Consider the following 115,343-nt stretch of genomic DNA (forward strand, 5'->3'; position numbering starts at 1 on the left):
CTGGTCATGCATATAGGGAGAATACGCAATATCATCAAACCAGCGGTGGCGTGCATAGCGCTTGCCGTGTTCACAGCGCCGGGTACGGTAGCCTCCGCCGCAGCGTTTGAACGTGAAGGCGCCCCATTGGATGTGGTGGCCGATTGGAAATTTCAGCAGGCGCATTCCACCGGTTCCATCGACGGTGGCAACCTGATCATCAAGGATATGTCGGGCAACGGCAACGATCTGCATATGCAGACCTACGGGAAAGACGATTACAAGCTCAGCGACTATGTCAACTGGTCGTCGAATTCGATGAACGGTGACGGTGGTGGCAGCCTGAAACTCAATGGCGACAGCGATCTGGCGCATAAGAAGGCTCATCCCGAGCAGCGAGACCCCAAAGGCGCGGATTTCATCACCGCAAGCGACGCTCCCATCAACAAAGAGCAATTTGTCAACGGATACACCATGGAGTTCGTGTACTACCTTCCCGATGACTTCAACGCCGGCACCGATTCGTGGATGGGGCTTGCGGCCAGGCAATCCACAAACAGCAACATGGATGAACACGAGATGGGGTCGATGAGCCTGTCGGTCTCCAACTGCAAGGAAACCCAGTTCAAGGCCGCCAACAAGGACAATGAGTCGACCATGAACACCGATGATCCCAACAACGGCGTCACCAGCTGGGGTGTCACTATGGATCACGGTGGCGTTTGGTATCACATCGCCGTCGTATCCGATGGCACGAACGTGGTGACATACACCAACGGTGCCAAAGCGTTCCGCAATATCAACAAGAACGGTAACGGTCTGTATGCCGATCCGACCGATGGTCGCTTCCGCATCGGCTCGTCGTATTACAACGACACTTTCGATACCAGCCAATACAACAAGGACGACTTTGACAAGTTCTTGCGCGGCAACCTGCAGGAGGTGAGATTCTCCCGCGGTGCGTTGGCACGGGGCAACTGGATCGTGCCCAACCCGACCGATTATCTCAAGGATTATGGTACCAACGATCGTTTTGTGCTGGACAACCCCAGCGTACATACGATGGCTTTCTTGCCGGACACGCAGAATGCCATCCGTTGGGTGCCTACGGTGATGGACCGAGCCATCGACCAGTTCGATTCGGAAGCCTCCAGTCTCAACTTGACCAACATCGTGTCCCTCGGTGACGTGGTGGACAACTGGGACAGTGACGCGCAATGGCAGGCATCGTCCAAGGTGTTCGGGCGTATGCAGAAAGTAGGCGTCCCCTTCCTGGAGCAGCCAGGCAACCATGATTACAATGGAGGCCGGCATGGCTACGGAGTGCCCAGCTTGCGCAAGGCGGACAATTACCTGAAACACTTCGGACCCGACTCCGATTTCGGCAAGTATCAAAAGGAACACGGTTTTGCATACTCGCCCGATGGCCTGTCCTCATACCATCTGGTCGACAACGGCTCCTACAAGTATCTGGTGATGAACATCGACATGGGCGCGGTGGTCAGCAACTCGTCCTCGGCAAGCAATGACGATATGCGATGGTTCGAGCAGGTGCTCAAAGAGCACCCGAACAACCCGACTGTGGTGGTGAGCCACGATATCTTCAAGTGCTCCGATTCACGTCCGAATGAAATCTCCCTCGATGATGATTCCGGATACAACGGTGAAGCCGGTGACGATGAAGGTGCCGGCTCAAAAATATGGAACATCGTGAAGCGGTACAACCAGGTATTCATGATGTACTCCGGTCACAATCACGGATCCGGACAAATGACCCTGACCAATGATGCCGGCAATCCAGTGTTGGGGCTATTGTCCGACTATCAATTCGCGTATAACGGTGGCAATGCGTTCTTCCAGTACGTCGGCATGGATGAAGCGAACAACAAGATCACCATGCGTACGTATTCGCCATACTCGGCATCGCTATCCACGGCCGAGCGTTCGTTCTTCGATGTCAACTTCCTGACCGGTATCGGCAACACCTATGACGGATCGTTCGATTTCACCAAACGATTCGCCGGCTACGAACATTCCTCCGGTTATGACACGCAGCAGTCGGTGATTTCCTTGGTGCGCGGTATCGGTGCGTTGAACAGTCAGACGTCGGCGAGCGAAGTACGGAAACTATATACTGCTCTGGCCGCATTGCCGGATAATGTGAAAGCGCAATTCGGCGATCCGTCGGATAGTGGCTCTCTGGCAGGCAGACTCGCTGCCGCATACAATGCCGCGTTCCCCAAGCCGGAACAGCCCGACACCAAACCCGGTGCCGACAATCAGACCGGAAGCCAAGGCGGACAGTCCGGAAGCCAGCAAGGGCAGAAGGACGATGTCCATGGCAAGGGACAGACGAATGCCGGCCCGGAGACAACGGCCTCCACTGGTGCCGATGTGGCCCCGGTCGTCGTTATCGCGATGATGACGATCTTGTTGGCCGGCATGCTTGTGCTCATAAAGCGCGAGCATCATCTTTCGCACTAACCGATTACTGGTGCACAACCTGTCGACGAGCGAGCGGCCAGTAGTTGGGTCCGATGCAGAGCCCACGGTACTGGTTGCTCGCTCGTCGAATCAAAGTCACGTCGACGCTTTTCTACGTTTCCGGTACGTCTACGTTTCCGGTATGTTCATCATGATAACAGCAATTCTTTCCCTGACCGACTCCATCGAGTATGGTCAGGAAGATCGGCAAGTCAGAGGGGCCGGAACCGGCGGTGTGTCGCCTATCGGCCAGGAGTGTCCATCAGCTAGTATCGGCTGGTATCCGATATGGGCCGTGGCCCTGCGCCACCTGCCAAAGGAGGTAATCGTGCGTGCGCGACGTGACTTCGCATGGCCAAAACTGCTGACCGCGGACGGACGCGGCATCGCCTTCGGCGGCGACTACAATCCCGACCAATGGCCGGAGGACGTCTGGGATGACGACATCCGCCTGATGGGCCAGGCCGGCGTCAACACCGTGGCCCTTGCCATCTTCAGCTGGGATCGCCTCCAGCCCACCGAAGACCATTGGAATTTCGACTGGCTCGATCGCATCATCGACAAGCTCGGCCAGGCCGGCATCGCGGTCGATCTGGCATCCGCGACGGCGACCGCGCCCCTGTGGCTCTACGAGAACCATCCCGAGGTTCTTCCGCGAGACAAGTACGGTCACCCGGTCAACGCCGGTTCGCGCCAATCCTGGAGCCCGACCAGCCCGGTGTTCAAGGAATACGCGCTAACCCTATGCCGCAAACTCGCCGAACGCTACGGCACCAACCCGTATGTGACGGCATGGCATATGGGCAACGAATACGGGTGGAACAACCGCGACGACTACTCCGACAATGCGCTCGAAGCCTTCCGCGCATGGTGCCGCCGCAAGTACGGCACCATCGACGCGCTCAACCAAGCGTGGGGCACCACGTTCTGGGGACAGGAGATGACCGGTTTCGACGAAGTCCTCATCCCACGGTTCATGGGCGCCGACTCGATGGTCAATCCCGGTCAGAAGCTTGATTTTGAACGGTTCGGCAACGACATGCTGCTTGACTTCTATAAGGCCGAACGTGACGCGATCGCCGAAATCTGCCCCGACAAGCCGTTCACCACGAACTTCATGATCTCCACCGACCAATGCTGCATGGACTACGCCGCTTGGGCGGAGGAAGTGAATTTCGTGTCGAACGACCACTACTTCCACGAAGGCGAGTCCCACCTCGACGAGCTGGCCTGTTCCGACGCGCTCGTGGATTCGCTGGCGCTCGGCAAACCATGGTACGTCATGGAACATTCCACTTCGGCGGTGCAGTGGAAACCTCTGAACACCCGCAAACGCAACGGGGAAACGGTGCGCGACTCCCTGGCCCACGTGGCCATGGGCGCCGACGCCATCAACTTCTTCCAATGGCGCGCATCCGCGTTCGGCGCCGAAGCGTTCCATTCCGCCATGGTTCCGCACGCCGGCGAGAACACGAAACTGTTCCGTCAGGTATGCGAACTGGGCGCGACGTTGCAAGCGCTCGCCGATGCCGGTGTCCAAGGAAGCGAATTGGCGCATGCGGACACGGCGATCCTTTTCAGCGCCGAATCGGAGTGGGCCACCCGCTCCGAGACGTTGCCGAGCATGAAACTCAACCATTGGCATGACGTGCGTGACTGGTACCGCGCGTTCCTGAACGCGGGTGCCCGCGCCGACATCGTGCCGCTTGCCTACGATTGGAGTTCATACAAGACCATCGTCCTGCCGACCGTGCTGATGCTGAGCGACGCCGATACGCGACGGCTGGCCGGTTTCGTACAGGACGGAGGCCGCGTGGTGGTCGGTTACGCGACCGGCCTGCTCGACGAGCGCTTCCACACGTGGCTCGGCGGATACCCCGGTGCGGGCGATGGACTGCTGCGCTCGATGCTGGGCGTTCGTGGCGAGGAATTCAACATTCTCGGTACCGAGACGGAAGACGAGCCGAGCGAGATTCGGCTGGCATCCACCGGGGATTCGCCCACGATGGACGGTGCCGTGACCCGCCTGTGGCAGAACGACGTGACCGTCGCCGGACCGCATGTGCAGGTGCTTGCCGCGTATGCCGGCGAAGAAGCGAATGAGTGGGAGCTTGACGGCACGGCCGCGATCACCCGCAACACGTACGGCGAAGGGGAGGCGTATTTCCTCGGCTGCGATCTGGGCGTGAGCGATCTGACGCGATTCGTGGGAGGCTGGCTTGCCGCGCGACCACAGGATGGCCGGCAGCCGGAAGCCAACCTGCGGTCGCCCGCCAGCGGCGTGACCTCTGACGTTCTGCACACCGTGCGTCAATCCGACGACGCCATATTCGACTTCTATCTGACACGTGGCAAATCGGATGTCGAACTGCGCGACATCGCCGGGGAGCCGATCGTCCTGTTCCGGGCGGAACGGGGCAGTGACGGCGGCGCGTATACGGTGCATCGCAATGGCGTTCTCGTGATGAAACGCCCGAACCCGTCGGTGTAGTCAGTTGCGGCGAAACAGGAGGGCTGCAGGACGGTGCCGACGTACATGGTTGCCCGGATTCTCCCTTTGCCGCTGCGCTGCATGCCTCAGCAGATGTTCCACGGCCGCATCAACGGAAAGCGAGTTGTCGGACTCCAGCTTGAATGGTTTGCTGGTGAAGAACTCCTGTGGAATCTACAGCGCTTCCATAAGCTGCTCGAATTCCGGGGTGGGCTCGGCCTCGAAGGGATCGAGGAGTATGGCTTCCCGGCGTTCGGGGGCGGTCAGGGTCAGGTGGGTCCAGTCGGCGGAGAACTGGGCTCCGACGTTCAGGGCCGCGTCCACGAACCGGCCACGCAGGGCGGCACGGGTGTCGGTCGGCGGGTTGTGCACGGCGTATTCCACGTCGTCTCCTGTCAGCAGCTCACGCATTTGGTTGCGGGAAGTCAGCGAACCGTACAGGCGGCCATTGGCGATGTCGTGGTAGTCAAGCTCAAGCTGTTCCATCTGGGCGAAGGTGACGTCCGGGCGACGGCGTTTGAGCGCATCGAACAGACGCTTCTTGGCGGCCCAGTCCACGCGGTCGGCGAGCGCATCGTATGCACCACGCTCCAGCGCGTCCAGAACGCGGCTCCACTCCCCCATAATCGTGACGATCGTGGTGGCCGGCAGCGAACTTGCCAGCGCATCGCCATGGGTTTCGATGAAGGCCTTGACCGCCGCATAATACCGGCGCTGCAGACCCAGTGCGGACACGGATTCGCCTGATTCGAGCGTCAGTTCGGCGTGCGGGTCGTCGAGGAATCGGCTGACGGTGCGATTGGCCGCAGCCGGGTCGGCGAAGGCGCAGTGTTCAAAACCGGACGGGGTGCCGAGGCGGAAGGCATCTTCGATCGCGCACAGCACAAGGTGCGTGACGGCGAGCTTCATCCATGTGGACCATTGCGAACGGTTCGAGTCGCCGATGATCACATGCAGCCGGCGGAAGGAGTCGGGGTCGGCGTGCGGTTCGTCGCGCGTGTTGACCATCGGGCGGGAGCGGGTGGTGGCCGAGGAGACGGCCTCGTCCAGGAAGTCCGCACGCTGGGTGATCTGGAAGCCATCCGGTGTCATGCGGCCGGCACCGGTGTACAGCTGGCGGGTGATAAGGAACGGCAGCAGCTGGTGTTCGATGGTCTCCAACGGCACAAAGCGGCGGACCAGGTAGTTTTCGTGGCAGCCGAAGGCGTGGCCGGCGGAGTCGACGTTGTTTTTGAACACGTGGATCGTGGCGTGTTCGCTGTAGGATTCGCGCAGCTTGCGCTGGGCCTTCAGGGCCAGATTGCGCATCACATGTTCGCCGGCAAGATCCTGCCCCAAGGCCTCGCGCGGGTCACGGGCCTCGGCGGTGGCGTATTCGGGATGGGATCCGACGTCCAGATACAGACGTGAGCCATTGGCCAGATACGTGTTGGTGGAGCGGGAACGGGAGACGATGGGCTGGAACATGGTCATCGCCACCTGGCCGGCGTCCACGGGGCGTTCGGCACCGGTGACGGCCACGCCGTATTCGGTTTCGACGCCGAAAATACGGCAGAACCCGTCCATCTCGGCGGATGGTACGGGTTCCGTGGCGTGCAGGGAGCGGGTGCCGCTGTCACGCAGTTGGGGCATCACTCGCCGCCTTTTTGCACGAAGCTGTTGACGTATTCCTCGGCGTTGGTTTCCAAGGTGGATTCGATGTCGTCGAGGATGTCGTCCAACACGTCGGCCTGGTCGGTGGACTCGGTTTGGGTGGCGGCCTGCGTGGTGGCGAGGGCGTCGTCTTCCTGGGTCACGGCCTGCTGTGCTTGAGGTTGTTCGAATTGTTGTGGCATGTTGTCTTCTTTTTGGGCTGTCAAACTCCCCTCAGTCAGCCTTCGGCCGACGGCTCCCCTCACCCGAGGGGAGCCGGAGGAGTCAAAAAAATTATCGCTGGTTGATGGAGTCGGGCCACGGATACTGCTGCAGGTAATGCTGCAGTTCGCGGATGATGAGTCCGTTGGAGGCCACTACATCGTTATCGTGACGCCAGTGGATACGTTCGCCGTCCCAACGGCTCAGCGTACCCTGCGCCTCCCAAACCACCACGGTGCCGGCGGCGATGGCGGGGATATCCCACACGTGCAGCATCGGCTCGAAGTAGGCGTCATAGGTGCCGTCGGCCACTTTGCACAGGTCGAGCGAGGCGGGGCCCACACGCTTGATGTCGGCCGGGCGTCCGGCGAGCGAGGAGGCCACGTCGAGCGCGCGCTGCGATTCGTCGGGCAGGAAGGACATGCCGTAGCTCAGCACGGAACCGTCCAGCGAGGAGGTCATCGACGGCACGACCTTGTCGCGCTTCTCACCGACCGCGGTTTTGTGGATGCGCACGGCACCCGCTCCCTTGGCGGCCAGGTAGGTCAGGCCGAGGGCCGGGGCATGCACGATGCCGATGATCGGCTTGGGCTCATTGTCCGGGCCGAATTCGAACAGGGCGGCGGTTACCGTCCATTCGCTCATGCGGCGTATGTAGTTGATCACACCGTCGATCTTGCCGATGTACCAGTAACGCTGGCCGGGGCGGCTTTCGGCGGGTCGGGTGGTCCAGAAGCCGTCGAAGTGGGCGATGTCGGCGATTCTGGCGCTCATAAAGCGCATAATCTTGCTGTCGACTTCGAGCTTATAGCGGGGACCACGATCCGCGTTCTCGGTGCTCGACTGGGCGAGGTTACGCGGATTGAGCTGGTCGTGGAGGGCATGCTGGCCGGCTTCTTCGAGAAGGCCGGCGACTTTGAGCGCAAGGTTGCGCAGGTCCTGTGGGGTCTCTTCGCGTGTTTCTTCCATAGCTATCAAGTCTATCGTTCGGCGTTGATGGCCAGCGACTTCAGCAGATCGATGGCGTGTTCGGCTAAATTGAGTTCGGTTTCGCAGTGCGCCTTGGTGAAGGCGAGCGGATCGGAGATGTCGAGGGAGAACAGGTGATGGTCGGTAGCGGCCATATGGCCGGCATTGCCGTAGAATTCGACAGCCTCGCCCTCGTCTGCGGCGCGCGGGTCGCGAACAGTGAGTCGGGACCAGCTGGCGGCGGCCACCTCATCGCCGAATCGTGCAACGAGTTTCGCCCTGAGCCAGGCGCGGGTGTCTGCCGGCGGTTCGGTGGCGGCGCGTGCGATGTCGGCGGCGCTCACCACCCGTTCGGTGCGGGGTTCGAGTTTGGTGAAGATGCTGTCCGCGGGGTCGAGCGCCGCCCATTTCAGTTCAATGACCTTCAGTCGCGGATCATTCCATCCGTTAGCCACGCTGGGCACAGCTGCCGCGGTGATTTTGCGGCGCAGTTTTTCGAGCAGCTGCCATTTGAGCAGCCATTCGATGCGGCTGGCCTCGCCGGTCATGGCCAGGCGTTCGTCATCGTCGGCGGCATGGCGGATGGAGGCGCAGTCGATGAGCGCCTGCTGCCACATCGCCATGATGGATGTGGTGGATTTGTCCGGCCAGGCGGGCTCGCCGGCGGTGTCGGTGCCTTCGACCAGTGCGGCGACCTGGTAGACGGCTTGGCGCAGTTTGAGCTGGATAAGCCATGCGTTGGTTTCGCCGCCGTTGGCCAGCGGCAGGCTTGCGCCCAGCGTCAGGTCATGGGAGACGGTGTGCATGGCTTCGACCGGGTCGGCCAGTTCGAGCTCGTCGAGGAAGACGTTCAGATCGAATCCGGCTTCGTCCGCGTGTTCGAGCAGCCACAGCAGCATGCTCGTGGTGCCGAGTTTCAGGGCCTGCGGTACCTCCATGCGGTTAGCGTCGCCAACGATGACGTGCAGGCGGCGGTATGCGTCGGTGGAGTGGGATTCGTCGCGCGTGTTGATGATCGGGCGTTCGAAGGTGGTTTGCAGACCGACTTTGGCATGGATGTAGTCGGCGCGCTGGCTGAGCTGGTAGCCCGGGATCTCGCTGTTCTCGCCGATTCCCACGCGGCCGGAGCCGGCGTAGATCTGGCGGGTGACGAAGTGGAGGGTCATCAGGCGCGTGACCAAATCGAATGGCACTGAGCGGGCCATCATATAGTTCTCGTGCGTGCCCCAACAGGAGCCCTTGCCGTCCACATTGTTGCGATGCAGGGCGACGGGGGTGCCGGTCTGTGTGCGGGCGCGTTCGGTGGCGGCCTGCATGATGAGGTCCCCGGCGTGGTCATAGCGGACCGCTTCGAACGGGTCGGTGGTTTCCGGTGCCGAGTATTCGGGGTGGGCGTGGTCCACGTAGACGCGGCCGCCATTGGGGGCGATCACGTTGGTGATGTTGAGTTGTGGGGCGTCGGTGAGCATGTCCGGGCGGGCGGCGGCGCGTTCGAGGCGAGTGCCGCGCGCGTCGTTGACCGGGTCCTCCTGCCGGTAGTCCCAGCGGATGGATTTGCTGTGGCTGTCCGCGGCGCCGTTCACCACGTCGAAGGACAGTTGCACCGGATTGTAGCGATCCGGGGTGTTCAGGGATACCGCGTATTCGGTTTCGGTGCCCATCACTCGTTTGACGGTCATGTAGCGCTCCTTGAGCTTGAGCTATTCGGCGGTGCGGATGCGGCGGATCGGGTCCATGCCGTTGATGCGCGACCATTGTTCGGGGTCCACGTCGGCCATGGAATCGCGGGTCTCGCGGTATTCGTCTTCCACGGCGGCGGCGAGCAGCGGCACGGTGAGCGCCACGTCCGAGCCGGTTTCGATGGATTCCTTGACCGCTCGGGTCTTGGCCCGGTCCACGATGTTCTTGAGCATCGCGCCGGAGACCACGTCGGCCAGGAAGAGCGCATGCCACTGGCCGTTCTCCTCCTGCACGTCGCATAGATGGCGGCGTTCGGAGGTTCCGTAGATGTCATGCACCAGCACGGCGGACAAGGCGTGCGCGTCGACGCCATTTTCCAGAGGCAGGTCGTCGGTGAGGTAATGGTCCACGATGGCGATGGCCTGATTGGTTTTGGGCCGGCCGACGCGAATCTTGACGTCGAGACGCCCCGGTCGCAGCACAGCCGGATCGATCATGTCCACGCGGTTGGAGGCACCGATCACCATCACATTGTCGAGTGATTCCACGCCGTCAAGTTCGGAGAGGAACTGGGGCACGATCGTGGTCTCCACGTCGGAGGAGACGCCGGAGCCGCGGGTGCGCAGCAGCGAATCCATTTCGTCGATGAAAACGACCACCGGATTGCCATCCGCGGCGCGTTCGCGGGCGCGCTGGAAGATCAGGCGAATCAGCCGTTCGGATTCGCCGACGTATTTGTTGAGCAGTTCCGGGCCCTTGACGGACAGGAACACGCCTTTAACGCGGGTTTCGGCCGGGCTGATCGAGCCGTCGCCATTCGAATCGTAACCACCCTCGCACAGGGCGTTCGCCACGGCCTTGGCGATCATCGTCTTGCCGTTGCCGGGCGGGCCGTACAGCAGCACGCCCTTCGGCGGCTTCAGATCGTAGCGCTCAAACAGCGCACGATGCCGGAACGGCAGTTGGACGGCGTCCCTGATACGACCAATCTCACTATCCAAGCCGCCGATGTCGGCGAACGTGACGTCCGGGGTCTCCTCCAGCACCAGATCCTTGTCGCCCTCGGCGGGCAGCGCTTCGATGGCGAGGCGGACGGACGGATCGACGATGATGCGGTCGCCCTGATTGATGTCCGCATACGCGAGCGCGCCGGAACGGCGGATGAGCACGGGATTGCCGGAGGCGTCGGTAACGATCAGTCGACCATCGTCAAGTACCTGCTTGACACTGCGAATCTGGCCCACGGTGTCAGCGTCGCGCTGCTCGACCAGCACGAGCTTCTCGTTGAGCATCACGGTGGCCCCGGCGGTCAGACGGGCGGCGTTGACGTTGGATGCCACGGGCACCACCATGCGGCGGGTGCCGGAAATGACTTCGGCCGACGCGTGCTGGATGCCGTCTGCGTCGGTGCGGGTGGAATCGACCTTGACCATGGTGGCGAAGGTGAGCGGCGGCTGAGCGAGCTGGGCGAGCCGTGACTTCGCCTTGGTCAGTTCCTTGCCGGCACGGTTCAATGCTTCGGCGAGCGCATGGTTCTTGGCCATCAGGCGATCGTTCAGCGCGGCGAGATCTTCGGTGTCGCTCATGCGGGTTCTTCGCTTCCCTTCTATCCGGGATTTTCGGCAACTTATGGCAGTCGGCAGACCCTATTCGTTGCCGTCGGCGGATTTCCTGTTACGTATCACAGTACGCACTTTTCGCACCACGAACCATACGATGACCACAATCACGGCCGCGATGACCACGTCCTCGAACACGCCGAGCGCGCCCTGAATCGAGCACCACTGGTCGCCGAGTAGATAACCGGCGGAAACGAGGATGGTGTTCCACACGGCCGAGCCGAGCAGGGTCCAGCCGGTGAAGTGCAGGAAGTTCATGCGGTTGAACCCGGCGGGAATCGAAATCAGCGAGCGTACCACGGGAATCACACGGCCGATGAGCACCGACCATGTGCCGTATTTGGTGAACCAGTCGTTGGCTTTGCTCACGTCTTTGCGGCTGACGCCGGGGATTCTGTCTGCCGCGAGATTGATGCGATGCAGGCCCACCCAGCGGGAGATGCCGTACAAGGTCCAGGCACCCAGTACGGAGCCGATGGTGGCCCAGATGATTGCGCCCGGCAGACTCAAGGTGCCGCGTGCGGCGGTGAAGCCGGCGAGCGGAAGAATGACTTCGGACGGGATGGGCGGGAAGATGGATTCGAGGGCGATGGCCAAGGCCACGCCGATACCGCCGATGGTTTCCATCAGCATGATCAGCCAGTCGGTGATGGTGCCGATCAGGCCGGGTTCGGTGGTGGTGCAGATGGGCGTAGGGTCGGTCGCAAGAATGGTGGCGGCTGCCATGGAAAAACTCATAGAGGGCATTGTCCCAAGGTTTTCCCAGAATCAGGAGCATGACGCAAGAAGATGTGCATTTTATTGACAAGTCCGCCGAGAGCGAAGTTGGGAGCCCGGCTGGTTCTGCGGTTTTTGTGCCGACGCTGAGCGAGCCCGGCCTGCTGGTTATGGATGTGGACTCCACGCTCATTGACGAAGAGGTTATCGACGAGTTGGGCGTGGTGGCTGGCTGCGGTGAGGAGATTGCCGGAGTGACCGCACGCGCCATGCGCGGCGAACTGGAGTTCTGCGACGCCTTGCGTGCTCGTGTGGCGCTGCTGAAGGAGCTGCCGGTTTCCGCGTTCGATACGGTGCATGACAAGCTGCATTTCACCAAGGGTGCGCTGGAGCTTATCGACACGCTGCATGAACACGGTTGGAAGGTCGGCGTGGTGTCCGGCGGCTTCCATGAAGTGGTCGATATGCTGGCGGCCGAGGGCCATATCGACTATTGGATCGCCAACCGGCTTGAGGTTGCCGATGGGTGCTTGACCGGCAAGGTGCTCGGCGAAATCGTGAGCAAGACCGTGAAGTTGCACGTCTTGCAGACATGGGCGGACCGTTTGGGTATTCCGATGAGCCAGACCGTGGCTGTGGGCGATGGCGCCAACGATATTCCGATGATTCAGGCCGCCGGCCTGGGTCTCGCGTTCTGTGCCAAGCCAAAGACCCAGCTCGCCGCCGACAAAGCCATCAACGACCGCGACCTAACCCACGTACTCGATTACCTGCGCCGGTAAAATTTTACCGACCTCGGCTCCGGCACTTATAGTTGAGCCATGACTACTTCAGGCGCAGAACAGTTGACGCTTGCGGGGCTGGCTCCCCGCAAGCGGCGTAAACGTGCGCCTGCGGAGCATACGCCGGCCGAGCAGCATCCCATAGCGCAAGTCGTGCTGGATGTGCAGGCGCTCCACCTCGGTCAGACATTCGATTACTTCATTGATGAAAAAGACAGCGAGGCCGCACAACCGGGTGTGCTGGTGCGCGTGCGGTTTGGCGGTCAGAGGGTCAGCGGCGTGATCTGGGCACGCACCGATACCAGCGATACGCCGCGCTCTTCGATTCGCTATATCGAGCGAGTGCTAAGCCCCGATGTACTGGTTCCCGCTTCGATGCGTGAGGATATCAGTCTGGTTGCCAAAGCCTATGGCGGCACACGGGCCAATATTCTGCGTTTCGCCGTGCCACCGCGCGTGGCCAAGGTAGAGACCGAGCAGCGGTTGGCCGCATCGTTCCGTCGGCCGGTCGGCGGCTCATTGCCGGATAATACGCAGGGTGGTTTTGCCGGGCGTGGCACCAATCCCGATGGGACCAAACCTGCTGGCTCTACCTTTGCCGTTGCCAGTACCGTTTCGGAGGGAGCTGCGCAGGGGTATCGTCGTCTGACCGCCAATTACGCCGATGTCAATGTGCTTCATGACGCGCTTACCGGTCAACGTTTCCAATCTTTTGTGTTTGATTCGTTGCCCGGTGCACAGGAGTGGCAACGAAACATGGCATGGATGGTGGCCACTGCGTTGAGTGCCGGTAAGGCTGCCGTAGTTGAATTGCCCACCATGCGCGAGGTCGAAGACCTGATGCCTATGCTACGCAATTATGGACTCAAACCGTTCGCCCCGGCACCCGCCGGCGGCTGGGTGGGCGACGTCGCCGTGCTCAATGCGGAGACCATGCCTGCGGCCGACCGGTATCGCACGTATCTGGCCGTGGCGTTGGGCCAGGTGAAGGTGGTGATCGGCACCCGCGCGGTGATGTATGCGCCGGTTGCAGGCCCGGCACTGTTCGCCATTCTGGAGGATGCCGCCTATCAGAACATGGACGGTATGATGCCATATCCACAGGCCCGTGGCGTGATGCGGCTGCGCGCCAAGTCCCATGGCGGCGTGTTCGTGGCCATGGCCAATGCGCGCACCCCGCAAAGCCAGTGGGAAAACACCGGCCCGGATACGGTGGAGACCCCGGTGAGCGGCTATTCCACCGCGATTCACCCGCTCGCCTCGCCGCTGAAGAATGCGACGCCTTGGGTACGTTGGCTCAATCGCGATGAGCTTGCGCGTCTTGCCGACCCGTCCATCGGCGCACGTGTGCCGCATACAGCTGTCCGCGTGCTTTCCAAAGCGCTGGAGAGCGGCCCGGTGCTGTTGTCCATTCCGCAAGACAATGTCAGCGAGACCTTGAGCTGTGCGAAATGCCATCGTCAGGTGCGCTGCGCCAAGTGTTCCGGACCATTGCAACTGCCGGCCGACCGCCGGGACTCCACACCGCGATGCCGCTGGTGCGGGGCTGCCGCCATCAACTGGAAGTGTCCGGGCTGTGGGCATGAACGTATGCGCGTGGTGCGGGTGGGGGCTGCCGGCACTGCGGCGGAGCTGGCCGGATTGTTCCGTGGCGTGCCAGTAGTTTTGTCCAGCAAGACGCAGGGTCTGGTGCGCGATGTGGCTTGCCAGCCGATGATTGTCATCGCCACTCCCGGTTTCGAACCGCGCGTGCGTCCGGTCAGTGCCGCGCAGGGAACATCCGGTCATGAGTATCGCGCAGTGGCCGTGCTCGACGCTTGGACCAGCCTGTATGCGTTGGGCGTGGATGCTCGGTTGGATACGTTGACCGCGTGGATGCGTGCGGTGTCGTTGTGCGCGCCGCGTTCCCGTGGCGGCCAGGCGTTGATTCTCGGCGAAACCGACCCGGCCATCGCCCAATCGCTGATGCTCTGGGATTCGAGGATTCTTGCAGCCAAGGATCTTGAGGAGCGTGTGGAGACCGGTATGCCGCCGGCCGTGGCCGCCGCCTGCGTGTGGGGCCGCCGTGATGCGGTGATGACGCTGATGCAGCGTATCGGCGCCCTGGGCGGCGATTGGACGGCCTGCGGCGAGCTGCCCGGCATGTTGGGCCCGGTGCCGATCGCGCAACCGGACACGGTCGACGCCCGGGAGCTCGAAGCCACGGCCGACCGGGTGAAGGCAGTAATCCGTGTGCCGCAGAGTCGGCGAGCCGAGCTGGCGGCCCGACTGCACCGGGAAACCGCTCGTCATGTGGCGTCTCGCGAACCCGGCGAGCTTCGCTTCCGAGTAGATCCCAAAGACCTGATCTAATCGTCTTCAACACGTGAAACGATAATTACAGAACGAACATCGCTATAAGGAGGACACCATGAAGGGCTGGCCTGGAGAGCCGGATATGGATTACGACGTGCTGGTCGCGGACGGCGAGGCCGCCGAGAACGCCGGCAAGCCGATCACCGACGTGATCTTCGATTTCGGCAACGTGCTGATTTACTGGGATCCGGCCGCCGTACTCATCCCCCGCTACAGCCAGAAGACCATCGACGAATTCCTCGACAACGACATCTCCGGCTTCTACGATGCCAACGACCTGATGGACGGCGGCACCAGCACCGACGAGGCCATCGCCATCATGCGCCGTGACAAGGGCGATAAGTGGGCGGACATCCTCGACTACTACATCAAGAACTTCCGCGACTCCCTGACCGGCATCGTGCCGGGCGCGCGCGTGCTGGTCAATGACCTGAAGGCCGCCGGCATCGGCGTGTGGGGCCTGAGCAACTGGGAATCCAGCCTGTTCCACGTGGCCGAGGAACAGTGCGATATTCTGCAGCAGCTTGATGGCAAGCTCGTCTCCGGTTTTGTCAAGCTGCGCAAGCCGCACAAGGAAATCTACGAGGCCGCGTTGAACCAGTTCGGCATCAATGCCGATGGCGCGTTGTTCATCGACGACAAGGCCATGAACATCGTCGGCTCGAATGCGGCCGGCATCCGTGGCGTACGTTTCCAGGATCCGGTCAAGCTGCGTGAACTGCTCATCGCCAATGGCGTGAACATTCCGGCCGTGCAGTGAGCATCGACATTTCAAGGAGGACCATGCTCAAACTCGTATTCGCCGGCACCCCCGACGTGGCGGTGCCCTCGCTCAAGGCCTTTGCCACCGACCCACGCTTCGACGTGGTCGGCGTCATCACCCGCCCCGACGCGCCTACCGGTCGCGGCCGCAAACTCACGCCCAGCCCGGTCAAGGCGAAGGCTCTGGAACTCGGGCTGCCCGTCATCGATCTCAAACCCCGCTCCCCCGAATTCATGGAGGCGTTGAACGACCTGCATGCGGATATCGCCGCTGTCATCGCCTATGGCAATATCCTGCCTAAGAACGTACTCGACGCAGTACCCATGGGCTGGTACAACCTGCATTTCTCCAACCTGCCAAAGTGGCGTGGCGCCGCTCCCGCCCAGCGTGCGATTTGGGCAGGCGACCCGACCACCGGCGCCGACGTGTTCAAGGTCGGCGAGGGCTTGGACGATGGCCCGATCGTCGCTTCCCTGACCATCGAACTGACCGGCCGTGAGACCTCCGGCGAACTGCTTGACCGTCTGGCCGAAGAAGGCGCACCCATGTATGTGGATGCTCTGGCCGCCGTCGGCGAAGGCACCGCCACATTCACCGCGCAGCCGGCCGAATGCCTGGAATATGCGCACAAGATCACGGTGGAGGACGCCCGCATCAGTTGGACGGACGAGGCCGGAGCCATCGACCGCCAGATTCGCGCCTGCACGCCACATCCTGGGGCATGGACCGAACTGTTTGCGGAGGGGCCAATCGCCGATAATGACGGGTCAACCGCTAAATCCCTCACCCTGCATATCCTCGCCGCGCAACCGGCCGACCAGTCCAATCCCAACACTCCGGCCGATCTCAAGCCCGGCGAGCTGAAGGTGGGCAAGAAGAACGTGTGGGTTGGTACCGGCAGCACGCCGCTGGAACTCATCCAAGTCAAGGCGCAGGGCAAGAAGGCCATGCGCGCCGCCGACTGGGCCCGAGGCGCACGCCTCTCCCCCGCCGCCTGCGTGCGATAACAAGCAATATCGCTCCCGTCATCGGAAGCACAGCAAAAAGCCCGGCATCTTCGCGAGGAAGATACCGGGCTTTTCAGCTATACAATCGGCGATCAGTCGAGACCGGAGAGCTTGTTGATCAGCTCCGGGTCACGCGTCGCACCCTTGTCGGCCGAGCGGGCGAAGGCGGCGTACGCCTTCAGCGCTTGGGAGACGTGGCGGTTGCGGTGAGCCACGTAGCCGTCGCCGGCCTCGAGTTCACGGCGACGCTCGTCCAACTGCTCGTCAGTCAGTTCGACGTTCACGGAACGGGCTTCGATATCGATATCGATGATGTCGCCGTTCCTGATGAGCGCCACCGGGCCCTTATTGGCAGCCTCAGGCGCCATGTGGCCGATGGCCAGACCGGAGGAACCGCCGGAGTAGCGACCGTCGGTGAGCATGGCGACCTGCTTGCCGATGCCCTTGCCCTTGACGAAGGAGGTCGGGTACAGCATTTCCTGCATGCCCGGGCCACCCTTCGGGCCTTCGTAACGAATCACAAGCGCCATGCCGGGCTTCAGGGTATCGTTCAGAATGACCTCGATGGCCTGCTCCTGGGAGTCGACCACCAGAGCCGGTCCACGGAACTTCCAGATCTCCGGCGGAACACCGGCGGTCTTGACCACGCAGCCGTCGGGGGCCAGGTTGCCGCGCAGCACGGCGAGGCCGCCTTCATGGATTTCGGGATGATCGATGTCGTGGATGGCGCCGTTGGTACGGTCGCGGTCGAGCGAGTCGAACAGGGTGGTGTGCGTCCACGGCTCCGGGGAGATGATGTGGCCAGGAGCGGCCTTGTACATCTGCTGGGCTTCCTCGGTGCAGGTCGGGCGCATGATGTCCCAATCGGCCAGCTTGGCTTCCAGCGTCGGGTAGTCGATGGAGTGCACGTTGGTGTGCAGCTTGCCGGCGCGGTCGAGCTCGCCGAGGATGCCGGTGATGCCGCCGGCGCGGTGCACGTCGGAAATCTCCCACTTGCCGGACGGCGAGGCCTTGCAGATGCACGGCACGGTGTGGGAAATGCGCTCGATGTCGTCCAGGGTGAAGTCCACGTCGGCGGACTGGGCCATGGCGAGGATGTGCAGCACGGTGTTGGTGGAACCGCCCATGGCCACATCCATGGTCATGGCGTTCTCGAAGGCTTCCTTGGTGGCGATGGAGCGTGGCAGCACGGAATCGTCGGAATCGTCGTAGTACTGGTGCGCGATCTTGACGACCTGCTTGGCGGCACGCTCGAACAGGTCCTTGCGGTAGGAGTGGGAGGCGAGGATGGTGCCGTTGCCGGGCAGGGCCAGGCCGATGGCCTCGGTCAGGCAGTTCATCGAGTTGGCGGTGAACATGCCGGCGCAGGAGCCGCAGGTCGGGCAGACGGTCTTCTCATAGTTGAGCAGTTCCTCATCGGAGACGCTGTCGTCGGCGGTGGCGTACATCACGTCGATAAGGTCGGTGCTCTTGACTGTGCCGTCGGCGAGCACCGTGGTGCCGGCCTCCATCGGGCCACCGGAGACGAACACGGTCGGAATGTTGAGGCGCAGGGCTGCCATCAGCATGCCCGGCACGACCTTGTCGCAGTTCGGGATGCAGATCAGGGCGTCGGCGCAGTGCGCGTTGCACTGGTATTCGACGGTGTCGGCGATGATGTCGCGGGAAGGCAGGGAGTAGAGCATGCCAGTGTGGCCCATGGCGATGCCGTCGTCCACGGCCATCGTGTTGAACTCGCGCGGAATGCCGCCGGCTTCCTTGATAGCCTCGGAAACGATGCGGCCGACCTTGTTGAGGTGGACGTGGCCGGGCAGGAACTCATCGAACGAGTTGGCGATGGCGATGATGGGCTTCTTGCCCATGTCGTCTCCGCTGACGCCCGCAGCACGGTAGAGGGCTCGGGCGCCTGCAAAGACGCGCCCTGACATAATTTTTGCAGATCGCATTTCAGTCATGGCTCTATTCAAGCCTTTGCGAGGGACACGCCGCTTGTCAAGAGTCGAATAATGGAATTGGCAAAAACGTAACGTTTCTTACACATATTTTTTGGAATACATTCCTCTGGCGAGAGTCCGGTATAGGGCTGACAGAAGTCCCCCCAAACGGCTACACTTGCTTCGGCTGAGATAGATTTTCCAATGTTTGGAGATAAGAACAATGGCTTTTGGTACTGACCCGACACCCGACGGTCTTGCGAACCCGCCGATCGACGACCTGATGAAGCACGCCGATTCCAAGTACGCGCTGGCCATTTTCGCCGCCAAGCGCGCACGCCAGATCAACTCCTACTTCACGCAGCTCAACGAGGGCCTGCTGCAGAACGTCGGCCCGCTGGTCGAATACCAGAACAACGAGAAGCCTCTGTCCATCGCCTTCCGCGAGATCGACGAGGGTCTGCTTGAGGAGACCTTGGGCGAGGACGACGCCAACGAGGGCAACTGATCGATTCCGACAATTCGTTTGGATTGTTTGGACAGTTCGTCGCCGAATGATGGTTTGAGAGTTCTCTCACAACTGATTTTGAGCGACACGCTTGCCTGAGTTATCGCAATCAGCTATAACTCATCATCAGGAGCGAACAAGACGTAAGGCTCGAGCCACCGCGCTGGTTGGCACGGGCCTTTATTTATGCCCGCTTCCGCAGTGACAAGTAAAAATTGACACCGTATCATTGTGCCTCGCATCCCGCGGGGCGATAAGTCCTGAAGAAAGGGATGATATGACAGAAGAACATCGGCTTATCTCCGCCGAATCCGTGACCGAAGGCCACCCTGACAAGGTCTGCGATCAAATCTCCGACGCCATTCTTGATGATCTGCTGGTCCAGGATCCGTCCAGCCATGTGGCCGTGGAGACCTCCGCCGCCACCGGCGTGTTCCTGGTCTTCGGCGAAGTCACGTCCAAGGGGTACTGCGACGTGCAGTCCAAGGTCCGCGAAACCCTGCGCAACATCGGCTATACCTCTTCCGAAGTCGGCCTTGACGCCGATTCCTGCGGCGTGGTCGTGGCCATCACCGAGCAGAGCGCCGAAATCAACCAGGGCGTTGCCCGTCTGACTGGCGATCAGGAGACCGCCGCCAGCCGCGAAGAACGTTACGAAGCACAGGGTGCCGGCGATCAGGGCGTGATGTTCGGCTACGCCACCGACGAGACCCCGACGCTGATGCCGCTTCCGATCTACTTGGCACATCGCCTCGCCTTCCGTCTGACCGAGGTGCGCAAGTCCGGTGAAGTGCCGCACCTGCGCCCGGACGGCAAGACCCAGGTAACCATTGAGTATGACGATAACGATAAGCCCGTTCGTCTGGACACCGTGCTGATCTCCACCCAGCATGATCCTGAGGTTACGCAGGATTGGCTTGCTGTTGAGCTGAAGAAGCATGTGATTGACCCGGTGCTTGATGAGGTGCTGGGTTCCAAGGTGCCGCATGACAACTACCGCCAGCTGGTCAACCCGACCGGTTCGTTCATCCTGGGCGGCCCGGCGGCCGACGCCGGTCTGACCGGCCGCAAGATCATCGTCGACACCTACGGTGGCGCTGCCCACCACGGCGGTGGCGCGTTCTCCGGCAAGGACCCGTCCAAGGTCGATCGTTCCGCCGCGTACGCCACCCGTTGGGTTGCGAAGAACATCGTGGCTGCCGGCCTGGCCCACAAAGTCGAGATCCAAATCGCCTACGCTATTGGTGTTGCCGACCCGGTATCCGTCAACGTAGAGACCTTCGGCACCGAGCAAGGCGTGACGCGCGGCCAGATCGCCGCCGCCGTACGCAAGGTCTTCGACCTGCGCCCCGCCGCCATCATCGACGAGCTCGACCTGAAGCGCCCGATCTACTTGAAGACCGCCGCGTATGGCCACTTCGGACGGACCGACGTCGAGTTCCCGTGGGAAAAGACCGACAAGGTCGAGGAGCTCAAGGCCGCGATTGCTGCGGAGTGAGGTGTTCTAATTAGGGCAGAGAGACCATGAGAATAGTGGGCTTTCCGTGCAATCCACTATGACGAGCCGCTCCTCGTGTTCGCCGCCTCGAAGGTGAGGCGCGAGCGCTGATTCCTCTCGAGCCGACGCATCGACGCGGCCCGAGATGGACCAAAATCCAGAATAACCGACATTCGCCGCTGTTCCGTTTTTCGCCCAAGGCGTATCTCTCCCCGTATCTTGAGGTGCATCATGTATTGTCGCGGCTAACTAACCGGCGAAACGCGGCATGTTTCGCATTTTGGGCGAAAAGCCCAAGGCCCACAGGAGGTATTGATGACGTTCGTTGCACGGTCGGTGCGCTATGTGCTCAGAAAACGAGTGCGAACCATAGTGCTCCTTATAGTATTGACCATCATAACGGCGAGCATGCTATCCACGATCGCGGTTTCTCGGGCAGCTCAACAGGCCGCCGGACGAATCGAGAAGGAAGCGGTCGGCGGGTTCGTGCTGGCCAGCAACCTGCAGGGCAGCATGCTCACGCCTCGCGGAGGTGGCATGGTGCGTCCCGCCGACGTGCGCAGGATCGCCCAACTGCCCGGGGTCGATTCGTATATGGTCCGTCAGAACGCCACCGCCGATCTCGTGGGGGCGAATGTGGCGAAGGTCCCCGGCGGCGATGATTACGATGCGACCAAGGAGCAGCAGTTCGGCAACGCCGCCAACGTCATAGGCACGAATGATTCGTCGAAACTCAACGTGTTCACGTCGCGCACGCTCGGCATGGCCGAAGGACGGCATCTGAAGGCCTCCGACAAGTACACGTCGATGATCCATGAGGATCTCGCCAAAGCCAACGGGCTCAAAGTCGGAGACACGCTCACGCTCAAGGCCAACGCCTACGACGCCGACAACGAATCACATTCGACGGCGACCGTCAAGACCACCATCGTGGGCATATTCAAGGGCGACAGCGCCAGAAAGGTATCCAGCCGAGCGGAACTCACCGCCAACACCATCTACACCGATCTGGATACCACACGCGATCTGTACCAGTACAAGGACGGCAAGGAAATATACCAGGACGCCACCTTCGTGCTGTCCAAGGGCGTTGACGTGGAGAAGACCATGGACGCCGCGAAGAAACTCCCGGTGGATTGGAACAACTATCAGATCACGCGCAACGACCAGTATTCGTCGAGCATGCTGCATGCCGCCCGCGGCGTGCGCTCCATGATGCGCGGCGCCCTGATCGGCGTTACCGTCTCGGCCGTGCTCGTGCTCAGTCTCATGCTGCTGCTGTGGATGAACGACCGACGTCAGGAGATGGGCATACTGGTGTCCCTTGGCGTCGGCAAGCCCTCCCTGGTCGCCCAATACCTCGCCGAGATGATGCTGATCGGTCTGCCGTCCCTCGTCCTCGGCTGGCTGTGCGCGCAGGGAATGGCCCAATGGCTCGGCACCACGGCGCTCCATTCCGTGAACGCCTCCGCTGCGAAGGAGCTGAGCAGCATGGGGCAGGTCGGCGGCGATCTTGAATCCAGCATGTCGGTGCGCACCCTGGATTCGCTCACGGTGTCGGTCGATGGGACCGCCATGCTGTACGTGGCGCTCGGCCTGCTGGCGGTGATGCTGGTGTGCGTCGCGGTGGCGTGCATGCCGATGCTGCGTAAATCGCCGCGAGACCTGTCGGAGATTCGATGATGAGCATGAATGTGTGGAAGCGTGCCACGTTGGCGATCGTACGCAAGCCGGTACGCAGCGGCATCATCGGTCTGCTGATGCTGATGGTCTTCACGAGCCTGGTGGCGCAGGTCGGAGTCTCGACGGCCCTGCGTACCATGTCCGACAGCATCGGCGCGGGCATGGGCATAGGGTTTACCGTCAGCGCCGGCGAGAATCCCATCAGCGCCGAGGAAGCGAGCCGGTTCTCGCATATCCCCGGTGTGACGAAGACCGCCTATGCGACGAAGACCTTGGCGCAGGTGGATGGCGCGCGCCCGGTCATGCCCCGGCAGGGCCCCCGGCTGGACTCCGATCTGGCCATGCAGGTCAGCGTGCTGGGCACCACCGATTCCTCATTGTCCGAGGAATTCCAGAGCGGCCTGTACCGCCTGGAGCAGGGCCGCCATATCTCGGGCGACGGCGACAACGTGCTGGTCCACCGCGACTTCGCGTTGCAGAACGGCCTATCGGTCGGCTCGACATTCCGTCTCCGGCAGGAGGGGCGCAACGCCACGGTGCGTGTGGCCGGGATCTTCTCCGGCAACGTGCAGGCCCAAAGCCCCCTGCCCTCGGACACTTCCGAGAACCTCATCTATTCGGGCAGGCGAGTGACCTCCGCTCTGACCGGCAACGACCGGATCGGCATGATCCGATGCCTGTCGGATAATCCGCAGGACCTGTCCGCGGCGGTCAGTCAGGCCAAGACCATGGCCGGTGGCAAGTATGACGTCACCGACGATTCGGCCCGGCTCTCCGGCGTCCTGCAATCCGTGCAGACGGTGCGTGATCTGGTGCGCATGGTGCTGCTGTCCGTCTGCCTCGCGGACGTACTGGTGCTGGCGATGGCGCTGGTCTTCTGGATTCGCTCACGCATCCATGAGATAGGCACGCTTCTGGCCCTCGGCATCGACAAGATGCGGATAGTCGCACAACTCGCCATCGAAACCGGACTCATGGCGGCGGTCGCCGCCCTGTGTTCGCTGGGCACCGGCGCCATGCTGTCGGGATACGTGTCTTCCCGACTGTTGCGCGATTCGGGCGTCGCGCCGTTGGAATCGTTGCACGTGGAGGCCTTGCCGCCTGAGCAGACGGTGCTCATCCTGCTGCTCGGATGCGCGGTCATCGCCGTGGCCCTTGCCGTGTCATGCGCCGCCGTGCTGTCCAAATCCCCGAAATCCATTCTTTCCTCTATGCGTTAGGAGTCACCAATCATGTCTAACTGTCTGCAACTGGACCATGTCGATTACGCCTACGGCGCGGCGAAGATCCTTGTTCTCTCGGATGTCAGCGCGGATTTTGAATCCGGGAAGATGTATGCGATCACCGGCCCGTCCGGCGCCGGCAAGAGCACGCTGCTGTCGCTGCTGGCCGGCCTGGACGCCCCCTCCCGGGGAGTGGTCCGCTTCGAAGGGGAGGACATCGCCGCATCGGGCTATGCGAAGCACCGTCGGGAGCACGTGTCCCTGGTGTTCCAGGACCATAACCTGATCGACTACCTCACCCCCGAAGAGAACCTGCGGCTGGTCAGCGCCAAGGCCGATATGAAGATCCTCGAGGAACTGGGTTTGAGCCGTGAGGAATCCAAGCGCAACATCATGCACCTGTCGGGCGGCCAGCGTCAACGGGTGGCGGTCGGCCGCGCGCTGGTCGCCCCGGGCCGCGCGATCCTCGCGGACGAGCCGACGGGCAGCCTCGACCCGGAGATGACCGACGAGGTGATTCATCTGCTGCAGCACGCCGCCCATCAGCTCGGCAAATGCGTGATCGTGGTGACGCATTCCAAGCGCGTCGCCGACTCCGCCGATGTCGTGCTGCGTCTCAGGAGCAAGAAACTGATCCGGGCGTGACTTACCTGGGCCGGGCGGCACCCATACACCGCTTCGGCATTTCGGCACCCCGGCGACCCGCTTTGCGCTGCCACCTCCCTTACAGAGGGAGGTGGCAGCGCAAAGCGGTGACCCGCAGTCGTAAGACTGCGAAACACACAGCATCGGCCACAGGCCGATTCCTACAGCTGCTTCGCCACCCAATCGACGATGTACGGGGCGACTTCCTCAATCTGGTCGATGGCGACCTCGAACTCGTGCTTGCCGCCGTACCACGGGTCCACCAGATCGATCTGATCTTCGCGGCCGGGCTTCGGCTTGGGCAGATTCGGGTCGAAGCTGCGGTACATGTGCACTTCGGCGCGCTTGCCGGACGGCAGCATGCGCAGTAGGGCGCGCATGTGGGAGGCGGTCATCGGCAGGAACAGGTCGGTACGGTCGATTTCCTCACGTGAGATGCGGTGTGCGAAGTGGTCACGCGGAATCTCATCACCATAGCCACGTTCGCGTAGCACGCGCACGGCACGCGGGTCGATCGGGTGGCTCCACTCCTCGTCGGACACACCACTGGATTCCACGTTCACCTGGTCGCCAAGACCGCGCTCATTAAAGAAGTGACGCAGAATGATCTCGCCCATAGGCGAACGGCAGATATTGCCGGTGCAGACGGTCATTACGGTGTAGGGTTGGGTATTGCTCATAGCTTTGAATAAATCCTCAATCGGACTTCAACGGGCCGCACACGGCCCGACTGTATTGTTGGGGTCGAATGAATATGAATCCGGCTCATGCCGCTATAAAGGGCATAAGCCGGATTCGCATGCTCACTTGGTTTTAGCCAAGATACGGAAACGATAGGAATCGATGCCGGACTCCTCCTTGGCGGGCGTATGCCACTCGCCCACTTCGGCTTCCCGCCACATCCCGGCCTCGACCAGCGACGCCATATCGGGCGCGTAGCTGTCGGCATCCACGGTGGCGGCCAGATCAGTCACATAGGCTTTGTCCGCGAACGGCAAAGCCTCGGCGAACAGCTGGGCACCGCCGATGATCCAAATCTCCGAACGGTCCAGACCGTCGTCCGGAATCGCCTCCTGACGGGCCATATCGAGCGCGTCGTCAAGACTGGTGACCACAGTGGCCCCCGGCGCACGGTACATCGGATCGTGGGAAACGACGATGTTGTCGCGGTTGGGCAGCGGCCGGTACTTGACCCCCAGCGATTCCCAAGTCTTACGACCCATAATCACCGGATGGGAGACGGTCAGCTCCTTGAAATGCTTCATATCCTCGGCACAGTGCCAAGGCATGCCGCCATTGAGGCCGATGGCACCGGCGCGACCTTCCTTGTCGCGGGCTTCGGCCCAGATAAGATTCACCGAGAAGGTCTTGGGATAATCGTCACCCCAGTCTTCTTCAGTGGCAGACAGCCCGGCAGATCCGGGCTCGGGTTCGTGATAGCCGCTACGGCTACTGTCATGCTCCATTTCGCTTACTCCTCCTGGATTGCGGAACTGGGCCTTAGTGTAGTGGACAGCGAAGACTCGGGGTCCGTCACCTTCACAGTCTTCGCTGTCCACGAAATGGTAATCAGCATCAGACCGCAACAGGTGCCTTAATAGTAGGGTGATGCTGGTAGCCGACGACCTTGAAGTCCTCATACTGGTAGTCGAACAGAGAATCGGCCTTACGGATCTCGATGGTCGGGTACGGGTAGGGCTTGCGGCCCAGCTGCTCAAGGAACTGGTCGACGTGGTTGTCGTAAACATGGCAGTCGCCGCCGGTCCAGACGAATTCGCCCGGCTTGAGCCCGGTCTGCTGCGCCATCATCATGGTGAGCAGCGAGTAGGAGGCGATGTTGAATGGCACGCCGAGGAACATGTCACAGGAACGCTGGTACAGCTGGCAGCTTAGCTTGCCGTCGGCCACGTAGAACTGGAAGAGCGCGTGGCAGGGCGGCAACGCCATCTTCTCCACCTCGGCCGGATTCCACGCGGAGACGATCATGCGGCGCGAATCCGGATGATGCTTGATGAGGTCGAGCACATTGAAGATCTGGTCGATGGTGCGATTCGGGTCCTCGGGAGTCGGCGCGGGCCAGGAACGCCACTGCACGCCATAGACCGGGCCCAGATCGCCGTTCTCGTCCGCCCACTCATCCCAAATATGCACGTTGTGCTCCAGCAGCCAGTTGATGTTGGAGGAACCCTTCAAAAACCACAGCAGCTCATAGGCCAGGCCTTTGAAGAACACGGTCTTGGTGGTCAGCAACGGGAAGTACTTCGACAGGTCAAAGCGCATCTGCTGGCCGAACAGGGAAATCGTGCCGGTGCCGGTGCGATCGGACTTCAGCGTGCCTTCGGTCAGGATCTTGCGTACCAGGTCCTCATAGGGCATCGGAATGTCCGTTTCGGGACGTGCGGGGATACGGGAGCGAATATCTGCGAGTTGTTCTTCGGTCAAAGCCATGTGCACCAGTGTAGCTTAGGGGCATAATAGAGAAGTCCAATGATGCGGGAGAGCGGCCAGGTGCCGCGCTCCCCCGCTGGCATGGCGATGGGCCAGATCGTCGGCGGCTGAAAATAAAGGAGCAGCTATGGGTAAGCGACTGTGGGTTGAGCGCAACAAAGACGGTTCGTGGGATGCGTTCAGCGACGATGGCGCACACATTAAGTTCGGCAAGGATCGCGGCCAGTTCACGCCGGGCGATCTGATGAAGGTCGCGCTGGCCGGTTGCGCCGCGCTGTCCAGCCAGTTCGCCATCGAACATACGCTGGGTGAGGGCAAGGGTGCCAAGATTGTGGTGGATGGCACGTACGACCCTGAGAACGACGCCTACACCGGTTTCGAGGAGCAGGTGGTGATTGATGCTTCCGACGCCGGTCTGTCCGAGGAGGATGCCGACAAGCTCAAAGAGCGCGTCACCCGCCATATCGACAAGGGTTGCACGGTCAAGCACACCTACGTGCAGGAGACCCCGGTGCGCATGAACGTCACTGTCAAGCACTGAAACGGGATATATACGGAAAGAGGCTCCCGCTGGCGGGAGCCTCTTTCCGTATATTCGGACTTTACTGGCGATCGGGATCGATGGTCTTCTCGATCTGCTGGGCGACTTCGGGCTCGGCTGCGGACACCGGAATCTCCTCGACGCCGGCAATCTCCTCCAGCGACTTGGTGGGTATCTCGGCGGGCGAGCTCGGTACGGTGTCGAGCCGAGACTCCGCGGCCTCAACGTACTTGCGCGGCACCACGTACACCGGGCCGGCCGCATGCTGCAGCAGTCCCTGGCTGGTGGAGCCCAGCAGCAAGCCAGTGAAGCCGCCACGACCACGGGAACCGACAACAACCACATCGTGATCGTAGCTGGCCTTGGTCAGTGCGCTGACGGCCGGGCCGGAAACGATCCGCTTGTTGATCTTCAGATCAGGATGCGATTCCTGCAACGGCTTGATCCGCACCTCAAGATCGTCCTTGTAGGACTCCATGACGGCGTCCTCGCCATCCACGCCCTTCATGTTCGGCACAGCGGAAATCACGTCCAGTTCCGCACCCCAGCATGTGGCGAAGTCAGCGGCGATATCCAGTGCCTTCAGACCCCACTTGGATTCGTCGGAGCCGACAGCCACCTTGGTGATTGTGTTGTTCAGGTGCATCAGGTTACCGTCATCATCGGTGTACGGCACCACCACAATCGGGCAGTAGGCGTATGCCGGCAGCGACGAGGACGTGGTGCCCAGCAGACGCTCGGCCAGACCGCCCTTGCCACGGTTGCCGATGACGATCAGATTGTAGTTACGCGACAGTTCGACGAACACCGATGCCGGATCTCCGGTAACAATCAGTGTGGCGGCTTCGACGCCCTGCTCGTCTGCGATGGCCTTGGCCTTGGACAGAATCTCCTGAGCATCGGAATGTGCGGCGTTATCGTCCCCCATCGCCGTGTAGGTGGCATCGAACGAAACGGCGGCATAGCTCGGCAGGGAATATGCGCAGACGATCTGCAGCGTCAGCCCCGCGTGCTTTGCATAATTCGCGGCCCACCATGTTGCCTTGTAACTGGCATGCGACCCGTCAACGCCGACGAGAATGGCCTTGTCGTTAATCATGACGACCTCCTTGAAGGTATCCGCGGCACGAATACCGCGTATCTCCAACAATACCCCGCGACACTCGGTTTGGCCGGTATCCTCCGCTCAAAAAGATATTCGTGTATACGAAAAAAGGCACATCCCAAAGGACGTGCCTTAATACGAATTCGCTTACCGCATAATTCTTGTCACATCACGCGGCGAATGGAATATCCAGCTCCACCGAATACGGAAACGCCGCTTACTGCCGTTCCCTGCACCGGGTTCATAGCATTCATCACCTGTCCGTTACCGATGTAAATGGCCGCATGAGTACCATTCGCAAGAATGTCACCCGGCTTGGCATCCGCCAAGCTTGCGATCGGAGTACCCACAGTGGCTTGAGCACCAGAGGTTCGCGGCAGGGAGATGCCAAACTGGGAGAAGACGTACTGTACAAAACCAGAGCAATCCCATCCTGCCGGAGTGTTGCCGCCGGCAACATACGGATAGCCTTGGAACTTCAGTGAGAAGCTAGCAAGCTCAGCGCCAGTGCCAGTCATCTTACCCAAGTCAACCTGTGGAATCGACGCACGCTGTTCAGAGCGGCTGGCTGCCGCAGCAGCAGCGGACTGGGCTGCCGCAGCTTCATCAGCGGCTTTCTGAGCCGCCGCCGCAGCAGCAGCTTCTTTCTCGGCCTGAGACTCGGTCTGTGGCACATCAAGAGTCTCAATGCCACCCCATTTAGAGTTCTTGTCAACCGAAGTGGAGGTGGCTTCGGCGAACAGATTCTTCTTCACCGAACTCGTCTTCGGGAAAGAACGTGAGGACACCACAGCACTCGTCTGCGCGGAATCGGCAGAGGCAAACGGGGCTACGCATGCAAACATAGCACCCGTGGCGATAACCGCCACTGATGTGGAAATAATATTCTTAACGTTCGTCATCAGCGCCTTACCTTAGCACACACGGGTCGATTTTATAACAGGAACATCATTTCGAAGATGATGTCGCGGGTGTATCACTCGGCAGGAGAACGCAACAGGCCTCGGGTACCGATTGGCATCCGAGGCCTGCAATATATCAATCAATAAGACTACATCACGGGATACGCACCACGATGGTGAGCTTTTCGGTCATGGCACTAGCGAGAGCCACGCTATGGCCATTCCATCCACCATGGACCGCCTGACCGTTGCCGACATACAACGCCACATGATCGTAGTGTGCACCACCGTTCCATCCACCGGTGTTGGCATAAATCAGAATATCGCCCGGCTGCAGGGACCCGTCTGTAACTACGTGGCCACCAGGAACATTGACGTACTCTTCAGGCCAACCGTGGAAGTTAATGCCACGGGCCGCCAACGCTTGACTGACCAATGCGGTGCAGTCCATGCTCTGTCCGATCAACGAGTAGGCACGGTCAACGGAAGCAGCGGCACCAGCGGAAACCGAACCACTGGCATCGGAATAAGTAACAGAAGAGCGAGACTCATTACGGCTCGCGGCGTTGGCCTGATCCCGAGTCGCCTGAGCCTCGGCCTCCGCCTGCTTCTTGGCCTCCTCTTCGGCAACCTTCTTGGCCGCTGCGGCATCCTTTTCCGCCTGAGATTCCGTTTGCGGCACATCGAGGTTCTCAATGCCACCCCAATCAGCATTGTCCTCAACGCTCGTGGCAGTGGCTTCAGTCGTCAGATCTTTGCGCACCTGGGTATACGAGGGGAAGGACTTGGTGGAAGTCACAGTAACACCCTCAGCTGCAGTTGCCGTAGGAACAAACATAAACAAGCAAGCACAGGAGACAATCGCGGCAACAATGGAAGAAGCTACAGTTCTAGTCTTCATAGAACCATCACCCTACACGGTGCGCATTAACTCGTACAGGATGGAAGAAATAAAACACCCCGGAGCTATTGGGATATATCGGCGTGTCGGCATAGGTCAGTTCGGACTAATACGCGGCCGCAACATTTGCAATGTCATTTCGCGCGAACGATTGCCGATAGGGCGACGTCACATCCGAACAGTAATCATCGAATGTAAGCCAATGAAATGAATCAGTAGTGAACGTACTGGAGCTTACCGGCTTCGGCGGCGCTGAACGTACGGGTCGAAATCACGCCCAATCCCTTGGCATTGGATTCGGAGATCTCAATGGAGCCGTCGGCATTGATCTTTTCCAGAACGGCAACATGGCCGTACGTGCCATCGGCATTGGCCTGGCCAGGAGCGAACACCACAGCATCACCGACATGGCGAGGAGTGTTGTCCACCCAATAGCCCAGAGCGGAAGCTGACGCCGCCCACTCGCCACCATTGCCGAAGTTGCCGCTGGAAGGCAGTCCCAGTTCGGCACGACGCTGGTACGCGTACCACGTGCACTGACCCCACGGATAGTTGTTGGAGTTGGTGCCAACGGCATGGTTCGGGTTGAAGCCAGCCGGCACAGCATCGCCATCGACATCCATGAGAGCCGACACCACAGGATTGTTCGCATTATTGCGATTCATCAGCTTGGCGTCCAAGGTGCTGTCTGAATTGCTCAGCCCCCAACCGCCTTCATTGGTGGACTGTGCGGTAACGGAGGATGAACTCAAATCCATACGTGCTTCTGAACGAGAAGCCGCAGTCACATCGCTGATGCGCTTAATCTGCGTGGTCGTCGTGGCCGGATCAGCCACGAACGGGTTCGCGGCGTCTTCAGTGTTGGAAAACGCGAGAGCGCCTGCGGCCGTGCCGACCAGAGCAGCCAGTGAGGCCGAGGCAAGAATATGGCTACGGTGTTCAGCGGCACGAGCGGCCTCACGAATGGAACGACGAGTCTGGGGAGCGATTTCGTTGATCTTCTCGGCAATGGCCGGATCAAGCCCCAAAACAACAGCGTCGCTACCAGCGGATTGCACCGCACGCACAGCACGAACGGAATGAGAACCCTTGCCGGAGGCAAACAGTGCCTTCGCTAAGCTGAACTTCTGGCGCGAGACCGTGGTCGCTTTATGCGAAGCATGCTTCATACTACGTTAACTCCTTGGATGGGTTCGGCGGGGTCATTGCGATGACCTCGTATGACCGTCACGATTGAGTACTGTACAACAAACAGAGGTCAATCCTCAATGCGATTCCCCGCCATCCAGGCGTGTCAAACGATTTATGTAACCGCGCGGCAGGGTGAAAGACTGCCTTGTTTCCGCCCGTTCACGAACCTCACTATCCGGTTATCGGAAGAATCACTAACTCATGTCATTCCGACACACCGTAGCCATGATGTGCTGCGTACATTCTGCACTGCATTCCGCATTGCCACCACTGCCGCCCGGCACCCCGGAATTCCGCAGTAGCCCCGCAGTAATCCCGCACACCGAGCATTATCCGCGATATTCCCCAACACTGGTCTACCCTTGAAACCATGACTATCACACTGAGTATTCCCGAGTCGCTGAAGCCCGAAGATGGTCGTTTCGGCTCCGGTCCCAGCAAAATCCGCCCCGAACAGATCGCCGCGCTCGATGCCGGCGCCACCACCCTGCTTGGCACATCACATCGCCAGGCACCAGTCAAGCAACTGGTCGCTTCGATTCGTGAAGGTCTGCGCGAGTTCTTCCACCTGTCTGAAGGGTATGAGGTGGCGCTTGGCAACGGTGGCGCCAGCGCGTTCTGGGAGATTGCCTGCGCTTCGCTGATCACCCGTCGCGCCGCCTTCGGCACGTATGGCTCGTTCAGTGCCAAGTTCGCCGCGTCCGCCGCGAACGCACCCTTCCTTGAAGACCCGGTGCTGTTCCCCGGCGAGCCGGGCACTTACCGTCTGCCTGAGCTCACCGAGGGCGTGGACACATATTGCTGGGCTCACAACGAGACCTCCACTGGTGTGGCCGCCCCGATTCGCCGCGTGGCCGGAAGTCGTGAAGCCGGTGCCTTGACCGTCATCGACGGCACCAGCGCAGCCGGCGCTTTGCCTGTGGACATCAGCCAGACCGACGTCTACTACTTCTCACCGCAGAAGGCCTTCGGTGCCGATGGCGGTCTGTGGGTCGCCATCCTCTCCCCCGAAGCTATCGATCGTGCGGCAGGCGTCGAATCAAGCGCTCATCTGGAAGGCGCACATCGCTGGGTGCCGCCGTTCCTCTCGCTGACCACGGCACTGAACAACTCCCGCAAGGATCAGACCCTGAATACGCCCGCCGTGGCCACCCTGATCATGATGGAAAACCAGATTCGCTGGCTCAACAACAACGGCGGCCTCGCCTGGGCCACCACGCGTTGCGCCAAGTCCGCATCCATCCTGTACTCGTGGGCCGAGCGCTCCGAATACGCCGCTCCGTTCGTCGTCGATACGGACTCCCGCTCGAACGCCGTGGTCACCATTGATCTGGACGAGCGCGTCCAGGCCTCCCAGATACTGTCCATCCTGCGCGAGAACGGCATCGTGGACGCCGCCGGCTACCGCAAGCTGGGCCGCAATCAGCTGCGCGTTGGCGTGTTCCCCTCGGTGGAGCCGGCTGATGTCATGGCCTTTACCAAGTGCGTCGACTATGTGGTCGAGCACCTGTGATGGAGGTCTATGCCTCGTATGGCCGACCATATATGCCATGCACATTGATCGGTCTCAACTGATACCGATTGAATAAATCGTAGGGAGGGATGTTTGACGCCCCTCCCTACTCTTACTACAGTGCATGAGTATGAAGTTCGCGCCTCTCATTGACCCTGCCGTCCGCAAGCCCGCACCCAAGCCCGTACGGGTGGATCTGCGTAAGGTGTTTGCCATCGGTACCGGTCTATGGATTGTGGCGTTGATTGTCGTGCTGATTCTGCTGGCCGTGGGCTACAGCGTAATGCCGTTGGTGATTATGTGCGTGGCCGGTGTCATTATTGGCTTGCTACTGCTGATTTGGGAATACTTCGACCGCTGGGACTACCGCCGCCTCGGACAGTAATACAGTTCACTGCGCCAACGGCAACGTCAGGCTGAACGTACTGCCTTGCCCGGGCGCGCTCCATACAGTCACATCGCCATGATGGGTCAGCGCCACATGCTTGACGATGGCCAGGCCCAGTCCCACACCCTCCGCCGTGCGATTGCTCTGTTCCGCACCCCGATAGAACCGCTCGAAGATGCGCGCCTGATCCTTCTTAGCGATGCCCGTGCCTTGGTCGATTACGCGAATCACCGCACGGTCGCCATTCTTGTCTTTGGATGCGGACACGCTGACCACGCCATTTTCCTTGGAATAGCCGATGGCGTTTTCGATGAGCTTGGTCACGGCGCCGTCGATCTGGTCCGCTTCACCATTGATGACTAGATCATCGTCGCCCTTGATGTTCAGCTGCACGCCAGCCTCGGCTGCCTGCGGCTCTAGTCGCGCCGCCGTGGCCCTGAGCTGTTCCATAACGTTCAGTCGGTTGGCGGAAGACGGCGTAATCGGCTCCTGTGCGCGTATGAGCAGTAGCAAATCGGACACCATATGGTTGAGCTTGCTGCAGCTGGAACGCACCTGGCGGGCATCGGCAGCCACCTGCTGTTCGTCCAGATTGCCGGACTCCAGCGAATCGGCGAGTTTGGCCAGAGCTTCGGTGGGGCCCAACAATTGCTCGGACACATTGGTAATAAACGAGTCACGCACTTGAGCGAAACGAATCACGTCACTGACATCGGTAATCAACACGATAACGAACTGCTCGTTGATACGCCCCACAGTCACCTTCAGCCAGTTGGGGCGGTGGACGGACTGCGTGGCGACGTGATCGCCCTTGTTCTGGGCCACGACGTACCGCTCCGGAGTATCGGTGGTCAAGTCGAACTGGCGCTTGCCACCGGACTTGCGCGCCTCGTGAATGGCATCCAGCACCTGCTGCTGGGCAATGGCGTCATCCGACACCACACCCAGGCGGTAGGCGGCGGGATTGCAGCGGACCACCTCGTCGTGCTCGTCGACCACCACGGACGCACCCGGCAGCATGGACAGCAGCGTGGCAGTGTCGTCGGACAGATCGTCATTATCGTCATCATCGGCCAGCGGCGATTCCACGTACACTCGATGTGTCGCAAATCCCACGATGAGCGTGATGATTCCCACCACAAATAAAACAGCCGCGACAATAAGAGCAATCGCGGCGACGAGCGGCATCTGTGTCATGCCCCCATTCTTTCACACCACACGCTGGGATTGCGGTTTCCCGGCACGCCGGTAACATGAATTTCAGGTGAACAACCCAATGAACAGTAGAACAACTTGAGGTTGCCATTACCTACGTTGAAGTGGGGAGCAAGTACTGGAATAATACACTGGTACAGGTTGCAGTAAGCAAGCATGAAAGGCTAGAGAAATGCGCGTTATTTTCAACGAGGAGCTGAAGCAGGTTGCCGATGACCTCGACCGTATGGCGCAGGACGTGCGCAAGGCGATCAACGGCGCCGGGGAAGCCCTGCTGAACCAGGACATTGAGGCCGCACAGACTGTGATTGACGGCGACATCGAGATCGACGCCCTGGAGTCCTCCGTGATCGACCAGTGCGTCAAGCTTCTCGCCAAGCAGAACCCGGTGGCCACCGATCTGCGTGTGGTCGTTTCCACCATGCGTCTGGCTTCCACGTTCGAGCGTATGGGCGATCTTGCCCGCCACGTGGCCGAGGCCGCCCGCCGCACCTATCCCGCCGCCGCGATTCCTGAATCCGCTCAGCCGGTGTTCGCCGAGATGATCGACTTCCTGGACAACACCGCTGACCAGCTGGTGGCTATGCTCTCCGATCGCGATGCCAAGACCGCCGAGGCCATCATCCTGGCCGACGACAAGCTGGACAACCTGCACCACCAGACCTTCGATCTGGCGCTGTCCGATGACATCACCCGCCAGCAGACCGTGGACATCGTGCTGCTGGGCCGTTTCCTGGAGCGCCTCGGCGATCACGCCGTGTCCGCCGCCCGCCGTGTGGTGTACATCGTCTCCGGTTTCGACCCCACCAAGGAACCGGCCCGCGACGAGGGCACCGACATCGACTGATTGGTGGCCTGTCCTCACATTGGGCGAATAACTGAACACTTGTCCTCCTATGGTTTGAGGAGGATGCCCGAAAGCGGCGATCCGGCTACGGCTGGACGCCGTTTTTTGTTGCTTTTGGGCGGTACACCGGCGTATCCATGGGGCGGCAAAACACCCATAGGGCGGTAACTTGCCCATGGGGCGGTTTGAAGGATATGTGAAACCGCGGAATTAAGCCATTCTGGCATACCGCCCCATGAGGGTTTTACCGCCCCATGGGGTGATCACCGCCCCATGGGGATTTGGCAGGCATAGCAAAGGGGAGCCGCACGTTATGTGCGACTCCCCTTACAGCTTGTACCGTGTTAGCGGCTTAGGCTCACTTCTGGCCCTGAGCGGCGACAGCAGCGGCACCGGCAGCAGCAGCCTCCGGGTCCAGGTACTCGCCACGCGGCTTGATCGGCTTGAAGTTCTCGTCCAGCTCATAAAGCAGCGGGATGGCGGTCGGGATGTTGACCTTGGCGATCTCTTCCTCAGACAGGTTGTCCAGCATCTTGACGATGGCGCGGAGGGAGTTGCCGTGGGCAGCAATCAGCACGGTCTTTCCGGCCTTGAGCTCCGGCTCGATAGCGGACTCGAAGTACGGCTTCACACGCTCAACAACGTTGGCCAGGCACTCGGCTTCCGGAACCGGATCGCCGGCATAGCGCGGGTCGTTGTTCTGGGCGTACTGGTCGTTCGGGTCGATCTCGGGCGGCGGGGTGGCGTAAGAACGGCGCCACAGCATGAACTTCTCATCGCCGTACTCTTCGCGGATCTCGGTCTTGTTCTTGCCCTGCAGAGCGCCGTAGTGACGCTCGTTGAGACGCCAGTCACGCTGAACCGGGATCCACAGACGATCTGCGGCATCCAGAGCGATGTTGGCGGTATTGATGGCGCGACGCAGCAGGGAGGTGAACACAATGTCCGGAAGGACGTTCTTCTCCTTGAGCAGCTCGCCGCCACGCTTGGCTTCGGCTTCACCCTGCTCGGTCAGCGGTACGTCGACCCAGCCGGTGAACTGGTTGGTTTTATTCCATGCGCTCTGTCCATGACGGAGCAGTACTAGTTTGTAGGTCATGGTTGCCAGTCTACCGCCTCGCACACCCAAAGACGAGTGTTTTCTCGATTATTCGAGTTATGTTTATGCAACATCTCACATTCCGTTGCACAACCATCTGCGTTCAGCTACGGAAACATCACCATCAGGGCAAACATAACGGTATCCCATTCATCATTCCCGACTTACCGGAATACTCGCATAAAGAATCCATTCGCCATACTCTTTGCTGGTGTTGGGCACACCTCCGATACTGTCAATCCATTGGGCATGCATCCGCAGACCATTCCCGGGTCCCCTTGAACCACGATCTTCGGAATTATCGACCGTCAGATTTGCAATGCCATTGGCCTGTGTGATGATTACCTCATCATTTTTTTCTTCGATAGTCAGAAAATACGGAACGCCTTTATCCGCATATCTACTGATATTGGTGTAGATCTCAGTAATCAGCCCCGATATCCGGGCTCTCACGGCAGCTAGAACACAAGCTGTTCCAGCTGCCACTTTCGACGTTCCGCCAAATGCTCTATTTATTTAGAAATACACTTCGGAGGGTGCGTGATCGTCTCGCCCATCAGCATCAAGGGCGGGGCGGCAAAACGACCGTTACGGCACTTCGACACCAGGAGCGCCAACGAACGGCTTGTGTTCAATCTGTTCGGCAGCTTCGCCCAGTTCGAACGCGACCTGATCAGCAAACGCACCAAGGCCGGACTCCAGGCCGCCAGGAGCCGGGACCATCAGGGAGGCCGGCCAGCCGCGCTCGACGACAAACAGCGTAAAGAACTCCGACGGCTCCACAGGAAGGGCGACCTTACCATACGGCAGCTATGCGAACTGTTCGCCATCTCCAAAACCACACTCTACCGAAACCTCAAACAATAAGCTGATTGGTTCCATGCCGTGAATGAAAAGAATTATAATCGGTCAGTGCTATGAGACGCTTTTGAAGCGTATCCCTCCGTGGCCTATAGTTATAGCCGGAGAGGTTCGCATTAATTCAGTCTACGGACTATCGCGTTCGTGAGCAACAGACGCGCTGTTCATGAACTGTATAATGCCCGATGGCCTACGCACTTTAATCCGGGCCGGATTCTGTCATGACATTCAGCTTACTTCCTATGGCATTGATTCTGGATATGTCGAGGTGGCGTTGCGTAGACTACTCGTTCGCGGTTACATACTTTATTCTAATCCTCGCGGAGATGAGCATCCTGGCACCTCGCCTGTCGGGGAGGCTGCTGGCGACCTTAAGACCAATCTTCCGGTTCAACCTTTCAATCATGTTGTTGAAAGCGTATTCTGCGCCGGCGCTCGGGCAAGTAACAGCCGGGAAACGCGGGGCCGCTACGTCGATCGCCCCTGAAACAGAAAGCCGCCTCCCAGTGCCTCTGAACATCAAATGGTCCGACTTCGTCCGTTTCCTCACAATCGTAGAGCTTGTAATCCGCAGCCATATCCAATATTTAGATGACAGATGATGCTTAATAGCCCATTTCTTTTGCATCGGAATATTCCTACACATTGGCCATCTGCATGAGCTTCCCCGTTATCCATCGATAGTCTAGAACAATTATTTTAATTCAATAGACAAATTCATGTCGGTAAAACCGTATGAATTTTTGAAGCAATAAGACTGTATCTTGTATTTATATAGTGATTCGCTTTGGCGCGTTACTTGTTCCAGGGCTTTTCTCACCAGCGGGTTTCCGGAGCATAGATGCTGCGCAGCCCCAAAGGAGTATGCTCTTGCAGTGTTCTCAAGGTTAAATTTTTCCGGATCGGGAAAAACTTCCGGGTCGCGATTAATGCTGTATAAATCAAAAATTACCAACTGCCTTGGTCTAATAATTTTTTCCTTAAAAGGTATTTCATGCACGCATGTCCTGCTTATTGTCGTGAATGGAGGGAACAACCGAAGACTTTCAAGGGATATTTGCCCTGCTTTTGCATTGAGCTCTTCCTCTAAATATGGGTGAGTCAACAGATTGAACGCCAGGAAATCAAGCGCAGCTACGAATGGGGCAAAACCATCGGTTACTAGATTAATGATGAGGGGATATCGTGTCTCCTGAGGCAAGTCAAGCAATTCGTTGCCTATGTACAGCGGCTCCCCTACATGCTTATCTTCGATTTCTTTGACAACCTGATACGCGTATTCGATTGAATGCGCGACTTGTTCGATATCGTCTAGCGTAAGCCGTTCGCGCAGTAAGAACGAGTTAATGGTTTCCGATGCCGAGACCATTCTTGAAATGTCTTCTACAGAGACACCCACCAGTTGAGCAAGGATACCGTACACATAAGGCCTTGCATACTCTGTAGTGAAGTCACAATTTTTATTGATTTGCGGCCATGTGTAATTTATGGCGTGATAACGAGTATTAATGATTGTTCCCACTAGGCGACGAAGCTGTTTATGAGACTCTCCGTCGGTGAACATAACCCAGTTGGAATAAAAATTCTTTAATGTCCGTATAGTTTCTATCTTCAGAGGGAGTTTATCTATGACAGTTTTAGTGTTGGCTTTGAGCCGCTCATCTCTTATCAAAGTATGAAGGTTACGCACATTGAACACAAACCATGCATTAAATTCCTCGTCGAATAGCAGCTGATCTGTATTTCCGGCAAGGACGGTTTTGTAAAATTTGAACCGATCTTCACCGAGACGTTTTCCAATTATCACTTTTATCTAGTCCTTTCTTAGATTTGCGATTCCGCAAAAAGTACTGTTGCCTCGTGCAGTGTGAAATTAGCTTGCTTGTTTGCTGCCAAGTAGAAATCGATAAAATCTATTAACTTGTCGGGATAATGCCGATTGGGGAATTTCTCGTCCAGGAAAGCAACTATTTCTTCAAACAGCAAGGAAGGAAAACATTGATTTTCCCCTGATTCTTTTACGAAATTCAGGGCTATCAATCGAAGTGTCTGCATATCCGGTTCTTTCAATTTTAAAAAACTAAATCTTCTTTCGAAAGCACCATCAGCATACAAGGTCGTAGCCTCTTCAGGTGTAGTCGCACCTACGACCTTGATATCACCTCTCGTTATAATAGGTTTCAGTAGGTTTGCGGCGGAAATACCTCCTTCTGAAGCACCGGCATGAATAAGGGTGTGAATTTCATCAAAAAATATCGTGGAACCCTCTTTCTGCGCCGTCTCAAGTACATGTTGCATGCGTTTTTCAAATTCTCCTCTGTATTTTGTTCCAGAGAGCATTTCGGCAGCCGATACAGATATCAGAGGAAGATGATGCGATTTGAAGTAGTATAGAATAAGCGATGTTTTGCCAACGCCAGGTTCTCCGATTAGAATAACGTTATTCTTGTATCTTCTGTTTAAATATATATCCAGTAGTTGAAGCTCTTTTTCTCTACCGATAATAGTTTCCATAGAATTTGAACTAGTCAGATCTTGTGGAATTCTAATTGACTTGAGAAGAGCACGCGCATCGGATTCGATTGACTGTAGATAGACAAGGATATCTCGCGGCCGTGCATTAGGATTCGATTGAAGATACAAATCAAGTTTGTGATCCAGATACGGCGAATCATGAAGCAGCTTGACCGGTATCTTACCTTTCAACTGCGGGTCAGATATGCCGTCGTTCATATCCGTTAGGATTTGTAGGAAAGTTTGACTCATAATATATTTACTTACTGAACTGTCCATCATGGAATGACCAGTTCCAAGTGTCGAGGACGATTTGTCTCTCTACTACTGATGGATCCATTAGCTTGCCTATATACTTAATGATTTCTACTTCCATCATCTTGGCCGCAAGAGCGTTATCCGTATCTACAATCGCGGTCTCACGATACTCGTTGATGCTTGCCACTTTAGGATTGGAGGTATCTACGTAAGAGGACGGTACAAGTTCTGAATATGATTTGGTTTTACCGGGAATAATCAAGGGTCCTAAAAATATTTTGCTATCGGCGTATGGCCCTCCATATAGGACAGGGGTGCCTGATAGTTTACTGAATTCATCAACAATATATACAAGCTTTCCGAGAGGCTTGTCTGCGCAAACCGCTATCAGGTCAAACTGGTCACTTTTTAGTTCTTCCGTTAAGGAATTGACACTAGTGACTTCTAAATTATGGCCGACGACCGTTGCATCCGGAGCGACCTCTGTCAAGTTTTTGACGGCCACTTCAATCTTGGATTTTCCCACATCTTTTTCGCGATAAAGAACTTGTCGACTAGTGTTGGACAATTCAATCTCATCAAAATCAATAAGATGTAGGGTGCCTACCCCAATCTGCGCCAAGCCAATTGCCAGATACGACCCTATACCACCAGCACCTAAGATTAAAATCGATGCGGCATCAAGTCTCTCCTGCTGTTTGATTGCATCATTTATCGTAAAGTTGGGAAGAACTGCGTAGTTTCGTAGTTGACGATCATATTTTGCAAGTTGCTTGGGTGTGAGAGTGGTATCTAAGGCGGTGATATCCTTGTATTCTTTTATGACATTATTCTCGAATAAACGTTGCACCAAAGATGCAATATCGTCTACTTCATAAGGAGTATCAAGAAGAGCAGTGGACACATCATCAACAGTGGCGGGATTTTTAAAAATATTCAAAATCGTTAGGATAACGTCACTGTCCTTCTCTTCGAACATGACGTTTTCCTCATGTGGCAGGGCAATATGAAGACGTTTACTAGGCGTCAGGTGGGCATATGCCACTTCATTAAGAATATATTGTTTCCCCATGTTATTCTACCTTTCAATTTGAAAAGAGCGCGTACTTTGCTTGTACGCGCTCTCTGATCCGGCTAGGCAAAAATGACGGCAGCGCGAACAGCAGTATCGTCTTCTTCGCTCGTCTTTTCTACAGCGACGTTTTTAGCCGAGATAATGGTCTTTTCCATAATTCCTCCAACTGATATTTCTGCCCCGCACTCTGCGAGACGACACGATATTAGCTCTATAGCAAAAGCGCCACGTGAGTTTTACTTATTCAATTTTTTTATATATGGCTCATATTCTGGGTTAAGTAAAGAAAAGTGTGTCTTAAATCCAGGGTGGGGCTTACTCCCGTCTTGCGTGTCGGGGTGTGATTAACGTTTCCGTCGTTAATTCGTCCGGGTGCTTGACTTTTCGTGTTGACTTGTTCCATGAGCAAGAACAAGTCCTCGAGGGCGAGGAGGTGCCCGTTGTGCGGGCGCGCGATGCGCAGGAACGGTTTCACGGGCGCCGGCTCGCAACGGTGGCGGTGCGACGGCTGTCGGTCGAGCTCCACGGCGAGGCGGGATGATTCGAGACGCATGGCGGAGTTCCGCGCGTTCCTCGCGTGGGTGACGGGCAAGGAGTCCATGGGCGAGGCCGCCGAACGGCGGTGGATGGACGTGCCCGTGCAGCGCTGCCTGGTGCATGTGTTGCGCAACACCCGCGTCGACCTGACGAACAGGCCCAGGGGCGAGGCCGGCAGGGAGCTGCTCGGACTCGCCCGCAGGCTCGTCAGGGTGACGACGGCCGACGAGGCCGCCGCATGGCTCAAGGAGCTCAACGACTGGCACGGCAGGCACGACGATCACCTCAAGGAGCGCACTGTCGCCAAACAGGATCCCATGCACGCGAGGGGACGCAAGTGGTGGTGGACGCACGAACGCCTGCGCCGCGCCTACTTCCGATTGGTCAGGCTGAACCGGGCCGGCGTGCTGTTCGCGTTCTGCGATCCGGCCGTCCTCAAGGGCGGCGGCCCACTGCCGTCGGCGACCAACCAGCTGGAGGGCGGCGTCAACGCCGTGGTCAAGCGCGCGCTCGACCACCACCGGGGATTGTCGGAGGAGCATATGAGACGCTGCCGCGAATGGGCGATCTACATGCTCACGGAGCAGCCCGACCCCATGGCGCTCGTCACGCCTGAACACTGGAGGATGAGGAAGGGGAAGCCGGCCGGGAATGACGGGCCCATGCCCGGCACCATGACGGCCGTGCAGGAACCGACCGACGGCGTCGACGCCTACGAGAGCGGGTTCGGGATCAGAAAGGGATGGGCCGGGCGATCAACCTGACCATGACACGCGGGAATAGACACACTTTTCTTTACTTAACCCCATATGATTCCGTCCAAGTGTTTATCCGGTAATATCTGAACCAGTCGTGTTTCTCAATCCAAAAGACTCCGGAAAATGTCTACGTTAAGCCTATGTGCTGTTTCTCTAGGTGTCAGAATCCTCTAAGCCGACAGTCCTTTAGATTAAGTACGTCCGCTCGGAACTCTTTTCGGGTGCACACAGCTGTACAGAAAGATTATAAAGAGATTCATCGGGCATGATGCATGTATAAATGCTCGTGCTTGGCGTTGTCCTCTACAGGTAAGATACTAGGGCCTCATGCAATCAGGCAGGGGAGGATTTATGATTAAGCAGGATACGTTGACCCGCAGGGCCGGTATCGCCTACTACGTAAGCACCGCGTTCCTCATAGCGTCCAAGTCGTTCCCCCACGCCGTCCTGACCGTGCTGCTCCTGCACAAGGGTCTGGACCTCACCGAGATCATGTTCGTCCAGACGGCCTTCACCATAGCGGTGTTCCTCTTCGAGTTCCCCAGCGGCGTGATCTCCGACCTCTACAGCCGGAAGATCGTGTACCTGACATCCATCCTGGCGTGGGTAGCCGCATGCTCCGTCATCATCTTCGGAACCGGCTTCGCTATGATGTGCGTGGCCTGGGCGCTCTACGGCATCGGCGAGGCCCTGGCGTCGGGCACGGTCGACGCCTCGCTGATCAACCTCTACAAGCGGCTCTCCCCTGACCCGGACGAGGAGATCAAGACATTCAAACGCATCTCCAACCAGATATCCATGGTCTCCATGATCATCGGCGCGATGCTCGGGTCCGCACTGTATTTCACGATCGGCTACAACATCTACGCCGTCGCGATGGCGCTTGCATGCGCGGCGGCCCTGCCGATCATGCTCGCCTTCCCCAAGGACGAGCACGACGCCCGGGAGAAGAAGCCGACGATCATGTCCCAAGTGAGGGACGGACTGTCCGAACTCAGGAAGGACAGGCGGCTCACGTTCCTCATCGGCATGGCGGCCGTGAGCCAGATCTTCTTCCAGACCCACTTCAACCTCTGGCAGGCCTACCTGCTCCTGATGGGAGTGAAAGACAAGTACCTGTTCGTGTTCTACCTGGTCTTCCAGGTCATAGGGATAGCCGCGTACGCGATTCACATAGACGGCCGTCTGAGGCGCCTCCTCTATCTTGGCATCCCGGTCGCCCTGATCATGCCCCTGCTAATCACGTCGGAATCACGGATCGTGTCGATCGGCGCATACTGCATCTCCGTGTTCATCTTCATGTTCCTGCAATACATGTGCGACGTGCTGTTCTCGATACGGGTCTCCGAGGAAAGAATCAGCACCCTGATCACCCTCAACTCGACGACCTGCAGGATCATCGGCTTCCTGGTGCTGGGACTCAACGGCCTGCTCCTGAAACAGATAAAACTCACCACCCTGATAGTGGGCTCCTTCGAGATCGCGACGTTCCTCTCCATCCTCCTCGGCCTGCTCTTCATGCTCAGTTTCTCAAAGAAAAAGAAGGAATAATACGGGGCTGCGAACGTTTTAACTATACGGTTTTGTTGCCGCAATTATAGTGCGGCAACAAAACCGTATAGTTATTTGCCTTATAATCCCTTAATCTCTATCCACTTGCCGTGTAACGATAACCATCAAGTACTTGGTTTATAAATCTGTCAGTGCGTCCGTGGCACGATAGGACAACGTGAATGTACAAACAAGCAGAGATAAGCCCAACACCTGATGTCTGACGACTGTTTGTTGAATCCCCAGGGCACGTTTTACGCGGATCTTAGCTGGATAAAACCAGCCGGAATTTGTACGTCTGACATGCCATTTACAGACTTTGGCAACACTGGCTGCGAGCATTTATGAAGTTGACTGTCATCCCTTGATAGATGTACCAGCTATATTTATGATTTCTTTCGTTTGCCTGACGCGTCGCTCTGCGACTCGGTCTTACGTGTATCATATCGTTCCTCGCTTCGGAGACCTTGGCCTTCCTGCATGACAACAAATAGTGGCGGCGGGCTGGAATCGTTGTTTTCCGACCCGCCATCCACTGCCCCGGCATCTCACCGCCTAAACCAATATCGACGAAGTCACGTAGACCAGGGCGAGCGCCAGCGAGGCAAGTGTACAGAGCGGCAGTGCTTTGCGGTAGGTTTTTCTTACGATTGCGCATGATGCGGCAATTTGCGCCGCGCACAGCATGGCAATAACTGCGATTATCACGATTAGCGGAATGCTACTGGTTGCATATATCGACGATTGCAACAGATGGTGCAATGCAAGCAATGTCGGAATAATCAGGATTACGATAGTGACGATAGTGCCGTTTCGCAGCCCCATTGCAGTCATCCACGTATGTTTTCCGTGATTGCGGTCAGATTCGATGTCGCGCAGATTGTTGACGCACAGCACAGCAACCGCGACCAATCCCGCAGCTGAACCGCCAAGCAGTCCACTCGCCGAAATCTTGCCAGACAACGCGAACATGGTGCCACAAGTGGCAACCAATCCAAAGAAAATGAATACGAAAACCTCACCCAAATAGTGGTAGCCGTAGGGGTGTTTCCCACCAACATAGAACCAGCCGGCCGCCAGACATGCGATGCCGACCAGAATGAACCACCAGTATCCGGTTAGCGCGATGACGGCCAGACCGCACAGGCAGGCGATCAGTGCGTTGATTCCGGCCGCGGCCAGCACTTTCCTAGGATTCACACCGGAAGCCACGAGACGGGCGGGACCGCGTGACGGCATTGTTTTGCCGGAGATCGCAGAATCGCCTGCGTCTTTCACCGGAACCGAGCGCCCTGCATCCGTACCGCGAATACCATCTGAATAATCGTTGGCAAAATTAGCCGCAATCTGCAGCAGCAATGCCACGAAACCGCACAACACCGCCACCGCAACACGATGCTCGCCCGCATCGCGCCAAGCCATCGACGCACCAATCAACACCGGCGCAATCGACAACGGCAACGTTTTCAGCCGCGCCCCACGGATCCAAGTCGAAACTCTCATGAACGCCATTTTAGAATCATGCTCATTGCATACCTTCATTCATTCCCAGAATAGGAGATATGATACTGGCGAATGCCCCGGAACGTCACTCATGAGAAATATCATGAAACCCCGAGGATTTTCATCTAAAAACGCAAAGGCCGTCTGACGTTGGAAGTCAGACGGCCTTTCATGAAATTACGCGCGAAGCCGATATTGAATTAAGGCTTTGCCTTAATTCAGCGGCTTGACCAGCGGGAAGGTGATGGTTTCGCGGATGGTGGCGCCGGTCAGGGCGATCAGCAGACGGTCGATGCCCATGCCCATGCCGCCAGCCGGGGGCATGCCCACGCCGAGGGCCTCCAGGAAGTCCTCATCGATGTCGCAGGCCTCCTCGTCGCCGGCGAGCGCGTCCTTGGCCTGGGCCACGAAGCGTTCACGCTGCACGACCGGATCGTTGAGCTCGGAATAGCCGGTGGCCAGTTCGAAGCCACGCACGTACAGATCCCACTTCTCGACCACACCGGGCTTGGTACGGTGGCCCTTGACCAGCGGGGAGGTCTCGACCGGGAAGTCGCGCACGAAGGTCGGCTCGTACAGCTTGTCCTCGTAGAAGTGCTCCCATAGGTGTTCGACGAGCTTGCCGTGGTTCTCCACGTCGTCGCGTTCCACGCCGAGCTTGTCGGCGATCTCGCCCAGATGCTCCACGGAGGTGCCGGGGTTGTCCGGGCCGCCGTTCGGCACGATCTGCTCGCCCAGCGCTTCGGACAGGGAGTCGTACATGCTGATGGTCTTCCATTCACCGCCGAAGTCGTATTCGGTGCCATCCAGCAACGTCACCTTGTGGCTGCCGAACACGTCCATGGCGGTCTTCTGCACAAGCTCCTTGACCAGCTGGCCGATGGAATCGTATGTGCCATACGCCTGATAGGCCTCGACCATGGTGAATTCGGGGGCATGGGTGGCGTCGACGCCCTCGTTGCGGAAATCGCGGTTGATCTCGAACACGCGGTCGATGCCGCCCACCAGGCAGCGCTTGAGGAACAGTTCCGGGGCGATGCGAAGATACAGGTCAAGGTCGAAGGCGTTCATGTGCGTGGTGAACGGGCGGGCGGCCGCGCCACCGTGCAGGGTCTGCAGCATCGGGGTTTCGACCTCGAGGAAGTCGTGGTCGTCAAAGGTGCGGCGCAGGGAGGCCACGGCCTTGGAACGGTTGCGCACCATGTTGCGGATGTTCTCGTCCGCGATCATGCCGATGTACGGCTTGCGGGTGCGGGTGTCTTCGTTCAGGTCCTTGTGCAGGGCCGGCAGCGGCTGCAGGGCCTTAGAGGCGATGGCCCACTCAGTGGCGAATACGGACAGCTCGCCGGTCTTGGAGGCGATGACGCGGCCCTTCAGGTACAGGTGATCGCCAAGGTCGACCAGCTGCTTGAACTGTTTCAGGGAGTCGGCGCCAATCTCCTTCTTGGAGATCATGCCCTGGATTTTGGTGCCGTCACCGGCGGAAAGCTGCACGAAGCACAGGCCGCCCGCGTTACGCAGGAACAGCACGCGGCCCGCGATGCCGACCATGTCTTCGGTCTCTTCGCCAGCCTCGAGCTTGCCGTCATACTTGGCGCGGACCGCCTCGATGGTGTCGGTGACGTCCAAGTGCACCGGGTAGGGGGCGATGCCGGCCTCAAGCATCATCGCGCGCTTGGCCACGCGCATCTGCACCTGCTCGGGGTGAGCCAGCGGGCCGAACTCCTTGTTGGAGGGGTCCACGGCTTCGTCCAGCGTGGCACCGGACTTGATCTTCTCGCGGATGGTGGCGTCCTGCTTGAGCAGCATTTCCGCACGTTCGACGGTGCTCATCTGCGGGACGGCCGGGGTTTCGTTCTCAGTGTTTTCGGTATTTTCGACAACTTCAGCCATGATTCATCAGTGTACGCAAGGCCGGCGATTATGAGCCCGGCAGACCGCACGGCCATCTGAACACCCGCTCACATGACGCAAAACCGGCTCTGCACAAGGCTTGAGAGACCTGTACACATGGCGAATCCATCATCACGCAACACTCGCGACATGCCGATTTGCATTGTCCACCACCACAATGTAATATCTACGTCTGTTGCCAAACGGGCTGTAGCGCAGCTTGGTAGCGCGCTTCGTTCGGGACGAAGAGGCCGCGGGTTCAAATCCCGCCAGCCCGACAACTGGACCGGATTGTTGAGGAATCAGCAATCCGGTTTTTCGTTTCTTGCCCCAACAATCAAACCAAGCGATCGAACAGCGGTAAACAACCCGCCGCACACAGCGACAAACCGGCGCGGCAAGCCCCGTATTTGTTGGCGGACCACCGTAATATATCGCTCGAATCAATCGATTGCCGCACTGTTTTTGTAAGTAATACTGAAGTAGTTAGAGGAACCATGAAGAAGAGTCTGCTTGCACTGGCTTCGGGCGCGTTCATTCTCGGTGCCGCCGAGTTCGTGATGATGGGCATTCTGCCGCAGGCCGCGGCCGCCACCGGCGTGGACATCCCCACCGCAGGCCATTACATTTCCGCGTATGCGATCGGCGTGTGCTTCGGCACGCTGATTCTGGTGTTCGGCCGCAAGGTGCCGCCGAAGAACCTCATCATATTGTTTATGGTGATTGCGCTTATCGGTAATCTGGCCTCCGCGTTCTCGGTCAATGCCGCCACGCTGATTGTCGCGCGCTTCATTGCCGGCCTGCCGCACGGCGCATTTTTCGGCACCGCCACACTCATCGCCAAAACCTTGGCCGACAAGGGCAAAGAAGCACAAGCCGTATCGGTAATGGTCACCGGCCAAACCGTAGCCAATATGCTCGGCGTACCGGCGGGCACCTTGATGGCTGAGTTCCTATCCTGGCGCCTCGCATTCGGTATTCTGGCTGCATGGGCGGCAATGACCATCGTGCTAGTTCTGGCATGGATCCCCTTCGTTGCGCCGATTAAGGACGCCGGCATCGCCGGTCAGTTCAAATTCCTTACTCGTCGTGGACCGTGGGTGATTCTGGCCGCCGTATTCACCGGCAACGCAGGCGTGTTCTGCTGGTGGAGCTACGTCTCCCCCTGGCTGCAGAAGACCGGTGGCTGGTCGTCTAACCTGGTACCGCTATTGATGATGCTTGCCGGCTTCGGTATGGTGATAGGCGGTCTTATCGGCGGTCGCATCACAGATAAATGGCGCCACGCCGGCACTGCCGCGCTGGGTCAGACGATTTCCTGCATCGGCTTGCTGATGGTTTTACTACTGCCGGGAAACCAGGGCACTACCGCTTTGCTGACCTTCTGGATCGCCTTCGGACTGTTCTTCATCTCCGCTCCGCAACAGCTGCTGATGACCGAAGCCGGCCAAGGCGGCGGCGAGCTCATCGCCGGCGCAGCCGTGCAGGTGGCCTTCAACTTCGGCAATGCCATCGGCTCGATTGTCGGCGGCGCGATGCTCACCACCTTCTCGATGAACTATCGCTATACCGGTCTGGGCGGTATGCCACTGGCTCTGCTTGCCGTAGGGCTGCTGGCCTTCTACTCGTGGCGCTGCGAAACCGATACCGACGCCATTCACCGCATGCGCGAAATCCAAGTATGAGACCGGACGTCACATTCACGCATAATCAGCGGAATGTGACGTTGCTCTCTTCTTACTGAAGTTCATCTGCGGTTCGTTTTCATTACACACGTATTCCACCTTGCCTTTCTAAGTTCTCACTATGAAAGAGCGTCTTTCCTGATGCCTCATAAAGGAAGGGAATACAGTGAAACCCATCAGGTTCACGGCGAGGATGATCGCCGCACTCGTCGCAATCGCGACGCTGTCCAGCGTTGCGATTGCGACCACGACGGCTTCTGCAGATGAATCCGTACCGGCAGCGTCCACGGTCGGTATCAGCGGCATCGCCGCCAGCGGCGCCACGGATGCGTTCAGTGAAACCAAGTACGCGGCCACCACCGAAGGCCGTTACGAAGCCTCGGTCGACGCGAATGACGTCACCGGCTATGCAGCCGTTCCGCAGACGCGTGCGGCCAAGCCGAATCTTGTGCAGCTGCTTGGCGAATATGACAGCTACTGGCAGCCGGCCACCGAAACCGCTGGCGGCAAGGTGCTCAACAAGACCGTGCTCGATCACGATGACGCCTACATCCAACAGATCAACAACGCCGCCGCCGAAGACGGAGACGGCACGACCGCTACCGCACAGCAGCAGCGCGCTCTGGTGGACGCGGATATGAGCGCCGATGAGACCTTGCCGGACTCCCTGGGCCCGGTGCTCGGCGAATATTTTTCCGCCGGTCTGGCCGACGGCAGCCTGAAGAAGGTCGCGGACATCTTCAAGTACGATACAATCTCCACCTCTACCGCCAAGAAGCACTTCCAGCATCCTCGTCCTTTCGAGGATCGCACCAATGGCGGCAAGAACGACATCACGAACATCAACGAGAACATCATGCGCGTCCCCGACTGGACTGACGCCCAAGGCAACGCGCATTCCGCCGAATACGACGGGCTGGCCGGTTCCGGTTCCTTCCCGTCCGGCCACACCACCGGCGCATACTCCTGGGGCGTGGCTCTGGCAGGCATGCTGCCACAACTTGCTCCAGAGATCCTGACACGCACCTCCGAAGCAGGCAACAACCGCATCGTGCTCGGCGTGCACTATCCGCTCGACATCATGGGCGGCCGCATCGACGGCGAAGTGGCAAACGGCTACTACTGGGGCACTTACTACGACAAGTACGTCAAGCCGGCATCCGACCAGCTGCAGTCCTATCTGGCAGCCAAGTGCGTGGCGGACGGCCACGCCACCAAACAGGACACCGATTACGCGACTGTGACCGAATGCGTGAACAACCTTGGCGCGAACGCCTCCAACGGTTACCAGAACGCCTTTGTGGATGCCGTGAGCAAGGAGCCCGTCACCGACCGCGCCTCGGCGTTGCGCGTCTACACGAACCGTCTGACCTACGGTTTCGGCAAGACCACCGCCGGCACCGCATTCACCGCGCCTGAAGGCTCTGCCGACTTGTTGAAGATCGCGTACCCGAAGTTGCACCGCGACCAGCGCGAAGCCATCCTCGCCAAGACCGCGATTGACGGCGGCTACCCGCTGGATTCCTCATCCGACGGATGGCAGCGCATCAACCTAGCCGCAGCTCTGAGCTCCACCGTGACGTTGAACGAGAACGGCGATGTCGTCAAGGTCGAGCCCGGCGCAGCCACCCCGTCCGTGATCGGCGAGGAATACGCCGACAAGGGCAACCACCCGGATTCCGACAACGGTGGCTCCGGCAACCCCAGCCAACCCGGTAAGGACGCCAAGCAAGTGACCGTGTTCGACATCACCGACTTCCACGGACACATCGAAACCGGCCAGTGGGTCGAAGCCGCTTATCAGAAGCTTGCCGTGCAGCACAACCCGGGCAACAGCGTGTTCGTCTCCAGCGGAGACCTCGTGGGTGCTTCCCCATTCGAATCCTCCTATTTCCAAGACACTCCGACGCTGAACATGACAAAGGCATGGGATCTGAGTGTGAGCGCCTTGGGCAATCATGAGCTCGACAAGGGCACTGCAGACTTCAACAACCGCATCGCCGAACCGAAGTACGGCATCGACTGGGTCGCCGCCAACATCACCGGCGGCTCGCTGACTTCCGACCGTCTCAAGCCGTATACCATCAAGACCGTCAACGGCAAAAAGGTCGCCTTCGTCGGTGCCATCACCTCCGATCTGAAGAACGTAGTCTCCCCCAGCGTGATGCAAGGCGTCACGGTGACCGACCCGGTTCAGGCTGTGAACAAGGTGGCCGACCAGCTGTCCGATGGCGATGAGTCCAACGGCGAGGCCGATGCGGTCGTGGCCCTGATCCATGAGGATGGCGACACCATCGCCTCCGACGGCGACGGTCTGGACGCTAACGTCGATCTGGTCTACGCAGGCCACAGCCACCGCAACGAGTACGGCACCACCACCAAGTCCGGAGCGCCGATCATCGAGGCCGGCAAGTACGGCCAGGATGCAGCTGTCCAGGATCTGTACATCGAGGGTTCCGGCAAGGATTCCAAGGTCACCGTGCAGAACGCCTCCCAGTATGACGTGACGTACGTGACCAACAAGGACGGCACCGCTCCGGCCAAGGGATTCGAGGGTGACGACAACGGCCCGGCCGCCAAGGTCTACAAGCAGGCTCAGGCGGATTCCGCCGAGGCTGGTAAGAAGGTCGTCGGCACCATCGACAAGTCAGCGAATTTCGCCAAGGGCAACTGGAGCGCCGAAACCCAGCTCGGCACGCTGAACGCCGATGCCGCACTCGAATCCGCCAAGAAGACGCCCGTGGGCGAGAAGGCCTCCATCGGCTTCATCAATCCGGGCGGTCTGCGCACCGACAACCTCGATCTTGACGGCGACAAGCAGATCACCGTCAAGGAGGCGTACAGCATGTTGCCGTTCGGCAACGATAACAGCGTGGTCACCCTCACCGGCAAGCAGCTGAAGGACGTGCTCGCCCAACAGTGGCAGATCAAGGACGGCAAGTCCAATGTGGTCCGTCTCGGCATCTCCTCGAACGTGACCTTCGTGTACACGCTGGTCGAGGACGCCAACACCAAGGCACCGGTCGCCACCGTCTCCGACGTGTTCGTTGACGGCAAGCAGATCAAGGACACCGACACCGTGACGGTCGCCGGCAACTCCTTCCTGCTGACCGGCGGCGACGGCTTCACCGGTTTTACCGCGCAGGGTCAGCCGCAGCTGACCGGCACGGTGGATGTGCAAGGTCTGATCGACTACCTTGCCGATCACAAGGATGTCAAGGCCGATGACTCGCCTGCAGGCATCGAGCTCAAGTCCTCCTCCGTTGAAGGCACCAAGGCATCCCTGACCTTCGACCTGCCGGTCTACGCGAATGGCCCTAAGCCAATCGCCCTCGGCCTGTATGTCAACGGCGTGGACTTCGGCGTGACCAAGCTCGGCAGCGCCAAGCCGGCTGAGTTCACCGTGGCCAAGACGCTGAGCGCCGATGAAGCCAAGACGTTCGGCGGCACCGTCTCCACCGTCAACCCGCAGCTGCTTTACACGGACGCCGAGATCGCCGCCGCCGAAAAGGAGCGCGCCAACGGTTCCGGCGAACAAGGTGGGAACAACAACCAAGGCGGCAACAACAACCAGAACGGCAAACCCAACGCCGACAAGAAGCCGACGGCCAAGCCGAACAAGACCGATCTGCCGGGAACCGGTGCTTCCATCGCTGGAATCTTAGCCGCAGTCAGCCTGCTCGCCGCCGCCGGTGGCGTGACCATCGTGCTGCGCCGTCGCCAGCAACGCTGAACGATTGTCCGACGCCTGTACAGGTACGGCAATAACCGATAACTGAATACCGAAGAATAGCCCCGCACGTCATAGCATGCGGGGTTTTTCCATGCCTGTTGAGCCTATTTCCACTGAGGACGGCAACGGGGAAAACGACAAGCACATACACCAGCTCCGGCAGCCGCCGCACACTGTAACGACACTCACATCGGCGGTCTCCAAATCGTTCACAGTACGCTGGAACCTAGCAATAATCGGTATCTCACGACGAAGGAGATTATGTATGGCCGATGATGCGATGGACGCGCGGCTGGAGCAGGCACTGCTCGGCATGCAGGCGAAACACGCACATGATTTCGATGCGCCTGAAAACGGCCCGGCGGCTCAGGGCGGCAACGAACTGCATGACTTTGACGTGAACGAATTCCTCCACGGCCTCGACGCCATCTTCGACGCCCACAACGCCGCAGAAAAGGCGGGCCCGTATCTTGAACAAGCGGCGGTCGACGCGGAAAACGCCGGAGACGAAGCCGGACTGCTGACCGTACTCAACGAGACGATGGGGTTCTACCGCTCGCAAGGCCGTCACAAGGAGAACCAGTGGATCGTGCAGCGCGCGCTTGAGTTGGCCCTGCACATGGGGCTTGAGGGTACCGAAAGCTGGGCCACTACGCTGATCAATTGTGCCACTGCCATGCGCGCGGCCAAGCGGTACGATCAGGCCGAGGATCTGTATCATCAAGCGTTGGATTGCGCCAATAAGAACTTCGCTCCCAACGACCGACGCCTGGCTGCGCTGCATAATAACCTCTCCATGTTGTACAGCGAAACGAACCGATTGCCACAGGCGGAAATCGAGCTCAGGCAGGCGTTGCACATCGTCGAGGCGGCGAGCGTGAATCCTGATGCCGACATCGACGTGGCCTCGTCGAACACCAATCTGGCTCTGGTACTGCTGCAGGAGAGCAAGCTCAAGGAAGCGCACATCCATGCCACCAAAGCGTTGACCATCTATGAGACTGGCAAGCTGACGCACTCGGCGCATTATGCCTCCGCATTGGCTGGCTGTGCGCAAGTGCTGTATGTCGAACACCGATATGGCGAGGCGGCCTCTCATTACCGCAGCGCTTTGGCGGTGATCGCCGAATGCTATGGCAAGGACACCGATTACTATCGCGTCACCGAGGCGAACCTGCGCGAAGCCGAGGCGCAAATCGGTAACGATGACGTGCATGCAGCGAACAGCGCCGATGCAACCAGCACCGAAACTAATACCAACACCGATGCCACTGCCGAAATCGCTGTGTCCGGTCTCAAATTGGCACGCGCGTTCTGGACACAGGTGGGCAAGCCGATGATTACGGCACAGTATCCGCAATACGTGGGCCGCATTGCCGCCGGACTGGTGGGGCATGGTTCGGAATGCTATGGCTTTGACGACGCCTATTCTCAAGACCATGATTTTGGCCCACGCTTCTGTCTATGGCTTACCGATGATGATTATGAGGCAATCGGCGAGCAGCTCGAGGCCGATTATGAAGCACTGCCACGCGGGTTCACGATGGACGCGCAAGGCCGTGTGACATTTATCGATATACCGTTCTCCCCCACCACGCCCCGCGCACAAGGTGCCAACCGCCGTGACGGCGTGTTCCGCATCGGTGACTTCTTTGAGTCGATCACCGGGTATCGCACTGCGCCCGCGCAAACCGCGCCGCACGAGTGGCTGATGCTGGCTGAATCGACTCTGGCCGCAGCCACCAATGGCGAAGTATTCGCAGACCCCACTGGGCAGTTCTCCAAAACACGCCAAGGGTTCAAGGATATGCCCGACGACGTGCGGCTTGCCTTGATTTCCAAGCGATTGGGCATGATCGCCCAGGCCGGTCAATATAATCTTCCGCGTTCGTTGAAACGCGGCGACAGCGCGGCCGCATGGCTGTCCATCCACGAGTTCGTGCAGGCCACCGCCTCGTTGGTGTTCCTGGTTAACGTGCCGATGGTGGTGGGCTATATGCCGTATTACAAGTGGCAGTTCGCAGCATTGCGCAAGCTGTCTGGCTCGATGTTCGCGCTGTTGCCGAACGTGGGCGAACAGTTGGAAACCGTGATGCGATTGAGTTCGGCAGCCTGCTATGGCGGGGCCGGATTCGGCGAAGGCGGCAAGGGCGCGGCTACAGCAATCAAGAAAATCAACGATATCGTGGAGCAGATTGCGGCGGATATCGTCAAGGAACTCAAACGCGAACACCTGACCACGTCCGGCGAGACCTTCCTCGAATGGCAGCGCCCGTATGTCGAGGACCACATCGCCTCTGATGATCCGGTGCTTAAAAGTTTGTAGATTCAAGCTCCCTCTGTCACGGCTTCGCCGTGCCATCTCCCTCATCAGAGGATTAGTGAAAGGAACGTCGATGACCAACGAACTGACTGATGATGAACTGCGCGAGGCTATTGTGCTCCATGAATGGGATCAGTTCCAGCGCACCAACAATGAGGGTGGACGCGCGGCATGCCAAGGTAACTGGCCGGTGTTCCACCAGATGCGGTTGGCCCAGTTCCTCACATGGGAACGGCCATTACTCACCAGCTATGCCGCTGATCTTGACGCGGCCGACCACGTGGGCCGCAACCTCGTGACCGAAAAATACGGCCGCATGATGGCCTCCACCGCGCCGGAAGATTTCACGAAGAACATAGAGCCGTATATTCCGCGTCTCTCTGAAGAGCGCGTGGCCCGTCAGGAACAGGTCATCGCCCAGCAGGTCGCCTGGGCCAAGGATTTCCGCGAGCGCTACCCCAAGCTCGGCGAGGCGATGCGCGTACTCACCACCACCGACGACACACCATCTGCCACCTCATTCGAAACCTATCTGCGCGGCGAGCTTGGTACGTATTCCGACCAGACCTTCGAACGTTACGAAGCGATGATTGGCGAGCGGGCCGCAGCCAGCCTGCAACGCAATATCACTGAGGAAACCTTGTTGCACACGGTCCAGCTCGGCGGTTTCGACACCTTGGAGGAGGCCGAAGCCTCCCAAGCGTAATACTCAGCCATTCACTGTGTACCGGACACCCCGACTGATGTACGCCGGCCGGCCACACCCAGGCCAACGCAATCTGCCGATCGCCCCACACCCAGACCACCAACGCAGCTTGCCCGCCAGGCCCCATTGACCGGCGCACATCGGCAGAATTACAGCGAGAATAGGCCCCAGAATGCCAGTGTCATCAGTGTGGTGAGAGTGCCGAGCGCTACCATCACGCATATGACGCGCCGTACACCGACGATATCGGCGCGGCAATACCAGACACGTTCCATTTCCCAAGCAAACAGCACCACCAACAGCATGGTCGCTATTCGCAGCACCACCCATCCGACGGCAAACAGCCGCGGTTGAGGCATAACCAATACAGCCGATACGCCTACGGCGCTCATATAGCCGTACAACAGCCCAGTAATCACCATCACCGCTGTGCCGATACCGGCAGATAAGCCGGCAATGCCGTGCAACATGAGCCGCGGGGCGACCCCCAGCCCACTCGGCGTCGCATGCATGGCCCGCACAGTCGCCACACTACGTCGCCCGGCCAGCAACGTCTGTAGCCAAGAAAACACAGTCAGGCCAATACCTAATATCGCCGCCATCACGATCAGCACGGGCCCTGCCACCATCAGACCGGCCAGCACGCCGAGCGAGCCGACGATACCGGATCTGGTACGTTGCGGCGCGGCGAAGCGCTGGTGAGGTGTTGCACCGGCGACTTGGGGCGTTGCCCATCCATCGGCTTTGGTTCCGGCGGTCACACCGTTCACCCAATTTTCCAGCGCTTGCGTATAGCCTTCGGCCAATGGCAGGTTCGGGGTGAATAAGCCCTCACCAGCCCGCATCTGATGGTTGCCGGCAAAATAGCGTACGGTGACGTTCTCGTTGCCGGACTTGTTGGCCGTGGCGATGATCCGCTGCGCCCCCTGTTCGATGGGCATGGCCGTATCGTAGGTGCCGTAGTTCACCAGCACCGGCATGGTGAGGGATTTCAGATACCGGTCGGCATCAAAGTCGGCATAGGCTAGATCGAATGGCGCGTAGTCCAGCGACATCAATTTGGCCATGTCTTTGACCACGGGCTTGGGCGCGCCGGCCTCATGCGTATAGGCGCTGACAGCCATGGCCATTTGCTCACGTCCATTGAACACCGGTGCGGATGTAAGTATGGCAAAGGCAATGTCTTGCCGTTTCGAGGTTAGAATCGTGGCAATCCAGGTGCCTTCGGATTCAGCGTAGATGCCGGTTTTGGCGGGGTCCACGCCGCTTATGCCACGCAACACGTCGAGCGAACGCCCGTATTCGCGAGCAAAACGCGGGTAGTCGCGATGCAGCACGGTGTAGTTGTCGTTGCGCTTGGCCGGCACCAAGGTCACGATACCGGCAGAGGCCATGGCGTTGGCGATATCGCCGAAATCCTCGGCACCGCTGGTACCGGACCCGTGAATGAACAGACAAGCCGGGCGTGGCCCGGGAGCGTCGACCGGTTCACGTAGTACGGCGGGTAGCGTGACGCCATCGCCGGTCTTGATGGATAGTCGGGTTTCACGCGTACGATATCGCCCCTCGTGGGGAATGTCCGCATGGGCAGGGGTGATGGTGGTGTCGGCAGAAGCGATAACGATGTGCTTGGTGTAGGGCCGTGTGTTCCATTGCGGCATCATCGCCCAGCCAAGTGTGGCGAATACCAGCGTCATCGCCATCGCGGTGGCGATGACGCTCACTACCCGCCGCGCCGAAATCCGCTTCATAGTTACTATGCCTCCCCCATCAGCATAGAACGGTCGGCTCCCGTCATAATGTGATTCTACTGGGACCGTAATGCAATGGTTGTAACGTTATTTTCTCTTCTTGACGGCACCGACTATGGCCCATACAACGGCCACTATCACCAGAATAAGTCCCACTACGGCGCAGATAATAGCCGTCAGCAATTGCGGATTCGGCGAGAACAGCGAAATCATCCGATCCGGAGATATGTACCCGAAAACCAGCGCGATCACGCCGATAATCACGCCTAATAGTCCGAATACCACAGTAGGCGCGCTGATGCTCTGTTTCTGGATGTTCTTGGCACTCTTGACATCCTTAGCATTCTGGACGTTCTTGGCGCTCCCCCCAGGCTGGCATGGTTTGCCGGCGGTCTGAGACTGCTCATAGGAAGGTTGCGCTGAAGATGCTGCGTACATCGGTACATCATCGGCAGATGGAATCGGCCCACCATCCCCCTCCACGGCATCGGCAACTGCTTCCAGGGCAATCCGATCTGTGGATGGTTCGATGGGCGATGGAGAGGCAGTTGTCACCTGCGTATCCACATCCGAGACCGACGCATCCGCATGATTGTCGGTGACGGGCAGCACAGCCGTTTCGTCATCATCAGCTGCGGATGGCAGCACCGTGGTATCGGTTCGGTCATCGACGGTCACCATGGTTGTTGTCGCGGTGGTCGCGTCGGTTTCGGAAGGTATGGCCGTGGTCGGTGTCGCATCCTCGATGGAGGCGAATTCCTTGGTTTCATCAGTCATGATTCCATCTCCTGGTTGTAACGGCTTGATCATTCCGATTGTTCGGTTGTGTTCTTGCTTGTACTGTTGCCGTCGTATATATCGGCAAGCGGCTGGAACGTGGAGCCTTTCCAACCGGAGGCGTACACCACGTTGACACGTGCTTCCACCGCATAGGGAATATTGATTTTTAATTCTGGGCCGTTGTCCGGCATGGCGGATCCCTTATCCAACCATTCGTAATCAGGCCCATTCATGGGATTGGTGGCGCTTTCAGCTTCGAAGAAACCAAAGCTTAGACCCATGTAGTTGTTGTATACCATCTCGTATTTGCCGCCAACGCCACTCGAAGTGGAGTAGGAGTCGGCGGTGCCGAAGGCGTAAGTGCAGGAATCCGGCAGAACGATATGCACTTGCGCCTGTGTTGCGGCTATGGTGATGGTACCGACCGGGCAATTACTGATGGAAGTTTTGCCATCCAGCATCTTCACCGTGTGCGGCCCATGTATCTTGCCCCAATCGGACCAATCAATGATCGCCTGATCGGTGTTGTAGTTTTCACCGCTGAACGCCACACCTTGCTGCAATGTTTCGAACGTGGCATCGCTGGCATCGGCAACGAAGATGCCATCCTTTTGCACATCGTTCATGCCATCGCTGTTTCTCGCACTGACAGATTGGCTCAGTGAAACAACAGTATTGATGCCGCTGGCACCAAAATCACGGTAGTACACGCCAGACGTGCCTGAAACGATGGTCATGCAGAGCGCGCATCCACCGGCAACCAGTCCGAGAGGAATCAGACCACCGGTACGCCGTCCTTTGAATCCGAGAATGATGACCACCAGCCCCATCACTATGCATACTGCGGCAATCCAGATGGTGCTCAGACGCATAATGCCGATAATGCCCATGTCGTTTACCCAAATCAGTCCCATCAGACCGGCAAAGGAGAGGAAGGTAAGGCCCAGTATGCTCAAGACCACGATTGGGCCCGCCGGCTTGCGGCGCTTGGACTCGGTGGGGGCATAGGCCGTCGCATTCATACGGTCGTGGGCAAACGGCCCGTTGGGTACTGTGCTGGGCATCACGCCGGGCACCGCGCCGGGCACCGCGCCGGTCACCGACTGATAGAAAGGCTGTGAAACACTAGTCTCGGTTCGTGAAACAGGTTGTGAAACAGGTTGCGGAGCTGAATACAAAGGAGATTGAGGGACCGGTTGCGCGGCTGGATATGAGACAGGCTGTGGAGCTGGATATGACACAGGCTGTGAAACCGGTCGCGTCGCAGATGCCCTGAATCCGTACCCTTCCTGCTGGCGAATGCCGCTCTTGGCTAACAACCAAAGCGCTAAGGCGGCGAGCGCAATACAAACCCACCCCGCACCTGGAATCACGATTGCCACGGCGAGGAACAGGAAGCATCCAAGACAATTCCAGTCCCATTGGCCGGCAATGAGGTCCTCGGCCAAGATGTGCCCATCGCGTACATCCGGCATCAGAAACCAGCCGAGTGCGTACAGAGCTGCGCCAAAACCGAAGAACAATGTACATACAATCACCAACGCACGTACTAGTGTGGGGCTCCAGCCAAGCCGTAAAGCGATGCCGCTGCATACGCCGCCGATCCACCGGTCGTCGCCGCGAACCAGTCCACTGGATCGCACCCAAGTGAAGAAGCGTCGCGATGTCTTGTTTTTTTGCGGACCAGGCTGCGGCTGTGGCTGATACGGATTCGCGTTTGGATTGCTCATGATTCCATTACACCGCCCGACCACTGCCACAACGCTCGGGGAACACCCTGATTGTTCCCTGAACACCGGGTAAAACCCCGGTCGCAACGCCCTGAGCGCGGCACAATAGGAGTATGACGTCATCTCCCGAACCATTGCTGCCTGCGCGCATGCCGTTGATGCGCCCCCGGCAGGGCCGTTGGCTCACCGGTGTGTGCAAGGGCATCGCCCTGCACTTGGGCATCGGCGTGGCATGGATTCGGATTGCGTTCATCGCACTGACCTTCCTCTACGGCGCAGGCATCATCGCTTATGTATTCCTGTGGGTGTTCATGCCCGCCGGAGACCCGGTGACGGCTGCAGCTCGCACAGTGCCCGTTGATCAGGCGCCGCTTGCGCGAGGCAATCAGTCACTTGCCGCCCATGACGACGAATCGGCTGCCGCACCGGAATCATTGTCCGAGGCCATCCAACGTGCTCCGAAACCGGCCGTCGTGGCATTGGCCGGTTTCGCGTTGATGGCCACCGGACTGCTGCTCACCAGCACCGGTGCGGATGTCCAGATTGTGCTTCCGCTGCTGGTAGGGTTGGGCGGCATCGCACTGGCATGGATGAATCTTAGTCCGCGAGGCACGCAGCTGTTGTCTATGTTGGGCGGCATCGCACTGATTTTCATGGGATGGGCATTGTATGTGCATAATGTCAGCATTCCTGGGTGGGGCGCCTCTCCTCGACGCATTGTTGCCAGCGGATTCATGATGATCGTCGGTATCGTGGTGGCAGTGATGCCGTGGGCGAACGCGATGCTGCAACGACTCACCCACGAGCAGGCATTGAAGGAGCGCGAAGAGGAGCGCGCGGACATGACCGCCCATCTGCATGATGGCGTGCTGCAAACGTTGGCGCTGATTCAGCTGCACTCCGAGGAATCGACCACCGTATTCGCCCTGGCGCGTAGCCAAGAGCGCGAGCTGCGCGAATGGCTGTATCAGGAACGTTCCACATCGGATCGTTCGGTGGGAGCCGGATTGAAGCAGATCGCCGCCGAAGTGGAGGACGAGCACGGCAAGCCGATTGAGGTGGTCACCGTGGGCGACGCGCGGCCGAGCGCCCAGACCGATGCGCTGCTGGACGCCACCCGTCAGGCGTTGGTCAATGCGGTCACGCATGGCGGCGAGCCGGTGTCTTTGTATTGCGAGGCCAGCGACACGATGGTTGAAGTGTTCGTGCGCGACCATGGCGAAGGCTTCGATATGGACGCCATTCCGCCCGACCGGCTGGGCATCCGCGAATCGATTATCGGCCGCATCAAACGGCGCGGCGGTACAGTGGAGATAGTGTCCAGAGCCGGCTGGGGCACCGAGGTCAGAATGCATATGCCGATCGCGCTGAAAGCGGCGCAGGGAGAACATCGATGAGCGAGAACGAGACAGCCAAGATTCGTGTGGCCGTGGTCGATGACCATGAGATGTTCCGTGCGGGCGTAATCGCCACATTGCGCGATTCCTTCGATATCGTCGGCCAAGCGGCGGACGTGCCCGGTTCGGTGGCGATGATCGCACAGACCAAGCCGCAAGTGGTGTTGCTGGATGTGCATGTGCCCGGCGGTGAAGGTGGCGGCGGTGCCGAGATCCTCGCCAAATCGCGCTCCTACTCCCCTACTACCGTGTTTCTGGCGTTGTCGGTTTCGGATGCGCCGCAGGATGTGGGGGCGGTGATTCGTGCCGGCGCCCAGGGCTATGTGACCAAGACGATTACCGGCGCTGATTTGATTTCATCCATCAAGCAGGTGCATGAGGGCTATGCCGTGTTCTCGCCAAAACTGGCCGGTTTTGTGCTTTCGGCCTTCCAGGGTGTGCCGGCGGCGGGGTCTGATGGCGGCGCTGATGGTGCGGCACGGGCTCATGATGAGGAGCTGGACCGGCTGTCCGCCCGCGAGCAGGAGGTCATGCGGCTGATCGCGCGTGGTTACACGTATAAAGAGGTGGCGGCCGAACTGTTCATTTCGATCAAGACGGTCGAAACGCACGTGAGCTCGGTGCTGCGAAAGCTTCAGCTTTCGAATCGCACCGAGCTCACCCGCTGGGCCGCCGATAGGCGCATTGTGTGATAAACGACAGATGAGCTCCCTCATCAGAGGGAGCTCATCTGCTCATATCACTCCGCGTCGCGGAAACCGTTGGGGTTCTTGGTCTGCCAGTTGAGGGAGGAGGAGGCCATGTCGTCGATGGTCAGCTCGGCCTTCCAGCCAAGCTCCTTCTCTGCCTTGGAAGCGTCGGCGTAGCAGGCGGCGATGTCACCGGGGCGACGCGGCTTGATCGTGTACGAAATCGGATGGCCGGCGGCCTTCTCGTAGGCCTTGATGACCTCAAGCACGGAGTAGCCGTGGCCGGTACCCAGGTTGTAGACGAACACGCCTTCCTTGTCGATGTGGTCGATGACGGCCACATGGCCCTTGGCCAGGTCGACCACGTGGATGTAGTCACGCACACCAGTGCCGTCGGGCGTGTCGTAGTCGTCGCCATAGACCTGGACTTCCTTGAGCTCGCCGACCGCGACCTTGGCCACGTACGGGGTGAGATTCGCCGGAATGCCCTTCGGGTCCTCGCCCAGCAAACCGGATTCATGCGCGCCGACGGGGTTGAAGTAACGCAACAGCACGATGGTCCAGGAGGGGTCGGCCACATGCACATCGCGCAGAATCTGCTCCTGGAACAGCTTGGAGGTGCCGTACGGGTTGGTGGTGCCGCCGGTCGGCGTCTCCTCGGTGATCGGCAGTTCCTTCGGCGAACCGTACACGGTGGCGGAGGAGGAGAAGATGATCTTCTTGACGCCGTGCTTCCTCATCGTCTTCAGCAGCACGAGCGTGGAGTACAGGTTGTTGTCGTAGTATTCGATCGGCTTGGCCACGGACTCGCCCACGGCCTTGAGTCCGGCGAAATGAATGACCCAGTCGATGTCGTTCTCGGTGAAGACACGCTCCATGAGCGCCTCGTCGCGCACGTCGCCATCATAACGCTTGACCGGCTTGCCGGTGATTTGCTCGACTCGCTCAAGCGCGACGGGAGACGAATTGCCGTAGTTGTCTACGGAAATCACATCGTAGCCCTTGTTGAGCAGCTCGATATCGGTGTGGGTGGCGATGAATCCGGCGCCGCCCGTAACCAGGACAGTGGTCATGTTTCCTCCTTTGGAAGGACTTGCCTTCGGTTTGCCTTCAGTATTGAGCTTACTTCACTTGACCTGTTTCACCTAGCGGCAAAACCAAGGCTTTCGAGGAATGTTTGCGTGGTGGCTTTCTGCTTGAAGACGGCCGTGTTGCCGAGGATGCGGTAGCAGACGCTGCCGAGCTCGTCGTGTATGGCTTGGCGAATGGCCTCGCGGTCGCGGTTTCCGGCCAATGTTTCAGCGAGTTCGCCCCATTCGAGACTGAATTCGCTGACTTCATCGGGCAGGTCGCGGCCTTCGGCGAGCGCCTCCTCGACGATGCCGAGCTGGTCGACGAGCCGTCCGGGCAGGATGAACAGGCCTTGAGCCTCGATCAGTCCGATTGGTTCCTGCTTGACCGGCCAGTATTCGGGGTGTGCATGGAAGATACCTTCCGGATACTCGTCGCTGATCGCATTGTTGCGGAAGATGAGACTCATCTCATAGCCGCGTTTGGTGATGATTGCGCTGGGCGAGAGGGCGGATTGGCGGTTGCCGTCCGCGTCATGGCTGGCGATGCCGTTCGCCGCGTCGTCATAGCCGACCCATGCCTCGCGGATGATGTCGGATACATCGATGATGCTCTGGCGGTTTTTCGACACCACGCGCACGGCGGTGCCGGGCCAGTCAAGGATTTCAACCACGGCGTCCGGATAGTCGGCGAGCGTGAAGGCGGACCAGGTGGCGGCCTTGTGCATCGGCAGCAGTTCGCCGCCACCCTGGTAGTGGTCATGGGCGAGCACCGAGCCGCCGATGCGAGGCAGCGCGGCGTTGCATCCGAGGAAGTATCCGGGGAAGCGGTCCACGAAGTCGAGCAGGTGGCCGAAGGTATCGCGGTCCACATGCATCGGCGTGTGGTCGGTGTTCACGCAGATGCCGTGCTGATCGAAGTAGCCGTAGGGCGAGAACTGCCAGAACCATGACTCGCCGCCGAGCGTGACCGGCAGGGTGCGCAGGGTGCGCTTGTCACGTCCCGCAAAACCCTCGTTCTCATGGCAGATCGTGCATTTCGGATACCCGCCGGCCACGGCGTTGCCCGCCGCCGCCTTCTTCATGTTCTTGAATTCGGGTTTAGCGAGGTTGATGGTAACCGTCAGCCCGTGCGAGTCGAAGCGCGGGTTCCGGTCGAGCTGGGCGCGCTTGACATAGTTGTTGGCCACGCAGTAGTCGTAGAACCATTGCATCGCGGCCATGCCGCCGTCCCGATGCTCGACAAGCAGGAACCGGTCGTCGAGATCGGCGGGGTTGGCGGAGAGCAGCCCCATGACGATGTCGGCGTACATCGGGCCCTCCTGCGCTTCAAACAAGCCGCAATCCACCGCTGCGGCGCGAAAAGCGGAGAGCAAGGCGTCGGGAACGATGCGGGCGCGACCGACAGACCCCTCGGGCCCCTGTGCGCAACGGTCCTCCTCACCGCGGCACGGACGACACGAGGTCGCTTCGGCACCGGGATAGGAATCCAGATCGAACAGGGCGAAAATCCGATTCCGCGCCCAGTCCGCGTTGCGGGGATCGAGGTCAAGGTGGGCGAGCGCATAGTCGATCAGCGCGTCGATGCTTGCGTACACCGTGGTCAACCGATCGTTCATCGCACTCCCTCCGCAACGCGGGCTCGGACATGATGCATCTGCCGGGAGCTCACTTGGTCGTCTCCATGACGTCGGCCACGATGGCGCGGGTCTCATCGGCTCGCTGCTCCATCTCCCTCACGAGCTTGATCTGGGTGCGGGAGCGCACCAGGTTATGCTCGGGGTACTTGGTGGCGAAGTAGACGTCGCCTTCCAGGTAGTCGGCGAGAAAGCGCATGCCGCATTCCATGGTGAGCAGGTTGCCGCTGAACGGCAGCAGTTCGGCCTCGCGCGCGGTGATGCTGTCGCGTAGTTCGCCCACGAAGCCTTCCGTGTAGGCGCGGAACAGCTCGGTGCTGAAATGCACCTTGTCCAGATCCCGCTCATCCTCCAAGGCCGTGGACGCGCCGAAACGGATGGAATCGCCGAAGTCGAAGAGCATGGACCCCGGCATGATGGTGTCTAGATCGATGATCGCACGGGCCTTGCCGGTGGTGGCATCCATGAGGATGTTGTTGAGTTTGGTGTCGTTGTGGGTCACGCGCAGCGGGATCGAACCATCCCTGAGCCCATCCATCACGACGGCGTACTGGTCGGCGTGACTCAGATAGAACTCGATCTCCGGGCCGCACCCGGCGGCACGCCCGAGCTCGTCCGCGGCGAGCGCCTTCTTGAAGTCCTCGAAGCGGTGCGGGGTGTCGTGGAAGTGGGCGATGGTCTCGGTCAGCTGGTTGGCGTCGAACCCGGACAGGAAGTTCTGGAAATCACCGAACGCCCTGCCGGCTTCGCGGAACACGTCCGGGTTCGGCACGAGGTTGTATGACATGGTGTGTTCGATGAACTTGTAGACGCGCCATGCGCCGCCGTCGATCTCGGCCCAGGTGTCGCCGGAGGTGGTGCGCACGATGTCCAGCGTCTCTTTGCCCTGAGCCTTGAGAGTGGAGGTGACCAGCTCGACATTGCGCATCAGATTCACCGTATCGGGGAAGATGCCGGTGTTCATCCGTTGGAGGATGTAGCGGGGGCCGTCCGTGGTCACCAGATAGGTGGTGTTGATATGGCCGTCTCCGTATGGTTCGATGCTGTCGACGGTGCCTTCCAGCGCGAAGTGCGAAGCGACGTCGAACAGGGCTTCATTGGTGTTGTTCATGATGGTTCCGTTCGTCACCAAGCCAATCAGGCTTCACGCCAGGCGATACCGCTGTCAGGCAGGTCGAAGTCCTCGGTGGTGCCATCGGCCAAAGTCACCGTGGTCTTCTGCGGCTGATCGGTGTTGTTGATCACGCAATACAGGCCCTGCTCGGGGAAGTGCGCCACCTCGCACTCCGGGTTGGACGAGCTCCAGGCCGCATACTTGTCTTCGTTGTGGGAGGCGTAGAACAGCACGCGTTCCAGCAGTCGGGCGTTGGCCGCCGAATAAGGCAGTCCGGAGATGTACACGCCGCGGCCCTTGCCGTAGTCGTTGGCCGCGAGCTGCACCTGACCGCCGTCCGCACGCAGCAGGGTCACGTTCTCGTTGACCGGGTACGTGTTGAGCACGGGTTCGCCGAAATCGATGCCTCCCAACGGCTTGATGGACTGGCCGCCGCCGCAGCCGCTGAGCGGGGTGCGGTAACCGGCCTGCTCCCATGCCTCACGGGCCGCCGGGTCGACCGGCACATCGGCGGTGATGAAGTGGTCCGGCACCACCGGCGGGAAGTACTTGTCCACGGAGAGGGTCTGATAGCGTTCCTCGTCCACGCCAAGCACATCGGCCAATTGGAAGAAACGACCCGACTGGAAACGCGGCGCCGAACTCGGCTCGCCCACGCCCACGAACGCGCCGCCGCCACGCACCCAGGCGCGCACGGTTTCCACGAGCTTCGGGTTGGTCCACACGTCGCCGCCGGTGAATGCGGTGTCGACCGGGCCTCCGTTGATGATTACGTCGATATCGCTATCGATGCCATGCGCGAGTACGTCGTCGAAGCTGATGAACCGCACGTTCACGCGCATGCCGGACAGGGATTCTAGGATGCCGTAGTAGGAATAGGTCTGCTTGTTGGGCAGGGCGTGCGCCACGGTGAACGCCATCCAGGAGCGCATCTTGCCCCAGGAATTCAGAATCGCCACGTTGAGCTCACCTTCGGCGGCCACCCCACCGGTGCGGTCATGGATGTCGCGGAATTCGTTGGCGATATGGGTCACCGTGTCCACGAACTTCGGGAACTTGGCGGCCAGGGAGAGGTAGCCGCCGTAGCCCATGCGGCCGATCGGCGAGCGCAGGATCGCGCGGCGGGCCTTGCGCCAGTTGTCGAGGCCTTCGATGCTCGGATCGTTGCCCTCGTAGAACGTGTCGGGGAAGAAGTACGGCAGGAAGCGGCCTTCGGTGTACCTGACACCCGGAATATCGGCGATCATGCGGGTGGTGGTGCCGTCGCCGATGGATCCGACCACGGCGTCCAGGCCAAGCTCGTCGAATCCATCCTTGTACGGTTCGGTGCCGATCCACTGGTCGCCGAGGAACATCATCGCCTCTTTGCCGGCGGCGTGGGACATGTCGGCGAGCTGCTTGACGTTCTTACGTACGAAGCCTGAAAGGAAGTCGATCCAGTCGCGCTGGGCCTTTCTGGGCACACGCCAGGCGGAGTTGTAGGCGCCGCCGTCCACGAAGTCCTCCGGACGCAGGCGGTAGCCGTACTTGGCTTCGAAATCATCCAGCGCACGCGGGCTTACGGTGCAGGCGCAGCCGAACCAATCGACGACCTTCTCGCGGCGCTTCTGGTCGAACAGGAGCGTGAACTGGTAGAAGAACGTGGTGAATCGCACCACATCGGTCTGCGGGCTGTCCTTAAGCCACTGCTCGAACGTGTCGAACACGAACTTGCGGGTGGCCGGATGGTAGATGTCGAACGGGATCTCGTGTTCCTTGTCGCCCCAGTCGTTGGTCAGATGGTTGTACATCTCGACCGGGTCCCAGATGATGTAGGCCAGGAAGCTCACCGTGTATTCGTGCATCGGCACGGCCACGGTCACGTGCACGGTGTCCTCGCCTGGGTCGAGCGTCCAGCCGGACGGGTCCACGACCTCACCCGTGGTGCGGTCCACGACTTCCCAGTACTTGTGCGGGTCGGCGTCGCGGTTAGGCTTGAGCTGTTCCTCGAAGAAGCCGTCCATCAGCGGCACATCCACCGCGTTGGACTCGGCCAGGATACGGGCGGTCAGCAGGTAGACCTGCGGGGTCTCGTCCATGTGCAGGGTGATCCACTCGTTGTGGGCGCGGGTCGGGAAGTAGGCGCTGTAGATCTTCTTGCCGAGAGCGAGCACTGCCTCGTCCAGATGCGTGCCGTCGGAGTTGCGGATGGCGTCCGCACCCCACAATTCGGCGAGTTCCTTGGTCTTTTCGGCGAAATTCTCTTCACTGGGCAGCGTGAAGCGGCCGGTGTTGGTCATGAGTGCTCCTTTGTGAGGTTGATCATCAAAAACTACAGGGCGACGAATTCGTCGCATACAAAATGACCGGCGTTATCGCGGGCCCTGGGACCCTGACTGCGTAGATCCTTGACGTTTACGGTGACGCCGGACGATTGGAATCGTGTCACTGGTAATGAGGGTAGGGGGACGTTGCCCGGCACCGGAAGGAGTGACACGACATACCGGGCAGCGGATTGGTTAGCCCTTGACGGCACCGGCGGCGAGGCCGGACTGCCAGTAGCGCTGGAGGCCGAGGAAGAGCACGATCACGGGCAGCACACCGAGCAGCGCACCCATCATCAGGGCGCCACGATCGGTGAACGTGGCCAGCGAGACCATGCCGTACAGGCCGAGGGTCACGGGCTTCAAGGTGTCGGAAGACACCATCATCAACGGCAGCAGGAAGTTGTTCCACGTGGCCACGAACAGGAACAGGAAGATCGTCACCATGGCCGGGGCCAGAAGCCTCAGCACAATAGTGAAGAAAATCCTCGCCTCGCTCGCACCGTCGATGCGGGCCGCCTCGAGCAACTCATCAGGCACCGAGCTTTGCGCGTACGTACGGCCCAGGAAGAAGCCGAACGGCGAAACGCAGCACGGGATGATGATCGAGAGCATCGTGTTGGTCAGGTGCAGCGTGTGGAAGATCGAGTACATCGGGATGGTCAGCAGGGCGGATGGCATGAGCATGCAGGCCATAATGATGCCGATGGCCGCGTTCTTGCCGCGGAAGTTGAATTTTGCGGTGGCATAGCCGGCCATCACGGACACGATGGTGCCGACCAGTGCGGAAACACCCGAGTAGATCAGGGAGTTCAGCACCCAACGCCAGAAGTTGCCTCGGGTCCAGCCGAGCAGCTTCGAATAGTTGGTGGCGATGGCGTCGGGCAGCTGGTCGAGCGGCACGGCGAACCACATGCCGTTGCTGCCGGTCATCTGGGCGGGCGTCTTGGTGGACGCGATGATGGCCCAGTAGATCGGGAACAGGAAGTAAATCAGCACGAGCACCAACACGATGATGGTGATGGTTTTCGTGGCCACGGACGGCCGCATGGAGCGGGGTAGGTCGTACTGCGCGGCCTGACGCTGCTTTTCGAGTTTGCGCTCGGCCTTCCTGCGGGCGCGTTCTTCAGCGGTTGCGGAGCTCATCACTCGTTCACCTTCCTTTCGGCCAGGGTGTACAGCACAGCGAGCACACCTGCAATCAGAGCCATCACGATGGCGATGGCGGATGCCGGGCCGTCGCCAGACGGGGTAATGGTGCCTTGCGAAGTGTTCATGGCCATCATCATCGGGGTATATGCCTTGGAAATACCCGGGTCGGCAGTGGACATGATCTGCGGTTCGTTGAACAGCTGGATGGTGCCGACGATGGAAAGCAGCATAGCCAGCAGAGCTGCACCGCGCACGTTCGGCAGCTTGATCTTCGTGGCGATCTGCCAACCATTGGCGCCGTCGATACGCGCGGCCTCGTACAGGTCATGCGGGATGGCCTGTAAAGCAGCGAGGAAGATCAGCATGTTGTAGCCGGTGAAGGTCCATGTGGTGATGTTGGCCATCGAGCCGAGCACGATATTGCTGGAGAAGAAGTCCACGTTGATGCCGATGGCGGCGAGCCCCTTGACAATCGGCGAGATTTGGCCGTTGTACAGGTAGACCCAGATAATCGATGCCACGACGCCGGGGATGGCGTAGGGCAGGAAGTAGCCCAGACGGAAACCGGTGACATGCTTGACCACGAACGAGTCGATGACGATGGCCAACGCCAGTGCGGCGATGATCATGATCGGCACCTGAATCAGGGTGTAGACCAGCACCCTGCCTACGCCGGACCAGAAGTTGCCGGAAGTAATAACATACTGGAAGTTCTGGAATCCTACGAATTTATTGACCAGCTCGCCACCGCCGTATGCGCCACCGCCCTCGGTGACCTGACGGAAGAAGCTGGAATAGATGGCCCAGATGATGGGCAGGATGAACACGAAAGCGAACAGGACGGCGAACGGTGCCATGAATGCCCAGCCGGTGCGGTTCTCGCGCTTCTGAGCGCCGGACCGCTTCGGCTTGGCTGCGGCACGCCTAGGTGCTTTGCCCTTCGCATGAGTAGTGGATGCAGTCATAATACAAAACCTGTCTTTGCAAAGAACAGTACAACAAATGACAAGGGCCACAGCGCCCTTGCAGCAATACCCTCAAACAATGCGAAAGGCCGGAGTATGTGCCCCGGCCTTTCGCTATGGTGATGCGAGGCATCGGAGGTCTTGGATGGCCGGCTATTTCAAGCCGGCCCGTTGACAAGACCTAGTGAGGTCACTCCTTGACGGACAGACCGAGGTTCTTCAGCGTATCCACCGAGGTCTTCTGAGCGGTGTCGAACACATCCGAAACCTTGGCAGAACCATCGGCAGCCTTGGCGGCGGTCTGTTTCATTGCAGCGCCGACTGCGGAGAAGCCAGGCATGTAGGTGAAGTCACCCATGTTGTCGTTCGCGGTCTTGAACTCAGCCATGACATCCTGTCCGCTGAAGTAGTCGGACCACTTCTGCGGGGTCTTGGCATCCGCGGTGGTGGCGGCCACGACGAGGCCCTGGGAGACAAGGTCATCAACCTGGGTGTTGAACCAGTCAAGGAACTCCATGGCTTCGGCCGGGTGCTTGGAACCCTTGAGCACGGCCACACCGGAACCACCATCGGAGCCGGTCTTGGTGCCATTGCCGAACCAGTCACCGAGCTGGGTGACCTTCCACTCACCAGCACCAGTGCCACCGGCGGAATCGATGAACAGCGGGGCTTCCCAAGCGGCGGCCACGGTGCCGATCAGCTGACCGGACTGGATGGAGTTATCAAACGATGCATCCCAACGCGGGTTGGTGAGGGCGGCCTTGTTGTCGATCAGCTGCTGGTAGACATCGGCCACGGCCTTGGAGCCCTTAGTCTGGGTGTTGACAACCCAGGAGTTGCCGTCGACCTTGTACCACGGACCGGAAGCGCCGGCCTGGCCGGACATCATCATCATGGCCTCATCAGGCTGGAAGGTCATGATGTACTTGCCCTGGGCAGCGGTCTTCTTGGCGGTCTCGATGAGCTCGTCAGCGGTCTTCGGCACGGTGATGCCGAGCTTCTCAAATTCAGCGGCGTTGTAGAAGTAAGCCAGCGGGCCGGTGTCCTGCGGCAGACCGTAGGTCTTGCCGTCCACCTGCATCAGTGCGAACGGGGCGGAAGCGAAATCGTCCTTGTACTTGGCGGCCTCATCGGTGACATCCTGCAGAAGGCCCTTGGTGAAGACCTCAGGAACCTCGGCGTAACCGACCTGAGCCAAATCCGGCGCATTGCCAGCCTTGACGTCGGTCTCGAGCTTCTTGATCATTTCGGAGGCATTGCCATCGAACTTGGTGGCCTTGACCTGAATGTTCGGATGCTCTTTATTCCACTTGGCCACGATGTCATTGACCAAGGTCATGCCTTTGGAATCAGGCAGACGATGCATGTAGGTGATGTTGACCACACCGCCATCGCTGCCGGACTTCGTGTCGCCAGCAGTGTCGCTGCCGCCGCAACCGGCCAAGCCCATTCCCATTGCTGCTACCGCAGCAAAAGCAGCCACGATGCGCTTATTATGCGATACCATATCTCTACTCCTTCGTAATGGAATCATCACCTCAGTGTGATGACTGATTGCTAATTTAGGCCTTTGCTCTTTTATTGTCAACCCAACTAACAATTACCGCGCGTCCCGTTGAGGTGAGTGACATTAAACCGGTTCGACGCTCGACTGTGCGGGTTTGTTCATTTCATTAACTCACGGTCAGACTACCGTGCATCGTGATATGATTCATCTTGCAACCTTGTTGATTAAAGGCGCAAGCCGGTAATCAACGCAAAGGCCCGATGCTGCAAACGTCGGGCCTTCTCTTATCGGCTCACGCCGATTGGCCCGTCATATCAACGGGGACACCGCATGTTACGGCATCACAAACCAATATATCAGCACCCCGGTGGCAATCAAGAAGACAGGTTCCAGAAAAAGAAAAAGGGCCTGGGCATGTTGCCCAGGCCTCGGTTCGCGGACAGGGCGAGATTCGAACTCGCGGAGGGTTGCCCCTCAACGGTTTTCAAGACCGTCTCTTTAGGCCGCTCAGACACCTGTCCCGATGCACGTTCATACGCGCAAGTGTTCATTATACAGGAGGGAGGGATTAGGCTCCCCTTTGTAGTTTTCGACGACAACTCCCCACAGTCAGCTACGCTGACAGCTCCCCTCAGAGAGGGGAGCTAGAGCAAAAGGAAAATCAGGCTTCCCACTTGGTGGGCTCGATGACTTCCTTGCCGCCCATGTAGGCGCGCATGGCCTTCGGGATCTCGATGGAGCCGTCCTTCTGCTGGTGGTTCTCCATGATGGCGACCAGCCAACGGGTGGTGGCCAGCGTGCCGTTCAGGGTGGAGACCGGGCGGGTGCCGCCGTCTTCCATACGCTCGCGGATGTTCAGACGGCGAGCCTGGTACTCGGTGCAGTTCGAGGTGGAGGTGAGCTCGCGGTAGCGGCCCTGGGTCGGGACCCAAGCCTCGCAGTCGAACTTGCGGGCGGCGGAGGAGCCGAGGTCGCCGGCTGCGGTGTCGATGATGCGGTAGGGCACCTCGACCTTGGCGAGCATCTCCTGCTCCATGGCCAGCAGGTGCTCGTGCTCCTTGTAGGAGTCCTCCTGCTTGGCGTAGACGAACATCTCCACCTTGTCGAACTGGTGGACGCGGATGATGCCGGAGGTGTCCTTGCCTGCGGCGCCGGCCTCGCGGCGGTAGCAGGAGGACCAACCGCAGTAGCGCAGCGGGCCGTTGCCGAGGTCGAGGATCTCGTTCTCGTGCATGCCGGCGAGCGCCACTTCGGAGGTGCCGACCAGGTACTGGTCATCGGGCTCGCGCAGACGGTAGATCTCGTCGGCGTGGGAGTTCAGGAAGCCGGTGCCGCGCATGACCTCGGGGCGCACCAGCGTCGGGGTGATGGCCAGCGTGAAGCCGTGCTCCTCGGCCTGATCCACGGCCATGGTGAGCATGGCGATCTGCATACGGGCCACCTGGCCACGCAGGAAGTAGAAGCGGGAGCCGCCAACCTTGACGCCACGGCGCATGTCGATGCCGGCCACGCCGGCGCCGAGGGTCAGGTGGTCCTTGGGCTCGAAGCCTTCGGCCGCGAAGTCACGGATCTGGCCGACCTTCTTGACGACCACGTAGTCGTCCTCACCGCCTTCGGGAGCTTCGGGCTCCACGATGTTGGAGAGCCTCCACATGGCGGTGGTGTATTCCTCGGCGGCGGAATCGGCCTTGGCCTTGTATTCGGCGACCGTCTGGGACAGTTCCTTGGTCTCGGCGATGAGCTTGGCCTTCTCGTCCGCCGGGACGGAGGCGACCTTCTTGCCGATTTCCTTCTGCTGGGCACGAGCCTCTTCGAAGGCCTTCAGCGCTTCACGACGTGCGGTGTCGGAGGAGAGCACTTCGTCGACGAGTTCCACGGACTCGCCGCGCTTGCGCTGGGATTCCTTGACGATATCGGTGTGTTCACGGATGAATTGAATATCAAGCATGGGCACCAGACTAGCCGCGTAAGCAGACACCGACAATGGCCGAATGTGCGGGAGTAACGCGGAAATCACAGGGAAGCCCGGGAAAGCCCGCGGGCGGGTCCACCCGGCCAATTTCGTCAGATGAGACGCGATTGAACCATGATCGCGTCCCACGGGCTGTTGCGTGCAGGAAATGTTCACGTACGGCGCACCATGGCCGTAAACGACCTCCCCACCGATAACAATAGGAGCCATGCCTCAGCCTGCCCTCACCGTGTTTCTGATCATCGCCGCAATCGCCATTGTGGCGGCGCTCATCGCCGTCACCGTCATCGCCCTGCGCGCGCAGCGCCGCCGCAAGCTGGCTCAGACGCTGGAGAAGCGCCGGGACGACGAGGTGCAGTACGCCTTCATCGTGAATCCGTCCAAACCGCAGGCCGAAGCCCGCCGGCTGCATATCCAGAGGTTCTGCGAAGCCAAGGGGCTCAATCGCATCCGCTTCTACGACACCCAGCTTGACAAGGACGGCAGAGTCTGCGCGCTTGAAGCGCTGGAGGACGGCGCCGACGTGGTGATCGCGGTCGGCGGCGACGGCACGGTGCGCACGGTGGCGAGCGCCGTCTCCGGCACCGGCCATGCGCTGGGCATCATCCCCATCGGCACCGGCAACCTGTTTGCCCGCAATATGGGCGTTCCCGTGGACGATATCGACGCCGCGCTGACCGTGGCCACCTCCCACGGCTCCCGCCTGGTGGACATGGGCCGTCTCACCCTGCTCGACCACCCGGAGGACGACCACGGCCACGCCTTCCTCATCATCGCCGGCATCGGCTTCGATGCGGCCATGATCGACGACACCAACCCCGAGCTCAAGGCGAACATCAGCTGGCTCGCCTACTTCGTGGGCGGCGTGAAGAACCTGTTCGCGCCGAAGTTCCGCGGCACGCTGACAGTCACCAGCGCCGACGGCTCGACCCACACCATCAAGAATCTCGATTTCCGCACGGTGATGGCCGGCAACTGCGGCCAAATTCCCGTGTTCTCGCTGATGCCGGCGGCCTCCTATGACGACGGCCTGCTGGACTTCGAAATCATCGACACCACTGGCGGCATCCTCGGCTGGGCCAACCTGTTCGGCGACGTGGTGCACCAGACGATCATCGGCAAGCCCGAGCAGAACCCGCTGTCCACGAATTCGACCATCGAGCAGGTGCAGGGCGTCAGCGCCGAAATCACGCTGGAGAAGCCGGCCAAGGCACAAGTGGACGGCGACATGCTGCCGGAAACCCGCCACATCCGTTTCTCGGTGGATCACCGCGCGCTGATCGTGCGCGTGCCCGACGCCTCCGCGTTGGAAAAGACCGCGCAGGCCGCCGCTTCGAACGCCACCTCGGATTTCGCCGAAATGACCGGCACACTTGAGCCGATTCGCTGATTCACTGGCTCATATGCGCCAGCCGCGGATGGTCGGGAATATCCGAGGAACGATTCTGATTCGTTTGATCCGTGACTCGTGCCACATGCAATGTCAGGTAGGCAACCTCGTCTTCGGTCAGCATGGTATCGAGGCGCAGCTCAATAAGGGATGCGATAAGTCTCGCGCATTTCGAGGCTTTTGCGTAGGAGCTCATAATCGAGGAAATGATTGCCTCCGGCTCCTTGCTGAGCTGCTCATGCTGATGAATACGCACGAACAAATACCGAAGATGGGTGATGAAACGGCCGACATTAACCGAATGCTCATCCAGCTCGATGTTATAGGTGCTTTCGATGACGGCGAGCAACTGTTGGATGACGCCGGTCATCATATACGTAGGAGAAAGGTCGCCTGTGGAGAAGCCGGCAGGGGATGCGGACGGAAAGTTGGACGCTTGGGCGTCCGGATTGGAGTCCGCATGTTTTCGATGGAGGATCGGCGCAGGGCCGTTGACCTGTATTTCACGGAGGGCATGACCATCAGGAAGGTCATTGCCGAGCTTGGTTACCCGTCCGAGGGCGCGCTGGTGAAATGGGTTCGCGAGGACCCGCGTTACACGGGCGCGTGCAGGCGTTCGTATACGCTGGAATGCAAGACGAATGCGGCCAGACGCGCGCTCGAGGGCGAGCCCCTCGCCCGCGTGGCGCGCGACGCGGGTTGCACGCCGACGAGCGTGTACCAGTGGATGCGCCGCTACCGGAGCGAGGGGATACTGGGACTGATGGACAGGAGAAACGCGCCGATGCCGGCCGAACCGATGCCCGCGGCCGGCGATGACGTGGAGGAGCTGCGCCGGCAGGTGGAGGTCCTGCGGCTGGAGAACGCGGTGATGCGGGAGACGATCGATGTTTTAAAAGCCGACGACCCGCGCCTCGACCCGTCCATGCTGACGAACAGGGAGAGGACGCGGGTCGTCGACGCGATCAGGGGTGAATTCGGCCTGGCGGCCTGTCTGAAGGCCGTGGGGCTGAAACGCAGCACCTACTATTACGAGCGCGGCGCGATCGCCGCGGGCGACAGGTACGCCGTGCTGCGGGCCCGCGTCGCCGGCCTGTTCGAGCAGGGTGGGCGCGCATGGGGATACCGGACCATCCACCGCATGCTGCGCCTTGACGAGTCCGACCCGATCGTCGTCTCGGAGAAGGTCGTCAGGCGGATCATGCGCGAGGGGGCCATGCGGCCCGTGTACCTGAAGCGGCCGAAGCGGTGGAGCTCCTACGCCGGCGAGATCGGCGAGGCCCCGGCGAACCTCGTGGAGCGGGACTTCCACGCCGACGCGCCGAACATGCTGTGGGTCACGGACGTCACCCAGTTCACCATGGACGGGTACAAGTGCTGGCTTTCCCCGGTGGTCGACTGCTTCGACGGGATGGTGGTCTCCTGGACCTTGTCGCGCTCCCCGAACGCCGACATGGCGAACCGGATGCTCCTTGACGCGGTCGCCACGCTCAGGGACGGGGAACATCCAATCATCCATTCCGACCGCGGCTGCCACTACCGGTGGGACGAATGGATCCGCATCTGCGAGGAGCACGGGCTGATCCGGTCGATGAGCGCCAAGGGATGCAGCCCGGACAACGCGGCCGCCGAGGGGTTCTTCGGCAGGCTCAAGAACGAGTTATTCTACGGGCGGGACTGGAGGGGCGTGGGCTACGAGGAGTTCCGCGAACGCCTGGCCGCCTACCTGACCCACTACAATGAAACCAGGATCAAGAAGTCACTGGACTGGATGAGCCCCGTGCAATACCGCAGAAGTCTTGGACTGGCCGCCTGACCGTCCAAAAAAACATCCGCACCCCCGCATTCACAAAATGCAGCGCAAAAGCAACGCTCTCGCTGGGATCCAGCGCATCGTCCAATCTGCGGTTCAGCGCGGCGAGCAGTGCGCAGCCCTGCTGGTATTCACGCTCATACAGCGAACGAATTTCCGAGTTCAGCGGATACGGCACAGGCGGAATGCCGTTCTTGGCGCGGCGTAAAGCACCGCACACATGATCCGCGAGCGCTATGACCAACGTCGAGCTTTGTGCAGCCTCTGAACTCAGGCCAATCCCATCCATGGTCTCGGAAATGAGACGAATGATTTCAGGAGGAATATCGCCCAGCAACTGGGCCATATGGTCAGGGTCACGGCCTTGAGCCGGCACGAACACACGAGCCACTTTGGCATCGTCAACTGTCATGCCGGGCTTGGCCTTGAACCCCAGGCCCCGGCCGGTAAGGATGACTTCGCGCCCCCGATCCTTCGCCAGGACGACGTTGTTATTGAAGACGCGAAGTATTTCCATGACATCCCTTCCGTTCGGGATCTTCAGGTTACGGTTGCGAACCGACCATGATTACTGTTCGATGGCGATGACTTCGTCACCGGCCGCGACGTTCACATCCGTCTTCGGAGTAACGGACTTGAGCGCTGCGGTGTTCAGTACCGTAACCAGCGTAGTGGTGCTGAATCCAGCCTTCTTGACTTCGTCGAGATCGACAGTCGCCAACAGGTCACCGGCGTTCACTCGGTCACCTTTGGCCACATTCACCACGAAACCATTGCCATTCATCTTAACCGTATCAATGCCGACATGTACCAGCACTTCAATACCATCGTCGGTCTTGAGACCAAAAGCATGGCCAGTCTCAGCAACGGTCTGCAGCACACCGGACACCGGAGCCTTCACCGCGCCATCAACCGGCTCGATGCCCACACCCTCGCCGAGGGCACGAGAAGCGAACACCGGATCTCCGGCATCGTCAAGGGACACCACATGGCCCGCAATCGGAGCGAACACGGCGGAAGTGGCGGTCGCAGCGGCAGCCGGGGCATCGGCAACGGCAACAGCGGCGGTTGCGGTAGCGGTGGTGGCGTCACCACCGTTCACAGCCTTGGCGGACTGAGCCGCGGCACGGGCCTTGGCTTCGGCTTTCTGCTCCGGAGTGCGGTAGTCAAGCATGATAATCATAATCATGGCGGTGAAGAACGACACTGCGATGGAGACGCCGTAAACCCACATCTGGTTGAACACCGGCACGGTGAGCAGCGAGGTGAAGGCGAATGCAGTAGTGGTCACGCCGTGCACGGTCTCGCCGGAGGCGACGGTGGCCGGGAAGAGCCAGCCCATGACGGCGATTACGACGCCGCCCACGCCGCAGCCGACCAGCATACGGGAGTAGATGAGCTTGTAACGCAGGTGGATGCCGTAGAGGCTCGGTTCGGAAACGCCACCGAGCAGGCCGGCGGCGAGAGCACCGATGGAGGTCTGGCGCATGTCCTTATCCTTGTCACGGATGGAGAGGAACAGCACACCGGCAGTGGCACCGAAGCAGGCGAAGTTCCACACGCCCATCGGGCCCTGAATGAAGTCGTAGCCCAGGGTGTTGATGTTCATGATCATCAGAGCGTTCAGCGGCCAGTGCAGACCCAGCGGCACCAGGAACGGGTACAGCAGCGGGATTGCGATGGCGAAGATGAACGGAGCGTGTGTGTTCATCCAGGCGAGTCCGGCGCCGAGGCCGTTGCCGGCCCACACACCGATAGGTCCGATGATGAAAGCGGTGAGCGCACCGACGATGATCATGGAGAAGAAGGGCAGGAAGACCATCTGGACGCTGTCCGGAATGATCTTCTTCAGACCGTGGTACACGACCGCGAGCACGGCGACCATCAGCAGCGGCACGAACACGTTTCCGGAGTAGTCGGACAGCTGCATCGGCAAGCCGAACACCGTGGCGGTGCAGGAGGAGGTGCCCAGCGTGGTGTTCTTCACGCACTTGACGGCGTCGCCCCAGGTCTTGGTGTCAGACAGGGATGCGAACTGCGGGGTCATGAGCATGCCCATGATTGCGCCGCCCAGCCACGGATCCACTTTGAGCTTGTTGGCGGCATTGTAGGCGACCATAATCGGCAGGAAGTAGAACACACCCTTCCAGATGGCCTGCACGAACACCAGGCCAGTGGTGGCGGTGTCGTTCGGAATCAGGCCCAAGGAAATGCACAGGTTGACAATTGCGATGATGATGGACGCGCCAAGCAACACACCCAGAATCGGGCGGAAGGAGTCGGCCAGGTATTCGAAGAAGCTATCGAGCCATGCGACCTTGCCGCGGGCCTTGGAACGAGCGGCGGCCTTGACCTCCGCATCGGTCGGCTCATCGGCATTGTCGTCGACGGTGCCGGCGCCGAGACCAGCCATCTCGGGCAGGTGCATGATCTGCTCATACACGGAGGCGACCTGACCGCCAATGACGACCTGGTATCGGTCGCCGGACTGCTGTACAGCACCCAGCACAAGCTTGTTGGCGTCGAGCGTGGCGTTGTCAACCTTGCCGGCGTCATTGAGTTCAAAACGCAGTCGCGTGGCGCAATGCGTCAGCGACTTGATGTTGGCCGCGCCACCGACACTAGTGACGATCGCCTTGATATCGTCTTGATGCGACATCTCTTACTCCATTCCTTTTCCACGGTTAAGCCAGCACCTACCAGAGGAACCACCCTGTTCCTGAGCATCTGCGTTCCAGGAACCGGCAGTCACGCCAAATAACAGAAAAGACCTGAGATGTGGACGCCATCCTGAATACACATGACTACGTCAACATCTCAGGTCTTGCCTCAACATTCGAGTAGCAACCCTGCTAATTACTGACTGAACAGCGATTATAACGAGCTGAAAACAATCCGGCAAATCACACATATGGTCAGAGCCTGCCTATACCTCGAAACATAAGACGAGAGTAAGGAAGAACAGGCTTTAATCGGCGATGAACATCCGGCGTGTCTTTCTTGGACGATGCATCCGCAATGAGACGGCACGCAAGCCCACGCTTAGGCTCTTTGCGCCAGATGCGCGCCACCGTCATACACTTATTCGCACAAAAGTTGACAACTTTTAACATAATCTTGCCCCAGACGGCAAAAAACGTGGCAGAATGAAAGTATGGTAGCAAACAATGCGGGTCAGCCCGCCACCCCAGCAGATCTGATTAATGTCGATGAGGTTATCGGCAAATACTATGACCTCGTCCCCGATCCGGAAGTCCCCGAGCAGCGTGTCATCTTCGGCACCTCCGGCCACCGCGGATCGTCCCTGAAGACCTCGTTCAACGAGGCCCACATCATCGCCATCTCCCAGGCCATCGCCGAATACCGCAAGAAGGCCGGCGTCACCGGCCCGCTGTACCTCGGCTCCGACACCCACGCGCTGTCCGGCCCGGCCAAGAAGACCGCCATCGAGGTGCTCGTCGCCAACGGCGTGCACGTGCGCGTCGACTCCCGTGACGACTTCGTGCCCACCCCGGTGGTCTCCCAGGCCATCCTGACCCACAACCGTGCGGCCGACGGCACCCCGCGCTTCGAGGGCGAGGGCCTCGCCGACGGCATCGTCGTCACACCGTCCCACAACCCGCCCACCGACGGCGGCTTCAAGTACGACCCCGTCACCGGCGGCCCGGCTCCGGCCGAGACCACCAACGCCATCGCCGCTCGCGCCAACGAGCTGCTCGGCGACTTCAAGTCCATCAAGCGAGTGCCCTACGAGGAGGCCATCAAGTCCGAGTACGTCGAGGGCTTCGACTTCCGCGAGCACTACGTGGACGACCTGGAGAACGTCATCGACTTCGACGTGATCCGCAACTCCGGCGTGCGTCTGGGCATCGATCCGCTCGGCGGCGCTTCCGTGAACTACTGGCCGCTCATCAACGAGAAGTACGGCCTGAACATCGGCGTGGTGCGTCCTGAGGTCGACCCGACCTGGCGCTTCATGACCATCGACCACGACGGCAAGATCCGCATGGACCCGTCTTCCCCGTACGCCATGAAGGGCCTGGTCGACGAGCTCAACGCCGGCGCTTGGGACAAGTACGATCTGGTCGGCGGCACCGACCCGGACGCCGACCGTCACGGCATCGTCTGCCCGAACTGGGGCGTGATGAACCCGAACCACTACATCGCCGTGTGTGTGGAATACCTGTTCGGCGGCAACCGTCCGGGCTGGCCCGAGGGTGCGGCCGTGGGCAAGACGCTGGTCTCCTCCTCCCTGATCGACCGCGTGGCCGCATCGATCGACGCGAAGGTCATCGAAGTGCCGGTGGGCTTCAAGTGGTTCGTGGATCCGCTGTTCAGCGGCGAAGTCGCCTTCGGCGGCGAGGAGAGCTCCGGCATGAGCTTCCTGCGCAAGGACGGCCGCGTGTGGACCACCGATAAGGATGGTCTGATCCCCGACCTGCTGGCCGCTGAGATCACCGCCAAGACCGGCAAGAACCCGGCCCAGCTTCACCAGGAGCAGGTCGAGCGCTTCGGCGAGTCCTGGTACAAGCGCGTCGACACCCCGACCACGCTGGAGCAGAAGGCCAAGTTCGCGGCACTGTCCGGCGACGACGTGACCGCCTCCACCCTGGCTGGCGAAGACATCACCGCCAAGCTGACCGAGGCACCGGGCAACCACGCCAAGATCGGCGGTCTGAAGGTCACCACCAAGGACAACTGGTTCGCCGCCCGTCCCTCCGGTACCGAGAACATCTACAAGGTGTACGCCGAGTCCTTCGTCTCCCCCGAGGCTCTGGACAAGGTGCTCGACGAGGCCACCGTCGTGGTCGACAAGGCCCTGAGCGAGTGAAATCGCTGCGTTAGTCGCGTTCACAGCAACCAATAAGGCTCTGCATTGGATTCATACAATCCACTGCAGAGCCTTATTTTTTCGACCACTGAAACACGCAGGTCAACGGTTCTCCTCATGCACCATGACTGCATTTTCTCAACATCACTGCAGGGCAGGACGGCCATATGGCCGCGAAACGTTCGACTGCCTACATTATGACCGAGTTTCCCATCATCATTGTGGGGTCACAGCGGCCAGATGACCACCGAAGCGTTCGGTCGGCTTGCATCATGGTCGAGTTTTAACATCGTTGTGGGACGCCACGACGAATTTGCCCATTCCAGAGTTGCCATCCCACAAAAGCGTGGGACAACAGCTAAGTCAATCGTTTTACATTTCCCCCATCCCACACACTCAAACTGGAAACCCCGGAAAGACGCCATTCCTGCCACACCCGTCACAGCCATTACCCGAGGGGCCGTGGGACGCCATGCAAAAATCGGCAAAACACGCGTAGCGTCCCACACCCATTGGCGCAAATCCACGCTCAATGCACCGACAACACCCCCAATCGACCACTATGACACATTTCCCTCCACAATCGAACACTAGTCATTCACGAAATCCATCACTACGAGGCATCGCAATCGAACGGCATGCAATATCAAGCACACACCACAACAACAGGTCGTACAAATATTGCCTTTACATCAGTCCGTTTCGAACATCATGGTCACAGCAGGCTCTGCGCCAACTCTTCAAGAGACATGGCAACTACATGAAACTCGAATACGGCACCGCGCGAAGCAAGCGCCCTCGCCACGTTGAAAGCGAATTCAGCACGAGCATCCTCGTTAGCGATACTTGCCGCCGTGGCGACGAAGACCAGCCATCTCCGCCCGACCAGCACACCCCTTTTCTCTTGGTCACGGCGCCATTGAGTCTTACTCGTACGATGATGATCGCCATCATATTCAACAGCGACCTTGAACTCTGGCCACGCTAAGTCCAACGTTATGGGAGCTCCAGATGCAAAAGCCGCGTCCGGCACCACATAGTTCGCAACCGGCTGTGGAATCCCATGCGCTACCAGAGAGAGTCGTTCTTCTGATTCTTTGGGCGAATCAGCACCAGGTGATATCAGAGGCAATGCTCGAACGCAGGACGGACGCCCTCTGAATCGGGTAAATTGCTCCACGAACTTCACCAGATCCTGATAGATTGCAGCAGCATCACGATCCTTAGCCAATACTGGCTGTTTGCTCGTAGCAGTGATGACGGCATCCCCGAGCACAATCAGAGACTCAAAAGAAACATACGGGGCAAGTTGAGCCCATACGTGAAACAGGTCCAGCGCAAACACGTGTTGGTTCATTTCCACATTGGCGGCTTTAGCCGCATGTTTCCAAATATGCGTTTGCAGTGGTGCATGGCGTGTACGAAACCGCTTGCTCTTAACGCTGGATACAGTGTGCAGCTTGGCCGAGTCGAGGTCGCAATCGGCGGGAATCGGTACGGATTGCAGAGCGAGGGAAGTGGTCATGCCGAAAAGCAGCTTCTTGCCCGCCCGTTTCGCTTCCTCAGTGCAGCGTGCGACCATGTCGCGTTTGCGCTGAGCAAGGCTTTCGCTCATGGTCAGTGCCGCCGCAGAATCATGTGCACCACTGTTTGGCGATGACGAGTCGCGAGAAGTCGGGTATTTCGAGTCAGCAGAAAATGACCCCGCAAATTCGGGCGGAACAAAAACTGCCTCCGATTCTTCCGGAGGCGGATCGTACATAGAGTCTGGCAGAGCTCCATAGTTGGTGATGCCGTCGGTCATGCTGTTCATGACACCACCATATGGGTAGTGGGTGCGGAAACGGAAGCCGATCCGAGGTATGTGGTCCTAGCTTCACTTACGCACATCTATTGTGGATAACCATGTAGACACCTCACTTATACACATAGTTATCCACCTCTTCAACCCTGATTTGACACACTAACTGCATCTGATATGATTATTGTATCATTACTGTACACATTATAGTTACAGTATCGACTCGACAAGGAGGTCGTTTCATGAACGGCGACCATTCACTGGCAGTGCACGCATTGGTCTACCTTGACCATCGCGCCACACACCTGCCCAGTCATATCCTGGCCGAAAACATATGCACCAATGCGGCGCGCGTGCGCAAAGTAATGCGACCGCTCGCCTCAGCCGGACTCATCGCCACTAAAGAGGGTGCTGAAGGCGGGTACGCTCTGGCCCGGCCCGCCGCCGAAATCACTTTGCGCGCGGTAGCGGAAGCCACCGGCACCACTTTTGTGGAAGCGAACTGGACACCGGGCGACGTACAAGAGGATTGCTTGGTGTCATCTTCAATGGGCGCAGTGATGGATGACATCTATGCCGGGCTCAACCGCACTTGCCTCGAACAACTCGAACACACCACCATCCACGACATCACCGAACAGATATTCAGCGAGCACAAAGGCGAATAATCCCGCGGCCAGCATCAGTCGACAACGCTTCGGCAGTCAAAGAAGAAAATCGGCACAGCACGGCGCACAACACATCAGCACAACACACTCTTACCACTCGAATACGTAAGGAAGTAACCATGTCCACCAGCACACCCAATGCCATCAGCACGCCCGACACCATCAGCACGCCCAGCACCTCTCCCACTATCACCACCGACGCCCTGATCATTGGATTCGGCAAGGGCGGCAAAACCTTGGCCGCCAAGCTCAGCGCAGCCGGCCGCAAGGTCGTCGTCGCCGAGGCAAGCGCCAACATGTACGGCGGCACCTGCATCAATATCGGATGCTTGCCGTCCAAGTCACTGATTTTGTCCGCCGAACAGGCGCGGCGGGATGGCGCGAACAGTACTCCCGAAACCCGCGAAGCAGCGTTCGAGGCTGCTATCAAGGAGAAGCGCCGCGTCACTTCGATGCTGCGCGACAAGAACTATCACAAGCTCGCCGACCAAGACAACATCACCGTAATCACCGGCCACGCTCACTTCACCGGCCCTCATAGCGTGGAAATCGCCACCGCTGAGGGCCCGGTCGCCGTGACCGCCAGCAAGATCTTCATCAATACCGGCGCCACGCCGCGCATTCCGGATATTCCCGGTATCCGCACTACGCCCGGCGTCTACACCAGCACTGGACTGATGGATCTCGACGATATGCCGCAGCGACTGGCGATTATCGGTTCAGGATTCATTGGACTTGAGTTTGCCTCGATGTTTGCCGATTTCGGCACGGCGGTTACCGTGCTGCAGCACAATGCCGAGTTCCTGCCGCGCGAGGATGCGGATGTGGCGGCCGCGATTCGCGCACAGCTGGAAGCGCAGGGCGTCAAGTTCCTGTTCAACGCGGATACCAAGGCCATCACGCCTGCTGCTGACGGCGGCGTCAGGTTGTCCGTTGCGGTGAAGGGTATGACTCGCGGTGCATCGCAAGCTTGCGATTCCACCCCCGCCGGCACCGGGAACGCTCATACCGATATCACCGGTGCCACCGGCACCACCGACACTGCAACAACCACCAGCCCCACTAGCAACCCGACCGATCACGCCACGATGTCACACGTTCAAACGAAACCATCAGACGATGGCGAGCCGCGGTTCGCCGAACCGGCTGAAGCCCGATTCTGCCTGACCACCGACGCGGTACTGGTGGCCACCGGACGTACGCCGAACGTCGAGGGACTGCATCTTGAGGCGGCTGGCGTGGAGCTCACCGAACGCGGCGCCGTGAAAGTCGACGAGCTTCTGCGCACCACAGCAGCCGACATTTGGGCTCTGGGCGATGTGAACGGCGGCCCGCAGCACACGTACATTTCACTGGACGACTATCGCGTGGTGTGGTCGCAGCTCAATGGTTCCGCCCGTCCGTACACGGTGAAGGACCGCAAGCATGTGCCGTCGAGCACATTCCTCGCCACGCCTTACTCTCGCGTGGGATTGAATGAGCGCGAGGCGAAGGCGGCCGGATTGGATTATGTGGTCAAGCGATTGCCGGTGGCCGCTGTGCCGAAGGCCCAGGTAATGCGGCGACCGGATGGTCTGATGAAGGCGATTGTGGAACGCAATACTGGCCGCATTCTGGGTGCGATGCTGCTTTCCGTCGAGTCGCACGAGGTGATCAATATCGTCAAGTTGGCGATGGATCTTGACGCGCCGGCCAGCACGTTGCGCGATATAGTGTTCACGCATCCGACGATTGCCGAGGCACTGAACGACTTGTTCGCGTAGTTTGTCCGCAGAGCACGCCCGCGTAGTGCGACCCGCGTAGTGCGACCCGCGTAGTGCGACCCGCAACAGACTCCCCTAATGCGCGCGAAGGTCCTCATCGATGTAAACCGATGAGGACCTTCGCGCTGTTGTCATGATACGTACGTGACAGCAATTACATCCGAACCAGCCGTTACTTCAAGCCGAGCTTACGGTCCAGAATGTCGGAGGCCTCCAATCCCAAGCGGCGTCGGATGAACCAGCCAAGACCGAGTGGCAGGCCCGAAGCCAAGGCCACGCCGTCTGAACCGAGTGCCACGGTTTTGGCGTTGTCTGCGATAAGCATGGTGCCCTTGGATGCGGCCATGGAGGTCGAACCATCGCTGTCCGCCTCTGGTTTGAGGATTTCGACGTTGCCGTCACTGGTTTTGCACAGTCCCTTATTCTCATTTCAGATACCGGATGCACCATTGTCGCCGACCTCACCCGCAGAGAGGACATGTCTTGTTTCTCTTGTGGGCGCTCACTATTCACGCGCGATGGCATGTTTTTCAAGCAAAGTCAATAGGTGTGATGTTATTCACACTCTTCACTACGTTGTTTTGCCTCGCACTGGGCAACCCCACTTCAGCAAGAGATTGCACAGCTTGCGTTAGGGTGGAGAACATGACTATCACAGTATCCACAGACGGTTCCGCATTAGGGAATCCAAACGGGCCAATGGGCTGGGCCTGGGCCGATCATGAGCCGAACACCGGCGGCAAGCCCGGCCATAAGCACGACGACCACGGCTACGACGCCGGCGGCGCGACCAACGGCACCAACCAGATTGGCGAACTGTGCGCAGTGTTGGAAGCTTTGCGAGCGCATCCGGGCCCCGAGCCATTGCTCATCGAGTCGGATTCACAGTACGCCATCAATTGCTCGACCAAGTGGGTCAAAGGCTGGAAGAAGAACGGCTGGAGAAATTCGCAGAAAAAGCCTGTGAAGAACAAAGAGCTTATTCAGGCGATCGACCGTGAAATCTCGCAACGCCCTGGCCCGGTGGATTTCCGATGGGTCAAAGGTCACGCTGGCAACGAGGGCAATGAGTTGGTCGATGAATTGGCACGCACCTATGCGGGCGATTGCCGTTCAGGTGCGCGCGATGGCTATCTGCCGATTGAAGGCTGGCAGTCGCTGCTGGGCTCCGAATACGCACATGGCACCGATGTGCCTCCAGACGTGCAGTTGGTATTGGACGGCAAGGCAGATGCGGCAAGTTTGCGCAAACCGGCTGCGGCGACGGATCCGACGGATGTCACAAGGCCAGAGACCAAGTCTTCGTCACCCTTAGCGGCACAATCAGCGCAACCTGTACAATCAGCGCACCCCGTACACCCCGCAAAACCCAGTGGGCTGACGGTATCCGGTACGCTGACCTTCTCCCCCGCGCCGAAAACGAGCCCGTATTTCAACGGGCAGCCGATGCCGATCAAAGGCAGCATCGAAATCGAAGGCTATGTGGACGGCGACGGCAACCTGACCATCACCAACGCACCATTCATACGACACTAACACCCAAACACACGAATATGTACCGCAATCGGACACGATGGCACAAAATCGCTCATTCGCGTTAGGATAGGAGATAAGGCTTCACGCCGTTGATCCGTGCGGCGGAGGCAAGGATGGCAAAGGAGAAACCATGGATAAGGCACAGCAGGATGCGCTGAAGAAGGCGGCCGGCATCGAAGCCGCCAAGCTCGTTGAAAACGGCATGATCGCAGGCCTCGGCACTGGTTCGACCGTGAAGTTCCTGGTGGACGAGCTCGGCCGCCGTCATCAGGAGGAAGGTCTTGAGTTCACTGGCGTGACCACTTCCCGCCGCACGCAGGCCCAGGCCGAGAGCTACGGCATCAAGATCGTGGACATCGACGACGTGGACCACATCGACGTGACCATTGACGGTGCCGACGAAGTCGACAAGAACTTCAACGGCATCAAGGGCGGCGGCGCTGCTCTGCTGTGGGAGAAGATCGTGGCCACCAACTCCAACCAGATCGTGTGGATTGTGGACGAGTCCAAGGTTGTGGACACCATCGGCAAGTTCCCGCTGCCGGTCGAGGTCATTCCGTTCGGCGCTGGCCACGTCATCAAGAAGTTCGAGGCCTGCGGCTACAAGCCGGTGCTTCGTCTTGACGCCGACGGCAAGGAAGTGCGCACCGACGAGAACAACTTCGTGGTGGACCTGCACCTGGAGCGCATCGATCACCCGCAGGAGCTGGCCGAAGACCTGATCAACACGGTCGGCGTGGTGGAGCACGGCCTGTTCCTCAACATGGTCGACAAGGTCATCGTCGGCGACCCGAACGGCCCGCGCGTGATGACCAACGCCAACAAGTGATTGTCTCACATCACTAAGCTTTTCCAAGCCCGCATCTGCACATCGCAGGCGCGGGCTTTACTGTTGCCCGAACAAGGCAAAGAGCCAAGCAAAAGAGAAACCCCGCGACCATAACGATCACGGGGTTTCTAATGCCTTGATTGCAGGTAAGACTACTTACGCTGGTGGCGGGTCTTACGCAGCAGTTTGCGGTGCTTCTTCTTGCTCATCCGCTTGCGGCGCTTCTTGATGACAGAACCCATCTGAAGCCTCCATTTCGATTAATCGTAAAAGTTGCAACTCGCACCATAATACACGTGTTGCCAGACAGAGGGAACCAGTATGTTGCCGATAGTCCGCATATGCCCTGAACGCAGTTGAGGCATCCACATCAGCAATGCGGGTGCCCCAACGTTCATAAGTCTGTGCAGCAGCTGACAGCCGATATTAGATACTACATCGGGAACTTCTGATAGAAGCGATCGACCGCTTCCTTGGTACCGGTAGCTTGGAAGACCACGGTATCGTTCTGCCAGATGGCAACGGCGTTCTTGCTGTTGGAGGCATCGGCCTTCACCACGTACGCGCCCGTGACGTTGCCGGAAACCTTGACGTTGCCGGATGCCGACTCATCGCCGGTCTGCGCAGCGACCAACGCATCGTACTGGGTCTTGGCATTGTCCGCCGACGACCACTGCGCGGCGACCAGCGTGACATCCTTGGCGGCATCACCAGTGGAGTAGGTCAGAGTGTACCCCTCGAGCGGCGACGCGGAATTCCACGTCGTGGAGGCAACCGCCTTGGTACGCGCGTAATTCAGTACGCTGTCCGGCATGGCCTTCAACAGCTCACTGGCATCATCCGGCAAAGCTGTGGCGTCGATAGTCGGCTTGGTCGGCTCGGATGATTCGGTTTTCTGCTGGCTGTTTTGGGTGGTAGTGGAGGTGCCATCATTCTTCTGGATGGCCCAACCCGGCCACACAAAGGCCGAAAGCACTGCCAGGATAATCACAACAGCTGCGGCAACCACCACTGCAATCAACTTGCCATGGGATTGTGTGGTCGAGGAGTTCTCACTATTAGTCATGCCCCGATTCTCTCACAGCCGCGTGACGCTAGGCGGCCGTAATCTTAGTCGTTGTGCGCAAGCCGCGTGAAACTCTTACGAACGGTAAAAATTTACCGTCCGCTGGTGTTCGGGTTAGGGTGAGACCATGGCGAAATCAAGTGTGCAGTATGTATGTTCCGAATGCGGTTGGAACGGGCCGAAGTGGTACGGCCGTTGCCCCGAGTGTGGTCAGTGGGGCACGGTCGAGGAATTTCACGAGGCTCGGCCGGCGGCAGGCTCTCGTACGGCCGCTCCCGGCCGAACATCACGCACGCAGTCGGTTACGGTTGCCAACAACGCCAGATCTGCAGCCCGTCCGATTACCGAAGTGGGCACGGAAAGCGTCGAGCGGCTCGGTACCGGGTTTTTCGAATTCGACCGTGTGCTCGGCGGTGGCGTGGTGCCGGGTTCAGTGACGCTGATAGCGGGCGAACCGGGTATCGGCAAGTCGACATTGCTGTTGCAGACGGCCGGCAATATCGCGCGCGTTGTGGCGGTGGACAGTACGTTCCGAGGGGCAGGTCAGCGGTCTGCCCAACAGTCGAGCCGGGCGCAGGGCGGCACATCAAACACGGTGTCGACACAGGACAACACAGCATCAACGCACGCCAACACCGTGCTGTACATTTCCGGCGAGGAATCACAGGCGCAGGTTCGTTTGCGCGCTTCCCGCATCAACGCGGTGGAGCCGAACTTGTTACTGGCCTCCACCACCGACCTGTCCACAGTATTGGGGCTGATCGAACAGAACAAGCCGGCCTTGGCCATTGTGGATTCGGCGCAAACCATCGTCTCGCAGGAGGTCGATGGCATTTCCGGCGGTTCGACTCAGGTGCGCGAAGTGGCAAGCGCGCTGATAGATACCGCTAAGACACTTGACATTCCAGTATTTCTGGTTGGTCATGTGACCAAGGACGGTTCGATTGCAGGCCCGCGCACATTGGAGCATCTGGTCGATGTGGTCTGTCAATTCGAAGGCGACAGCGAGACTGCGCTGAGAATGCTGCGAGCGGTGAAGAATCGTTTTGGTCCGACCGATGAAGTCGGCTGTTTCGACATGAGCGGTGAGGGCATCGAAGAGGTCACCGATCCCGCCGGATTATTCCTGTCTGGAGACGGCCCTGATGCGGCCAACGTGGCACCCGTGGAAGGCACCTGTGTGACGTTCACATTGGATGGGCATCGCAGTCTGCCTATCGAAGTACAGGCTCTGGTCACCACGTCGGTGCTGCCCACACCTCGACGTGCGGTCAATGGCGTGGACCCCAGCCGTATCGCCATGCTGGTCGCGGTGCTCTACCGCCACAGCAAGCTCAACCTGCTGTCCAACGACCTGTATATCTCCACTATTGCCGGAGGCCAGGCCAAGGAGCCCGGTTCCGACTTGGCGATAGTGGCGGCACTGGCGAGCGCCGCCACGTCAAAACCCATTGCTCGAGCCACGTGTGCCATCGGGGAAATTTCCCTGACCGGTCAGGTGCGCCCGGTACCGCGTATGGAATATCGCCTTCGCGAGGCCGCGCGCCTTGGCTTTACGACGGCGGTCATTCCTCCTCTGCGCAAGCCAGTGCATGTCGAGGGACTTCGGCTGGTGGAGTCCAACACATTGTCCGACGCATTAGACGCCTTGGGAGTGCGTAAATAACCCTGAGATATGCCTCAGGCGGTAAGACGCTTGGTCTCTTCGACGTTGCGCTTGAGTTCGTCAACGAGTTGGTCGGGGCCATCAAACTTGACCTGCGGGCGCAGGAAACCGATGAATTCAACGCGAACCTTATGGCCGTACAGATCAATCCACTCATCGGTGATGCAGTAGGCCTCCACTACGCGTTCGTTGAGTCCTGTTTTCTCGCTGAAGGTGGGTTTGGTGCCAATGGAGATGGCGGCGGGCCAACGGTTTTCACCATCTACCAGCCAACCGGCATAGACGCCGTCGACCGGAATGTAGCCTGCAATGTCGGAGCCAAGATTGGCGGTGGGGAATCCGATGGTGCGGCCGCGCTCCTCACCGTGCACCACTTCGCCTTCGATGGCGTGCGGAGCACCCAGAATGGCGTTGGCATCCTGGATTCGGCCATGAGCCAGCAGGTAACGCACATTGGTGGAGCTCCATGCGCGCATTGCCTTGGCCTGGTTCTTCTTGCTCCATGCACGGCGCTCGGCCTTGGTGGCATTGGCCAGCGGGTCGACGGGCTCTCCCCATCCGCTCGGGGCTTCCGGCTTGAAATCGCGCGGAATACGCACTTCGCCCGGGCCACGGTCATCGACCACGTCAAGTTCGAATACACCGGTGGCGACGGCAAGATTGGCGATACGCTTCACATCACCTTCTCGTCCCTTGCCCATGGCGGCATCCTGCCCGAGGACCAGCGTACGCATGCCCAGCTTGCCGGTGAGTCGGCCAAGGAAGAAAATGTATGACATGGCTGCGAAGGCCAGCGTGTAGTGCACGACCAGCACATGGTCCACGCCGAACTGTTCCATGCGGTGCAGTCGATCATCCACACTGGTCAACGCTTCGGCATCCACATTCTGCGCCGCAGGTTCCTCGCCATGGTGAGAGGCGGCCCAGCCGTGCACGAATGCGGGGCGCGGGTCAAACAGAATCACCACGGAAAAAGCACCATGCTGGTGCGCGAGTTCCACCACGCGCTTGATCACCGCCTGATGACCCAAGTGCATGCCATCAAATGCGCCCAATGTCACCACGGCCTTCTTGTCGTTACTGAACGAGGGCCATTCAATCGAGCCTTCGGCGTCAGGGGTCAGGTGCGTGATATCCATCAGTGTGCTGTTCCTTTTATCCGTGCGATGTTATTCGTGCAATATAGGCGTTGTTGTGCGCGGCCTGTATCAAGCTGCACTTTTCACCGCGTCTACTTTACGCGAGGGGGAATACGGTGACCGGCTTGGCCTGATGAGCGTTGGCACGCTCGATAATCGCCGCCACATCATGCGTTTGCGGCACAATGGCGGCAGTGGGCTCGCTGATTGTACGCTCGATACGGCGGCCGAAGCGTAATTCGCTGGCCTCCTCAGGAGTGATGTCAAGCGCCGGCATCGCACCTCGAGCGGCCTGTTCCATGGTGAGGGCATGGTCAAGCAGCCAGTTGCGGCGCTCGTCACCGGCAAGACCTTCAGGAGTGTCCAATACGCACTTGTTGCGCGTGACGGTTTGCCCTTCCCGATTAGTGAACGTCTTCTGATCGGTATGTGCGGTGACGGTATGGGTTCGCGTGTCAAGCATCGCCTCAGGAGCGATAAGTCCGCTGGCATCGTCCGGCAACGCGAATCGGCCGACTCGCGTACGGCGCAAACGGGTCAGGTATCCGCCGACGCCAAGTTCATTGCCGAGGTCGCGGGCGAGCGCGCGGATATAGGTGCCCGATGAACAGCTGACCCGCACGTCAACATCAAGTGCGGGAATCGCTCCCGTGTTCGCGTCTTCCCTCAATGGTTCAGCGGCCTGCTCCCCTGCTACGAATCCGCTGCGGATATTCAGCACGGTGAATTCGCTGATGGTCACCGGGCGGGGTTTGAGTTCCACCTCCTTGCCTTCGCGAGCCAAGTCGTAGGCACGCTGGCCGTTGATTTTGATGGCGGAGAATGTATTGGGAACTTGTTCTATATCGCCGGTGAAATTGGTGGCGATGGTGCGAGTGAGCAGATCTTGCCATGAGGCAGTTGGTAGCGCCGTTGGTTCGCCGCTCTGGCCGCCCTCGGTCAGCTGCGCTGACAGCGTTTGCCAGCGGGAGCGGGCTTCATCATCGACAAGCACCTCACCTTCGGCATCGTCGGTAGTGGTGCGCAGGCCGAGGCGTATGGTGGCCTCGTAGGTTTTGTCATGCGCCACGATGGCGTTGAGCAGTCGCGTGGCGTGGCCGAAGGCGATGACCAGCGTGCCAGTGGCCATGGGGTCAAGGGTGCCGGCGTGACCGACCTTCTTGATGTGCAACGCGCCGCGCACGGCGGCAACGGCGTCGAAACTGGTCACGCCTTGCGGCTTGTCGATGATGAGTAGGCCGCTGGGGGTTGTATGAAGCACACTACTCCTCGTCGGACTCGAACTCATCGCCCTCGGCTTCGGCCTCGTCGTCGTGCTTGTACGGATCGGCGTCGCCGGCGTACTGGGCGGTGGCGCGAACACGGGCGAGTTCTTCGTCACGCTTCTTGGCCACGGCGAGAATGTCTTCGATCTCGTGAGCCTCGCCGGGCACTTCATCGAACACGAATTGGAGCTGCGGAGTCAGGCGCAGGCCAGCCTTGTGGCCCACCAGAGAACGCAGGTGGCCCTTGGCCTGATCGAGGGCCTGCTGGGCGCGCTTGCGTTCGCCTTCCTCATGGCCTTCGTGGCCGAGCTGGGTCCAGTAGACCTTGGCGATCTGCAAATCGTTGGTCACACGAACTTCGGTGACGGTGATGCTGGCGAGTCGCTTGTCATGCAGTTCGCGCTCAATGGAGGAGGCGACGACACGCTGAATCAAGGCCGCAATACGTGCGGCGCGCGGGTTGGTTCCTGCCATAGGAATTTCCTTTTTCTAGACTTGAGCCCCCTCTGACGAGGGGCTGCCGAACGCAGTGAGGCTGGGGGAGAGAAAATCATGGAACTACCATGTCTCTCCCCAGCCAGCCTGCGGCTGACAGCCCCCTCGTCAGAGAGGGCTTAACAATGACTACTTGCGCTCGACTTCCTGCATCTCGAAGGTCTCGATGATGTCGCCGAGTTCAATGTCGTTGAAGGTGCCGAGGTTGATACCAGCCTCGTAGCCTTCCTTGACGGACTGAACGTCGTCCTTGAAGCGACGCAGAGAGGAGATCTCGAGGTCGTTGACCGTGGCCACGCCGTTGCGCAGGATACGGCACTTCGTACCACGCTTGACCTCGCCGTCCTGCACCATAACGCCGGCGATGTTGCCGAACTTGGAGGAGCGGAAGATCTCGCGGATCTCGGAGTGAGAGGTGACGACCTCTTCGTATTCCGGCTTGAGCATGCCCTTGAGGGATGCCTCGATGTCTTCGATCGCACGGTAGATGACCGAGTAGTACTTGATCTCCACGCCCTCGCGCTCGGCGAGGTCCGCGACCTGACGGTTCGGACGCACGTTGAAACCGATGATAACGGCCTTGTCGACCGTGGCCAAGTTGACGTCATTCTGGGTGATCGCACCGACACCGCGGTGGATGACCTGGATGCCGACCTCGTCGGACACCTCGATCTTCATCAAGGAATCCTCGAGCGCCTCGACCGAACCGGACGAATCGCCCTTGATGACAATATTGAGCATGTCGATCTCGGACTCGGCGAACTTCTTCTTGAAGTCCTCGAGGGAGACGACCTTGCGACGCTTGGCCAGCTGGGCGGCACGCTCGGTGGCCTGACGCTTCTCGGCAATCTGGCGGGCGGCGCGATCGTCGGAGGCGACCAGGAAGAGGTCACCGGCGGTGGGCACGGAGGTCAAGCCCAGCACCTGAACAGGTGTGGACGGACCGGCTGCCTCCATCGGCTGACCGTTCTCGTCGAGCATGGCACGCACGCGGCCGTACGAAGTGCCGGCCACGATGGCATCGCCCACGTGGAGCGTACCCTGCTGAACCAGCACAGTGGCCACGGCACCACGACCCTTGTCGAGTCGGGCTTCGACGGTGGCACCACGGGCGTCCATGTCGGGGTTGGCGCGGAGGTCCAGCTCAGCGTCAGCCGTGAGCAGCACGGCTTCGAGCAGCTTGTCGACGTGCAGGTTCTGCTTGGCGGAGATGTCGACGAACATGGTGTCGCCACCATACTCTTCAGGGACCAGGCCAAACTCGGTGAGCTGGCCGCGGACCTTCTCCGGGTTGGCACCGGGCACATCGATCTTGTTGACGGCCACGACGATCGGCACCTTGGCGGCCTGAGCGTGGTTGATGGCCTCAACGGTCTGGGGCATCACACCATCGTCGGCGGCGACCACGAGGATCGCGACATCGGTGAGCTCGGCACCACGGGCACGCATGGCGGTGAACGCCTCGTGGCCAGGGGTATCGAGGAAGGTGATCTTGCGCGGTTCGCCTTCAAGGTTCACGGTGACCTGGTAGGCACCAATGCGCTGGGTAATGCCGCCGGCCTCACGTGCGATGACGTTGGTCTTGCGGATGGTATCCAGCAGTCGGGTCTTACCGTGGTCGACGTGGCCCATGACGGTGACGACCGGCGGGCGAGGCTTGAGATCCTCGTCATCCTGCAGTTCTTCCTCGTCAAGGTTGATGTCGAACTGCTGGAGCAGTTCCTTGTCTTCCTCTTCTGCGGAGACGAGCTGGATGTTCCAGCCGATCTCTCCGCCCAGAATCTGGAAGGTCTCCTCATCCAAGGACTGGGTGGCGGTAGCCATCTGACCCAGGTGGAAGAGCACGGTGACCAGCGCGGCCTGGTTGACGTTGATTTTCTCCGCCAGATCGGCCAGGGACGCGCCCTGACGCAGACGGATGGTCTGGCCGTTGCCGTTGGGGATGCGAACGCCGCCGATGGTCGGTGCTTTCAGCTCCTCATACTCATGACGCTTTGCCAGTCGGTTCTTACGGGCCTTTGAGGACTTGCCGCCCTGACGGCCGAATGCGCCTGCGGCACCGCCGCGACCACCACGACCGCCGCCACGTGCGGGACCGTTGCTCGGTGCGCCGCCGCCCTGGAAATTATTGCCGCCGCCTTGGCCCCCACGGAAGCCGCCGCGTGCGCCGCCCTGACCGGCACCCTGGGAGCCGCCGCCCTGACCCGGACGGTTGTGGCCCCACTGGCCGGGACGTGGACCGCCCTGACCACCTTGGCCCGGACGACCGCCACGGAAGCCGCGGCCCTGCCCCTGGCCTTGGCCGGGACGGCCCGGACGACCGCCACGACCGCTATCAGCAGTCGGACGAGCCATCGGATGCGGACGCGGAATATCACCCGGCGTCGGGGTGTGCATACCCTGCTTGCGGGAGAACGGGTTGTTGCCCGGGCGCGGGCCCTGAGCGTGCGGGCGCGGAATCGCGTTTGAAGCGGCATTGCCGCCATTGGCACCGGCGCCGCCCTGAGCGTGCGGGCGCGGAGCCGAAGCATTGTCGCGGTTGTTCTGATGCTGCCCCGGCTGGCCATTGTTCGGACGGCCCTGGTTGTTACGACGATCGTTGTTACGGCGATCGTTCGGGCGACTCTGACGACCGTTCTCGCGGCCTTCGCGATTATCGCGACCATTCTCACGGTTGTCGTGCTGACCGTGGCGGCCGGGGGTCGGCATGCCGGGGCGTGCGCCGCCCTGCGGACGCGGTGTCGGTGCGCCCGGAGTCGGAGCCTGCTGATGTGCCGAGGCGGGCGATGCCTGACGTGCGGGAGCGGCCGGAGTCGGTGCGGAAGATGAAGTGGAAGCCGGGGCCGAAGGTGCGGCCGGGCGGCGCTGCTGCACGGGCTTGGCAGCCGGCTTTTGTGCGGAAGATGCGGGCTTGGAATCACCCTTGGCGTTGTCCTTGGCGAACTCTGCCTTCAGACGCCGGGCTACCGGCGGTTCAATCGTAGAAGAAGCGGACTTGACGAATTCTCCCATGTCCTTAAGCTTCTCAAGCACGGTTTTGCTATCGACATTCAAAACCTTAGCCAGTTCGTATACGCGTGGTTTCGCCACTAATTACTCCTATTCTGTGACCACGCGCGTGCATGGGCGTGGTCAGTTGGTGATGACGGCAAGCCTACCCTGTCTCATCGTGCGACCATGATCGTGTTACCTCGTCTCTGGTGTGGGCGATTTCGCGCACACTGCACCAGCCCACATACGCCAATCAAGCATACTCATAGCGCTGGATAGCGCAGACGCAGCGAGCCGCGCCATTGCTGACGCGGCTCGTATCAGGAAATAATGCGCCCTGAAGATCATTCGCCTTCGAGCCCGGCGGCCTATTCGGCTTCCGGAGCAGCAGCCTCGGCCGCAGCCTGGGCGGCCTTTTCAGCGGCGACCTTCTTGGCATGGGCCTCGGCGGATTCGATGCCGATCTTCCAGCCGGTCAGCTTGGCTGCCAGTCGTGCGTTCTGGCCTTCCTTGCCGATGGCCAGGGATAGCTGGTCGTCGTGGATGAAGGCGATGGCGGTCTTGTTCTTCTCGCTGATCACCTGTACGCCGGTGGCCACAGCCGGGGACAGCGCGGCTGCCACGAACTTGGCCGGATCGTCGGAGTAGTCGACGATGTCGATCTTCTCCGGGCCAAGGTTCTCCATAACGGCACGCACGCGAGCGCCGCCGGGGCCGATCAGCGCACCCTTCGGGTTCACGCCATCGGTGTTGGCCTTGACCGCGATCTTGGTGCGGGCGCCGGCCTCACGAGCGATGGCCATGATGGACACGGCACCGGAGACCAGTTCCGGCACTTCACGCTCGAACAGCTTGCGGACCAGCTCCGGGTGGGAGCGGGACACCACGATCTCCGGGCCCTTGATGCCACGGGCCACGTTCACCACGTACACGCGGATGCGTTCGCCGTGGCGGTAACGTTCGCCGGGCACCTGCTCACGGCGAGGCAGAATGGCTTCGACATCGCCCATCGCGACATGCACGTTGGAGGGGTCGGAAGCATCCTGCTGGATGATGCCGGTGATGAGCTTGCCCTTCTGACCGGAGAACGCACCGAATACCTTCTCATCTTCGGCGCGGCGGAACAGCTGGGTGATGACTTGGCGTGCAGTGGCGGCGGCGAGACGGCCGAAGTCACGCGGGGTGTCATCGTATTCCTCGCCCAGCTTGGGAGCGGGGTGAGGGTTGTCTTCGGTGGGTTCGACCGGGATTTCGTCGGCGGCCCACACGGTGAAGTTGCCGGAACGTTCGTCAAGCTCCACGCGCGCGTGCTTGGCGGCGTGCGGGGTCTTGAGGTAGGCGAGGCGCAGGGCCTCTGCCAGCGCATCATCCAGGGTTCCGGGGTCGATTCCTTGCTCGGCGGCGAGCTTGTGTATTCCTGTCAGGTCCAGTTCCATCGATCCGTACCTCCTATGAAGTTATGCGGCGCATGGCCTATGAGTGGTCACAGTTAGCTATTAGTGTAGGTTTCCATGCAGACACGCTTCTCTTCAGGACGGTTTACCCGGCGCTTGGCATCCGCACTATGCGCGAGCGCGATGCTGTGTTCGCTTTCGGCGTGTTCGATGCCGCGACTGGCCGGACGGGCCGAGGCGGAAGCTCAGATGAGCCCTTGCGAGAAAGCGATGACGTTGGCGGACTACGCCACCCATCCGGCTGAAGGCACGCCGTTATTGGAGCAGTATGCCACCGGTCTGGCCGCTCCCCTGGCTTGGATTGACGTTGCCGGGTATTGTTCGGGTCGTTTTGCCGAGGGAACGTTACGTGACGCGCAGACCAAGCAATGGCTGACTTTTCTGGCCGATAAATTCGGGCAGGCCGCGCCTGAGGTGACGCCGGCGCGTCTTGATGGCGTCACGTCCGCCAACGTTGACCGATCGGTATTGGATGCGATGGCCGTGGCCGAGGATCGCGCCGGATTCGCTATCGAGGTCTTGACCGCACGAGGACAGACCGCTGGGGCTACGTTGGCGTTGAGCGATATGCATAAGACCGCCGGGCAGCAGCTGGTGTCGCTGGCCAATGGCAATTTTGATGATTCCGGCGCACAATCCAGTTCTTCCGGCCAAAGCGACCCCCGCCAAAAGGTCTATGCCATCGACCAGCTACTGGCCAACCCCACCACCATCGCCGACAAGGCAAGTGGCCAAACCGTACCGACCGCCGCCGCCATCGAAATGGACTGCGCCCGCGCGCAGATCAAGGCCGTGACCGAATCGAAATCTTCCACCGAGAGCGATACGCTGCTCATCCTCGCCGCACTGGCCGCCAAGCACGCCTACACCGCGTTCCAACTTGGCTACCCAGCGACTGACGCCGCATTGTTCGAGTAGACACACACTGCGGCATATGCCTTTTTCCCGCAGTGGCGTATAAGACGACCAGTACAAGACAATAATCTGTAGTTTTCACTCATCTGTAGCCGTCGAATATGTCGTCGTACGATTATCGCAATACGCACTCCCACATTCCCCCCCCGTATTATGTGTTTGCCTCTCACATTTTTCGGGAAAAAATGTGAGAGATGGTCGATGAAAGCCACACGTCCGACAGCCACCGGTGACGAGTAGTCATGCATCTTCGTCTTGTGGGACGGCAGAGAAGTTTGACCATTTTCTGCGTGCCGTCCCACAAAAACGTGGGATAGCAGAAGCATCAATCGTTTGCCGTCTGCGGCATCCCGCACCGTCGGCCTTCAAAACCGCAGAATAACGCCAATTCCCATTACCAACCATGGTCGTCCAGGGGAGACGCTGTGGGACGGCAGACAAAAAACGCCGAAATCCACGTGGCGTCCCCCACACCTCGTAAAACTCTCACCCTGAAAAGTACTACAGGCGCAATATGCAAAGCTACAACCCTATACCATCCGCAACTAAATCGAGGTACGTGTGTGCCGTAGCATGCTGCGGCACACACCGTCCACAAAGCCAATGCGGATTGTCAGTGAGCAAGTCGAGTTGAGGCACGTTCCACCAATGTGAAATCGGTGGTGTACGTACGGGCCGGGCCTGAGTACCCTTCGATGCGGTCGATAAGCATGTCAACGGCATGCTTGGCATAATCGTCGATATGTGGATCAATGGTGGTCAGCGCCGGCACCGAGTACTTGGCTTCCGGCACGTTATCGAAGCCGACAACTTGTACATCGTCAGGTACACGCAAACCACGTCGTTGGTTCCGGGGTTTAATCTCAAAAAGGGAGGACGGCCGTTTTGGCCGTCCTCCCTAGCAATGGCGGGCAACCGGATGTCAGTCGGCGTCGGTGGTGACCTTGAAGCCGTTGTCTTCCGCGTATGCCTTGAGCTTCTGCTGCGCCTTGGCCATGGCGCCTACCAGATCGCCGTTCTCATTCATCTCCGGCACGATGACATCGTTGAACACGACCTCCACCTGGGACATGAACGGGAGATACTCCCAATCGGTGTTGACCTTGTCCATTGAATCGAAGTAGACGGCGTTGACATCATCATTGGCGTAGTAACCGTCGGTCTCCTTCTTATTGCGCTGGTTCTCATCGTCCTGATAGACGGAGGCCGCCATGAAGAAGTTGCCGTTGTTGGTATCCTGCCATGACTGGATGGCATCCTTGTCGGAATCAAGCCAGTTGATGAACGCGAGAGCCGCCGCCTGCTTCTCCTTCGGGCAAGCCGCGGAGACGCTCATCATGGAGCCGACGGAAGAGGACTGGTAAGGCTGTCCTTTCCAGGACGGTGGGGCAGCAACCACCATCTTGCCTTTGAGGCTCGGGTTCTGTTCCTTGTAGGTGTTGCCCATCCAGTTTTCATTGATGAACGTGGCGTAACGACCGTCATTAATCGAACGGTTGAACTCGTCAGTGAAGACGGTACCGCCTTCAAGGACGCCATCCTTCAGGCACTTCTGCAGGAATTCCGTGAATTCCTTTGCTTTTCCGCTGTTCATAGTCAGTTCGACGTCGTCCACGGAATTAACCTTCCACAGACGCGCTCCAACGGAACGGTAGAGGTTAGTGAAGAAGGAGATGTCGGATCCCAGGATTCCCATATATTTGTTGGAATCTTCTTTGTGGAGCTTAATGCCCTCGTTGTAGATGTCTTCCCAGCTTTCTGGCACCTGCAGGTTATGTTCGTCCAGAATATCCTTTCGCACATAGTTGGCCAATGGTGTGGCGTCCTGCGGCGCACCGTAGAGGCCGCCGGCGTAATGCACCTGAGCCCATGCAGTCTTGGTGTATAGCTTGCTCCATGCCTTTTCGATGCTATCGTTGGCAAAATTCAGCAATGCACCCGAAACCGCGAACTGCTGGAATTTATTAGCGCTCATCTGCACGACGTCGGGAATATCCTTCTGGGCTTGAACGACGTTCTGGAACTTGGTGAAATGATCCTCCGCGGCACCGGTGTTGACAAAGTTGATTTTGATGTGCGGGTACTTCTTCTCGAATGCCTTGACAGTGGGCTCCATCTGCTTGGCGGAATAGGCCCAGACGGTCAGTTCGACGTTCTTCGAGGTGTCGGTCAGAGCGTTTTCGACGTCCTGCGCGGTCACATCGCTCTTGGCCTGGTTCCCATTAGTGCTGGAACCACATGCCGAGATACCGGCCGTCATTGCCAGCGCCGCGATAGCGGCCACAAGCCTGATACTCTTCTTCATGATTACTCCTTTGTGTGTCATGAATTACTATTTTGTTGTTTTCCCAAAGGGCGGATGCCGCACGGTCGCCAAGGCAACGAATGGGTGATCGTAGGGACCGTGCGGCCGAAGGTTCACTGCTTGACAGAGCCGGCCGCGAGGCCAGACTGCCAGTACTTTTGCAGGAACATGAATGCGATGATCAACGGAACAACTGCGATAAGCGAGCCCGTGATGATGAGGTTGTTCGGAACCTGACCGTCTGAAGTTCCCTGGGCACCCATCTTCAGCCACATGTTCAGACCGACCGTCAACGGGTAGTCGTTGGTATTCGTAAGCATGATCAGCGGCAGGAAGTAGTTGTTCCAAACACCGACCAGCGTGAACAGCAGTACGGTGACGAAACCTGGAGACAGCAGCGGGAAACCGACCTTCCAGAAGATGGTCCAAGTGTTTGCACCGTCCAGTTTCGCGGCTTCGATCAGCGAGACCGGAATCGAGGTCTGCGCATAGATGATCATCAGATACAGGCCGAACGGCGTGGCAAGCTGCGGAATAATCACGGCCCACGGAGTGCCGACCAGCCCGATCTTCGAATACATGAGGAACAGCGGCACGGTGATCACCGTAGAAGGAATTGACATGAATGCCAGAGTGACGGCCAGCAGGGCGTTACGTCCAGGGAATCGCATGGTGGCGATGGCATACCCAGCGAAAGTGGCAATGATGGTTGCACCAACACCTGCTACCACTGCGTACATGATCGTATTGAACAGCCAACGAGTGTAGACACCATGCTGATAAGCAAACGTATCCTGCACGTTCTGCCAGAACACATTCTTGTCATCGAACCACAGGCCGAAAGAGCTGAAGATGCCCTCACTGGTCTTTGTGGAAGAGAAGACGACCCACAGCAGCGGCACGAGGCAGTAGATGACCATCACAGCCATAATGATGTGCAGCAGCCAGTTGAGCACACGCTGCTTGCCGGTCAGCTTCGGAGCCGGCTCACGCTGCTGCATGCGCTTGTAATGCTTGCTTGCCTTGAGCGCCAGTTTGGCGTCTCTGCGCTGCAGCGACTTGGAACGCGGTCTTGCGATTGCTTCACTCATCACTTGTTCTCCCACTTGTTGCCGATGATCTTAACGACGGCGACCAAGGCCATGACGATGATGCCGATGACCAGAGAGACGGCAGCGGCATAGTTGACGTTCTGGCCATTGAATGCGAGGTTGTAGGTGTAGATGTTCGGCGTATAGCTGCTGTTGATCACGTCCGGGGCGGAAGTACGCAAGATGTTCGGTTCGTTGAACAGCTGGAGCGTGCCGATCACAGAGAAGAGGACCGTCATCACGATGGTGCTCTTAATCTGGGGGATCTTCACGGACCAAGCGATGCGCAGCTCCGAAGCGCCGTCAATACGGGCAGATTCGTACAGGTCGTTCGGAATGCCGATCAGTGCAGAATAATAAATCAGCATGTTATAGCCAAGGAAGCACCAAGTGCAGATGTTCGCGATGGCGAACAACATGAGCTGCTTCGACAACATATTAGGAGCCGCTACGCCAAACATACCGGCGATTTGTCCAAAAAGACCATACTTATCGCCGTAAATGTATCCCCACATCAGCGCCGCGATGACGCCTGGGACGGCATAAGGCAGGAACAGCAGGATTCGCGGCACCGCGATATGGCGGATCCTCTGGGAGTCCAAGACGAGCGCCGCCACGAGGGACAGAATCAGATTCATCGGAATCTGGATCGCCGCGTAAATCAGCACGTTCCTAAAGCCGCCCCACAAAGCCTCATCCTTGAACGCTCGGATGAAGTTGTCGAAGCCCGCGAATGTGGTGCCACCGAGAAGGGACTGCTTGAAGAAGCTGAGATAAAGCGCGTAGAACATCGGGACGATCATGCCGAACAGGAAGACCACCACGTATGGAAGACAATACAATATGCCTATGTATTGGCGCTTCGGCTTGCGCATCACGGAAGTATCCGGTTGCGCCGTTGCATTTGTCATAGTTTTTCTCCTAACCCGTCTGAATGAGCCTGTCAACAACATCGTCGCCATTGCCGTTTCATCCATCGGTACGTCCTTCAATGTACAAGGCTTTAAAAAAAAAGCAAATAAAACTTCATCGCGCGTGGCGAAATTTTCGTTATCTTGTTTCCCGCCTGAGAAGGGCTTTATTGCAACGATATGCACAAATCGCACCCATCGAAGAAACAGCAGCCAATCCATGGCTGCAGCATCCGTCTCCGCTATATAGGCAGCAACACGCCGATAGAAAAGCTGTTCTAGAGTAGCGAAAATTTCTCTACTCTATATGTACCGTTTTTGCAGCGTCGCATACGAAAAGAGAAGAGTCGGGGGGGCGGTGACGTTTTGTTGGACTTCGTTGTCTGAATGGTCGTTCGCAACGACAGCACGCACGTTCAGGCGACAAGCCCGAGCTCGATGCGTTTGCCCATGATGCTCATCCCGTATTCGAGTTTGATGCGCTTGTCCCTGTACCAAACCATGTACTCGTCGAGCATTTTGGTGAACCCGTCGATGGTGACGCCTTTGAAGCTACGCATGTGGAAGAATTGTTCCTATAGCCCTTCAAAGGTGAGGTTTCGCAGAAACAAAAAGAGTCCCGGGACAAACCCGGAACCCTAAAGGCGGATAAGGCGAGATTCGAACTCGCGGAGGCTTTCACCTCACACGCTTTCGAGGCGTGCTCCTTAGACCGCTCGGACACTTATCCATGCTGCCAAAATGGCAACTTGTTCATTATGCCACATTCTGCCGACCTGGCAAATCGGAGTTTCGCTGAGCAAGTCTCAAGTGTATGCCGCTTGAGACATGTCAGATCACAATCCCGGAATTCGCCCGAAGCGCTGGCATTGCGTTTACGCGCCAAGCACTCCGACAGGAATTACATACACTCCATCATCGCGTTGATACGCGAACTCGCCGACCCCCACCAACACCGCCAAGAACTCCGGTTCACGGGTTCGCGCACTCGGATTTCTCAGCAGTTTCCCTTTCAGTCTGCATAGATTTGCCGCTGCCTCAGGGACTTTATCCTCACTGGGCTTAATCTCGATGCCGCCCCACCGTCCATCGGACAATTCAATAATGGCATCACACTCCAGACCGGAATCGTCATGATAATACCGAACCGGTTCTATCCCAATATCGAGGAGAGATCTCGCATACACCAACAGATCGCGGATGCATAGATTCTCAAACAGAAACCCAAAAGTCTGCCAATCGCCGATAAGAGCAGCAGGACTCATGCCCAACATTGCCGCCGCAATGGAAGGATCGGCAAAATACCGACGCGCCTTGGTCTGGAGTCGCTTTGGATCCCGTGCCGGCGGGACCCAGCCCTTTATCGGATCGATGACGAACATGTTCTCGAACATGGCCGTATACCCGGATACCGTTCTCTCCGAAATGAAATCGTCAAGATTTTCTTCAGTACCGTACATATCCTTACGCAAGGTTTTGAATGTCACAGCTTGACTGATATTGCGCGCAAGCGAATCCAGCAGACGACGAGCCACATCAGGATCCTTGCCTTGCTTGGGCACACTCTCAGTCAGCGTGAGTCGCATGTATTCCCGAATCAGAATCTGTGCGTCAGATACAGGCATAGCCACCGCCTCCGGCCATCCACCTCGGCATACGGCATCCAACAACATCTGTGTACTTATCTCTGATTTTGCAGCGGCGAACTTATGTTCAAACAGTCCACTGAGACTTACCGCACCTGTCGAGAGTCCGGACTCATATAAAGTCAGAGGATTCATACGGATACGTCCGATTCGTCCCGCACCACTATGGTTCGGCCGATTCTCATTGAGAGGAGTGGATGAACCGGTCAGAATCCACTGACCTTTATTCGCGGAATCATCGTCGACGTGATGACGGACTTCATCCCATATAGCTGGGGCGAGTTGCCACTCATCCACGACATGAGGTCTATCTCCCAACAGCATCAATGACGAATCCGCCTTAGCCGCAGCCAAATTGTTATTGCGATCCACATAGGTAATGCTGGCTGCATGGGCCCGCGCAGACCAAGTTTTCCCGCACCACTTGGTGCCGGTAATCTCCACCGCGCCAAAGATGCGCATATATCGTTCGATCTGTGCATCCACGATACGAGGGCGATAGGCCTTCGGCTTGATGTCGCCCGCCAGAGAATCGGCCATTCCGCGCACCTCCCGTTATTTCACGTCCGCCATCGCAATAATCCGAATTTCTCAACTACCAAAATCCGAATGTTGCAACGACGAAAACCCGAACTTTCTAACTACAATAATCCGAATCTCCCAACTACCAAAATCCGAATGTTGCAACGACGAAAACCCGAATATTGGTGGTGGTAGAAGCGGTGACGGGGCCACTCTGCATTGAGTGGTCTCTCCCTCAGTCTCGCTACGCTCGACAGCTCGAACGCAATTAAGGACAGCTTTCCAGCTGCCATTTTATTTGCTCACCGTCGTTCGCCTTCGCCTAAAAACGCCTCCGGCGTTTTCTTCACGGCTCAGCTCATCAGAGGGAGCTTGGATCTCGTCCTTTACGCCACCTGTTCGTGGACGGAGGCGTTGACCCATTGGGACTGCTGGACGTTGTAGCCGGAGAAGATGCCGATGTCGAGCATGCAGTCGCGGTAATCGCGGCCGTGGGCGATGGTGATGTAGCTGTCGTCCACCAACCGGTTATGCGTGGGATCCAGTCCGACCCATCGGCCATCCTGATACACCTCGACCCAAGCGTGGGTCGCGCCCTCTCCCCCAAGCAAGCCGGCAATGTAGCGCGCGGTCAATCCCACGTGCCGGCACACGGACAGCATCACATGGGCATAATCCTGGCATACGCCCTTGCGCTGGGCCAAGGCCTGTTCGGCGGTGGTGCGAATCGTGGTGGAACCGGGCGTGTACACAAACGCCTTGTAGACCTCATCCATCACTTCAGTGGCCTGCTGCACCGGAGTGGCGTCGGAAGGCAACGCAGCCAAGCGTTCGCGGCATACGGCAATCATCGCCTCCACGGTCGGGCCGGGAATGGTGAGCGCTGAATTGAATCGGTACAGCGGTTTATAGGCTTCCTTATGGATATGCGCATTGTCCACGAAGGCGATGCCGGTCACCGAATAGCTGAATATGTCGTGCGGCTCGGGGATGAATCCGGTCATCACCACGGAGCCAAAGGAGTCGATGGTGGTTTCGAGTTCAGTTTCGGGCTGAATCTTCACTTCCACGTCAATCACCTGTTGGCGAGGGCCAGTGGCGGGAATACAGCGAAGCTGGAACCTGTGATCGGTGACCGGTGCGCTGAAGGACAGCCTCATCTCATAGTCGAACACGAGTTTTTTCACAACGTCTCCTGCACTTATACACGAGCCGGCAACCGGCACATTCTCGGGATAACAACACTACAGCCATGGCTGAGGTATGGTCCGCGCGCTCACAGCCCACGCATATATTCCGGCAATCTGCTGATACGCATCGGCCGGCACTCGGGCGCACGGTTTTTTCGCCATACCACCATAGCATTTGAACCCGTCAGGGCGAACGTCGGGTTAGGGGCGCTTGGCATCCATGTTCATGGAGCTCAGTGAGCCCATGTCTTTGATGGCCAGGGCGCTGACACGGCCGGAATAATCGTCAAGGTACTTCTTCAGCAGGTCGGCGACTTCCTGATATCCGCGAGACGGCAGCTGACCGACCAGCCAGCTCAGCCCATCGGTGAAGCAACTGGGCAACGGCATGCCGTCGAGGATCATCGAGTAGGAGGCGAGCTTCCTAAGCGGGGCTTCCATCTCCTCCATCGTCAAACCGAAGCGCGCGTACAGGTCGATGCGCTCCAGATACTTGCCGATGAAGATGAACGCCTTCAGCGTGGGGTCGACCGGCGAGTTCTCGATGCCGCCCCAGAAGGCGAGCATGTCATCGGTAATATCGCGCTGCTTGTAGATGTCCTCGGCGTCGGCCGCATATTTGGCGGCATCGGTGATGTTGGTCATCGCCAACTCCACGTACTGCAACAGACGCGAGCTCAATTCCGGGCGCAGAATCATGGCGTTGTTGAATGCGGAGGTTACGGCCGACCGCACCGAATCAGGGTTGGACCCGTCGTACAAGAAGCTGTTCACAAACCCGTCGAAGTCCTCGAAATCTTCGGGCAGGTCGAGTGCGTGAGCGAACGGACGGAAGGCATCCACATCGGTGTCCATCACGCGATCGTAGAACGGGAAGAACTGGTTCAGCGTGGTGAAGGCGCGCTCGGTGTACCGACCCAGCCAATACAGGTTGTCTGCCTTGGATGCGGTAACCAGCGACAACGAGTGGCGGCGGGACTGGCTCAGCAGGTTCGCCACATACGTTTCGGCACCGTACTCGTGCTCGACGCCGGATTCGGGTGCCAGCACCCAGGTGTCCTTGAAGCCGCCGCCCTGGGAGGAGTTGACGATCATCTGTCCGGGCACGGACGAGTAGCGGGTCAGGCCCGAATACCACACGTGCGTATTCTTGCCGGTGACCACGAAGGCACGCAGATCGCATTTGCGCGGCGACATCTCACCGGTCTTCGGGTCCACCACATCGATATCGCGGAACTGAATCACCTCTTGGGCGATGAATCGACGAGGTTCCTCCTTGATCCGGTTGGCGAGCTCCTCACGTGCGGCGGCATCCAGCGACGAACCGAACACCACGCCGTAACCACCGGCTTCGGCCACATCCTTGATGACCAGCTCGCCCATACGATTCAGGACTTCCTTACGGTCGGCCTCGAACATCGGCATATACGTGGGCGCGTTGTTGAGAATCGGTTCCTCGCCGAGATAGTACTTGATCATCTGCGGCACGAAGTAGTAGATGGCCTTGTCATCGGCCGCGCCGTTGCCCGGCGCGTTGACGATGGCCACGTTGCCCGCGCGGTAGGCGGACAGGATACCGGGCACGCCGATCACCGAATCAGGATTGAAGGCAAACGGATCGAGGAATTCGTCGGACAGGCGGCGGTAGACCACGCCCACGCGGTGGCGTTTGCCGGCGTAGTCGAGGAAGTAGACCTTGTTGTCCACCACTTCGAGGTCTTCGGGGAAGGCCAGTGCGGCGCCGGTTTTCTCCGCCAGATAGGCGTGCTCGAAGAACGCGGAATTGTAGCGTCCGGGGGTCAGCACCACGGCGATGCCTTCGGTGGAGACGAAGTCCATGGCCTTGCGCAGCAGGCGCGGGTATTCGCGATTGTCGCGAATGTGCACGTCGCGGAACAGGCGTGGGGAGATGCGTCGCTCGATGTCGCGCACGAACAGCGGGTAGCTGGCGCCCGAGGGGATACGCAGGTTGTCTTCCAGTACCCACCAGCGGCCGTCCTCGCCTTGGACCAGGTCCTCGCCGGCGATGTGCGCGAAGATGCCGCCGGGAGGGGTCACGCCGTTGACCTGCGGGAAGTAGCCGGCCGAGGTGTATATGTATTCCTCCGGCACCACGCCGTCATGGATGATGGCCTTGTCGGAGTAGATGTCCTTCAGATAGGCGTTCAGGGCGTTGACGCGCTGCTTCAGGCCCTTCTCCAGCTCGTCGAACTCGTCGGATTCGATGATGCGCGGCACGGGATCGTACGGGAAGAGCCGGTCGTGGTATTCGCCGTTCTTGTAGATGCCGAAGCGTACGCCGTTGCGGGACAGTTCGCGGTTGATCGCCTCGCGACGGTTCACCAGTTCATGGGCCAGTCTGCGTGCTGCGGATTCGATCATCGTGCCTGCTCCTTGCTGTGGCGGCTTCTGTGGCCTCAAGCGGTTGGGCGTTCGAGCGTACGCTGACGCCGCAAGCCGTAACCGGGTTTGATGGTTACAACCTAAGGCGGCCCCGTTTCAGCAAACGCGCGAGAATGTTACAGGCAGGTCACTTCGCCGACCGCACTCGTCTCGCCGACCGCGCGCATCTCGCCGACCGCACTCGTTACAATGAATGGCTATGACACGACTGCGCATTGACTTGGCCTACGACGGCGGCGGATTCTATGGCTGGGCCAAACAGCCCAATCTGCGTACGGTGCAAGGCACCATTGAAGATGCGCTGCACAAGGTGCTGCGGGTGCCGGCCGATGACGCGGCCGAACCGTTACGCTTGACGGTGGCTGGGCGCACCGACACCGGTGTGCACGCCTCCCACCAAGTGGCGCATCTGGATGTATCCGATGAGGTACTGAATCGCTGCGTAGGTCACATGACCATTCCGGTCACCGAGGCGCTGACTCGCAGACTCAAGGCTGTGCTGCCTTCGGACATCGTCATTCATGGCATTGCCGTGGCACCGGCCGGTTTCGATGCCAGGTTCTCCGCATTGGAGCGCACTTATGTGTATCGGGTCGCCGATCGTTCGTCCGAGATCGACCCGCGCCTGCGTGGATGCGTGCTTACCGTGGATGAATCGCTGGATCTGGAGCTTATGAACCGCGCAGCCGCATTGACCATCGGCCTGCACGATTTTGGTTCCTTCGCCACTCCGAATCCGGGAGGCACTACGATCCGCGAAGTCAAGACCGCCTATTGGCGGCGGGTGCCGATCACTCCCCTGGTGCCGGATGCGATGGCATCGCATGAAGCATATCGGACTCCGTCGCTGGAGTCCGGCCTGGTAGTGTTCACGATTGTGGCGGATGCCTTTGCCCGTAATATGGTGCGGTCCCTGGTCGGCTCATGTATCAAAGTTGGTTCGGGACGCAAATCACTGGAGTGGTTTGCCGGTAAAATGGCCGACCCAGTGCGTGAAGGCTCAAGCGGGCCGATTGCGCCGCAGGGCCTGACTTTGGAGCATATCGCATATCCCGCCGATGATCAGCTGGCCGCAAGAGCCGAGGCCATTCGAGCCGTACGTACGTTGTAGATTCTATGAAACAATGCAAAAGGGCTGGAACCCAAACGGATTCCAGCCCTTTCAGCTAGCTTGGCGAAAGCTATTCAGCTCACTCGGCCTTCTCGGCGTCAGCGGGAGCCTCAGCCTCAACGGCGGCGGCCTCCTCGACCGGAGCCTCAGTAGCCTCTGTGGCCTCAGCCTCAACGGCCGGAGCCTCTTCTTCGGCAACCTTGGCGGCGGCTTCAGCTTCCTTCACAACAGCCTTCTTGGCAACCGGCTCGGTGACGAGCTCGATCACAGCGGCCGGAGCGGCATCGCCAACGCGCGGAGCGATCTTGACGATACGGGTGTAGCCACCTTCACGCTGCTCCATCTGCTCGGCAATCTGGGTGAACAGGATGTGCACCACGGACTTGTTGCGGATGACGCGCATCACGCGACGGCGGGAGTGCAGATCACCGCGCTTGGCGAAGGTGATCAGGCGCTCTGCCAGCGGACGAAGGCGCTTGGCCTTCGGCAGCGTGGTGGTGATGCGGCCGTTCTGGAACAGGCTGGTCGCCATGTTTGCCAGCATGAGGCGCTCGTGTGCGGGGCTGGAAGCCAGACGCGGGCCCTTCTTAGGTGTAGGCATTGGGTTTACTCCTTATATGTCCGTTCTTCAGACAAGCAGGTGGGCATATGCCCGAACATCCGCTTGCCTAGTGAACGAACGATTGGTCAAAGAGGCAGATCACTCGTCTTCCGGCGAGAAGAACGTGCCACCTTCGAGATTATTGGTATCGAAGGCCATCGGCGAGGACTTGAGGCTCAGGCCCAGGGTCTGCAGCTTCTCCTTGACCTCATCGATTGACTTCATACCGAAATTGCGGATGTCGAGCAGGTCCTGCTCGGTGTGGGAGACAAGCTCACCGATGGTGTGGATGCCCTCGCGCTTGAGGCAGTTGTAAGAACGCTGCGTCAGGTTGAGGTCCTCGATCGGAACGGCCATCTCGGGGTTGGTCTCCTCGGCCACCGGGGCCGGACCGACCTCGACGCCTTCAGCCTGGGCGTTGAGCTCACGGCACAGGCCGAAGAGCTCCACCAAGGTGGAACCGGCGGAAGCCACCGCGTCACGCGGGGAGATGGCGGGCTTGGTCTCCACGTCCAGAATGAGCTTGTCGAAGTCCGTGCGCTGTTCCACACGGGTGGCCTCGACCTTGTAGCTCACCTTGAGTACCGGGGAGTAGATGGAATCAACCGGAATACGGCCGATCTCATCGTTGTCCTGCTTGTTCATCTGGGCAGGAACATAGCCACGGCCACGCTCGACAGTGAACTCGATCTCGAGTTCGCCGTCGTCGGCGAGGGTAGCGATGTGCTGCTCCGGGTTGGCAATGGTGACGCCGGCCGGCGGGGTGATGTCCCCAGCCACGGCTTCGCCCTTGCCGCTCTTGCGCAGATACATGACCACAGGCTCGTCGTATTCGCTGGTGAGCACGATGCCCTTGATGTTCAGCAGGATCTCGGTGACGTCTTCCTGGACGCCCGGCAGAGTGGTGAACTCATGCAGGGCACCGGAAATACGCACGGAGGTCACGGCAGCACCCGGGATGGAGCTCAGCAGCGTGCGACGCAGCGAGTTGCCGAGCGTGTAGCCGAAGCCAGGCTCGAGCGGCTCGATGGTGAAGCGGGAGCGCTGCGGATTCAGAGATTCCTCGGTAAGAGTCGGACGCTGTGCAATAAGCACTGTGGTTATCCTTTCAGCTTGAACTCGGTGGTGCACTCACCGGTCAGGCGGTTTTGGATGGATTTGGTATTGCTGAGTGCTCAGACGCGACGACGCTTCGGAGGACGAACGCCGTTGTGGGCTTGCGGGGTGACGTCGGTGATGGAACCAACTTCGAGGCCCGCAGACTGCAGGGAACGGATGGCGGTTTCACGACCGGAACCCGGGCCCTTGACGAACACGTCGACCTTCTTGACGCCGTGTTCCATCGCCTTGCGGGCGGCGGACTCGGCAGCCATACCAGCGGCGTACGGCGTGGACTTACGGGAGCCCTTGAAGCCGACATCGCCACCGGACGCCCAGGACACCACGGCGCCGGACGGATCGGTGATCGAAATGATCGTGTTGTTGAAAGTGGACTTGATGTGAGCCTGGCCGACCGGGACCGACTTGCGGTCGCGACGACGGGGCTTACGAGCGGCTTGCTTAGGTGCTGCCATTGACCCTCGTTTCCTAGTAACGAACTTTGTTGTTGACGTTCGGGCGATGGGGTGAAATCATCCCGTGGCCCGAATCATGCCACCGACTACTTGGTGGCCTTCTTCTTTCCGGCGACCGTGCGCTTCGGGCCCTTGCGGGTACGAGCATTGGTCTTGGTGCGCTGACCGCGCACAGGAAGTCCCTTACGGTGACGCTGGCCTTGGTAGCAGTTGATCTGAATCTTGCGACGAATATCTGCATCGATTTCACGACGCAGGTCACCCTCGATCTTGTAGTTGGCTTCGAGGTAGTCACGCAGCGTAATCAGCTGCTCGTCGGTGAGATCCTTGACGCGGATGTCCGGGCTAATACCGGTCGCGGCAAGCGTTTCCTTGGCACGAGTGCGACCCACACCGAAAATGTAGGTGAGGGCGATCTCGATGCGCTTCTCATTGGGGATGTCGACTCCGGCAAGACGTGCCATTGCGATTCCTTCTTGTTGCCGTAGGTCTTGCACCCGCTCGCCCGGTTACCCGGCACGGGCCTACGTACCCGTGGTTCAGTGTCGTTCCCTTGCGGGAAGCACTGTGAGAGAGTGCCTTATTTACTTAGTGCCGCTGGAGAATCTGCTCTCAGCCCTGACGCTGCTTGTGGCGCGGGTTGACGCAGATCACCATGACGCGGCCGTGACGGCGGATCACGCGGCAGTTTTCGCAGATCCTCTTCACGCTAGGGCTGACCTTCATGGTTATCCTTTTCTTGTGTACCTTTACTTGTAACGGTACGTAATGCGTCCGCGGTTCAGGTCGTAAGGGCTCATTTCGAGCACGACACGATCCTGCGGCAGAATACGAATGTAGTTCTTACGCATTTTGCCGGAAATCGTGGCGAGCACGATGTGCTTGTTCTCGAGTTCAACGCGGAACATCGCGTTAGGCAGTGCTTCCACGACCTGTCCTTCGACTTCAATCACACCGTCTTTTGCCATGTGCCTCTAGTCCTATTCCGTTGGATGATTACTATGGCATATCCGAAGACACACCAACTGTCAACTATATACGCACATACCCCTGTACGAACACTTGGCGTGTCGCACAGGGGTATGGAAACATTGATGTGGTATTTCGGCATCACTCCGGCTTGTTGGCCGGGCCGCCGAACCTACTACTCAAGGTGGCTGATGATACGGCCGCTGATCTCGTCGATGTCGCCGACGCCGTTGACCACGACGAGCAGACCGCGAGATTCGTAGATGTCGAGCAGCGGAGCGGTTTCCTTCTCGTAGGTCTCCAGGCGCTTGGCGATGGCCTCCGGAGTGTCGTCAGCGCGGCCCTGCTCGGCGGCGCGCTTCTTCATACGCTCCAGCAGCACGTCGCGGGCGGCTTCGAGGGCCACCACGTGGTCGAGCGGAGTGTCGAGGTCGGCGAGCATCTCGTCGAGAGCGGTGACCTGGGCGGCGTTACGCGGGTAGCCGTCGAGGATCCAGCCGTTCTTGCAGTCTTCCTTGGCCAGACGATCCTTGACGATCTTGTTGGTCAGGGAGTCAGGAACCAGCTCGCCCTTGTCGGTGTAGCTCATCGCCTCAAGACCGAGTTCGGTCTTGTTTTTGATGTTGTAGCGGAAGATGTCGCCGGTGGAGATGGTGGGGATGTTGAAGTGCTCGGCGAGCAGAGCAGCCTGGGTGCCCTTGCCCACGCCCTGGGGGCCCATGATGAGCAGACGCATGGTGGTCTCCTTTTGTGTCGGTTATTAATACGGTTTCGGCTCCCTTGGTTAAGGGAGCCATTGAGTTATATATGGAAGAAAGATTGCTCCGTCGTGGAACAGTCCACTGGACTGTTCCACTCCTCGCGCGCCCGCCTGCCCATTGCGGGCGGCCGCTGCCAAGCGGGCGTCAGCCTTCTTTGTGGTCCACGTTTTCGAACAGGAAGCCGGTGTACTGGAACTGTTCGGTCTGGGCCTTGGCCTGACGCAGGGTGTCGAGGCCCACGCCCGCGATGATCAGGATCGTGGTGCCGCCGAACGGCAGCTTGGCGTTGAGGCCGAGGGCCATGATCAGCACGGTCGGGATCAGGGCCACGAACAGCAGGTAGACGGCACCGACGGTGTTGAGTCGGTTCATCACGTAGGTCAGGTAGCGGCTGGTGGCGTTGCCGGCGCGGATGCCGGGGATGAAGCCGCCGTACTGCTTCATGTTGTCCGCGGTCTCGTCCGGGTTGAACGTGATCGACGTGTAGAAGAAGCAGAAGAACACGATCATCAGCGCGTACAGCGCGATGTACCACACGGAGGTGGTGTTCGCCAGGTTGGCGTTGATCCACTTGACCCAGGACTGGTCGGACTTGCCGAACTGGGCGATCAGGGTCGGGATGGCGAGGATCGAGGAGGCGAAGATCGGCGGGATCACGCCGGACATGTTGATCTTCAGCGGCAGATAGGTGGAGGAGCCGCCGTACATCTTACGGCCGATCATACGGCGCGTATACTGCACCGGGACGCGGCGCTGGCACAGTTCGACGAAATCGACGAAGATGAGGATGACCACGAGCACGCCCACGACGATGCCGAACTTCAGCCAGTCG

Annotated in this window: 92 protein-coding genes, 3 tRNA genes, 5 pseudogenes and 1 riboswitch (2 of these 101 running past the window's edge); of the genes and pseudogenes, 35 read left to right on the plus strand and 65 right to left on the minus strand. The window is 59.3% G+C overall.

Features of this window, described 5'->3' with window-relative positions:
* Positions 1 to 165: the 5' portion of a hypothetical protein gene (locus tag BLIJ_RS15110; protein ID WP_227484987.1), read on the minus strand. It extends 159 nt beyond the left edge of the window; only the first 165 of its 324 coding nucleotides appear in the window; its start codon is at positions 163 to 165; its stop codon lies beyond the left edge, outside the window.
* Between BLIJ_RS15110 and BLIJ_RS10965 the strand changes: the two genes are divergently transcribed.
* Positions 127 to 2,463: a LamG-like jellyroll fold domain-containing protein gene (locus BLIJ_RS10965; RefSeq protein WP_014485136.1), complete on the plus strand. Its 2,337-nt coding sequence runs from the start codon at positions 127 to 129 to the stop codon at positions 2,461 to 2,463. The two genes, BLIJ_RS15110 and BLIJ_RS10965, sit on opposite strands and share 39 nt — an antisense overlap.
* A 328-nt stretch (positions 2,464 to 2,791) precedes the next feature.
* Positions 2,792 to 4,954, plus strand: coding sequence for a beta-galactosidase (locus BLIJ_RS10970; RefSeq protein WP_012578388.1), 2,163 nt, complete (start codon positions 2,792 to 2,794; stop codon positions 4,952 to 4,954).
* Positions 4,955 to 5,128: 174 nt separating this feature from the next.
* On the opposite strand, the gene pafA is transcribed toward BLIJ_RS10970, so the two are convergent.
* The 6 genes from pafA to BLIJ_RS11000 form a co-directional block, all read right to left on the minus strand.
* Positions 5,129 to 6,586, minus strand: a complete 1,458-nt coding sequence (gene pafA / locus BLIJ_RS10975; protein ID WP_012578389.1) for a Pup--protein ligase — start codon at positions 6,584 to 6,586, stop codon at positions 5,129 to 5,131.
* Complete coding sequence (locus BLIJ_RS10980) at positions 6,586 to 6,789, minus strand: ubiquitin-like protein Pup (RefSeq protein WP_012578390.1); 204 nt, start codon at positions 6,787 to 6,789, stop codon at positions 6,586 to 6,588. The genes pafA and BLIJ_RS10980 overlap by 1 nt, the downstream gene beginning before the upstream one ends.
* 91 nt (positions 6,790 to 6,880) lie before the next feature.
* Positions 6,881 to 7,777 carry an inositol monophosphatase family protein gene (locus BLIJ_RS10985; protein ID WP_012578391.1) on the minus strand — a complete coding sequence of 299 codons (897 nt, stop codon included), beginning with the start codon at positions 7,775 to 7,777 and terminating at the stop codon, positions 6,881 to 6,883.
* Between the two features lie 11 nt (positions 7,778 to 7,788).
* On the minus strand, positions 7,789 to 9,456 hold the full coding sequence (gene dop, locus BLIJ_RS10990) for a depupylase/deamidase Dop (protein ID WP_012578392.1): 1,668 nt from the start codon (positions 9,454 to 9,456) through the stop codon (positions 7,789 to 7,791).
* Between the two features lie 21 nt (positions 9,457 to 9,477).
* Positions 9,478 to 11,043, minus strand: coding sequence for a proteasome ATPase (gene arc, locus BLIJ_RS10995; protein WP_012578393.1), 1,566 nt, complete (start codon positions 11,041 to 11,043; stop codon positions 9,478 to 9,480).
* A 60-nt stretch (positions 11,044 to 11,103) separates the two neighbouring features.
* Positions 11,104 to 11,802: a DedA family protein gene (locus BLIJ_RS11000; RefSeq protein WP_014485138.1), complete on the minus strand. Its 699-nt coding sequence runs from the start codon at positions 11,800 to 11,802 to the stop codon at positions 11,104 to 11,106.
* A gap of 50 nt (positions 11,803 to 11,852) precedes the next feature.
* Between BLIJ_RS11000 and serB the strand changes: the two genes are divergently transcribed.
* From serB to fmt, 4 genes are read left to right on the plus strand one after another with little or no spacing between them, the layout of a single operon-like run.
* On the plus strand, positions 11,853 to 12,575 hold the full coding sequence (gene serB / locus BLIJ_RS11005; RefSeq protein WP_012578395.1) for a phosphoserine phosphatase SerB: 723 nt from the start codon (positions 11,853 to 11,855) through the stop codon (positions 12,573 to 12,575).
* 39 nt (positions 12,576 to 12,614) lie between these two features.
* The gene (locus tag BLIJ_RS11010) at positions 12,615 to 14,927 is read left to right on the plus strand and encodes a primosomal protein N' (protein ID WP_012578396.1); all 2,313 of its coding nucleotides are present in this window, start codon (positions 12,615 to 12,617) and stop codon (positions 14,925 to 14,927) included.
* A gap of 58 nt (positions 14,928 to 14,985) precedes the next feature.
* Positions 14,986 to 15,690, plus strand: coding sequence for an HAD family hydrolase (locus BLIJ_RS11015; RefSeq protein WP_012578397.1), 705 nt, complete (start codon positions 14,986 to 14,988; stop codon positions 15,688 to 15,690).
* Between the two features lie 23 nt (positions 15,691 to 15,713).
* Positions 15,714 to 16,700: a methionyl-tRNA formyltransferase gene (gene fmt / locus BLIJ_RS11020; protein WP_012578398.1), complete on the plus strand. Its 987-nt coding sequence runs from the start codon at positions 15,714 to 15,716 to the stop codon at positions 16,698 to 16,700.
* Positions 16,701 to 16,792: 92 nt separating this feature from the next.
* Here the strand turns inward: fmt and ilvD are convergent, their stop codons facing one another.
* Complete coding sequence (gene ilvD, locus BLIJ_RS11025) at positions 16,793 to 18,655, minus strand: dihydroxy-acid dehydratase (RefSeq protein WP_012578399.1); 1,863 nt, start codon at positions 18,653 to 18,655, stop codon at positions 16,793 to 16,795.
* A 202-nt stretch (positions 18,656 to 18,857) separates the two neighbouring features.
* On the opposite strand from ilvD, the gene rpoZ reads away from it, so the two are divergent.
* The 5 genes from rpoZ to BLIJ_RS11050 all read left to right on the plus strand — a co-directional run bounded on the left by rpoZ (position 18,858) and on the right by BLIJ_RS11050 (position 24,191).
* The gene (gene rpoZ / locus BLIJ_RS11030) at positions 18,858 to 19,142 is read left to right on the plus strand and encodes a DNA-directed RNA polymerase subunit omega (RefSeq protein WP_012578400.1); all 285 of its coding nucleotides are present in this window, start codon (positions 18,858 to 18,860) and stop codon (positions 19,140 to 19,142) included.
* A gap of 222 nt (positions 19,143 to 19,364) precedes the next feature.
* A riboswitch (SAM riboswitch) is annotated at positions 19,365 to 19,424 on the plus strand.
* Positions 19,420 to 20,640, plus strand: coding sequence for a methionine adenosyltransferase (gene metK / locus BLIJ_RS11035; protein WP_012578401.1), 1,221 nt, complete (start codon positions 19,420 to 19,422; stop codon positions 20,638 to 20,640). Its footprint overlaps the riboswitch before it by 5 nt.
* A gap of 315 nt (positions 20,641 to 20,955) precedes the next feature.
* Positions 20,956 to 22,323, plus strand: a complete 1,368-nt coding sequence (locus BLIJ_RS11040; protein ID WP_012578402.1) for an ABC transporter permease — start codon at positions 20,956 to 20,958, stop codon at positions 22,321 to 22,323.
* The gene (locus BLIJ_RS11045) at positions 22,320 to 23,543 is read left to right on the plus strand and encodes an ABC transporter permease (RefSeq protein ID WP_012578403.1); all 1,224 of its coding nucleotides are present in this window, start codon (positions 22,320 to 22,322) and stop codon (positions 23,541 to 23,543) included. The genes BLIJ_RS11040 and BLIJ_RS11045 overlap by 4 nt, the downstream gene beginning before the upstream one ends.
* 12 nt (positions 23,544 to 23,555) lie before the next feature.
* Entirely contained in the window at positions 23,556 to 24,191 is a 636-nt protein-coding gene (locus BLIJ_RS11050; protein ID WP_012578404.1) for an ABC transporter ATP-binding protein, read from the plus strand.
* Between the two features lie 161 nt (positions 24,192 to 24,352).
* Here BLIJ_RS11050 and BLIJ_RS11055 read toward each other — a convergent pair whose 3' ends face one another.
* The 3 genes from BLIJ_RS11055 to BLIJ_RS11065 all read right to left on the minus strand — a co-directional run bounded on the left by BLIJ_RS11055 (position 24,353) and on the right by BLIJ_RS11065 (position 26,567).
* Positions 24,353 to 24,871, minus strand: a complete 519-nt coding sequence (locus BLIJ_RS11055; RefSeq protein ID WP_012578405.1) for a low molecular weight protein-tyrosine-phosphatase — start codon at positions 24,869 to 24,871, stop codon at positions 24,353 to 24,355.
* 123 nt (positions 24,872 to 24,994) lie between these two features.
* A complete protein-coding gene (locus tag BLIJ_RS11060; protein WP_014485141.1) occupies positions 24,995 to 25,657 on the minus strand; it encodes a dihydrofolate reductase in 663 nt (220 codons plus the stop codon).
* 109 nt (positions 25,658 to 25,766) lie between these two features.
* Positions 25,767 to 26,567 (minus strand): thymidylate synthase, encoded by an 801-nt coding sequence (locus tag BLIJ_RS11065; RefSeq protein WP_077323863.1) that lies wholly within the window; start codon positions 26,565 to 26,567, stop codon positions 25,767 to 25,769.
* 199 nt (positions 26,568 to 26,766) lie between these two features.
* On the opposite strand from BLIJ_RS11065, the gene BLIJ_RS11070 reads away from it, so the two are divergent.
* Positions 26,767 to 27,180, plus strand: coding sequence for an OsmC family protein (locus tag BLIJ_RS11070; protein ID WP_007052358.1), 414 nt, complete (start codon positions 26,767 to 26,769; stop codon positions 27,178 to 27,180).
* 61 nt (positions 27,181 to 27,241) lie between these two features.
* Here the strand turns inward: BLIJ_RS11070 and BLIJ_RS11075 are convergent, their stop codons facing one another.
* The 4 genes from BLIJ_RS11075 to BLIJ_RS11090 form a co-directional block, all read right to left on the minus strand.
* Positions 27,242 to 28,279, minus strand: a complete 1,038-nt coding sequence (locus BLIJ_RS11075) for a universal stress protein (RefSeq protein ID WP_012578408.1) — start codon at positions 28,277 to 28,279, stop codon at positions 27,242 to 27,244.
* A gap of 170 nt (positions 28,280 to 28,449) precedes the next feature.
* Positions 28,450 to 29,187, minus strand: a complete 738-nt coding sequence (locus BLIJ_RS11080; RefSeq protein ID WP_012578409.1) for a C40 family peptidase — start codon at positions 29,185 to 29,187, stop codon at positions 28,450 to 28,452.
* A 154-nt stretch (positions 29,188 to 29,341) separates the two neighbouring features.
* Positions 29,342 to 30,088, minus strand: coding sequence for an NlpC/P60 family protein (locus BLIJ_RS11085; protein ID WP_012578410.1), 747 nt, complete (start codon positions 30,086 to 30,088; stop codon positions 29,342 to 29,344).
* A 212-nt stretch (positions 30,089 to 30,300) separates the two neighbouring features.
* Complete coding sequence (locus BLIJ_RS11090) at positions 30,301 to 31,257, minus strand: CHAP domain-containing protein (RefSeq protein ID WP_012578411.1); 957 nt, start codon at positions 31,255 to 31,257, stop codon at positions 30,301 to 30,303.
* A 392-nt stretch (positions 31,258 to 31,649) separates the two neighbouring features.
* Here BLIJ_RS11090 and serC point away from each other — a divergent pair, with 392 nt between their 5' ends.
* Together serC and BLIJ_RS11100 are read left to right on the plus strand one after the other, a co-directional pair.
* Entirely contained in the window at positions 31,650 to 32,792 is a 1,143-nt protein-coding gene (gene serC, locus BLIJ_RS11095; protein ID WP_012578412.1) for a phosphoserine transaminase, read from the plus strand.
* 130 nt (positions 32,793 to 32,922) lie between these two features.
* Entirely contained in the window at positions 32,923 to 33,177 is a 255-nt protein-coding gene (locus tag BLIJ_RS11100; protein WP_013141263.1) for a DUF2530 domain-containing protein, read from the plus strand.
* A 6-nt stretch (positions 33,178 to 33,183) separates the two neighbouring features.
* On the opposite strand, the gene BLIJ_RS11105 is transcribed toward BLIJ_RS11100, so the two are convergent.
* Positions 33,184 to 34,377 (minus strand): sensor histidine kinase, encoded by a 1,194-nt coding sequence (locus BLIJ_RS11105; RefSeq protein WP_014485143.1) that lies wholly within the window; start codon positions 34,375 to 34,377, stop codon positions 33,184 to 33,186.
* Between the two features lie 190 nt (positions 34,378 to 34,567).
* On the opposite strand from BLIJ_RS11105, the gene phoU reads away from it, so the two are divergent.
* On the plus strand, positions 34,568 to 35,242 hold the full coding sequence (gene phoU, locus BLIJ_RS11110; protein WP_012578414.1) for a phosphate signaling complex protein PhoU: 675 nt from the start codon (positions 34,568 to 34,570) through the stop codon (positions 35,240 to 35,242).
* A gap of 358 nt (positions 35,243 to 35,600) precedes the next feature.
* Here phoU and BLIJ_RS11115 read toward each other — a convergent pair whose 3' ends face one another.
* Complete coding sequence (locus tag BLIJ_RS11115) at positions 35,601 to 36,341, minus strand: phosphoglyceromutase (RefSeq protein WP_007052347.1); 741 nt, start codon at positions 36,339 to 36,341, stop codon at positions 35,601 to 35,603.
* A 153-nt stretch (positions 36,342 to 36,494) separates the two neighbouring features.
* Positions 36,495 to 36,827, minus strand: a complete 333-nt coding sequence (locus BLIJ_RS13885; protein WP_012578415.1) for a hypothetical protein — start codon at positions 36,825 to 36,827, stop codon at positions 36,495 to 36,497.
* Between the two features lie 54 nt (positions 36,828 to 36,881).
* On the opposite strand from BLIJ_RS13885, the gene BLIJ_RS11120 reads away from it, so the two are divergent.
* The gene (locus BLIJ_RS11120) at positions 36,882 to 37,208 is read left to right on the plus strand and encodes a helix-turn-helix domain-containing protein (protein ID WP_012578416.1); all 327 of its coding nucleotides are present in this window, start codon (positions 36,882 to 36,884) and stop codon (positions 37,206 to 37,208) included.
* Between the two features lie 277 nt (positions 37,209 to 37,485).
* Here the strand turns inward: BLIJ_RS11120 and BLIJ_RS15115 are convergent.
* From BLIJ_RS15115 to BLIJ_RS11140, 4 genes and pseudogenes are all read right to left on the minus strand, one after another.
* Positions 37,486 to 37,614, minus strand: a pseudogene (locus tag BLIJ_RS15115) (IS256 family transposase); the annotation flags it as partial.
* Between the two features lie 282 nt (positions 37,615 to 37,896).
* Positions 37,897 to 39,009 (minus strand): cytochrome P450, encoded by a 1,113-nt coding sequence (locus tag BLIJ_RS11130; protein WP_012578417.1) that lies wholly within the window; start codon positions 39,007 to 39,009, stop codon positions 37,897 to 37,899.
* A 17-nt stretch (positions 39,010 to 39,026) separates the two neighbouring features.
* Positions 39,027 to 39,968 (minus strand): AAA family ATPase, encoded by a 942-nt coding sequence (locus tag BLIJ_RS11135; protein WP_012578418.1) that lies wholly within the window; start codon positions 39,966 to 39,968, stop codon positions 39,027 to 39,029.
* A gap of 7 nt (positions 39,969 to 39,975) precedes the next feature.
* Positions 39,976 to 41,046: a ThiF family adenylyltransferase gene (locus tag BLIJ_RS11140; RefSeq protein WP_012578419.1), complete on the minus strand. Its 1,071-nt coding sequence runs from the start codon at positions 41,044 to 41,046 to the stop codon at positions 39,976 to 39,978.
* A gap of 404 nt (positions 41,047 to 41,450) precedes the next feature.
* On the opposite strand from BLIJ_RS11140, the pseudogene BLIJ_RS15405 reads away from it, so the two are divergent.
* Together BLIJ_RS15405 and BLIJ_RS11155 are read left to right on the plus strand one after the other, a co-directional pair.
* Positions 41,451 to 41,606, plus strand: a pseudogene (locus BLIJ_RS15405) (IS1/IS1595 family N-terminal zinc-binding domain-containing protein); the annotation flags it as partial.
* Between the two features lie 1,089 nt (positions 41,607 to 42,695).
* Positions 42,696 to 43,895, plus strand: a complete 1,200-nt coding sequence (locus tag BLIJ_RS11155) for an MFS transporter (RefSeq protein ID WP_014485147.1) — start codon at positions 42,696 to 42,698, stop codon at positions 43,893 to 43,895.
* A 555-nt stretch (positions 43,896 to 44,450) separates the two neighbouring features.
* Here the strand turns inward: BLIJ_RS11155 and menA are convergent.
* Both menA and lysS read right to left on the minus strand, forming a co-directional pair.
* Positions 44,451 to 45,407, minus strand: a complete 957-nt coding sequence (gene menA / locus BLIJ_RS11160; RefSeq protein WP_041982110.1) for a 1,4-dihydroxy-2-naphthoate octaprenyltransferase — start codon at positions 45,405 to 45,407, stop codon at positions 44,451 to 44,453.
* Positions 45,408 to 45,611: 204 nt separating this feature from the next.
* Complete coding sequence (gene lysS / locus BLIJ_RS11165; protein ID WP_014485148.1) at positions 45,612 to 47,291, minus strand: lysine--tRNA ligase; 1,680 nt, start codon at positions 47,289 to 47,291, stop codon at positions 45,612 to 45,614.
* A gap of 204 nt (positions 47,292 to 47,495) precedes the next feature.
* Here lysS and BLIJ_RS11170 point away from each other — a divergent pair.
* From BLIJ_RS11170 to BLIJ_RS11190, 5 genes are all read left to right on the plus strand, one after another.
* Positions 47,496 to 47,569 (plus strand) — tRNA-Pro (locus BLIJ_RS11170).
* 219 nt (positions 47,570 to 47,788) lie between these two features.
* Positions 47,789 to 48,976 (plus strand): MFS transporter, encoded by a 1,188-nt coding sequence (locus tag BLIJ_RS11175; protein ID WP_012578424.1) that lies wholly within the window; start codon positions 47,789 to 47,791, stop codon positions 48,974 to 48,976.
* A 166-nt stretch (positions 48,977 to 49,142) separates the two neighbouring features.
* Positions 49,143 to 52,709: a 5'-nucleotidase C-terminal domain-containing protein gene (locus BLIJ_RS11180; protein ID WP_014485149.1), complete on the plus strand. Its 3,567-nt coding sequence runs from the start codon at positions 49,143 to 49,145 to the stop codon at positions 52,707 to 52,709.
* A gap of 265 nt (positions 52,710 to 52,974) precedes the next feature.
* Complete coding sequence (locus BLIJ_RS11185; RefSeq protein ID WP_012578426.1) at positions 52,975 to 55,035, plus strand: DUF4037 domain-containing protein; 2,061 nt, start codon at positions 52,975 to 52,977, stop codon at positions 55,033 to 55,035.
* Positions 55,036 to 55,105: 70 nt separating this feature from the next.
* Positions 55,106 to 55,738 (plus strand): DUF4125 family protein, encoded by a 633-nt coding sequence (locus BLIJ_RS11190; RefSeq protein WP_012578427.1) that lies wholly within the window; start codon positions 55,106 to 55,108, stop codon positions 55,736 to 55,738.
* Between the two features lie 149 nt (positions 55,739 to 55,887).
* On the opposite strand, the gene BLIJ_RS11195 is transcribed toward BLIJ_RS11190, so the two are convergent.
* The 3 genes from BLIJ_RS11195 to BLIJ_RS13890 all read right to left on the minus strand — a co-directional run bounded on the left by BLIJ_RS11195 (position 55,888) and on the right by BLIJ_RS13890 (position 59,999).
* On the minus strand, positions 55,888 to 57,489 hold the full coding sequence (locus BLIJ_RS11195; RefSeq protein WP_012578428.1) for an alpha/beta hydrolase family protein: 1,602 nt from the start codon (positions 57,487 to 57,489) through the stop codon (positions 55,888 to 55,890).
* Between the two features lie 87 nt (positions 57,490 to 57,576).
* Positions 57,577 to 58,266 carry a hypothetical protein gene (locus tag BLIJ_RS11200; protein ID WP_012578429.1) on the minus strand — a complete coding sequence of 230 codons (690 nt, stop codon included), beginning with the start codon at positions 58,264 to 58,266 and terminating at the stop codon, positions 57,577 to 57,579.
* A gap of 29 nt (positions 58,267 to 58,295) precedes the next feature.
* The gene (locus BLIJ_RS13890; RefSeq protein WP_012578430.1) at positions 58,296 to 59,999 is read right to left on the minus strand and encodes a PspC domain-containing protein; all 1,704 of its coding nucleotides are present in this window, start codon (positions 59,997 to 59,999) and stop codon (positions 58,296 to 58,298) included.
* A gap of 113 nt (positions 60,000 to 60,112) precedes the next feature.
* On the opposite strand from BLIJ_RS13890, the gene BLIJ_RS11210 reads away from it, so the two are divergent.
* Entirely contained in the window at positions 60,113 to 61,396 is a 1,284-nt protein-coding gene (locus BLIJ_RS11210) for an ATP-binding protein (RefSeq protein ID WP_012578431.1), read from the plus strand.
* Complete coding sequence (locus tag BLIJ_RS11215) at positions 61,393 to 62,088, plus strand: LuxR C-terminal-related transcriptional regulator (RefSeq protein ID WP_012578432.1); 696 nt, start codon at positions 61,393 to 61,395, stop codon at positions 62,086 to 62,088. Before BLIJ_RS11210 ends, BLIJ_RS11215 begins: the two co-directional genes overlap by 4 nt.
* 47 nt (positions 62,089 to 62,135) lie before the next feature.
* Here the strand turns inward: BLIJ_RS11215 and galE are convergent, their stop codons facing one another.
* The 9 genes from galE to serS form a co-directional block, all read right to left on the minus strand.
* Positions 62,136 to 63,158 (minus strand): UDP-glucose 4-epimerase GalE, encoded by a 1,023-nt coding sequence (gene galE / locus BLIJ_RS11220; RefSeq protein ID WP_012578433.1) that lies wholly within the window; start codon positions 63,156 to 63,158, stop codon positions 62,136 to 62,138.
* 68 nt (positions 63,159 to 63,226) lie between these two features.
* Entirely contained in the window at positions 63,227 to 64,774 is a 1,548-nt protein-coding gene (locus BLIJ_RS11225) for a UDP-glucose--hexose-1-phosphate uridylyltransferase (protein ID WP_012578434.1), read from the minus strand.
* A gap of 49 nt (positions 64,775 to 64,823) precedes the next feature.
* Positions 64,824 to 65,903: an N-acetylhexosamine 1-kinase gene (gene nahK, locus BLIJ_RS11230; protein WP_012578435.1), complete on the minus strand. Its 1,080-nt coding sequence runs from the start codon at positions 65,901 to 65,903 to the stop codon at positions 64,824 to 64,826.
* 26 nt (positions 65,904 to 65,929) lie between these two features.
* Positions 65,930 to 68,185, minus strand: a complete 2,256-nt coding sequence (gene gnpA / locus BLIJ_RS11235; RefSeq protein ID WP_012578436.1) for a 1,3-beta-galactosyl-N-acetylhexosamine phosphorylase — start codon at positions 68,183 to 68,185, stop codon at positions 65,930 to 65,932.
* A 219-nt stretch (positions 68,186 to 68,404) separates the two neighbouring features.
* Complete coding sequence (locus BLIJ_RS11240; protein WP_012578437.1) at positions 68,405 to 69,355, minus strand: carbohydrate ABC transporter permease; 951 nt, start codon at positions 69,353 to 69,355, stop codon at positions 68,405 to 68,407.
* Positions 69,355 to 70,326, minus strand: a complete 972-nt coding sequence (locus BLIJ_RS11245; RefSeq protein WP_012578438.1) for a carbohydrate ABC transporter permease — start codon at positions 70,324 to 70,326, stop codon at positions 69,355 to 69,357. The genes BLIJ_RS11240 and BLIJ_RS11245 overlap by 1 nt, the downstream gene beginning before the upstream one ends.
* Positions 70,327 to 70,516: 190 nt before the next feature.
* Entirely contained in the window at positions 70,517 to 71,833 is a 1,317-nt protein-coding gene (locus BLIJ_RS11250; protein ID WP_012578439.1) for an ABC transporter substrate-binding protein, read from the minus strand.
* 436 nt (positions 71,834 to 72,269) lie between these two features.
* A tRNA-Ser gene (locus tag BLIJ_RS11255) sits at positions 72,270 to 72,354 on the minus strand.
* Positions 72,355 to 72,494: 140 nt separating this feature from the next.
* Complete coding sequence (gene serS / locus BLIJ_RS11260; RefSeq protein WP_012578440.1) at positions 72,495 to 73,781, minus strand: serine--tRNA ligase; 1,287 nt, start codon at positions 73,779 to 73,781, stop codon at positions 72,495 to 72,497.
* 232 nt (positions 73,782 to 74,013) lie between these two features.
* Between serS and BLIJ_RS11270 the strand changes: the two genes are divergently transcribed.
* On the plus strand, positions 74,014 to 75,195 hold the full coding sequence (locus tag BLIJ_RS11270; RefSeq protein ID WP_012578441.1) for a diacylglycerol/lipid kinase family protein: 1,182 nt from the start codon (positions 74,014 to 74,016) through the stop codon (positions 75,193 to 75,195).
* A gap of 1 nt (position 75,196) precedes the next feature.
* Here BLIJ_RS11270 and BLIJ_RS11275 read toward each other — a convergent pair.
* A pseudogene (locus BLIJ_RS11275) lies at positions 75,197 to 75,604 on the minus strand (PRD domain-containing protein); the annotation flags it as partial.
* 51 nt (positions 75,605 to 75,655) lie between these two features.
* Here BLIJ_RS11275 and BLIJ_RS11280 point away from each other — a divergent pair.
* Positions 75,656 to 77,011 carry an IS3-like element ISBlo11 family transposase gene (locus tag BLIJ_RS11280; RefSeq protein WP_012576493.1) on the plus strand — a complete coding sequence of 452 codons (1,356 nt, stop codon included), beginning with the start codon at positions 75,656 to 75,658 and terminating at the stop codon, positions 77,009 to 77,011.
* A 22-nt stretch (positions 77,012 to 77,033) separates the two neighbouring features.
* Here the strand turns inward: BLIJ_RS11280 and BLIJ_RS13895 are convergent.
* Together BLIJ_RS13895 and BLIJ_RS11290 are read right to left on the minus strand one after the other, a co-directional pair.
* Positions 77,034 to 77,525: pseudogene (locus BLIJ_RS13895) on the minus strand (CAT RNA binding domain-containing protein); the annotation flags it as partial.
* Between the two features lie 51 nt (positions 77,526 to 77,576).
* Complete coding sequence (locus BLIJ_RS11290) at positions 77,577 to 79,667, minus strand: glucose PTS transporter subunit IIA (RefSeq protein WP_012578444.1); 2,091 nt, start codon at positions 79,665 to 79,667, stop codon at positions 77,577 to 77,579.
* A 495-nt stretch (positions 79,668 to 80,162) separates the two neighbouring features.
* Between BLIJ_RS11290 and pgm the strand changes: the two genes are divergently transcribed.
* Positions 80,163 to 81,839, plus strand: a complete 1,677-nt coding sequence (pgm, locus tag BLIJ_RS11295) for a phosphoglucomutase (alpha-D-glucose-1,6-bisphosphate-dependent) (protein WP_012578445.1) — start codon at positions 80,163 to 80,165, stop codon at positions 81,837 to 81,839.
* Between the two features lie 715 nt (positions 81,840 to 82,554).
* On the opposite strand, the gene BLIJ_RS11305 is transcribed toward pgm, so the two are convergent.
* Positions 82,555 to 83,652 carry a putative endonuclease domain-containing protein gene (locus BLIJ_RS11305; RefSeq protein WP_012578446.1) on the minus strand — a complete coding sequence of 366 codons (1,098 nt, stop codon included), beginning with the start codon at positions 83,650 to 83,652 and terminating at the stop codon, positions 82,555 to 82,557.
* 230 nt (positions 83,653 to 83,882) lie between these two features.
* On the opposite strand from BLIJ_RS11305, the gene BLIJ_RS11310 reads away from it, so the two are divergent.
* Complete coding sequence (locus tag BLIJ_RS11310; protein ID WP_012578447.1) at positions 83,883 to 84,308, plus strand: RrF2 family transcriptional regulator; 426 nt, start codon at positions 83,883 to 83,885, stop codon at positions 84,306 to 84,308.
* A gap of 119 nt (positions 84,309 to 84,427) precedes the next feature.
* Complete coding sequence (locus BLIJ_RS11315; RefSeq protein WP_012578448.1) at positions 84,428 to 86,071, plus strand: FAD-dependent oxidoreductase; 1,644 nt, start codon at positions 84,428 to 84,430, stop codon at positions 86,069 to 86,071.
* Between the two features lie 172 nt (positions 86,072 to 86,243).
* On the opposite strand, the gene BLIJ_RS14720 is transcribed toward BLIJ_RS11315, so the two are convergent.
* Entirely contained in the window at positions 86,244 to 86,417 is a 174-nt protein-coding gene (locus BLIJ_RS14720) for a hypothetical protein (RefSeq protein ID WP_012578449.1), read from the minus strand.
* A gap of 353 nt (positions 86,418 to 86,770) precedes the next feature.
* Between BLIJ_RS14720 and BLIJ_RS11320 the strand changes: the two genes are divergently transcribed.
* Positions 86,771 to 87,607: a ribonuclease H family protein gene (locus BLIJ_RS11320; RefSeq protein ID WP_014485153.1), complete on the plus strand. Its 837-nt coding sequence runs from the start codon at positions 86,771 to 86,773 to the stop codon at positions 87,605 to 87,607.
* 130 nt (positions 87,608 to 87,737) lie between these two features.
* Positions 87,738 to 88,436 (plus strand): ribose-5-phosphate isomerase RpiA, encoded by a 699-nt coding sequence (gene rpiA / locus BLIJ_RS11325; RefSeq protein WP_012578451.1) that lies wholly within the window; start codon positions 87,738 to 87,740, stop codon positions 88,434 to 88,436.
* Positions 88,437 to 88,588: 152 nt separating this feature from the next.
* Here the strand turns inward: rpiA and BLIJ_RS13905 are convergent, their stop codons facing one another.
* Positions 88,589 to 88,678: a 30S ribosomal protein bS22 gene (locus BLIJ_RS13905; protein ID WP_004268639.1), complete on the minus strand. Its 90-nt coding sequence runs from the start codon at positions 88,676 to 88,678 to the stop codon at positions 88,589 to 88,591.
* Between the two features lie 191 nt (positions 88,679 to 88,869).
* A complete protein-coding gene (locus BLIJ_RS11330; protein WP_012578452.1) occupies positions 88,870 to 89,502 on the minus strand; it encodes a hypothetical protein in 633 nt (210 codons plus the stop codon).
* Positions 89,503 to 89,629: 127 nt separating this feature from the next.
* On the opposite strand from BLIJ_RS11330, the gene BLIJ_RS11335 reads away from it, so the two are divergent.
* Positions 89,630 to 91,168 carry a DNA repair protein RadA gene (locus BLIJ_RS11335; RefSeq protein ID WP_012578453.1) on the plus strand — a complete coding sequence of 513 codons (1,539 nt, stop codon included), beginning with the start codon at positions 89,630 to 89,632 and terminating at the stop codon, positions 91,166 to 91,168.
* A gap of 14 nt (positions 91,169 to 91,182) precedes the next feature.
* Here the strand turns inward: BLIJ_RS11335 and ribF are convergent, their stop codons facing one another.
* The 5 genes from ribF to nusA all read right to left on the minus strand — a co-directional run bounded on the left by ribF (position 91,183) and on the right by nusA (position 98,494).
* Positions 91,183 to 92,307, minus strand: coding sequence for a bifunctional riboflavin kinase/FMN adenylyltransferase (gene ribF / locus BLIJ_RS11340; protein ID WP_012578454.1), 1,125 nt, complete (start codon positions 92,305 to 92,307; stop codon positions 91,183 to 91,185).
* A gap of 97 nt (positions 92,308 to 92,404) precedes the next feature.
* The gene (locus BLIJ_RS11345) at positions 92,405 to 93,568 is read right to left on the minus strand and encodes a tRNA pseudouridine synthase B (protein WP_012578455.1); all 1,164 of its coding nucleotides are present in this window, start codon (positions 93,566 to 93,568) and stop codon (positions 92,405 to 92,407) included.
* A 1-nt stretch (position 93,569) separates the two neighbouring features.
* Entirely contained in the window at positions 93,570 to 94,046 is a 477-nt protein-coding gene (gene rbfA / locus BLIJ_RS11350; protein WP_012578456.1) for a 30S ribosome-binding factor RbfA, read from the minus strand.
* 150 nt (positions 94,047 to 94,196) lie between these two features.
* On the minus strand, positions 94,197 to 97,157 hold the full coding sequence (gene infB / locus BLIJ_RS11355; RefSeq protein WP_012578457.1) for a translation initiation factor IF-2: 2,961 nt from the start codon (positions 97,155 to 97,157) through the stop codon (positions 94,197 to 94,199).
* 269 nt (positions 97,158 to 97,426) lie between these two features.
* The gene (gene nusA / locus BLIJ_RS11360; RefSeq protein WP_012578458.1) at positions 97,427 to 98,494 is read right to left on the minus strand and encodes a transcription termination factor NusA; all 1,068 of its coding nucleotides are present in this window, start codon (positions 98,492 to 98,494) and stop codon (positions 97,427 to 97,429) included.
* 207 nt (positions 98,495 to 98,701) lie between these two features.
* Here nusA and BLIJ_RS11365 point away from each other — a divergent pair, with 207 nt between their 5' ends.
* Entirely contained in the window at positions 98,702 to 99,430 is a 729-nt protein-coding gene (locus BLIJ_RS11365) for a hypothetical protein (protein ID WP_041982123.1), read from the plus strand.
* 610 nt (positions 99,431 to 100,040) lie between these two features.
* Here the strand turns inward: BLIJ_RS11365 and BLIJ_RS11370 are convergent.
* The 9 genes and pseudogenes from BLIJ_RS11370 to BLIJ_RS11410 form a co-directional block, all read right to left on the minus strand.
* A pseudogene (locus BLIJ_RS11370) lies at positions 100,041 to 100,274 on the minus strand (substrate-binding domain-containing protein); the annotation flags it as partial.
* A gap of 75 nt (positions 100,275 to 100,349) precedes the next feature.
* Positions 100,350 to 101,732 (minus strand): ABC transporter substrate-binding protein, encoded by a 1,383-nt coding sequence (locus tag BLIJ_RS11375; protein ID WP_012578460.1) that lies wholly within the window; start codon positions 101,730 to 101,732, stop codon positions 100,350 to 100,352.
* Between the two features lie 113 nt (positions 101,733 to 101,845).
* A complete protein-coding gene (locus tag BLIJ_RS11380) occupies positions 101,846 to 102,823 on the minus strand; it encodes a carbohydrate ABC transporter permease (RefSeq protein ID WP_012576773.1) in 978 nt (325 codons plus the stop codon).
* Positions 102,823 to 103,734, minus strand: coding sequence for a carbohydrate ABC transporter permease (locus BLIJ_RS11385; RefSeq protein WP_012576772.1), 912 nt, complete (start codon positions 103,732 to 103,734; stop codon positions 102,823 to 102,825). The genes BLIJ_RS11380 and BLIJ_RS11385 overlap by 1 nt, the downstream gene beginning before the upstream one ends.
* A 416-nt stretch (positions 103,735 to 104,150) precedes the next feature.
* Complete coding sequence (locus tag BLIJ_RS11390; protein WP_179960134.1) at positions 104,151 to 104,294, minus strand: integrase; 144 nt, start codon at positions 104,292 to 104,294, stop codon at positions 104,151 to 104,153.
* An 85-nt stretch (positions 104,295 to 104,379) separates the two neighbouring features.
* Positions 104,380 to 104,464: transfer RNA gene (locus BLIJ_RS11395), tRNA-Ser, on the minus strand.
* A 145-nt stretch (positions 104,465 to 104,609) separates the two neighbouring features.
* Positions 104,610 to 105,920, minus strand: coding sequence for an ATP-binding protein (locus tag BLIJ_RS11400; RefSeq protein WP_012578461.1), 1,311 nt, complete (start codon positions 105,918 to 105,920; stop codon positions 104,610 to 104,612).
* A gap of 368 nt (positions 105,921 to 106,288) precedes the next feature.
* The gene (locus BLIJ_RS11405) at positions 106,289 to 107,089 is read right to left on the minus strand and encodes a transglutaminase family protein (protein WP_012578462.1); all 801 of its coding nucleotides are present in this window, start codon (positions 107,087 to 107,089) and stop codon (positions 106,289 to 106,291) included.
* Positions 107,090 to 107,293: 204 nt separating this feature from the next.
* On the minus strand, positions 107,294 to 109,474 hold the full coding sequence (locus BLIJ_RS11410; RefSeq protein WP_012578463.1) for a circularly permuted type 2 ATP-grasp protein: 2,181 nt from the start codon (positions 109,472 to 109,474) through the stop codon (positions 107,294 to 107,296).
* A gap of 220 nt (positions 109,475 to 109,694) precedes the next feature.
* Here BLIJ_RS11410 and truA point away from each other — a divergent pair, with 220 nt between their 5' ends.
* On the plus strand, positions 109,695 to 110,606 hold the full coding sequence (truA, locus tag BLIJ_RS11415; RefSeq protein ID WP_014485158.1) for a tRNA pseudouridine(38-40) synthase TruA: 912 nt from the start codon (positions 109,695 to 109,697) through the stop codon (positions 110,604 to 110,606).
* A gap of 79 nt (positions 110,607 to 110,685) precedes the next feature.
* Here the strand turns inward: truA and rplQ are convergent, their stop codons facing one another.
* From rplQ to secY, 8 genes are all read right to left on the minus strand, one after another.
* On the minus strand, positions 110,686 to 111,207 hold the full coding sequence (gene rplQ / locus BLIJ_RS11420; RefSeq protein WP_012578465.1) for a 50S ribosomal protein L17: 522 nt from the start codon (positions 111,205 to 111,207) through the stop codon (positions 110,686 to 110,688).
* Between the two features lie 99 nt (positions 111,208 to 111,306).
* On the minus strand, positions 111,307 to 112,302 hold the full coding sequence (locus BLIJ_RS11425; protein ID WP_007053048.1) for a DNA-directed RNA polymerase subunit alpha: 996 nt from the start codon (positions 112,300 to 112,302) through the stop codon (positions 111,307 to 111,309).
* Positions 112,303 to 112,382: 80 nt separating this feature from the next.
* Positions 112,383 to 112,781 (minus strand): 30S ribosomal protein S11, encoded by a 399-nt coding sequence (gene rpsK, locus BLIJ_RS11430; RefSeq protein WP_003829907.1) that lies wholly within the window; start codon positions 112,779 to 112,781, stop codon positions 112,383 to 112,385.
* 86 nt (positions 112,782 to 112,867) lie between these two features.
* Entirely contained in the window at positions 112,868 to 113,245 is a 378-nt protein-coding gene (rpsM, locus tag BLIJ_RS11435; RefSeq protein WP_012578466.1) for a 30S ribosomal protein S13, read from the minus strand.
* 148 nt (positions 113,246 to 113,393) lie between these two features.
* Complete coding sequence (rpmJ, locus tag BLIJ_RS11440) at positions 113,394 to 113,507, minus strand: 50S ribosomal protein L36 (protein ID WP_003808136.1); 114 nt, start codon at positions 113,505 to 113,507, stop codon at positions 113,394 to 113,396.
* A 23-nt stretch (positions 113,508 to 113,530) separates the two neighbouring features.
* Positions 113,531 to 113,749: a translation initiation factor IF-1 gene (gene infA / locus BLIJ_RS11445; RefSeq protein ID WP_003808114.1), complete on the minus strand. Its 219-nt coding sequence runs from the start codon at positions 113,747 to 113,749 to the stop codon at positions 113,531 to 113,533.
* A 176-nt stretch (positions 113,750 to 113,925) separates the two neighbouring features.
* A complete protein-coding gene (locus tag BLIJ_RS11450) occupies positions 113,926 to 114,486 on the minus strand; it encodes an adenylate kinase (protein WP_012578467.1) in 561 nt (186 codons plus the stop codon).
* 169 nt (positions 114,487 to 114,655) lie between these two features.
* Positions 114,656 to 115,343, minus strand: the 3' portion of a protein-coding gene (gene secY / locus BLIJ_RS11455) for a preprotein translocase subunit SecY (protein ID WP_012578468.1). Its footprint extends 650 nt past the window's final position; the window shows 688 of its 1,338 coding nt (coding positions 651-1,338); its start codon lies off the right edge, out of view; the stop codon is at positions 114,656 to 114,658.

It is taken from the genome of Bifidobacterium longum subsp. infantis ATCC 15697 = JCM 1222 = DSM 20088 (assembly GCF_000269965.1).
GTDB lineage: Bacteria > Actinomycetota > Actinomycetes > Actinomycetales > Bifidobacteriaceae > Bifidobacterium > Bifidobacterium infantis.

Coding starts and splice junctions, on each gene's coding strand:
- BLIJ_RS11190 (WP_012578427.1), top strand. CDS start 55,106: ATGACCAACGAACTGACTGATGATGAACTGCGCGAGGCTATTGTGCTC.
- BLIJ_RS11410 (WP_012578463.1), bottom strand. CDS start 109,474: ATGATCGAATCCGCAGCACGCAGACTGGCCCATGAACTGGTGAACCGT.
- BLIJ_RS13890 (WP_012578430.1), bottom strand. CDS start 59,999: ATGAGCAATCCAAACGCGAATCCGTATCAGCCACAGCCGCAGCCTGGT.
- BLIJ_RS11115 (WP_007052347.1), bottom strand. CDS start 36,341: ATGACCTACAAACTAGTACTGCTCCGTCATGGACAGAGCGCATGGAAT.
- BLIJ_RS11380 (WP_012576773.1), bottom strand. CDS start 102,823: ATGAGTGAAGCAATCGCAAGACCGCGTTCCAAGTCGCTGCAGCGCAGA.
- truA (WP_014485158.1), top strand. CDS start 109,695: ATGACACGACTGCGCATTGACTTGGCCTACGACGGCGGCGGATTCTAT.
- BLIJ_RS10985 (WP_012578391.1), bottom strand. CDS start 7,777: ATGGAAGAAACACGCGAAGAGACCCCACAGGACCTGCGCAACCTTGCG.
- BLIJ_RS13905 (WP_004268639.1), bottom strand. CDS start 88,678: ATGGGTTCTGTCATCAAGAAGCGCCGCAAGCGGATGAGCAAGAAGAAG.
- BLIJ_RS11100 (WP_013141263.1), top strand. CDS start 32,923: ATGAAGTTCGCGCCTCTCATTGACCCTGCCGTCCGCAAGCCCGCACCC.
- BLIJ_RS11085 (WP_012578410.1), bottom strand. CDS start 30,088: ATGAAGACTAGAACTGTAGCTTCTTCCATTGTTGCCGCGATTGTCTCC.
- phoU (WP_012578414.1), top strand. CDS start 34,568: ATGCGCGTTATTTTCAACGAGGAGCTGAAGCAGGTTGCCGATGACCTC.
- BLIJ_RS11050 (WP_012578404.1), top strand. CDS start 23,556: ATGTCTAACTGTCTGCAACTGGACCATGTCGATTACGCCTACGGCGCG.
- BLIJ_RS11250 (WP_012578439.1), bottom strand. CDS start 71,833: ATGGTATCGCATAATAAGCGCATCGTGGCTGCTTTTGCTGCGGTAGCA.
- BLIJ_RS11310 (WP_012578447.1), top strand. CDS start 83,883: ATGAACGGCGACCATTCACTGGCAGTGCACGCATTGGTCTACCTTGAC.
- rpsK (WP_003829907.1), bottom strand. CDS start 112,781: ATGGCAGCACCTAAGCAAGCCGCTCGTAAGCCCCGTCGTCGCGACCGC.
- rpiA (WP_012578451.1), top strand. CDS start 87,738: ATGGATAAGGCACAGCAGGATGCGCTGAAGAAGGCGGCCGGCATCGAA.
- rpmJ (WP_003808136.1), bottom strand. CDS start 113,507: ATGAAGGTCAGCCCTAGCGTGAAGAGGATCTGCGAAAACTGCCGCGTG.
- BLIJ_RS11305 (WP_012578446.1), bottom strand. CDS start 83,652: ATGAACAGCATGACCGACGGCATCACCAACTATGGAGCTCTGCCAGAC.
- BLIJ_RS10980 (WP_012578390.1), bottom strand. CDS start 6,789: ATGCCACAACAATTCGAACAACCTCAAGCACAGCAGGCCGTGACCCAG.
- BLIJ_RS11010 (WP_012578396.1), top strand. CDS start 12,615: ATGACTACTTCAGGCGCAGAACAGTTGACGCTTGCGGGGCTGGCTCCC.
- BLIJ_RS11385 (WP_012576772.1), bottom strand. CDS start 103,734: ATGACAAATGCAACGGCGCAACCGGATACTTCCGTGATGCGCAAGCCG.
- BLIJ_RS11080 (WP_012578409.1), bottom strand. CDS start 29,187: ATGACGAACGTTAAGAATATTATTTCCACATCAGTGGCGGTTATCGCC.
- BLIJ_RS11335 (WP_012578453.1), top strand. CDS start 89,630: ATGGCGAAATCAAGTGTGCAGTATGTATGTTCCGAATGCGGTTGGAAC.
- dop (WP_012578392.1), bottom strand. CDS start 9,456: ATGACCGTCAAACGAGTGATGGGCACCGAAACCGAATACGCGGTATCC.
- BLIJ_RS11015 (WP_012578397.1), top strand. CDS start 14,986: ATGAAGGGCTGGCCTGGAGAGCCGGATATGGATTACGACGTGCTGGTC.
- BLIJ_RS11240 (WP_012578437.1), bottom strand. CDS start 69,355: ATGAGCTCCGCAACCGCTGAAGAACGCGCCCGCAGGAAGGCCGAGCGC.
- BLIJ_RS11330 (WP_012578452.1), bottom strand. CDS start 89,502: ATGACTAATAGTGAGAACTCCTCGACCACACAATCCCATGGCAAGTTG.
- BLIJ_RS11290 (WP_012578444.1), bottom strand. CDS start 79,667: ATGTCGCATCAAGACGATATCAAGGCGATCGTCACTAGTGTCGGTGGC.
- serB (WP_012578395.1), top strand. CDS start 11,853: ATGACGCAAGAAGATGTGCATTTTATTGACAAGTCCGCCGAGAGCGAA.
- pafA (WP_012578389.1), bottom strand. CDS start 6,586: ATGCCCCAACTGCGTGACAGCGGCACCCGCTCCCTGCACGCCACGGAA.
- BLIJ_RS11320 (WP_014485153.1), top strand. CDS start 86,771: ATGGGCTGGGCCTGGGCCGATCATGAGCCGAACACCGGCGGCAAGCCC.
- BLIJ_RS11400 (WP_012578461.1), bottom strand. CDS start 105,920: ATGGCCGATTCTCTGGCGGGCGACATCAAGCCGAAGGCCTATCGCCCT.
- BLIJ_RS11090 (WP_012578411.1), bottom strand. CDS start 31,257: ATGAAGCATGCTTCGCATAAAGCGACCACGGTCTCGCGCCAGAAGTTC.
- BLIJ_RS11045 (WP_012578403.1), top strand. CDS start 22,320: ATGATGAGCATGAATGTGTGGAAGCGTGCCACGTTGGCGATCGTACGC.
- BLIJ_RS11065 (WP_077323863.1), bottom strand. CDS start 26,567: ATGCCCTATGAGGACCTGGTACGCAAGATCCTGACCGAAGGCACGCTG.
- BLIJ_RS11365 (WP_041982123.1), top strand. CDS start 98,702: ATGAGCCCTTGCGAGAAAGCGATGACGTTGGCGGACTACGCCACCCAT.
- BLIJ_RS11105 (WP_014485143.1), bottom strand. CDS start 34,377: ATGACACAGATGCCGCTCGTCGCCGCGATTGCTCTTATTGTCGCGGCT.
- BLIJ_RS11225 (WP_012578434.1), bottom strand. CDS start 64,774: ATGAACGATCGGTTGACCACGGTGTACGCAAGCATCGACGCGCTGATC.
- rpsM (WP_012578466.1), bottom strand. CDS start 113,245: ATGGCACGTCTTGCCGGAGTCGACATCCCCAATGAGAAGCGCATCGAG.
- rpoZ (WP_012578400.1), top strand. CDS start 18,858: ATGGCTTTTGGTACTGACCCGACACCCGACGGTCTTGCGAACCCGCCG.
- BLIJ_RS11155 (WP_014485147.1), top strand. CDS start 42,696: ATGATTAAGCAGGATACGTTGACCCGCAGGGCCGGTATCGCCTACTAC.
- BLIJ_RS11175 (WP_012578424.1), top strand. CDS start 47,789: ATGAAGAAGAGTCTGCTTGCACTGGCTTCGGGCGCGTTCATTCTCGGT.
- nahK (WP_012578435.1), bottom strand. CDS start 65,903: ATGAACAACACCAATGAAGCCCTGTTCGACGTCGCTTCGCACTTCGCG.
- metK (WP_012578401.1), top strand. CDS start 19,420: ATGACAGAAGAACATCGGCTTATCTCCGCCGAATCCGTGACCGAAGGC.
- BLIJ_RS11185 (WP_012578426.1), top strand. CDS start 52,975: ATGGCCGATGATGCGATGGACGCGCGGCTGGAGCAGGCACTGCTCGGC.
- BLIJ_RS11390 (WP_179960134.1), bottom strand. CDS start 104,294: ATGCGTAGCTTCAAAGGCGTCACCATCGACGGGTTCACCAAAATGCTC.
- BLIJ_RS11450 (WP_012578467.1), bottom strand. CDS start 114,486: ATGCGTCTGCTCATCATGGGCCCCCAGGGCGTGGGCAAGGGCACCCAG.
- BLIJ_RS11055 (WP_012578405.1), bottom strand. CDS start 24,871: ATGAGCAATACCCAACCCTACACCGTAATGACCGTCTGCACCGGCAAT.
- pgm (WP_012578445.1), top strand. CDS start 80,163: ATGGTAGCAAACAATGCGGGTCAGCCCGCCACCCCAGCAGATCTGATT.
- BLIJ_RS11000 (WP_014485138.1), bottom strand. CDS start 11,802: ATGGCAGCCGCCACCATTCTTGCGACCGACCCTACGCCCATCTGCACC.
- BLIJ_RS11140 (WP_012578419.1), bottom strand. CDS start 41,046: ATGGGGAAACAATATATTCTTAATGAAGTGGCATATGCCCACCTGACG.
- nusA (WP_012578458.1), bottom strand. CDS start 98,494: ATGGAACTGGACCTGACAGGAATACACAAGCTCGCCGCCGAGCAAGGA.
- ilvD (WP_012578399.1), bottom strand. CDS start 18,655: ATGACTGAAATGCGATCTGCAAAAATTATGTCAGGGCGCGTCTTTGCA.
- BLIJ_RS11315 (WP_012578448.1), top strand. CDS start 84,428: ATGTCCACCAGCACACCCAATGCCATCAGCACGCCCGACACCATCAGC.
- BLIJ_RS11210 (WP_012578431.1), top strand. CDS start 60,113: ATGACGTCATCTCCCGAACCATTGCTGCCTGCGCGCATGCCGTTGATG.
- infA (WP_003808114.1), bottom strand. CDS start 113,749: ATGGCAAAAGACGGTGTGATTGAAGTCGAAGGACAGGTCGTGGAAGCA.
- rplQ (WP_012578465.1), bottom strand. CDS start 111,207: ATGCCTACACCTAAGAAGGGCCCGCGTCTGGCTTCCAGCCCCGCACAC.
- BLIJ_RS11280 (WP_012576493.1), top strand. CDS start 75,656: ATGTTTTCGATGGAGGATCGGCGCAGGGCCGTTGACCTGTATTTCACG.
- rbfA (WP_012578456.1), bottom strand. CDS start 94,046: ATGGCAGGAACCAACCCGCGCGCCGCACGTATTGCGGCCTTGATTCAG.
- BLIJ_RS11215 (WP_012578432.1), top strand. CDS start 61,393: ATGAGCGAGAACGAGACAGCCAAGATTCGTGTGGCCGTGGTCGATGAC.
- fmt (WP_012578398.1), top strand. CDS start 15,714: ATGCTCAAACTCGTATTCGCCGGCACCCCCGACGTGGCGGTGCCCTCG.
- arc (WP_012578393.1), bottom strand. CDS start 11,043: ATGAGCGACACCGAAGATCTCGCCGCGCTGAACGATCGCCTGATGGCC.
- BLIJ_RS11375 (WP_012578460.1), bottom strand. CDS start 101,732: ATGAAGAAGAGTATCAGGCTTGTGGCCGCTATCGCGGCGCTGGCAATG.
- menA (WP_041982110.1), bottom strand. CDS start 45,407: ATGGCGTTCATGAGAGTTTCGACTTGGATCCGTGGGGCGCGGCTGAAA.
- galE (WP_012578433.1), bottom strand. CDS start 63,158: ATGACCACTGTCCTGGTTACGGGCGGCGCCGGATTCATCGCCACCCAC.
- BLIJ_RS11270 (WP_012578441.1), top strand. CDS start 74,014: ATGCCTCAGCCTGCCCTCACCGTGTTTCTGATCATCGCCGCAATCGCC.
- BLIJ_RS11070 (WP_007052358.1), top strand. CDS start 26,767: ATGGGTAAGCGACTGTGGGTTGAGCGCAACAAAGACGGTTCGTGGGAT.
- BLIJ_RS11195 (WP_012578428.1), bottom strand. CDS start 57,489: ATGAAGCGGATTTCGGCGCGGCGGGTAGTGAGCGTCATCGCCACCGCG.
- BLIJ_RS11135 (WP_012578418.1), bottom strand. CDS start 39,968: ATGAGTCAAACTTTCCTACAAATCCTAACGGATATGAACGACGGCATA.
- BLIJ_RS11060 (WP_014485141.1), bottom strand. CDS start 25,657: ATGGAGCATGACAGTAGCCGTAGCGGCTATCACGAACCCGAGCCCGGA.
- ribF (WP_012578454.1), bottom strand. CDS start 92,307: ATGGATATCACGCACCTGACCCCTGACGCCGAAGGCTCGATTGAATGG.
- lysS (WP_014485148.1), bottom strand. CDS start 47,291: ATGGCTGAAGTTGTCGAAAATACCGAAAACACTGAGAACGAAACCCCG.
- gnpA (WP_012578436.1), bottom strand. CDS start 68,185: ATGACCAACACCGGCCGCTTCACGCTGCCCAGTGAAGAGAATTTCGCC.
- BLIJ_RS14720 (WP_012578449.1), bottom strand. CDS start 86,417: ATGGCCGCATCCAAGGGCACCATGCTTATCGCAGACAACGCCAAAACC.
- BLIJ_RS11200 (WP_012578429.1), bottom strand. CDS start 58,266: ATGACTGATGAAACCAAGGAATTCGCCTCCATCGAGGATGCGACACCG.
- serS (WP_012578440.1), bottom strand. CDS start 73,781: ATGCTTGATATTCAATTCATCCGTGAACACACCGATATCGTCAAGGAA.
- BLIJ_RS11040 (WP_012578402.1), top strand. CDS start 20,956: ATGACGTTCGTTGCACGGTCGGTGCGCTATGTGCTCAGAAAACGAGTG.
- BLIJ_RS11245 (WP_012578438.1), bottom strand. CDS start 70,326: ATGACTGCATCCACTACTCATGCGAAGGGCAAAGCACCTAGGCGTGCC.
- serC (WP_012578412.1), top strand. CDS start 31,650: ATGACTATCACACTGAGTATTCCCGAGTCGCTGAAGCCCGAAGATGGT.
- BLIJ_RS11075 (WP_012578408.1), bottom strand. CDS start 28,279: ATGATTAACGACAAGGCCATTCTCGTCGGCGTTGACGGGTCGCATGCC.